At 62.9% G+C, this 114346-nt stretch carries 104 protein-coding genes, 1 other RNA gene and 1 pseudogene (1 of these 106 cut by a window edge); 30 read left to right on the forward strand and 76 right to left on the reverse strand.

Annotated elements, in window-relative coordinates; translation table 11 throughout:
* The coding region (locus tag NKI58_RS18795) for a hypothetical protein (protein ID WP_352853590.1) at positions 1-213 on the forward strand (213 nt) is incomplete at its 5' end.
* A gap of 9 nt (positions 214-222) precedes the next feature.
* Here the strand turns inward: NKI58_RS18795 and NKI58_RS18800 are convergent.
* Positions 223-1431 (reverse strand): MFS transporter, encoded by a 1209-nt coding sequence (locus NKI58_RS18800; RefSeq protein ID WP_352786616.1) that lies wholly within the window; start codon positions 1429-1431, stop codon positions 223-225.
* 183 nt (positions 1432-1614) lie between these two features.
* On the opposite strand from NKI58_RS18800, the gene NKI58_RS18805 reads away from it, so the two are divergent.
* Positions 1615-2190 (forward strand): TMEM175 family protein, encoded by a 576-nt coding sequence (locus NKI58_RS18805; RefSeq protein WP_352786617.1) that lies wholly within the window; start codon positions 1615-1617, stop codon positions 2188-2190.
* A gap of 7 nt (positions 2191-2197) precedes the next feature.
* Here NKI58_RS18805 and NKI58_RS18810 read toward each other — a convergent pair whose 3' ends face one another.
* Positions 2198-2479: a hypothetical protein gene (locus NKI58_RS18810; protein WP_029351415.1), complete on the reverse strand. Its 282-nt coding sequence runs from the start codon at positions 2477-2479 to the stop codon at positions 2198-2200.
* Between the two features lie 129 nt (positions 2480-2608).
* Here NKI58_RS18810 and NKI58_RS18815 point away from each other — a divergent pair, with 129 nt between their 5' ends.
* The gene (locus NKI58_RS18815; protein ID WP_352786618.1) at positions 2609-3481 is read left to right on the forward strand and encodes an SDR family NAD(P)-dependent oxidoreductase; all 873 of its coding nucleotides are present in this window, start codon (positions 2609-2611) and stop codon (positions 3479-3481) included.
* 69 nt (positions 3482-3550) lie between these two features.
* Here NKI58_RS18815 and NKI58_RS18820 read toward each other — a convergent pair whose 3' ends face one another.
* The 3 genes from NKI58_RS18820 to NKI58_RS18830 all read right to left on the reverse strand — a co-directional run bounded on the left by NKI58_RS18820 (position 3551) and on the right by NKI58_RS18830 (position 5378).
* The gene (locus NKI58_RS18820; RefSeq protein WP_031211766.1) at positions 3551-3982 is read right to left on the reverse strand and encodes a low affinity iron permease family protein; all 432 of its coding nucleotides are present in this window, start codon (positions 3980-3982) and stop codon (positions 3551-3553) included.
* A 169-nt stretch (positions 3983-4151) separates the two neighbouring features.
* Positions 4152-4793 carry a DapH/DapD/GlmU-related protein gene (locus NKI58_RS18825; protein ID WP_352589494.1) on the reverse strand — a complete coding sequence of 214 codons (642 nt, stop codon included), beginning with the start codon at positions 4791-4793 and terminating at the stop codon, positions 4152-4154.
* Positions 4794-4889: 96 nt separating this feature from the next.
* Positions 4890-5378, reverse strand: a complete 489-nt coding sequence (locus tag NKI58_RS18830) for a CreA family protein (protein ID WP_352786619.1) — start codon at positions 5376-5378, stop codon at positions 4890-4892.
* Between the two features lie 205 nt (positions 5379-5583).
* Between NKI58_RS18830 and NKI58_RS18835 the strand changes: the two genes are divergently transcribed.
* The gene (locus NKI58_RS18835) at positions 5584-6162 is read left to right on the forward strand and encodes an SCO family protein (RefSeq protein WP_352786620.1); all 579 of its coding nucleotides are present in this window, start codon (positions 5584-5586) and stop codon (positions 6160-6162) included.
* An 11-nt stretch (positions 6163-6173) separates the two neighbouring features.
* Complete coding sequence (locus NKI58_RS18840; RefSeq protein ID WP_352786621.1) at positions 6174-7046, forward strand: 50S ribosomal protein L11 methyltransferase; 873 nt, start codon at positions 6174-6176, stop codon at positions 7044-7046.
* A 39-nt stretch (positions 7047-7085) separates the two neighbouring features.
* Here the strand turns inward: NKI58_RS18840 and NKI58_RS18845 are convergent, their stop codons facing one another.
* Complete coding sequence (locus NKI58_RS18845) at positions 7086-7265, reverse strand: hypothetical protein (RefSeq protein ID WP_031211768.1); 180 nt, start codon at positions 7263-7265, stop codon at positions 7086-7088.
* 201 nt (positions 7266-7466) lie between these two features.
* Here NKI58_RS18845 and NKI58_RS18850 point away from each other — a divergent pair, with 201 nt between their 5' ends.
* Positions 7467-9311: an aminopeptidase P family protein gene (locus NKI58_RS18850; RefSeq protein WP_352824925.1), complete on the forward strand. Its 1845-nt coding sequence runs from the start codon at positions 7467-7469 to the stop codon at positions 9309-9311.
* Here NKI58_RS18850 and NKI58_RS18855 read toward each other — a convergent pair.
* From NKI58_RS18855 to mraZ, 24 genes are all read right to left on the reverse strand, one after another.
* Complete coding sequence (locus NKI58_RS18855; protein ID WP_352786623.1) at positions 9301-10191, reverse strand: LysR family transcriptional regulator; 891 nt, start codon at positions 10189-10191, stop codon at positions 9301-9303. The two genes, NKI58_RS18850 and NKI58_RS18855, sit on opposite strands and share 11 nt — an antisense overlap.
* Before the next feature lie 316 nt (positions 10192-10507).
* Positions 10508-10804 carry an AzlD family protein gene (locus NKI58_RS18860; protein WP_352786624.1) on the reverse strand — a complete coding sequence of 99 codons (297 nt, stop codon included), beginning with the start codon at positions 10802-10804 and terminating at the stop codon, positions 10508-10510.
* The gene (locus tag NKI58_RS18865; protein ID WP_352786625.1) at positions 10801-11529 is read right to left on the reverse strand and encodes an AzlC family ABC transporter permease; all 729 of its coding nucleotides are present in this window, start codon (positions 11527-11529) and stop codon (positions 10801-10803) included. The genes NKI58_RS18860 and NKI58_RS18865 overlap by 4 nt, the downstream gene beginning before the upstream one ends.
* Positions 11530-11651: 122 nt before the next feature.
* On the reverse strand, positions 11652-12344 hold the full coding sequence (locus NKI58_RS18870) for a DUF2461 domain-containing protein (RefSeq protein ID WP_352786626.1): 693 nt from the start codon (positions 12342-12344) through the stop codon (positions 11652-11654).
* Positions 12344-14551: an NAD-dependent DNA ligase LigA gene (gene ligA / locus NKI58_RS18875; protein ID WP_352786627.1), complete on the reverse strand. Its 2208-nt coding sequence runs from the start codon at positions 14549-14551 to the stop codon at positions 12344-12346. The genes NKI58_RS18870 and ligA overlap by 1 nt, the downstream gene beginning before the upstream one ends.
* Before the next feature lie 240 nt (positions 14552-14791).
* A complete protein-coding gene (gene recN / locus NKI58_RS18880; protein WP_352853592.1) occupies positions 14792-16465 on the reverse strand; it encodes a DNA repair protein RecN in 1674 nt (557 codons plus the stop codon).
* A 13-nt stretch (positions 16466-16478) separates the two neighbouring features.
* The gene (locus NKI58_RS18885) at positions 16479-17348 is read right to left on the reverse strand and encodes an outer membrane protein assembly factor BamD (protein WP_023676756.1); all 870 of its coding nucleotides are present in this window, start codon (positions 17346-17348) and stop codon (positions 16479-16481) included.
* A gap of 204 nt (positions 17349-17552) precedes the next feature.
* Positions 17553-18500, reverse strand: coding sequence for a UDP-3-O-acyl-N-acetylglucosamine deacetylase (lpxC, locus tag NKI58_RS18890; protein ID WP_352786629.1), 948 nt, complete (start codon positions 18498-18500; stop codon positions 17553-17555).
* Between the two features lie 279 nt (positions 18501-18779).
* A complete protein-coding gene (gene ftsZ / locus NKI58_RS18895; RefSeq protein WP_352786630.1) occupies positions 18780-20450 on the reverse strand; it encodes a cell division protein FtsZ in 1671 nt (556 codons plus the stop codon).
* Between the two features lie 67 nt (positions 20451-20517).
* A complete protein-coding gene (gene ftsA, locus NKI58_RS18900) occupies positions 20518-21825 on the reverse strand; it encodes a cell division protein FtsA (RefSeq protein WP_352853593.1) in 1308 nt (435 codons plus the stop codon).
* Positions 21822-22763, reverse strand: coding sequence for a cell division protein FtsQ/DivIB (locus NKI58_RS18905; protein WP_352786632.1), 942 nt, complete (start codon positions 22761-22763; stop codon positions 21822-21824). Before NKI58_RS18905 ends, ftsA begins: the two co-directional genes overlap by 4 nt.
* Positions 22751-23677, reverse strand: a complete 927-nt coding sequence (locus NKI58_RS18910) for a D-alanine--D-alanine ligase (RefSeq protein ID WP_352786633.1) — start codon at positions 23675-23677, stop codon at positions 22751-22753. Before NKI58_RS18910 ends, NKI58_RS18905 begins: the two co-directional genes overlap by 13 nt.
* A 314-nt stretch (positions 23678-23991) precedes the next feature.
* A complete protein-coding gene (gene murB, locus NKI58_RS18915; protein WP_352786634.1) occupies positions 23992-24957 on the reverse strand; it encodes a UDP-N-acetylmuramate dehydrogenase in 966 nt (321 codons plus the stop codon).
* A complete protein-coding gene (murC, locus tag NKI58_RS18920) occupies positions 24954-26360 on the reverse strand; it encodes a UDP-N-acetylmuramate--L-alanine ligase (protein ID WP_352786635.1) in 1407 nt (468 codons plus the stop codon). The genes murB and murC overlap by 4 nt, the downstream gene beginning before the upstream one ends.
* A complete protein-coding gene (gene murG / locus NKI58_RS18925) occupies positions 26357-27481 on the reverse strand; it encodes an undecaprenyldiphospho-muramoylpentapeptide beta-N-acetylglucosaminyltransferase (protein WP_352786636.1) in 1125 nt (374 codons plus the stop codon). The genes murC and murG overlap by 4 nt, the downstream gene beginning before the upstream one ends.
* 1 nt (position 27482) lies before the next feature.
* On the reverse strand, positions 27483-28634 hold the full coding sequence (gene ftsW / locus NKI58_RS18930) for a putative lipid II flippase FtsW (RefSeq protein WP_352456168.1): 1152 nt from the start codon (positions 28632-28634) through the stop codon (positions 27483-27485).
* Positions 28634-30034, reverse strand: a complete 1401-nt coding sequence (gene murD / locus NKI58_RS18935; protein ID WP_352570481.1) for a UDP-N-acetylmuramoyl-L-alanine--D-glutamate ligase — start codon at positions 30032-30034, stop codon at positions 28634-28636. The genes ftsW and murD overlap by 1 nt, the downstream gene beginning before the upstream one ends.
* Before the next feature lie 8 nt (positions 30035-30042).
* The gene (gene mraY / locus NKI58_RS18940; protein ID WP_023676767.1) at positions 30043-31125 is read right to left on the reverse strand and encodes a phospho-N-acetylmuramoyl-pentapeptide-transferase; all 1083 of its coding nucleotides are present in this window, start codon (positions 31123-31125) and stop codon (positions 30043-30045) included.
* A gap of 24 nt (positions 31126-31149) precedes the next feature.
* The gene (locus NKI58_RS18945; protein ID WP_352786637.1) at positions 31150-32583 is read right to left on the reverse strand and encodes a UDP-N-acetylmuramoylalanyl-D-glutamyl-2,6-diaminopimelate--D-alanyl-D-alanine ligase; all 1434 of its coding nucleotides are present in this window, start codon (positions 32581-32583) and stop codon (positions 31150-31152) included.
* The gene (locus NKI58_RS18950; RefSeq protein WP_352786638.1) at positions 32580-34034 is read right to left on the reverse strand and encodes a UDP-N-acetylmuramoyl-L-alanyl-D-glutamate--2,6-diaminopimelate ligase; all 1455 of its coding nucleotides are present in this window, start codon (positions 34032-34034) and stop codon (positions 32580-32582) included. Before NKI58_RS18950 ends, NKI58_RS18945 begins: the two co-directional genes overlap by 4 nt.
* Positions 34035-34088: 54 nt before the next feature.
* Positions 34089-35834: a peptidoglycan D,D-transpeptidase FtsI family protein gene (locus NKI58_RS18955; protein WP_352570485.1), complete on the reverse strand. Its 1746-nt coding sequence runs from the start codon at positions 35832-35834 to the stop codon at positions 34089-34091.
* Positions 35831-36208, reverse strand: a complete 378-nt coding sequence (ftsL, locus tag NKI58_RS18960) for a cell division protein FtsL (RefSeq protein ID WP_023676771.1) — start codon at positions 36206-36208, stop codon at positions 35831-35833. Before ftsL ends, NKI58_RS18955 begins: the two co-directional genes overlap by 4 nt.
* Positions 36209-36212: 4 nt before the next feature.
* Positions 36213-37244: a 16S rRNA (cytosine(1402)-N(4))-methyltransferase RsmH gene (gene rsmH, locus NKI58_RS18965; protein WP_352826653.1), complete on the reverse strand. Its 1032-nt coding sequence runs from the start codon at positions 37242-37244 to the stop codon at positions 36213-36215.
* The gene (mraZ, locus tag NKI58_RS18970) at positions 37241-37699 is read right to left on the reverse strand and encodes a division/cell wall cluster transcriptional repressor MraZ (RefSeq protein ID WP_352570487.1); all 459 of its coding nucleotides are present in this window, start codon (positions 37697-37699) and stop codon (positions 37241-37243) included. The genes rsmH and mraZ overlap by 4 nt, the downstream gene beginning before the upstream one ends.
* 399 nt (positions 37700-38098) lie before the next feature.
* On the opposite strand from mraZ, the gene NKI58_RS18975 reads away from it, so the two are divergent.
* Positions 38099-39214: a cystathionine gamma-lyase gene (locus tag NKI58_RS18975; protein ID WP_352786639.1), complete on the forward strand. Its 1116-nt coding sequence runs from the start codon at positions 38099-38101 to the stop codon at positions 39212-39214.
* A 4-nt stretch (positions 39215-39218) separates the two neighbouring features.
* Here NKI58_RS18975 and NKI58_RS18980 read toward each other — a convergent pair.
* From NKI58_RS18980 to NKI58_RS19010, 7 genes and pseudogenes are all read right to left on the reverse strand, one after another.
* Positions 39219-39520 (reverse strand): annotated as a pseudogene (locus tag NKI58_RS18980) (type II toxin-antitoxin system RelE/ParE family toxin).
* Complete coding sequence (locus tag NKI58_RS18985; protein WP_352453147.1) at positions 39517-39792, reverse strand: type II toxin-antitoxin system ParD family antitoxin; 276 nt, start codon at positions 39790-39792, stop codon at positions 39517-39519. Before NKI58_RS18985 ends, NKI58_RS18980 begins: the two are co-directional and overlap by 4 nt.
* Before the next feature lie 151 nt (positions 39793-39943).
* Positions 39944-40342, reverse strand: an RNA gene (gene rnpB / locus NKI58_RS18990) — RNase P RNA component class A.
* 60 nt (positions 40343-40402) lie between these two features.
* A complete protein-coding gene (locus NKI58_RS18995) occupies positions 40403-41146 on the reverse strand; it encodes a lytic transglycosylase domain-containing protein (protein ID WP_352570489.1) in 744 nt (247 codons plus the stop codon).
* Positions 41147-41331: 185 nt separating this feature from the next.
* Entirely contained in the window at positions 41332-42099 is a 768-nt protein-coding gene (locus tag NKI58_RS19000) for an N-acetylmuramoyl-L-alanine amidase (RefSeq protein WP_352570490.1), read from the reverse strand.
* Positions 42096-42815, reverse strand: a complete 720-nt coding sequence (locus NKI58_RS19005; protein WP_352456180.1) for a TerB family tellurite resistance protein — start codon at positions 42813-42815, stop codon at positions 42096-42098. Before NKI58_RS19005 ends, NKI58_RS19000 begins: the two co-directional genes overlap by 4 nt.
* Positions 42816-43012: 197 nt before the next feature.
* Positions 43013-43219, reverse strand: coding sequence for a hypothetical protein (locus NKI58_RS19010; RefSeq protein WP_352853594.1), 207 nt, complete (start codon positions 43217-43219; stop codon positions 43013-43015).
* A 181-nt stretch (positions 43220-43400) separates the two neighbouring features.
* On the opposite strand from NKI58_RS19010, the gene NKI58_RS19015 reads away from it, so the two are divergent.
* The 5 genes from NKI58_RS19015 to NKI58_RS19035 all read left to right on the forward strand — a co-directional run bounded on the left by NKI58_RS19015 (position 43401) and on the right by NKI58_RS19035 (position 50021).
* The gene (locus tag NKI58_RS19015) at positions 43401-47276 is read left to right on the forward strand and encodes a hydantoinase B/oxoprolinase family protein (protein WP_352826654.1); all 3876 of its coding nucleotides are present in this window, start codon (positions 43401-43403) and stop codon (positions 47274-47276) included.
* 82 nt (positions 47277-47358) lie between these two features.
* Positions 47359-48606, forward strand: a complete 1248-nt coding sequence (locus NKI58_RS19020) for a BtaA family protein (RefSeq protein ID WP_352786641.1) — start codon at positions 47359-47361, stop codon at positions 48604-48606.
* Positions 48603-49268 (forward strand): class I SAM-dependent methyltransferase, encoded by a 666-nt coding sequence (locus NKI58_RS19025; protein ID WP_023676783.1) that lies wholly within the window; start codon positions 48603-48605, stop codon positions 49266-49268. Before NKI58_RS19020 ends, NKI58_RS19025 begins: the two co-directional genes overlap by 4 nt.
* A 135-nt stretch (positions 49269-49403) precedes the next feature.
* Complete coding sequence (locus tag NKI58_RS19030) at positions 49404-49700, forward strand: type II toxin-antitoxin system RelE/ParE family toxin (RefSeq protein ID WP_023676784.1); 297 nt, start codon at positions 49404-49406, stop codon at positions 49698-49700.
* A gap of 12 nt (positions 49701-49712) precedes the next feature.
* Positions 49713-50021, forward strand: coding sequence for a HigA family addiction module antitoxin (locus tag NKI58_RS19035; protein ID WP_352570494.1), 309 nt, complete (start codon positions 49713-49715; stop codon positions 50019-50021).
* A 24-nt stretch (positions 50022-50045) separates the two neighbouring features.
* Here NKI58_RS19035 and NKI58_RS19040 read toward each other — a convergent pair whose 3' ends face one another.
* The gene (locus tag NKI58_RS19040; protein WP_352853596.1) at positions 50046-51425 is read right to left on the reverse strand and encodes a serine hydrolase domain-containing protein; all 1380 of its coding nucleotides are present in this window, start codon (positions 51423-51425) and stop codon (positions 50046-50048) included.
* Between the two features lie 406 nt (positions 51426-51831).
* Between NKI58_RS19040 and NKI58_RS19045 the strand changes: the two genes are divergently transcribed.
* Both NKI58_RS19045 and NKI58_RS19050 read left to right on the forward strand, forming a co-directional pair.
* Positions 51832-52629: a glycoside hydrolase family 25 protein gene (locus tag NKI58_RS19045; protein WP_023676787.1), complete on the forward strand. Its 798-nt coding sequence runs from the start codon at positions 51832-51834 to the stop codon at positions 52627-52629.
* A gap of 80 nt (positions 52630-52709) precedes the next feature.
* Positions 52710-53882: a lytic murein transglycosylase gene (locus NKI58_RS19050; protein ID WP_352786642.1), complete on the forward strand. Its 1173-nt coding sequence runs from the start codon at positions 52710-52712 to the stop codon at positions 53880-53882.
* Between the two features lie 115 nt (positions 53883-53997).
* Here the strand turns inward: NKI58_RS19050 and NKI58_RS19055 are convergent, their stop codons facing one another.
* The gene (locus NKI58_RS19055; protein WP_352589424.1) at positions 53998-54891 is read right to left on the reverse strand and encodes a LysR family transcriptional regulator; all 894 of its coding nucleotides are present in this window, start codon (positions 54889-54891) and stop codon (positions 53998-54000) included.
* 123 nt (positions 54892-55014) lie between these two features.
* On the opposite strand from NKI58_RS19055, the gene NKI58_RS19060 reads away from it, so the two are divergent.
* Positions 55015-55746, forward strand: coding sequence for an SDR family oxidoreductase (locus NKI58_RS19060; protein ID WP_352465175.1), 732 nt, complete (start codon positions 55015-55017; stop codon positions 55744-55746).
* A gap of 168 nt (positions 55747-55914) precedes the next feature.
* Here NKI58_RS19060 and NKI58_RS19065 read toward each other — a convergent pair whose 3' ends face one another.
* Positions 55915-57135, reverse strand: a complete 1221-nt coding sequence (locus tag NKI58_RS19065; protein WP_352786644.1) for an alanine racemase — start codon at positions 57133-57135, stop codon at positions 55915-55917.
* Between the two features lie 226 nt (positions 57136-57361).
* On the opposite strand from NKI58_RS19065, the gene NKI58_RS19070 reads away from it, so the two are divergent.
* Complete coding sequence (locus NKI58_RS19070) at positions 57362-58279, forward strand: DMT family transporter (RefSeq protein WP_352786645.1); 918 nt, start codon at positions 57362-57364, stop codon at positions 58277-58279.
* Positions 58280-58390: 111 nt separating this feature from the next.
* Here the strand turns inward: NKI58_RS19070 and NKI58_RS19075 are convergent, their stop codons facing one another.
* The 4 genes from NKI58_RS19075 to NKI58_RS19090 form a co-directional block, all read right to left on the reverse strand.
* The gene (locus NKI58_RS19075; RefSeq protein WP_352786646.1) at positions 58391-59080 is read right to left on the reverse strand and encodes an RES family NAD+ phosphorylase; all 690 of its coding nucleotides are present in this window, start codon (positions 59078-59080) and stop codon (positions 58391-58393) included.
* A complete protein-coding gene (locus tag NKI58_RS19080) occupies positions 59081-59518 on the reverse strand; it encodes an MbcA/ParS/Xre antitoxin family protein (RefSeq protein ID WP_023676794.1) in 438 nt (145 codons plus the stop codon). It lies immediately after the preceding gene.
* A 603-nt stretch (positions 59519-60121) separates the two neighbouring features.
* Positions 60122-61039: a methylenetetrahydrofolate reductase [NAD(P)H] gene (gene metF / locus NKI58_RS19085; protein WP_023676795.1), complete on the reverse strand. Its 918-nt coding sequence runs from the start codon at positions 61037-61039 to the stop codon at positions 60122-60124.
* Positions 61039-62061 (reverse strand): ArsR/SmtB family transcription factor, encoded by a 1023-nt coding sequence (locus NKI58_RS19090; RefSeq protein WP_023676796.1) that lies wholly within the window; start codon positions 62059-62061, stop codon positions 61039-61041. The genes metF and NKI58_RS19090 overlap by 1 nt, the downstream gene beginning before the upstream one ends.
* Positions 62062-62203: 142 nt before the next feature.
* On the opposite strand from NKI58_RS19090, the gene tsaA reads away from it, so the two are divergent.
* Both tsaA and NKI58_RS19100 read left to right on the forward strand, forming a co-directional pair.
* Positions 62204-62746: a tRNA (N6-threonylcarbamoyladenosine(37)-N6)-methyltransferase TrmO gene (tsaA, locus tag NKI58_RS19095; RefSeq protein WP_051406133.1), complete on the forward strand. Its 543-nt coding sequence runs from the start codon at positions 62204-62206 to the stop codon at positions 62744-62746.
* Entirely contained in the window at positions 62743-63054 is a 312-nt protein-coding gene (locus tag NKI58_RS19100) for a DUF2293 domain-containing protein (protein WP_023676798.1), read from the forward strand. The genes tsaA and NKI58_RS19100 overlap by 4 nt, the downstream gene beginning before the upstream one ends.
* Before the next feature lie 499 nt (positions 63055-63553).
* Here the strand turns inward: NKI58_RS19100 and NKI58_RS19105 are convergent, their stop codons facing one another.
* From NKI58_RS19105 to ettA, 5 genes are all read right to left on the reverse strand, one after another.
* The gene (locus NKI58_RS19105; RefSeq protein WP_352786647.1) at positions 63554-64171 is read right to left on the reverse strand and encodes an MOSC domain-containing protein; all 618 of its coding nucleotides are present in this window, start codon (positions 64169-64171) and stop codon (positions 63554-63556) included.
* Between the two features lie 224 nt (positions 64172-64395).
* Positions 64396-65505 (reverse strand): beta-ketoacyl-ACP synthase III, encoded by a 1110-nt coding sequence (locus tag NKI58_RS19110; protein WP_502896947.1) that lies wholly within the window; start codon positions 65503-65505, stop codon positions 64396-64398.
* Between the two features lie 133 nt (positions 65506-65638).
* Positions 65639-65974 (reverse strand): hypothetical protein, encoded by a 336-nt coding sequence (locus NKI58_RS19115; protein ID WP_352786649.1) that lies wholly within the window; start codon positions 65972-65974, stop codon positions 65639-65641.
* A 114-nt stretch (positions 65975-66088) separates the two neighbouring features.
* The gene (tam, locus tag NKI58_RS19120; protein ID WP_352786650.1) at positions 66089-66859 is read right to left on the reverse strand and encodes a trans-aconitate 2-methyltransferase; all 771 of its coding nucleotides are present in this window, start codon (positions 66857-66859) and stop codon (positions 66089-66091) included.
* Between the two features lie 45 nt (positions 66860-66904).
* Positions 66905-68554, reverse strand: coding sequence for an energy-dependent translational throttle protein EttA (ettA, locus tag NKI58_RS19125; protein WP_292659428.1), 1650 nt, complete (start codon positions 68552-68554; stop codon positions 66905-66907).
* Positions 68555-68898: 344 nt separating this feature from the next.
* Here ettA and NKI58_RS19130 point away from each other — a divergent pair, with 344 nt between their 5' ends.
* Positions 68899-70194 (forward strand): GGDEF domain-containing protein, encoded by a 1296-nt coding sequence (locus tag NKI58_RS19130; RefSeq protein WP_352786651.1) that lies wholly within the window; start codon positions 68899-68901, stop codon positions 70192-70194.
* A gap of 27 nt (positions 70195-70221) precedes the next feature.
* On the opposite strand, the gene NKI58_RS19135 is transcribed toward NKI58_RS19130, so the two are convergent.
* The 4 genes from NKI58_RS19135 to NKI58_RS19150 form a co-directional block, all read right to left on the reverse strand.
* Positions 70222-70836 carry a hypothetical protein gene (locus tag NKI58_RS19135; RefSeq protein ID WP_352786652.1) on the reverse strand — a complete coding sequence of 205 codons (615 nt, stop codon included), beginning with the start codon at positions 70834-70836 and terminating at the stop codon, positions 70222-70224.
* 64 nt (positions 70837-70900) lie between these two features.
* A complete protein-coding gene (locus NKI58_RS19140) occupies positions 70901-71914 on the reverse strand; it encodes a ribonuclease T2 family protein (protein ID WP_352786653.1) in 1014 nt (337 codons plus the stop codon).
* A gap of 120 nt (positions 71915-72034) precedes the next feature.
* Complete coding sequence (locus NKI58_RS19145; protein WP_023675882.1) at positions 72035-72484, reverse strand: MarR family winged helix-turn-helix transcriptional regulator; 450 nt, start codon at positions 72482-72484, stop codon at positions 72035-72037.
* A complete protein-coding gene (locus tag NKI58_RS19150; protein ID WP_352786654.1) occupies positions 72481-73266 on the reverse strand; it encodes an alpha/beta fold hydrolase in 786 nt (261 codons plus the stop codon). Before NKI58_RS19150 ends, NKI58_RS19145 begins: the two co-directional genes overlap by 4 nt.
* 266 nt (positions 73267-73532) lie before the next feature.
* Here NKI58_RS19150 and NKI58_RS19155 point away from each other — a divergent pair, with 266 nt between their 5' ends.
* The 3 genes from NKI58_RS19155 to NKI58_RS19165 all read left to right on the forward strand — a co-directional run bounded on the left by NKI58_RS19155 (position 73533) and on the right by NKI58_RS19165 (position 77368).
* Positions 73533-74468 carry an alpha/beta fold hydrolase gene (locus NKI58_RS19155; RefSeq protein ID WP_352456204.1) on the forward strand — a complete coding sequence of 312 codons (936 nt, stop codon included), beginning with the start codon at positions 73533-73535 and terminating at the stop codon, positions 74466-74468.
* 78 nt (positions 74469-74546) lie between these two features.
* Positions 74547-75722: a CaiB/BaiF CoA transferase family protein gene (locus NKI58_RS19160; RefSeq protein WP_352456205.1), complete on the forward strand. Its 1176-nt coding sequence runs from the start codon at positions 74547-74549 to the stop codon at positions 75720-75722.
* The gene (locus NKI58_RS19165) at positions 75719-77368 is read left to right on the forward strand and encodes a thiamine pyrophosphate-binding protein (protein WP_352786655.1); all 1650 of its coding nucleotides are present in this window, start codon (positions 75719-75721) and stop codon (positions 77366-77368) included. Before NKI58_RS19160 ends, NKI58_RS19165 begins: the two co-directional genes overlap by 4 nt.
* Positions 77369-77408: 40 nt before the next feature.
* On the opposite strand, the gene NKI58_RS19170 is transcribed toward NKI58_RS19165, so the two are convergent.
* The 5 genes from NKI58_RS19170 to NKI58_RS19190 all read right to left on the reverse strand — a co-directional run bounded on the left by NKI58_RS19170 (position 77409) and on the right by NKI58_RS19190 (position 82271).
* On the reverse strand, positions 77409-77852 hold the full coding sequence (locus tag NKI58_RS19170) for a CHRD domain-containing protein (RefSeq protein WP_023675877.1): 444 nt from the start codon (positions 77850-77852) through the stop codon (positions 77409-77411).
* Between the two features lie 146 nt (positions 77853-77998).
* Positions 77999-78970: an ABC transporter substrate-binding protein gene (locus tag NKI58_RS19175; protein ID WP_023675876.1), complete on the reverse strand. Its 972-nt coding sequence runs from the start codon at positions 78968-78970 to the stop codon at positions 77999-78001.
* Between the two features lie 40 nt (positions 78971-79010).
* Entirely contained in the window at positions 79011-80147 is a 1137-nt protein-coding gene (locus NKI58_RS19180) for an ABC transporter permease (RefSeq protein WP_352786656.1), read from the reverse strand.
* Positions 80144-81022, reverse strand: a complete 879-nt coding sequence (locus tag NKI58_RS19185; RefSeq protein ID WP_352637261.1) for an ABC transporter permease — start codon at positions 81020-81022, stop codon at positions 80144-80146. The genes NKI58_RS19180 and NKI58_RS19185 overlap by 4 nt, the downstream gene beginning before the upstream one ends.
* A 457-nt stretch (positions 81023-81479) precedes the next feature.
* The gene (locus NKI58_RS19190) at positions 81480-82271 is read right to left on the reverse strand and encodes an ABC transporter ATP-binding protein (RefSeq protein ID WP_352589388.1); all 792 of its coding nucleotides are present in this window, start codon (positions 82269-82271) and stop codon (positions 81480-81482) included.
* Between the two features lie 176 nt (positions 82272-82447).
* Between NKI58_RS19190 and NKI58_RS19195 the strand changes: the two genes are divergently transcribed.
* Complete coding sequence (locus NKI58_RS19195; RefSeq protein WP_023675871.1) at positions 82448-82852, forward strand: cupin domain-containing protein; 405 nt, start codon at positions 82448-82450, stop codon at positions 82850-82852.
* Positions 82853-82887: 35 nt separating this feature from the next.
* On the opposite strand, the gene NKI58_RS19200 is transcribed toward NKI58_RS19195, so the two are convergent.
* From NKI58_RS19200 to aptA, 5 genes are all read right to left on the reverse strand, one after another.
* Positions 82888-83229 (reverse strand): hypothetical protein, encoded by a 342-nt coding sequence (locus NKI58_RS19200; RefSeq protein ID WP_031211553.1) that lies wholly within the window; start codon positions 83227-83229, stop codon positions 82888-82890.
* A 29-nt stretch (positions 83230-83258) separates the two neighbouring features.
* A complete protein-coding gene (gene hydA, locus NKI58_RS19205) occupies positions 83259-84710 on the reverse strand; it encodes a dihydropyrimidinase (RefSeq protein WP_352786657.1) in 1452 nt (483 codons plus the stop codon).
* A 59-nt stretch (positions 84711-84769) separates the two neighbouring features.
* A complete protein-coding gene (locus NKI58_RS19210) occupies positions 84770-86020 on the reverse strand; it encodes a Zn-dependent hydrolase (RefSeq protein WP_352589382.1) in 1251 nt (416 codons plus the stop codon).
* Positions 86021-86023: 3 nt separating this feature from the next.
* The gene (locus NKI58_RS19215) at positions 86024-86470 is read right to left on the reverse strand and encodes an endonuclease domain-containing protein (protein WP_023675867.1); all 447 of its coding nucleotides are present in this window, start codon (positions 86468-86470) and stop codon (positions 86024-86026) included.
* 112 nt (positions 86471-86582) lie between these two features.
* Positions 86583-87911, reverse strand: coding sequence for an omega-aminotransferase AptA (gene aptA / locus NKI58_RS19220; RefSeq protein WP_352786659.1), 1329 nt, complete (start codon positions 87909-87911; stop codon positions 86583-86585).
* Positions 87912-88154: 243 nt separating this feature from the next.
* On the opposite strand from aptA, the gene NKI58_RS19225 reads away from it, so the two are divergent.
* Positions 88155-88796 (forward strand): TetR family transcriptional regulator C-terminal domain-containing protein, encoded by a 642-nt coding sequence (locus NKI58_RS19225; RefSeq protein WP_023675865.1) that lies wholly within the window; start codon positions 88155-88157, stop codon positions 88794-88796.
* Positions 88797-88862: 66 nt separating this feature from the next.
* On the opposite strand, the gene NKI58_RS19230 is transcribed toward NKI58_RS19225, so the two are convergent.
* Positions 88863-89735, reverse strand: a complete 873-nt coding sequence (locus tag NKI58_RS19230; RefSeq protein ID WP_352786660.1) for a helix-turn-helix transcriptional regulator — start codon at positions 89733-89735, stop codon at positions 88863-88865.
* Between the two features lie 105 nt (positions 89736-89840).
* On the opposite strand from NKI58_RS19230, the gene NKI58_RS19235 reads away from it, so the two are divergent.
* Positions 89841-90692, forward strand: coding sequence for an SDR family NAD(P)-dependent oxidoreductase (locus NKI58_RS19235; RefSeq protein WP_352589370.1), 852 nt, complete (start codon positions 89841-89843; stop codon positions 90690-90692).
* Positions 90689-91411, forward strand: coding sequence for an SDR family oxidoreductase (locus NKI58_RS19240; RefSeq protein ID WP_352589366.1), 723 nt, complete (start codon positions 90689-90691; stop codon positions 91409-91411). Before NKI58_RS19235 ends, NKI58_RS19240 begins: the two co-directional genes overlap by 4 nt.
* A gap of 35 nt (positions 91412-91446) precedes the next feature.
* Here NKI58_RS19240 and NKI58_RS19245 read toward each other — a convergent pair whose 3' ends face one another.
* From NKI58_RS19245 to NKI58_RS19265, 5 genes are all read right to left on the reverse strand, one after another.
* Positions 91447-91824 (reverse strand): DoxX family protein, encoded by a 378-nt coding sequence (locus tag NKI58_RS19245; protein WP_023675861.1) that lies wholly within the window; start codon positions 91822-91824, stop codon positions 91447-91449.
* Between the two features lie 54 nt (positions 91825-91878).
* Positions 91879-92337 (reverse strand): carboxymuconolactone decarboxylase family protein, encoded by a 459-nt coding sequence (locus NKI58_RS19250; protein ID WP_023675860.1) that lies wholly within the window; start codon positions 92335-92337, stop codon positions 91879-91881.
* 11 nt (positions 92338-92348) lie between these two features.
* A complete protein-coding gene (locus NKI58_RS19255; protein ID WP_023675859.1) occupies positions 92349-92867 on the reverse strand; it encodes an RrF2 family transcriptional regulator in 519 nt (172 codons plus the stop codon).
* A gap of 100 nt (positions 92868-92967) precedes the next feature.
* Positions 92968-94281, reverse strand: coding sequence for an NAD-dependent dihydropyrimidine dehydrogenase subunit PreA (gene preA / locus NKI58_RS19260; protein WP_352824946.1), 1314 nt, complete (start codon positions 94279-94281; stop codon positions 92968-92970).
* Positions 94282-94283: 2 nt separating this feature from the next.
* Positions 94284-95648, reverse strand: coding sequence for an NAD(P)-dependent oxidoreductase (locus NKI58_RS19265; RefSeq protein WP_352786662.1), 1365 nt, complete (start codon positions 95646-95648; stop codon positions 94284-94286).
* Between the two features lie 221 nt (positions 95649-95869).
* On the opposite strand from NKI58_RS19265, the gene NKI58_RS19270 reads away from it, so the two are divergent.
* The 3 genes from NKI58_RS19270 to NKI58_RS19280 all read left to right on the forward strand — a co-directional run bounded on the left by NKI58_RS19270 (position 95870) and on the right by NKI58_RS19280 (position 97922).
* Positions 95870-96148 carry a hypothetical protein gene (locus NKI58_RS19270; RefSeq protein WP_352786663.1) on the forward strand — a complete coding sequence of 93 codons (279 nt, stop codon included), beginning with the start codon at positions 95870-95872 and terminating at the stop codon, positions 96146-96148.
* A 449-nt stretch (positions 96149-96597) separates the two neighbouring features.
* A complete protein-coding gene (locus tag NKI58_RS19275; RefSeq protein WP_352456224.1) occupies positions 96598-97374 on the forward strand; it encodes a VOC family protein in 777 nt (258 codons plus the stop codon).
* Positions 97375-97529: 155 nt separating this feature from the next.
* Positions 97530-97922, forward strand: coding sequence for a DoxX family protein (locus tag NKI58_RS19280; protein WP_352456225.1), 393 nt, complete (start codon positions 97530-97532; stop codon positions 97920-97922).
* 4 nt (positions 97923-97926) lie between these two features.
* Here the strand turns inward: NKI58_RS19280 and NKI58_RS19285 are convergent, their stop codons facing one another.
* Complete coding sequence (locus tag NKI58_RS19285; protein WP_352786664.1) at positions 97927-100368, reverse strand: GcvT family protein; 2442 nt, start codon at positions 100366-100368, stop codon at positions 97927-97929.
* Between the two features lie 79 nt (positions 100369-100447).
* On the reverse strand, positions 100448-101986 hold the full coding sequence (locus tag NKI58_RS19290) for a trimethylamine methyltransferase family protein (protein ID WP_352786665.1): 1539 nt from the start codon (positions 101984-101986) through the stop codon (positions 100448-100450).
* A 218-nt stretch (positions 101987-102204) separates the two neighbouring features.
* On the opposite strand from NKI58_RS19290, the gene NKI58_RS19295 reads away from it, so the two are divergent.
* Positions 102205-102795, forward strand: a complete 591-nt coding sequence (locus NKI58_RS19295) for a transglycosylase SLT domain-containing protein (RefSeq protein WP_352786666.1) — start codon at positions 102205-102207, stop codon at positions 102793-102795.
* A 14-nt stretch (positions 102796-102809) separates the two neighbouring features.
* Here the strand turns inward: NKI58_RS19295 and NKI58_RS19300 are convergent, their stop codons facing one another.
* The 5 genes from NKI58_RS19300 to NKI58_RS19320 all read right to left on the reverse strand — a co-directional run.
* Positions 102810-105230, reverse strand: a complete 2421-nt coding sequence (locus NKI58_RS19300) for a dipeptide ABC transporter ATP-binding protein (RefSeq protein ID WP_352853598.1) — start codon at positions 105228-105230, stop codon at positions 102810-102812.
* 63 nt (positions 105231-105293) lie between these two features.
* Complete coding sequence (locus NKI58_RS19305) at positions 105294-106451, reverse strand: ABC transporter permease (RefSeq protein ID WP_352456230.1); 1158 nt, start codon at positions 106449-106451, stop codon at positions 105294-105296.
* An 11-nt stretch (positions 106452-106462) separates the two neighbouring features.
* Entirely contained in the window at positions 106463-107497 is a 1035-nt protein-coding gene (locus NKI58_RS19310; RefSeq protein WP_352453204.1) for an ABC transporter permease, read from the reverse strand.
* Positions 107498-107718: 221 nt separating this feature from the next.
* Positions 107719-109371: an ABC transporter substrate-binding protein gene (locus NKI58_RS19315; protein ID WP_352453205.1), complete on the reverse strand. Its 1653-nt coding sequence runs from the start codon at positions 109369-109371 to the stop codon at positions 107719-107721.
* Positions 109372-109632: 261 nt separating this feature from the next.
* Positions 109633-114346, reverse strand: the 3' portion of a protein-coding gene (locus NKI58_RS19320; RefSeq protein ID WP_352826661.1) for a translocation/assembly module TamB domain-containing protein. The gene runs 1337 nt beyond the window's last position; only the last 4714 of its 6051 coding nucleotides appear in the window; the start codon falls outside the window, past its right edge; the stop codon is at positions 109633-109635.

Genomic DNA, 114346 nt, shown 5'->3' on the forward strand with positions numbered 1-114346 from the left:
ATTGGTCATGGCACTTCCCCTTCCACGGGAATCGGTGATCGCAACGTCACCACCGTGCCATGGCCGCTCGCCCCTCAGAGCAAGCGCCGTTCTCTCTCCAAAACTTTTTGCAGAACCTTCAGCACACTATCGGCTGCCGGCGAACCGCCGGATACCGGCCTCGGCGTACCGCGCCAGCGCGCGCATCTTTCGCCCGAGACACCGAACGGCTGAAAGGTCGGCTCAGCGCGCGTATTTCGCGCCAAACCCGAGAGCGACCAGGGAAAAGACGACAATCATGCCGGCAAAGGCCAGGCTTGCCACGGTCGCACCTGCCACCGTCGACAGAACGCCGATGCCGATGACCGGCAGCGCGTTGCCGCAAAAACAGCAGATGAAGAAGGCCGAGACGACTTCGGCGCGCCGGTCCGCCGGCGCGATCTCGTTCACCACTTGCAAGCCGCCGCGATAGCCGAGCGCTGCCGCCACGCCGCACAAGGCGGTCCCGGCAATCATTATGGCCATCGAGGCGAAGACCTGCGCCGCAACAATCAGCGCGACGGTTGGGATCATCAGCGCAAGCGCCGCGAACATCGCAGCTTGGCTCGAAAGACGTGCCGTCACTACAATGGTGGCGGCGGTCACGATTGCCAATTCAAAGAATAGAGCGCCGGCTTCGGCATGGTTGGTTACCTGCAGCTGCTGCGCCAAAATGCTCGGTGCGAGTGCTGCATAAAAGCCGACCAGCGCCATTGCGCCAAAGCCGGTCACCGCCGGCGCAACGAAACTTGCGCGGATGGCATCGGGCACGGAAAGCCGCGGCCGCATCGAAACGTCAGCCAGTTTCCCCGGCCGCGAAACGGTTTCCCGCGTGCGCCAGACCAGCAGGGTTACAGTCGCGAGCATCGCCAGGTAGACGACGAATGTCAGCCTGAGCGGCCAAGGCGCGTATTCGGCGAGCAACCCGGCCCCCAGCGCACCAAGGCCGAGACCGAGAAAATTGGTGCTGGTGGCAATCGTCGCCGCCTGTGACTTGTCGTCGGTCGGGAGCAATTCGGCGAGCCAGGCGGTGCCGGTGCCCGCGCCGACGCCGATTCCCAGTCCGCTCAGAATTCGGGCGATGTCGAGCCATGCGACATTTTCGGCGAACAGGAAAACCACCGCGCTGACCACGGCCACCGCCATCCCGGCCAATGCCATTGGACGGCGCCCGATGACATCGGACACACGCCCCAACATCAGCAGCGCCGCCAGATTGCCGATGACATAGACGGCGTAGACCAGCGTCAAAGTGATCTGCGAGAAGCCGAAGACCTGCTTGTAGATGATGTAAAGCGGCGTCAGCGCCGTGCTGCCGGCGAAAAGAGCCGCGATCATGGCGGCCACGGCGGCCGCTGCAGCACGGCCGCCGAGTCCGTAATCGCGCGTCATGACTTGAGCGTGAGCTGTCATTTTTTCAACCTTTGATAGCGTGATATTCGGGACCTGACACTCTAACGCCGTTTTCGCGTCAGCCGTTCCCCTCCCCCTTCTTGCTCCTGACAACTTGGCTTGCTCCTGACAACTTGGGCAGCTTTTGCCGGTAGCGCCGAGTGATATCCTCTTCTAACGTCAGAGGATTGTCAGGGGAGATTCATGGGCAAGGGACGAGTCGAGGCATTCACCGATGGCGTGGTCGCCATCATCATCACCATCATGGTGCTGGAATTGAAGGTGCCGCATGGCGAGGATTTTTCCGCGCTGGCACCAGTCTGGCCGATATTCCTCAGCTATGTGTTGTCCTTCATCAATGTCGGCATCTACTGGAATAATTTGCACAACATGTTCCATACCGTGCAGCGGGTCGACGGCCGCGTGCTGTGGGCGAACCTCAACCTGCTGTTCTGGCTATCGCTGATGCCGGCGACGACAGCCTTCATGGGTGAGAACCATTTCGCGCCGGTGCCGGTTGCCGTCTATGGCGTCGACCTGGCGCTCTGCGCCATCGGCTTCAACATCCTCACCATGGCCCTGCATCGACTGCACGGCAACGAGACCCTTTTCGCCAGGGCGTTGGGCAATGACCTCAAAGGAAAGATCTCGCTGGTCCTTTATCTTTCCGCCATCGCGCTGACCTTCGTCAATCACTGGATCGGTGTCGCGATCTATGTCCTGGTGGCGATGGTCTGGTTCGTGCCGGACAGGCGCTTCGAGCGGCTGATCGAGAAATAGGCCCCGTCTAGCCTCGCATTGCTTTCAGCTTTTCCGCTACCGAAGCGGCAAGGTCGGCGTAGCGCTCCTCCAGCCGCTCGGCCGCCTTGATCACTGAAAAATCATGGCCGAATTTTTCCAGCGCCATGCGCAGCTTTTCGACGAATTCGGCCTGTTTTTCGAGCGCCGAAAACAGCGTTTTCACTTGCGCTTCGCTGATGTCGGGATTGGCAAGCATTTGCGGCACCTCGCGGCTCATCTGGTCGCCGGTGGCGGTCTGTTCTTTCAGGATCTCGATCCAGTCGGTCAATCGTCAGGTCTCCTTTTCGATATCAGCATGCGCAGCGCCCGCCGATGCGGTCAACCCGAAGATGCCGGCACCGGCTTGCGCGAGCCTCTTTCCGCGCTAAGTTCGCCGCGGCCAGAACAGGAGAAAATCATGACCACCGACGCCGAGATCCAGACTTCCCTGCCCGCACTTGCCTCCGGCAATGTCGCTGTCATCACCGGCGCGGCCAGCGGCATCGGCCTTGCCGCGGCCAAACGGCTGGCGGCGATGGGCATGAAGATCGTGCTGGCCGATATCGGCGGCGCACGCCTCGATGAGGCCCGACGCGCCGTCGCCGCCATCGCCGGCGACAGCGCCGTGATTGCCATTGCCACCGACGTTTCGAAAGCCGCCGAGCTCGACCGCCTCGCCGAAAGGACATCCGGCACTTTCGGCGACGTGTCGCTGCTGATGAACAATGCCGGCGTCGGCAACAACCCCGGCAAGCCCTGGGAGAACCGTGACGCCTGGAAGCGACTGCTGGACATCAATTTCTGGGGCGTCGTCCATGGCGTCGAGGCCTTTGCGCCGCACATGCTGGCGGCGGGAAAGCCCGGCCTGATCGTCAACACCGGCTCCAAGCAAGGCATTACCACGCCGCCCGGCAACCTCGCCTACAACGTTTCCAAGGCGGGCGTGAAGACCTATACCGAAGGCCTGGCGTACGCGCTGCGCAACGAGCCGGGCGCCAGTGTCGCGGCGCATCTGCTTATCCCCGGGTTCACTTTTACCGGCCTGACCGAAGGCGCCGCCGAAAAGCCGGCCGGAGCCTGGACCGGCGAGCAGGTCATCGACTTCATGCTGGCCTCGCTACTGCGCGGCGATTTCTACATCCTGTGTCCCGATAACGAGGCGACCCGGTCCATGGACGAAAAGCGCATGGCCTGGGCGATTGGCGACATCATCGAGAACCGTCCTGCCCTGTCGCGCTGGCATCCGGACTACAAGGATGCTTTCACGGCATTCATGACACGCAGCGCATGATCCCGAACCGAAGATCACCGTAGCAAAGAATCGGATCCGATCTTCGCAGGTATGCGCCAGACCTTTATATCACGCCGCCGCATGCTTCTTCGTGTTCCGCTTCTTCGCCATGGCTTTCTCGGCTGCCAACTCGGCAAGCTTCTGATCATGCCGCTTCGCTGCCTGTTCGCATTTCTTGCGGATCTCTTCGACTTCGGTCTCAGTCAGGTGTTCGATACCGATGAAGGTGTTCTGGGCTGTGCTGACCCGGATCAATTCGTCGAGCTTCGCCTGGATCGCGGCGCCATCGCGGTTCTGGGTGTTCTGGATGAGAAACACCATCAGGAAGGTGACGACCGTCGTGCCGGTGTTGATGACGAGCTGCCAGGTGTCCGAAAAGCCGAACATCGGCCCGCTTGCCGCCCAGACGACGATGATCAGGAAACAGACGGCAAACGTCGGCGGCAGGCCGGCAAAATGGGCGACGTTGTTGGCGATCCTGGTGAAAAGCTTCTCAATCATTCAAACTCCCTCAACAGCCGGGCGACGAACCCGGACGGAAGCCGAGTTCATTGTGTCTGCAGAAACAGTTGGCAGCCGCTCCTGGTTCCCTCGTGGCGGAAGGTCGCGGGTACATTGTTGGAGGAGCAGATCGCGCAGGCCGTCGGACCGCTTGCAGATGCGCCCGAAGTCAGGCGGCGCCGTTTTCCCAGCGGTCGAGGAAAGCCTCGATGGGCAAGGCCTGCATGTCGGGAACTGCCCTGGCCAGTTTCTCGAGCGGCCAGTCCCACCAGGCAAGACGTTCGATCCGGGCCGCAGTTCCCGCGCTGAAGCGCTGCCGCAATGGCCTGGCCGGAACGCCGGCGACGATTGCATAGGCCGGCAGGTCTCGCGTCACCACCGCATTGGCACCGACGATCGCGCCGTTGCCGATCACTATGCCAGGCATGATCACGGCGCCATGGCCGATCCAGACATCATGGCCGATGCTGACGGCTCTCGCCCGCCGCCGGTCGCGGAATGCCTGATCGACACCCAGCCAGCGGAAGTACTCGTTGGGCCGATAGCTGATTTTGTGCTGCGTCAGCCGCTCGACCGGATGCTCCAGCGCATTGATGCGGCTGTTGGCGGCGATCGAGCAGAATTTGCCGATCGTCGTATAGATCGCCTCGGCGTGGCGCTCGAAGTAGGAGAAGTCGCCGACCGTCACCTCGCGCAGGATGACCCGCTCCCCGATCGACGCGTGGCGTCCAAGCTTGCACGCCTTCAGCTCCGCCGTCGGATGGATGCGCGGCTCGGGATCTTTCAGGACAAGGTGTTCGGGACGGTCCATGCGCGCGCTTTACGCCCGCGCGCATAGTCTCGCAAGCCGAGTGCAGCGCCGCGCATCCGTTTGGACGCGCCAAGGACCCCGTAGCACCTTCAGTCTCTATTTCGGCTTGCCGCTGGTCCACACCACGTTCTGGCCGTAGAGCGGCACGGTGGTGACCGACATTTTTGCCGAGCCATCCTGCACCTGGCGTGAATGCGACAGGTAGATCAGGGTCTCGTTGGCCTTGTCGTAGATGCGGTTCACCACCTGCTTCTTCCAGATCAGGCTGATGCCTTGCTTGAACACCTCCTCGCCGGCCTCGCTCATGTCGATGTCGCCAATGGTGATCGGCCCGGTCTGGCGGCAGGAGATCGAGGAATCGGACGGGTCCTCGAACCAGTTGCCTTTCTGCAGGCGGTCGATCACGCCACGGTCGAAATAGGAGACGTGGCAGGTCACGCCCTCGACCTTCGGATCCTTGATCGCCTCGACGATGATGTCGTTGCCGAGCCAATCGACGCCGACCTTGCCGACTTCCTCGGCGGCGGCCGCGCTGGCGCCAATGACAAGGCATGCGGCCAACGCGCCGCCAATCAGTTTTCGCAAAGAGGCCTCCTGCGGTTCGAATTTTGCCGACCTCAGGTGGGACGAACGGCAGCGCTTTGCAAGCAGATCGCCTCCCACAGGATTGCCGGTTGCGGCAACGCGACATCTTTGCGTCGGCGCGACCGAACCGCTAAGAGTGTTCGCCAAGCCAGGGCCTTCACGGCGCCAACCCGGCGCCCGATGGAAATAACGACGGACTTCACTGATGATGCGTTCAATTCTGGTCGGTATTCTCGTCCTGATGGCCGCCGGAATCGGCTGGCTCACCTTCGACTGGTACCGCGGACACTATGGCGGCGAGCCGTTCGGAGCACCTTTCACGCTGGTCGACCAGAAGGGCGCGCCGGTCACCGAAGCCGCCTTTCGCGGCCACCCCAGCGTCGTCTTCTTCGGCTTCACACATTGTCCGGAAGTCTGCCCGACCACGCTTTTCGAGTTGGCCGGCTGGCTGAAGACGATGGGCGACGACGGCAAGAACCTGCGTGCCTATTTCGTTACGGTCGACCCGGAGCGCGATACGCCCGAAATCATGAACACCTATGTCAGCAATTTCTCCGATCGCATCCTCGGCATATCAGGCGATCCCGACAAGGTCCACGCCATGGCCAAGTCCTTCAGCATCTACTGGAAGAAAGTCGACACGAACGACGGCGACTACACGATGGACCACACTGCTTCGGTGCTGCTGCTCAACGCCAAGGGCGATTTCGCCGGCACCATTGCCTATGGCGAAAGCCCGGATGCCGCCATCGCCAAGCTCAAACGGCTGGCGGCGGAAGGTTGACACATCCGGTAATGACGCAGACGCGTTTGTATTTCACCGCGGGCAAGATCGAGGCTGACCGCATCTTCGCGGCGCTCGGTGCGGCATTCGACGATGAGGGCCTGCCGATTGCGGTGCTCGAGGTCGACGAGGACCGCGACATCCACGAAGTATCGCTCTATGCCGACGACGACGTTGATGCGGTCGAGGCGCGGCTTAGGGACATCCTTGCCGGACTGTCGCTGTCGAAACCGATAGCGCGCGAAGCGCTGCCCGACATCGACTGGGTGGCGCGCTCGCTGGAGGGATTGAAGCCGGTGCGGGCCGGGCGCTTCTTCGTCCATGGCGCGCATGACCGCAGGAAGCGCCACAGCGGCGAGCTCGCCATCGAGATCGAGGCCGGCCTTGCTTTCGGCACCGGCCATCACGGCACCACCGCCGGCTGCCTCGAAATGCTGGAGCAGGTCGTACGGCGCGAACATCCGCGCAACGCGCTCGACCTTGGCACCGGCAGCGCGGTGCTCGCGATCGCAGCGGCCAGGCTTGCGCATATCCCGGTGCTGGCGACCGACATCGACCCGGTCGCCGTCAAGGTGGCCGCCGCCAATGCGCGGCTGAACCAGGTCAAGGGGCTCATTGAAACGGTGGCGGCGCCCGGTTTTCATCATCCGATCTTTGCCGCGCGTGCGCCCTTCGACCTGATCGTCGCCAACATATTGGCGCGGCCGCTGATGCGTCTGGCGCCGCAAATGGCCGGACATATCGCGCTCGGTGGCTCGATCGTTTTATCGGGCATCCTCGAGCGCCAGCGCGATGCGGTAATCGCGGCCTATGTCGCCCAGAAATTCCGGCACGTCCGCACCTTGCACCGCGGGGGCTGGGTGACGATTCACCTCAAGCGCTGAGGCGCAGCGCCTTCAACGCAAGCCGGAATCAACTCGGACCTAGCGCGAGTTCGCCGCTTTCTTCAGCTGTTCGCGATCGTAGCCGTGCGCTTTCAGCGTTTCGTCGTCAAAGCCAAGCAGAACGCCGCTCACATACCGGCTCGCTTCGCGCTGGCGAGCTTCGATCAGCGCTTTCACAGCGTTTCTGAAAAATCCGCGTCTAGGTGAAATCGTGGACATGACGGTCTCCTTTGCAGGGCAATAGGACTCTTTCCTCCACGTGAAGAAGGTAAGCCTTGCTGACGCTTTTTGAAATCGACGATTCTGCATGGCGTCCATGCGCAAAGAGACACGCAGCAACCGGGAATGATCGGTCCGAAAATCGATTCCGATTTTCGAAGTCATGCGCTACGGTCGCGCCAGCATTCGAGGAGAGCCGACATGTTCCAGACCTTCGATTCCGCCGGCGATCCGGCCGTTGGCAAGCCGCGCGTGGCAATGCTGCGCCAATGGTTGGCGGCGAACGGGCTGGATGGCTTCATTGTGCCCCGTGCCGACGAGCACCAGGGCGAATATGTCGCCGATCGCTCGGCACGGCTGAAATGGCTGACCGGCTTCAGCGGCTCGGCCGGAGTCGCCATTGTGCTTGGCGAGCGCGCCGTCATGTTTGTCGACGGGCGCTACACGCTGCAGGTGCGCCAGGAGGTCGATCTCGACATCTTTTCGATCGAGAGCCTTGTCGACAACCCGCCGGCCAACTGGATCAAGGACAATCTCGGCAAGGGCGTGCGACTTGGTTTCGATCCGTGGCTCCATACGATCAGTGACGTCAAGGCGCTGAAGGCCTCGGCCGAGAAATCAGGCGCGATACTGGTGCCGCTCGAAGAGAATCCAATCGACGCCATCTGGCAGGACCAGCCCGGGCCGCCACTGGGGCCGGTCGAGATCCACCCGATCGGCTTTGCCGGCGAACTGGCCAAGGACAAGCTGGTGCGGCTGGCGGCGGCCACCGAGAAGGACGGCGCCACCCATGCCGTACTGACCGACCCCTCCTCCATTGCCTGGGCGTTCGACATCCGTGGCGGCGACGTACCGCACACACCGCTGGCGCTCGGCTTTGCCGTGCTCGCCGCCGACGGCTCGCATCTGCTTTTCATGGACCAGCGCAAGTTTTCGCGCACCGTCGCGGCCTACCTGACGCAGCTCGCCGAATTGCACGAACCAGGTGAATTCGAAACGGCAATCGTCACCCGGGCCAAGGGCGGCGCAAAAATCGCGCTGGACCCGGTTCTCGCGGCGGACAAGCTCAGAATGCTGGTCGAGGATAATGGCGGCACCGTCATTGCCACGGCCGATCCGGCCCGCATTCCACGCGCAACAAAGAACAAAGCTGAGATCGCCGGCGCACGCGCCGCACATCGCCGCGACGGCGCCGCGGTCGCCAAGCTGCTGTGCTGGCTCGACCGCCAGAAGCCCGGCACGCTCGACGAAATCGCCGTTGTCACAAAGCTTGAGGAGACGCGCCGTCAGACCGGCGAAGAAACGCAGATGCCACTGCGCGACGTATCGTTCGATACCATCTCCGGCGCTGGTCCTAACGGAGCCATCATGCACTACCGCGTCTCCCGCGCCACCAATCGCAAACTGGAGCATGGGGAGCTGTTCCTGCTCGACTCCGGCGGACAGTACCAGGACGGCACCACCGACATCACCCGCACCGTGCCGATCGGCACGCCAACCGAGGAGATGCGCGAGCGCTTCACGCTGGTGCTGAAAGGCATGATCGGCATCTCCATGCTGCGCTTCCCCCAAGGCACGCGCGGCTCCGAAATCGATGCCGTGGCGCGCCTGGCGCTATGGAACCATGGCTGCGATTTCGCTCATGGCACCGGGCACGGTGTCGGCTCCTATCTCGCCGTGCATGAGGGCCCGCAGCGTATCGCCAAGACCGGTACCGAAAAGCTGCTGGCCGGCATGATCGTCTCCAACGAGCCCGGCTATTACAAGGAAGGTTCCTACGGCATCCGCATCGAGAACTTGATTCTGGTGACACCGGCCGAGGCAATCGAGGACGGCGACATCGCCATGCACGGCTTCGAGACACTGACGCTGGCGCCGATCGACAAGCGGCTGGTTCGATCGGACCTTTTAACCCGCGACGAGTTGCATTGGCTTGACGAATACCATGCGCGCGTACTGGCCGAGATCGGACCGATGCTCGACGGCGAAACGCTGGCCTGGCTGGAAAAGACAACCGCGCCGCTGCCGCACGACTTCAAGCAATAGCCGCGGCGGCAACGCCGGTTGACAGGCTTTGCTCCGCAAGCAGTCCCTGCAAAGCGGTGACGTTGGGAGAACCGGCTCCCTTGCGCCAGAACAACACCGTGACGGCATTGTCTTCGTCAGAGGGCAGTTCGTGCAGCTTTAGCCAGCGGCTTTCCGGGAAACCCGAAAGCACGCTTTTCGGCATCAGCGCTATGCCCATGCCAGCCACCACGCAACCAAGGATGGCATGGTATGAACCAAGCTCGATGGTTTTCTCGGCCATGAACCCTCTGCGCGCATACCATTGTTCCAGCCGCTTGCGGTGCGGACAGCCGTGCTCGAAGGCTATCATGGTTTTGGGCATGTCCAGGTGGTCTTCGACCGAAACGCACGATGCCGCCGAGACAATGACCAGCTGCTCGTGGAATGCCGGCAGCTTTTCGAACGGAACGTCAGCGATCGGCTCGGCGGCGAACGCTGCATCGAGCTCACCGGCAAGCATGGCGGTCGCGAGAACCTGCGGATTGCCGGTGCGCAACTGGATTTCCACTTCGGGATGCCGTGCATGGTATTCGGCGAGCAGACTTGGAAGCCGTGCCGCGGCGGTGCTCTCCATAGCACCTAGGCGAAGAGTGCCGCGCGGGCGTGGATCGAGCATCGCCGTTCGCGCCTCCTCCGCAAGCGCCAGCAGCCGATCCGCATAGCCAACCAGTCTGTGACCGGCCGGCGATACGTGCAGGCGCTTGCCCTCCCGGATAAACAGCTGCACGCCGAGATCCTCCTCGAGCTGCCGGATGCGTGTGGTCACGTTCGACTGCACGCGAAACAGTTTTTCCGCCGCCTTGGTGATTCCGCCCTCGCGCACCACCGTGCGGAAGATGCGCAGATCGGCCAAATCCATACATCTCTCCTGGAGAACATAACGATCTTAATTATTCATTTTAACTGATTATGCCTTTCCCGTAAATCGCCGGTGTAGCTGCCGATCAACACGGCAAACCAGGGGAGATGGAAATGTCGCGTGAGCCCTTCGGCATCCAGCCGATCGATCTAAGCGCATTGACGCCGAAGCAGCGCGAAGCGCTCTATAGCGACGCCGTGCGTGGCGCCCACCAGGAGAGAGCGGAGGCGATCCGGCTGAGCCTGTCGCGGGTCGGCGCGGCAATAGTCGCTGCGGTAAAGCGCATGTGTGCTCTCGCCGCCAAGGCAAAAGTCGATCAGCCGACGAGCTGCCGGGCGAGGATCAGCACGGCAGCACCCGCCAGGAACATCGCCATCAGGCCGCCACGCAGCGAGACCAGGCCGGCGACGATCAAGGCTGCCCATTCCGCCGGCCCGGCACTCACGGCCGCCGGCGCCACCAGCGTGGTCAGCACCGCCGCCGGAACGGCGCTGAGCCCGGCCTCGACGCGCGGATGGATATGGTCGAAGCGGGAGATCACCAGATGACCGCCGATGCGGGTCAGATAGGTCGCGATGGCAGCGGCGACGATGATCCACAAGGTCGTGCTCATCGCCGTGCCTCCACGCCGCTGTGGCGGGGCGGCAGGATGACGGCGAGCAGCACGCCGGCCAGCGCACCGATGGAGACATGCCAAGGCGAGCCGACCGTTTTGTAGGCAATGATGGAGGCGGCAGCGCTGGCGACGACCACCGGCAGCCACAGCGGCCGCTTGCGGAAGCTCATGACCAGGCCGAGAAAATAGATCGGCAGCAGGAAATCGATGCCCAGCGCATGGGTGTCGGGAATAAGCTTGCCGAACATCGCGCCGAGCGCGCTTTCGATGATCCAGAACACATAGACCGGCAGCCCAAGCCCCATATACCAGGTGAACCCGACGGTCTCGCCGGCCTCCGCCTTGCGCTCGGCCACCGCGAACTGCGGATCGGTCAGCACAAAATAGCCTATCGCCTGCTGCACCAGCGGCCAATGCGCAATGCGCCGGCCGATGCCAGCCGAATAGAGGACATGGCGAAAATTCACCGCGAAGATCGACAGCACGATCAGCCACGGAGCGACATGCTGGCCGAACAGCTCGATGCCCACCATCTGGCTGGCGCCGCCGAACACCGTTGCGCTCATCAGGAACGCTTCGAGCACGGAAAACCCGTTGTCGGCGGCGAGCGCCCCGAATAGTAATGCAAACGGCGCCGACGCCACCACGACGGGCATGCTGAGCCGCACGCCGTCCCAGAAATCGCTTTTCGCTCCGTTTTCGGAGATTGCTTCCGCCGACATCGATCGCTCCTTGGGAACGGCCGTATGTAGAGAGAGCGGCCCGGCTTGTCACACCAATTTGCTTGAGGCAAACGATCAGCGGAAATGATGGCTGAAGCGTCGCGGCAAGCTCCCTTCCGAGCCTAGCGCGGCGAAGCCTTGCCTTCGATCGCCCTGCCCCAGTCGAGCAGCGGTTTTGCCCGCATGGCGAAGTCGACAAGCTCGTCGACCAATCCAGCTCCGTAGATATTCGCCGGCTCGATTGCGTGCCGGACGGCAAAATGCCGGTTGCGGATCGCGGCAGCGAGATCGGGCTCGGCGATATGCTCGAAGCCGCGCGGCGTGCGCTTCATGCAGCCGTCCGGGTCGAACTCGAGGCCGTTCTTCTTCAGCGCCGCAACGAGGCTGCGGAATTCAGCGGACCGCTTCGCGATCGCGTTGCGCAGCGCCAGCAATAGCTCCGGTCCGGGCTGCCACCAGGCAACGGCGGCAAAGCAGCGCTCCAGCCCGATATGGACGTAAAACACGCCCTGTTCCATCTTGGTGCCGTCGGGCGAAAGGATCGCCGACAAATGCCGGTTATAAGGCCGTTTGTCCTTGGCGAAACGCACGTCGCGGTTAATCCGGAACAGCGACTTCTTGCGGTCGCCGCGCAGGCCGAGCCCCGCGGCCGTGAAGCGCTCGGAGAGCGTCTCGACCAGATCGCCGAAGGGATCGCGCAGGTCGCGCTCGAAAAGGTCGCGGTTTTCCAAAAACCACTCCCGGCTCTGATGAAAATCCAGCGCCTTGAGGAAGGGAATGGCCTTTTGCCCAAAACCGTTGAACGCAGCCGCCATCACCCGCCCTTGCCAATCCGCTGCAGCCAGGTGTCTTCGTCGATCACCTCGATGCCGAATTTGGTCGCCTCCTTCAGCTTGGAACCGGCGCCTGGCCCTGCCACCAGAAGATCGGTCTTCGCGGAAACCGAGCCGGCGACCTTCGCGCCGAGACGTTCGGCCATCGCCTTGGCCTCCGGGCGCGTCATCTTTTCCAGCGTGCCTGTAAACACGATTGTCTTGCCGGCGACCGCACTATCGGCTGAGACGTTCACAATGTACGGCTTCGGGTGGACCTGTGTGAGCAGCGCTTCAAGCACGGCGTCGTTGCGTTCATTGCCGAAGAAATCGCGAAGGGCGCCTATCACCGTATCGCCGATGCCGTTGATCGAAGGAAAAACGGTGTGTGGATCGGCTGCCGCTGCTGTCTCCTTGCCAATGCGGATCAACTCCTCGATCGTCGAGAACGTTCGGGCCAGCACAGCGGCCGTCGTTTCGCCGATATGGCGGATGCCCAGCGCAAAGATGAAGCGATCGAGTTCGGGTTCGCGGCGGGCGTCGATGGCAGCGAAGAGCTTGTCGAGGCCGTCATAGTTGCGTTCCTCGACGCTGCGTACATTCTTGCGCGTTTTGCCCGATGCGGCCTCGCGCTGCCTGGCCTGCTCCTCCCGTCGCTCCGCCAGCGCCTTGGTGACGGCGGGACGGCGGTCCCGGAGGGTGAAGATATCGGCGGCTGTCTTGACCAACCCGGCATTGAAGAACAGGTCTATGTTTTCAGCGCCCAGGCCTTCGATATCCATGGCGCCGCGCGACACAAAGTGGCGCAATCCTTCGACGGCCTGCGCAGGACAGATCAGTTCGCCGGTGCAACGTCGGCGGGAATCTTCCTTGCCGGTCTTCTCGTTGATCTCGCGCGTTGCCGGCGAGCCGCAGATCGGACATTTGTGCGGGAATTCGTAGGGCACCGCATCTGGCGGACGCTTGTCGGCTACGACGCTGACGATCTGCGGAATGACGTCCCCTGCCCGCTGGATGACCACCGTGTCGCCGATACGCACGTCATAGCCGTCGCGGATCGGCTGGCCGTTGCTGTCCAGACCCTTGATGTAGTCTTCGTTGTGAAGCGTGACATTTTCGACCACGACGCCGCCGACCGTGACGGGCGCAAGCCGGGCAACGGGCGCCAGCGTACCGGTACGGCCGACCTGAATGTCGATCCTGAGCACGGTCGTCATCGCCTGTTCGGCCGGAAATTTGTGAGCGATCGCCCAGCGTGGTTCGCCGGTGACAAAGCCCCATCTGCGCTGCAACTCCAATTGGTCGACCTTGTAGACGACGCCGTCGATGTCGTAGCCGAGCGATGAGCGCTGGGCCTCGATAAGGTGATAATGCGCGACCAGTTCCTCGACCGATTTTGCCCGGACCATCAGCGGACTGACCTTGAACCCCCACTCGGCGAATTTCTGCACGGAATCGTATTGGGTCGGAGCTGGATCCTTTGAAGTATAGCCCCAGGCGTAAGCAAAGAATTTAAGGTTGCGGCTGGCGGTAACTAACGGGTCCTTTTGGCGGAGCGACCCGGCCGCCGTGTTACGCGGATTGACGTAATCCTGGCCGCCTATCGCCGCCGAACGTTGCTTCAGCGCCTCGAATTCCGCGTAGGTCATATAGACCTCACCGCGTATTTCGATGACCTCGGGCCAGTCCGATCCCTTCAAGGTCTTGGGAATATCGGCGATGGTCTTGAGATTGGCGGTGATGTCCTCGCCGACGACGCCGTCGCCGCGCGTTGCTCCCTGCACGAACACACCGCCTTCATACCGCAGGGAAGCCGATAGCCCGTCGATCTTCGGCTCCGCCGTGAAGGCGATGTTCAGATCCTTGTCGCGATCAAAGAATCGCCGGCCCCGTTCGATGAAGTCCGCGACGTCCTGGTCGGTATAGGCCTTGGCGAGGCTGAGCATCGGCACCGCGTGGCGCACCTTGGCAAAACCTTCCGCCGGCGGCGCGCCGACCCTGCGTGAGGGCGAATCCTCGCGCACAAGATGCGGGAACCGCTGCTCGATGGCGAGGTTGCGCCGCGTCAGCGCGTCATATTCCGCATCCGTGATAATCGGCGCGTCCTCGCCATGGTAGCGCCGGTCGTGCTCGGCGATCTCCTGCGCCAACCGCTTCAACTCGCTTGCCGCCTCGCTTTCGCTGAGCGAATCGACTGGTTTTTCGTCCATGCACTGCTCCCTCCACGGTGGCGCGACACAATAGAACAGGATTCTCTCATGAGGGAGAGACCAGACACGGAAAATCATTCCTGAACAGCAGGATGGAGCCATATCCTGACTCAGGTCGCGAGCGCCGGAAACGAACTCGCCTGGAGCAATTCCAGGAAAAGTGTGAAACGGTTTTCCGTCCGGAATTGCGCAAACAAAGAGGTAGAGCGGTTCGGCGTTTCCGTGAAACGATAAACCGCTCTAGGCTGCAGCGGTGTTCTCCCGCAGCAGCCGCTCGGCCGCCGCGCGCGCCTCGTCGGTGATGGTGGCACCGGCGAGCATGCGTGCGATCTCTTCCTGCCGCGCCGCCCGGTCCATCTCGGCGATGCCGGTCGAGACCCGGTCGGCCCCGCCTGATTTGGAGATCAGGAAATGCGTCGCCGCGCGCGCCGCCACTTGTGGTGCATGCGTGACCGAAAGCACCTGCACGCGTTTTGCCAGCCGCGCCAGCCGCTGGCCGATGGCGTCGGCAACCGCACCGCCGACGCCGGTGTCGATTTCGTCGAAGACCAAGGTCGGCGCCGAGCCCCGGTCAGCGAGTGCTACCTTCAACGCCAGCAGGAAGCGCGAAAGCTCACCGCCGGAAGCGACTTTCATCATCGGGCCGGGCCTGGTGCCGGGGTTGGTGCGCACCCAGAACTCGACCTGGTCGATGCCTTCTTCCATGCGGCTCTCGGCATCGCTTGCGATCTCGACGATGAACTCGGCCCGTTCGAGCTTCAGCGCCGGCAGTTCGGCCATCACCGCCTTGGTCAGCCCGACGGCCGCCGCATGGCGACGCGACGATAGCTGGGCCGCCGTAATGTCATAGGCCTGGCGCGCCGCTGCAGCCTGTGTCTCCAGCGCATGCAGGCGCTCTTCGCCGGCGTCGAGATCGGCAAGGTCGGCCGCCATGGTGTCACGCAATTGCGCCAGGTCATCGACGGCGACGCTGTGCTTGCGCGAGGCGGCGCGCAGCGAAAACAGCCGCTCCTCAGCCTTCTCCAGCCGCTGCGGATCATATTCGGTGGCGCGAAGTGCTGCTTCGACGCCCGACTGCGCCGCGTCGAGCGACAGCATCGCCTCGTCGAGCGATTTGACGACATCCTCGAGCAAGCCGGGCGCTTCCGTCACCTTGCGCTGCAGCCGCCTGAGCAGGCTGGCCAGTTGCGGCAAGGGCGAGGACGGGCCCGAGAGCACATCCTGCGCATCGTGGACTTCGGAGGCGATCTTTTCCGCCCGCATCATCGCGGCGCGCAGTTCGGCGAGCTCGGTCTCTTCGCTCGGTTGCGGATCGAGCCTGGTCAATTCGGCGACCGCTGCACGCAGATAATCGGCCTCGCGGGCAGCTGCCTCGACTTTGGCCCGGTGCCGTGAAAATTCCTGCTCGCAGGCGCGCCAGTGCCGCCACGCCTCGCCTGTTGCCCGCGCGGCACCTAGATGACCGCCGAAGCTGTCCAGCAACTCGCGATGGGCGCCGGGATCGACCAAAGCGCGCTCGTCGTGCTGGCCGTGGATCTCGACCAGCGCACGGCCGATGTCGCGCATCAGCGTCACGCTGGACGGCTGGTCGTTGACGAACACGCGCGTGCGGCCGTCAGCCGTCTGGACGCGGCGCAGGATGATGTCGCCGTCGTCCTCGATGGCATTCTCGGCAAGCAGCATGCGAGCCGCGTGGTTGCGCGGCACGTCGAACACGGCGATGATCTGGCCTTGTGCCGCGCCATGCCGCACCAGCGAAGCGTCGCCGCGGGCGCCAAGCGCCAGTGACAAAGCGTCGAGCAGGATGGATTTTCCAGCGCCGGTTTCGCCGGTAAGGACCGAAAGGCCGGACGAGAAGTCCATGTCCAGCTTCTCGATCAGAACGATATCGCGGATCGACAGTCTGGAGAGCATGGGGACGCGCCGCTCAGGCGCCGGTGATCAGCTTCCCGGCCTTGGAGATCCACGATCCGGCATTCTCGCGCGGCTCGAGCCCACCACTCTGCAGGAGCTTGTAGGAGTCCTTGTACCACTGGCTATCGGGATAGTTGGTGCCGAGCACGGCCGCAGCGGTCTGCGCTTCCGACGTCAGCCCCATCGCATAGTAGCTCTCGGTAAGACGCGCCAGCGCTTCCTCGACATGACGTGTGTTGGAATAGTTCTCCACGACGTTACGGAACCGTTTGACCGCCGCGATGTATTCGCGGCGCTCGAGATAATAGCGGCCGATCTGCATCTCTTTGCCGGCGAGCTGATCGTTGGCGAAGCGGATCTTCTCCTTGGCGTCGTCGGCATATTCGGACGTGGGCCAGCGCGTCACGAGGTCCTGCATCGTCTGCACGGTAAGACGCGCTTCCTTCTGGTCCTGGGTGACGTCCTTGATCTGACGGTAGTAGCTCAGCCCGATAATGTACTGGGCATAGGCTGCATCGTCGGTCGACGGATAAAGGGTCAGGTAGCGCTTGGCCGAACCGATCGCCTCGTCGTAATTGCCTTGACGGTAGTCGGCAAAGGCGCCCATCACCATCGATTTGCGGGCGAATTCCGAATACGGATGCTGGCGGTCGACCGCATCGAATTTGCGGCTTGCTTCCTGCAGGCGCCCGGCATTCAGATTGGCGAGACCCTGATTGTAGAGCACGTCGGCCGGCTCGGTCTGATCGACATAGGTCGACAGATCGACGTCCTTCTCGGACGACATGCAGGCCGACAGAAACAGCGATGGAACGACCACCGAAAGCGCCAGGAAAACAGCCCGCCGCAGCGCCTTCGATTGACCAACTCGCTTGAAAAACATGTTTGGATTCCGCCCTTTCGGCGTCATTTCAGTCGACGGCAGCAGCCATAAACCATAATTGCCTTGCCCGGCAACGCTATCCCCGGCCAATCGCACATTTTTGTGGCGGTTTGGCGCCACCTGGAAAGCTGTGTAATTTGGCCGGCCGGTGATGCATCCATGCAACACAGCTGATCGCGATAAGAGCCGCAAAAACGTTAAGAATCAGATCATCCAGGGCGCATAGAGGGGTGCGTTGACGGCGCTCATCTCGGCGGTACGCCCGCGCTCGCGGCGCGTCGTCTCAACGATCTCGAAAGCCGAACGGTCGGACAAGAGACGGCGCAGCGCAGCTGCGTTCAGCCTGTGGCCGCCACGATAGGAGCGGAAGCAGCCGATGAACCGGGTACCGGCGAGCGCCAGGTCGCCCATCGCATCCATCGTCTTGTGGCGCGCGAACTCGTTGGGATAGCGCAGGCCTCCCATGTTGATCACGCGGTTGTCGTCGCCGATCACCAGGGAGTTTTCCAAAGACGAGCCGAGCGCATAGCCGGCCGCCCACAGCCGCTCGACGTCCTTCATGAAACCGAAAGTGCGGGCCCGCGCGACGTCGCGGCGGAAAATGTCGGCGTTCATGTCGGATGCAAAAAGCTGGCGCCCGATCGCCGGGCTTTCGAAATCGATCTCGATCTCGAAGCGCGTGCCGTCATAGGGCCTGAACTCCGCCCAGCAGGCGCCGTTCTCGATGCGAACCGGCTTGACCACCCTGATGTAGCGACGCTTGACCGGCAGCGTTTCGATGCCTGCCTGGTCAATGGCCTCGACGAACATCACTGCGCTGCCGTCGAGGATAGGCACCTCATGGCCGTCGATTTCGATGACGAGATTGTCGATTCCAAGCCCGAAAAGCGTCGCCATCAGATGCTCGACCGTGGCAATGTGCTCGCCTTGCGGATCGCCAAGCATGGTGCAGAGATCGGTGGCGCCGACCTCGGAGACGAGCGCGCGAAATTCGTGGCTTCCGCTTGCATTCGAAAGCTGGAAGACGACACCCGTATCGGCGTCCGCCGGCAGGAAATGGACGGTGACCGGATTGCCACTGTGAACGCCGATGCCGGTCAGCGTCGCACGCGATTTAAGTGTCGTCTGATAGTCGTGCAAAACAATCCCCATAGCCCATGCTGCCTAGGTCCGCTTCATCTGCCCTGAGGGCGCGGCTCTTGATTGATCGGCAGGCAGGGCCACTTCCCCGAGACTCCCAGCAAACCGACTTTGGTCGGTGGCGAAGATAATGGTCCCGCAGGGAGACTCCAAATCACGGTTTCTTACTCGTTGTAACCGCGCTCCAGCGCGGGATTGCCCCATAAGTCCTTGTTTTAAAATTGCTTTTAATATTAACAGGCGAACAGTCTCCTGCTCGCCTGTTAACAACTGTCACGAACCGTTAACAGGTCAATTGGCCTGTCGGCGCAGAAAGGCGGGAATCTCCAACTGATCGTCTTCCTGGACAGCCCGGCTCTGCGGCGTCAGTCGGCCCTGCTCGTCCAGCTGGCCGCGGCGCGGCGCGTAAAGTTGCGGATCCTGGCTGGCTAGGCGGCGCACTTCGGCCGGCGCCTGGCGCAGTTTCGGTTCGCGCGGCTGCGCCGGCTGCAGCCTTGCAGGCTCCTCTTCGCGGCGGGTCAAGCCGTTGGTCAGGCGCTTGAGCAAGCCCATCGGGCCGCTGTTTTCGTGGTCGGCCGGGCGCGCCTTGGCTTCCACTTCGGCCTTCACCTGCGGCGGGAAATCCTCGACCCGCGGCATGCGCTGGGGTGCTGCGGCAACCGGCTGCGGCATTTCACGATGCGGAGCAGGCTGCATCGCTTGCTGAACCACTGGCTGCATCATCGGCTGCGGCTGAGCCGGAGGCGCCTGGAAGATCTTGCTCTGCGGGCGGAAGTCTTCCGCATGGGCGACCGGTGCCGGGCGGGCCTGCGCCATCGCTGCCGCATTCGCCTCGGCGAGCTGAATGGCCTCGGCGACCGGGTCGGCAGCACGTGGTTCATAGATCGGTTGCTGGACAGGCGCCGGGCGCATTTCCGTGACCTGGGCCGCCGGGCGGCTGACCGGCTTCGGCGGAGCCGTGCGGATGGCGATCGGCGCGGCAGCGATTTCGGCCGCCGATTTGTCGATGCCGGTGGCGACCACCGACACGCGGATAACGCCTTCGAGTTCCTCGTCGAAAGTGGCGCCCAGAATGATGTTGGCATCCTGGTCGACCTCTTCGCGAATGCGGGTTGCCGCCTCATCGACTTCGAACAGGGTCAGGTCGCGGCCGCCGGTGATCGAGATCAGCAGGCCCTTGGCGCCCTTCATCGAGGTCTCGTCGAGCAGCGGGTTGGCGATGGCGGCTTCCGCCGCGGCCATTGCACGGCCCTCGCCCGAAGCCTCGCCAGTGCCCATCATCGCCTTGCCCATTTCGCGCATGACCGAGCGGACGTCGGCGAAGTCGAGATTGATCAGGCCTTCCTTGACCATCAGGTCGGTGATGCAGGCAACGCCCGAATAGAGCACCTGGTCGGCCATGGCGAAGGCATCGGCGAAGGTGGTCTTGTCATTGGCCAGCCGGAACAGGTTCTGGTTGGGAATGACGATCAGGGTATCGACGCATTTCTGCAGTTCCTCGATACCCATGTCGGCCGTCTTCATGCGGCGCTGGCCTTCGAAGTGGAACGGCTTGGTGACGACGCCGACGGTGAGGATACCCTTTTCGCGGGCAGCGCGGGCAACGACGGGAGCCGCCCCGGTGCCGGTGCCGCCGCCCATGCCGGCAGTGACGAAGCACATATGCGTGTTGGAGAGATGATCGATGATCTCGTCGATGCATTCCTCCGCCGCCGCGCGCCCGACTTCAGGCTGCGATCCGGCGCCGAGACCCTCGGTGACATGCGCGCCGAGCTGGATCAGCCGCTCGGCCTTCGACATCGTCAGTGCCTGCGCGTCGGTGTTGGCCACCACGAACTCGACGCCGCGCAAGCCGGCGGTGATCATGTTGTTGACGGCATTGCCGCCGCCGCCGCCGACACCGAACACGGTGATGCGCGGCTTGAGCTCGGTGATGTCCGGCTTCTGCAGATTGATGGTCATTGTCTTCGTCCTTTGCCTTTCCCGCCGCTTCGCCGCCGCGGCCGCCTATGGGGCTGTCCCCGTCAAATTAAAAACTGTCTCTCAACCACTGACTCATTCGATGCAGTTTTCCGCCTGTTCCGGTCATCCGAAGACCGGAAATTCCCTTCGCCGGGCGGCTCTCGAAGCTCGCCATCTGCGGGTAGATCAGAAGCCCGACGGGCGTCGAAAAAGCCGGCCCCTTGGCCGCCTCGGGCAGGCCTGCCACGCCAAGCGGGCGGCCAATGCGCACATTGCGGCCGAGAATGCGGCGTGCTGCTTCTGGCAGGCCGGCAAGCTGGCTGGCACCGCCGGTCAGCACCACACGCTTGCCGACGGCGTTGCCGTAGCCGGATTTGTTCAGCCGGTCGCGCAACAATTCCAGCGTCTCGTCGATGCGGGCGCGGATGATGCGCGTCATCACCGAGCGCGGGACCTGCAACGGCACCTCGCCGTCCTCGCCGATCGGATGGATGGAAACCAGGTCGCGGTCGTCGGCACTGCCAGGCAGCGCCGAGCCATGCATCACTTTCAGCCTTTCGGCGGCATCGAGCGAGGTCGACAGGCCCTTGGCCATATCCAGCGTGACGTGGTTGCCGCCGATCGCGATGGCATCGCCATGGACGAACTTGCCTTCCGAAAACACCGAGATCGTCGTCGTGCCGCCGCCCATGTCGATGCAGGCCGCGCCCATTTCGAGCTCGTCGTCGACCAGCGCAGCAAGCCCACTGGCATAGGGCGTCGCCACCATGCGTTCGACTGACAGATGCGAGCGGTTGATGCAGAGCTCCAGATTGCGCAAGGGCGCTGCGTCGCCTGTCAGCACGTGCATGTGGACGCCAAGCTGGTCGCCAACCATGCCGCGCGGATCGCGCACACCGCGCTCGGCATCCAGCGAAAAGGCTACGGGAAGCGAATGGATCACCTCGCGCTCGGCCCGCAACGCCTGCTTGGCGCCGGCGGCAAGCACGCGCTTGATGTCGGCCTCGTCGGCCTCATGGCCGCCGAGATTGATGGTAGCCGAAAAAGCCTCGCTCTTCAGCCGGCCGGCAGTCATGTTGACGATCAGCGAATCGACCGTCAGTCCCGCCATGCGTTCGGCGGCGTCGACGGCAAGACGGATGGCGTGCTCGGCACGGTCGAGATCGATGACGACGCCCGATTTCACGCCTTGCGATTTCTGGTGGCCGATGCCGATCACCTGGACGCGATGCGAGCGTCCGCGCAGCAGCTTGCCATCGTCGCGCGGCTTGAGTTTGGCCACCACGCAGCAGACCTTGCTGGAGCCGACATCCAGCACCGTCAGGATGCCGGACCGGCGCGACGAGGCATCGCTATTGCCGCCAAGCCAGCTCATATCTTCGTCTCCGGCTTGCGCTTCAGCATCTTGGGCTTTTCGTCGAGCGCGGCTTGGCGCTGTGTCGCCGCTTCCGGCGTCAACTGGACGACCAGACGATCGGAAAGGCGCATGTCGACGGCGGCGATGTCGCGCGTCAAAAGCCCGTTCTCGTGATCCATCCTGACCAGGTCGGCAATCGCCTGATCCTCACCGTCTTCGGGAAGCTTGATCGTGATGCCGTTTTCAAGCTTGAGATCCCAGCGCCGTTCGCCGATGCGGATATAGCCCTTGATCCGCGCGGCGAGCTCCGGATAATTCTTGATCTTGGCTAGGAAATCCGGCGCTTTGGCCGGTGCGCCGGTGCCGATGATCAGCGGCAGCAATATCTGCTTGCCGCCGGAGAACGGCGCAATGACGGTGCCGGATTTCTCGATGACCGAAAGCGCGCTGCCTTGCTGCCACAGCGCGAACGGCTCGCGCTCCTCGACGCGCACTTCCAGCGTATGCGGGTAGACCTTGCGCACTGCGGCGGCTTCGACCCAGGGTAGCGTGGTGATGCGTTCGCGCGCAGCTTCGGCATCGAAGCCGATCAGCGAGGTCCAGCCGTCGAGTTCCAGCCTGTCGAGAATATCTATCTCGGACGTTTCGCGGTTGCCGACGACCTTGACCTGGTCGACGGCAAAGCCGGTGCGGGCGGTGACACTCTGGACGATGGCGTCGGAATATCCGCCGAGATAGGCGCCATAGGCACTGCTCGAAACAAGCAGTGCCGCCGACAGCATGGCAGCGCAATAGGGCGGCGCTTCGAAGTCGCCTTCGCCGAGGCGCACCAGCACGCGCACCGGCCGGCGGAGCAGGCGCGGCAGCACGAAATGGTCGAGCGACAACGACATGCCGAACAGCGCCGGCCCGGCCGCGCCCTTCCCCTTGCCCTGTCCCCACTTCAACGCAGACACGAAGCGTCCTCCACCATCCAACTCAACAAATCGCCGAACGAGTGTCCCGCTTGCGCGGCGATTTCCGGCACCAAAGACGTCGGCGTCATGCCCGGCTGGGTGTTGACCTCGAGCCAGACAATTTCGCCGTTTTCGGAGTGACGATCGTCATAACGGAAGTCCGACCGGGAAACGCCCCGACAGCCGATAGCTTGGTGAGCCTTGAGCGTCAGTGTCTGTATTTTTTGGTAAATATTCGGTGAAAGTTTTGCCGGGCATTCGTGTTTTGATCCTCCCGCGACGTATTTTGAATCATAGTCGTAGAAGGAATGGCCGGTCGGGATGATCTCGCAGACACCGAGCGCCACATCGCCCATCACCGCGCAGGTCAATTCCCGCCCGTGCACATAACGCTCGACCATCACCGTATCGCCATATCTCCACTCGGACGAGCCGACGATCTGCGGCGGATGCGACTGGCCTTCATGCACGATGACGACGCCGAAGCTCGATCCTTCGTTGACCGGCTTGACTACATAGGGCGGCTTCATCGGGTGCTTGTTCTGGATGGCGAAGCGATTGGCCACCTTCGATTCCGCCACCGGAACGCCGGCCGCCTTCGCGACCTTCTTGGCCTGTTCCTTGTTCATCGCGAGCGCCGAGGCAAGCACGCCGGAATGGGTGTACGGAATGGCGAGGTACTCGAGGATGCCCTGGATGGTGCCGTCCTCGCCGAAGGGGCCATGCAGCGCATTGAAGACGACGTCAGGCTTGAGCTCGGCGAGCACCGAGCCGATGTCACGCGAGACGTCGACGCGGGTGACCTGGTAGCCCTCTCCCTCGAGCGTATCGGCACAGGCTTTACCCGACGACAGGGACACGGGCCGCTCGGACGAGAATCCTCCCAGAAGGACGGCCACATGCTTGCTTGTCATTCCCCGTCATTTCCTCTCACAGCAGGCCTGCACCATCGTGCATGCCCCGAAAAGCATCGCGCGCACTCAAATGCGCCCGAGCAACTTCGCTCCCGTGTTTCCGCAACATTGAGTCCGAGTCTCCCGGCAGGTTGCCCCCCAGATGGAAACGCGAGTAACGCGTCGAAACGACTCAAATCAGGAAACGCTTCAGGGCAGAGAATCAGAGAGTTGATTCGCTGGCAAGTGCTTACGATTCCGATGGATTCACTTTCCGCAAAAACGGCAGCAAAATGTGAATTCATGAGTCCGAAAGGCAACGGCGGTCAGCTTGCCTAAAGCAACTGCCCGAGAAATTCCTGGACGGCATGGCCCGGCCGAAAATTACCGATGCGCTTGATCTCCCACTGCAGCCGGATGCCTGATCTTTCGAGCACGCGCGCACGCACCGTCTCACCGAGATATTCAAGCTCGTAGCCCGTGGCGGTTCCGGTGTTGATCATGAAGTTGCAATGCATCGGCGACATCTGCGCCCCACCAACCATCAGGCCGCGGCAGCCGGCCTTGTCGATCTCCTTCCAGGCCGAGGTGCCCTCAGGATTCTTGAAGGTAGAGCCACCGGTCTTTTCGCGGATCGGCTGCACGGTCTCGCGATGGTTCTGGACAGCATCCATCGCGGCCTTGATCGCCGCCTTGTCCTCAGAAATGCCTTCGAGCAGCGCCGATGTGAAGATCAGCCCGGACGGCGCCGCTGAATGGCGATAGGCATAGCCCATATCGGCATTGCTCAGCGTATGAACATTGCCCTTGCGGTCGAGTGCCCGCACCTCGACCACGCGCTCGCGCGTCTCGACGCCATTGGCGCCGGCGTTCATCCTCAGCGCTCCGCCAATGGCGCCGGGAATGCCGTGGTAGAAATGAAAGCCACCGATGCCGGCCTCGTAGGCAACGGCCGCAAGGCGCTTGTCGGGTGTCGCGGCGCCCGCCTTGATCGTGGTCGGCGCAATCACTTCGGTCTCGCCAAAGCCTTTGGCCGAAAGCCGGATGACAAAGCCCGCAATGCCGCCGTCACGGACAAGCAGGTTCGAGCCGACGCCGACGATGGTCAGCGGAATTTCCTCCGGCACCGCCTTCAGGAACGTGGCAAGATCGTCCTCGTCGGCCGGCTGGAACAATGCGTCCGCGAGCCCGCCGGCTCGAAACCAGGTGATCTTGTCCATCTCGGCATTGGGCGTGATGCGGCCGCGCAGTCCGGCAAGCCGGTCGCCAAGCTTCTCGATCAACGCCTGGCCGCGCATCATGAGATGGTCCCGCCGAGTTCCTTGGGCAGCGCATAGGCCCATTGGGTGATGTTGCCGGCGCCGAGGAAGACGACGAAATCGCCCGGCTTCGCCACCTCGCGCACGATCGGCGCAATCGCCGCCGGACCTTCGATGTAGCGTGCGTCGCGATGGCCGCCGGAGCGGATGCGCGACACCAGTGCGTCGGACGTGACGCCGTCGATCGGTTCCTCGCCGGCCGCATAGACGGGCGCCACCATTACCGTATCGGCGTCGTTGAAGCAGACGGAAAACTCGTCGAACAGATCGCGCAGCCGGGTGAAGCGATGCGGTTGGGTAACGGCGATGATGCGACCCTTGGTAGCGCTGCGCGCAGCCTTCAGTACCGCCGTGATCTCGACCGGATGATGACCGTAATCGTCGAACACATCGACACCGTTCCACGAACCGGTATGGGTGAAGCGCCGCTTGACGCCCGCGAAAGACGACAGGCCCTTCTTGATTGCCTCAGCCGAAAGGCCGAGCTCATGCGCGACGGCAATCGCCGCCGTCGCATTGGAGACATTGTGGCGCCCGGGCATGGGCAGCCGCAGGCCTGATATCGTTATCTGGCCGTGCGTCTTGCGGTCGCGGATCACCACGTCGAATTCCGAGGTCGGGCCGTCCATGCGGTGATTGGTGAAGCGCACGTCGGCCTGCGCATTTTCGCCATAGGTGATGACGCGCCGGTCCTCGATGCGGCCGACCAGCGCCTGCACCTCGGGATGGTCGGTGCACATCACACCAAAGCCGTAGAACGGCACATTCTCGACGAACTGTCGAAACGCTTCGCGCACTTTGTCGAAGGAGCCGTAATGGTCGAGGTGCTCGGGGTCGATATTGGTGACGACGGCAATCTCGGCCGGCAGCTTGAGGAAGGTGCCGTCGCTCTCGTCGGCCTCGACCACCATCCATTCGCCGTCTCCCATGCGGGCATTGGTGCCATAGGCATTGATGATGCCGCCATTGATTACCGTCGGGTCGAGCCCGCCGGCTTCGAGTAGCGTCGCCACCATCGAAGTCGTCGTCGTCTTGCCATGCGTGCCGCCGATCGCGACCGCCTGCCGGAAGCGCATCAGCTCGGCCAGCATTTCGGCGCGCCGCACGATCGGCAGCAACTTCTCTCTCGCCGCCTTCAGCTCCGGGTTGGATTTCTTGATTGCGGTGGAGACGACGACCACTTCGGCCTCGCCGAGGTTTTCGGCCTGATGGCCGACGAAGCATTCGATGCCCTTGTCGCGCAGCCGCTGCACATTGGCGCTGTCAGCCTGATCGGATCCCTGCACCTTGTAGCCGAGATTGTGCAGCACCTCGGCGATGCCGCTCATGCCGATGCCGCCAATGCCGATGAAATGCACGAGGCCGATCGTCTGTGGCATCTTCATGCGTGCGTCTCCTTCCTGAATTCCGAAACGGATTTCCTGGACGCAATAGCCTCTGTCAGATCGGCGAGCAACCGCGCCGCGTCGGGTCTTCGCACCGAGCGGGCCGCCGAGGCCATGGCGGCGAGCCTGTCGCCGTCGCCCAGCAACTCCACGATCTCGCCTGCGAGCGCCGCCGCGTCGAGGCCGGGCTGGCGCCGCATCACCGCGCCCCCCGCATTGACGAGGATCTGTGCATTGTGGCCTTGATCGTCGTCGAGGGCATGCGGAAGAGGCACGAGGATGGCCGGCCGGCCGATCACCGAAAGCTCGAGCACCGTCGACGCGCCCGAGCGTGAGACGACGAGATGCGCGGCGGCCATGCGCGCCGGCAGATCGGAGAAGAACGACGCGACCTCGGCCTCGATGCCGAGAGCGCGGTAGTGCTCTCTCACCCGCGCCTCGTCCTCGCCGCGTGCCTGCTGCACGATGCTCAGCCGCGAGCGCATTGCGCTGGGCATCGCCGCCACCGCCTCAGGCACAGTGTCGGAAAAATAGCGCGCGCCCTGGCTGCCGCCGAAGACGAGCAGCCGCAGCGGTCCGCCGGGCTCGGGCACGGCATAGGGCCTGCCGGCCACGTCGAGCACCGCCTGCCGGACCGGATTGCCCGTCTCCACGATCTTGGCCGAGAAGGGACCGGAGGCCTTGAGGAAGCCCCCCGCAATCGCCGTCACCCGCGGCGCGAGCGCCTTGTTGGTGCGGCCCATTACCGCGTTCTGCTCATGGATCAGCGTTGGCGCACCGCGTCGCGTCGCCGCGAACAGCGGCGGCAGCGTCGGATAGCCGCCGAAGCCCACCACCGCATTCGGCCTTAGCCGGGCGATCAGGGCGGACGACTGGCGGAATCCACGCCACAGGGTCCAGAAGGTCCGCGCGACAGTCAGCGGATTTCTCGACCCGAAGGTAGCGGAGGCGATAGCGTGGACGCCGTCGCCGGGGAACCTGCCGGCATAGCGCTCGGCGCGGTCGTCGGTGGCCAGATGTACCGCCCAGCCGCGCGTCTTGAGCTCATGTGCCAGCGCCTCGGCCGGGAACAGATGTCCGCCGGTTCCGCCTGCCGCCAGAAGGATGACCCCCTTCGCCATCTCACTCCGCCGGCATCGCACGCGGCGACGGCATGAAGCCCAGCTGCTTGCGCTTTTCCGGGCGCTTGCGCGTCAGCGCCAGCACCATGCCCATCGAGATGGCGATCGCGATCTGCGAAGAGCCGCCGTAGGAGATGAACGGCAGCGTCATTCCCTTGGCCGGCATCAGCTGCAGATTGACGGCCATGTTGATGACCGACTGCAGGCCGAAGACCGTGACCAGGCCGCCAACCGCGTAGCGGGTGAAATCGTCCTGCTCCCTGAGCGCCGTGTTGAGACCGCGCAGCACGATGAAGCCGAAGATGGACATGATGAAGAAACACATGATCAGCCCGAATTCCTCGCCGGCGACAGAGAAGACGAAGTCGGCGTGGCTGTCGGGGATGACCCGCTTGACGGTACCCTCGCCCGGCCCGACGCCGAACCAGCCGCCATTGATCAGCGCCTCGCGGCCCATGTCGACCTGGAACGTGTCGCCCTCGCCGGTCATGAAGCGGTCGATACGGCCGGCAACGTGCGGGAACACTGCATAGGCGGCGAACACGCCGCCGACGCCTGCAGCACCCAGCGCGACGATCCACAGCCACGGCAATCCGGCCATGAAGAACATCACCCCCCAGGTGCCGAGCACCAGCATGGTCTGCCCGAGGTCAGGCTGCGCCACCAGCAGCGAGATGACCAGTGCAAGCAGCAACATGGCGAACAAATTGCCCGGAATGTCGGGCTGGCGCTTGTGCTCGGCGAACAACCAGGCGCAGATGATGACGAAGGCCGGTTTCAGGAACTCGGACGGCTGGATCGACAGGCCGGCTAGCGACACCCAGCGCCGCGCGCCCTTCACCTCGACGCCGATATAGAGCACCGCCACCATCAGAAACAGCATGATGCACAACATGACCAGCGCCATGCGCCGGATCTGCCTGGATTCAAGGAACGAGACGGCCAGCATTACCCCAAGCGCCGGAATGGTGAAGATAATCTGGCGTGTCGCGAAGTGGAAACTGTCTAGCCCGATGCGCTCGGCCACCGCCGGGCTTGCGGCGAAGGACAAAACGATGCCGAGCCCCATCAGCGACAGGAACGCCGCCAGGAACCAACGATCGATCGTCCACCACCAGGTCGCCACAGGGCTTTTGTCGAGACGGCTTTGCATTATCGTGTCCCTCCGATGGGCTTCACGCCATCAATGGCGGTTGCGGCTTGCCTGAACGCCTCGCCGCGGACTTCGAAATTCTTGAACTGGTCGAAACTGGCGCAGGCCGGCGACAGCAGCACCACTGCCTCGCCGCTACTATCCCTGGCCGCATCGCGGGCGGCGTGTTCGACTGCCGCCGCCAACGTGCCTGATATCTCGTAGGGCACCGCTTCGCCCAGCGTCGCCGAAAAGGCCGGTGCGGCTTCGCCGATCAGATAGGCCTTGGCGATGCGCGGGAAGAAGCCGCGTAACGGCTCGATGCCGCCCTCTTTCGGCAGGCCGCCGGCAATCCAGTAGATACGCGCAAAGCTCGACAGCGCCGGTGCAGCGGCATCGGCATTGGTCGCCTTGGAATCGTTGACGAACAGCACATGCCCTTTGCGGCCGACCTGCTCCATGCGGTGCGCCAGCCCAGGGAAACTCTCCAGTCCGGATTGGATCTCGCCGAGCTCGAGCCCGACCTTGAGGCAGGCGGCGGCGGCGGCCAGCGCGTTCTGCGCATTGTGCTGGCCGCGCAACGAGCCGATGCCTTCGAGGAAGGCGACACGGCTGTAGCGGCCGTGCACGGCTTCCATTAAGTTGGTGCCGTCAGCGAAATAACCGTCGGTCAGCGGCAGGCGCTTGGAGATGCGGATGACCTGCCGGCCGGCCCGCTCCAGCCGATCGGCGATCTGGGCGCACCAGGAATCGTCGACACCGATGATAGCCGTCTCGCTGCCGGCCACCAGCCGCTCCTTGATCGAGGCGTAGTGTTGCATCGTGCCATGGCGGTCGAGATGGTCCGGCGTCAGGTTGAGCAGCACACCGGCCGTCGGATTGATCGAAGGGGCAAGATCGATCTGGTAGGAAGAGCACTCAACCACATAGTGCCGTTCAGGCTGCGGCGGATCGAGCGTCATCACCGCGCGGCCGATATTGCCGCCCATCTGCGTGTCGCGCCCAGCCGATTTTAGGATGTGCGCCGTCAGTGCCGTGGTCGTCGACTTGCCGTTGGTGCCGGTAATGGCAATGAAAGGTGCTGCCGGTGCCAGCAGCATCCGCTCGCGGCAGAAAAGCTCGATGTCGCCGATGATCTCCACGCCTGAGCCCCGCGCCAGCTCGACGGTCCAGTGCGGCTTGGGATGCGTCAGCGGCACGCCGGGCGACAGCACGAAGGCGGAAAACCTCGCCCAGTCCGCACCGCGCAGGTCCGCTGTCGTGATGCCGACCGCGCCGGCCTTGGCGACGCTGTCGGGATTGTCGTCCCAGGCCAGCACATCCGCGCCGCCCTCGATCAGCGCGCGCGCCGTGGCAATCCCCGAGCCACCGAGCCCAAAGAGCGAAACGCGCTTGCCTGAAAAGGATGCGGCGGGGATCAAGCGGCCTCCTATCTGAGCTTCAGGGTCGACAGGCCGACCAGCGCCAGGATGACGGCGATGATCCAGAAGCGGATCACCACCTGGCTTTCGGTCCAGCCGAGCTTTTCGAAATGATGGTGGATCGGCGCCATCAGGAAGACGCGCTTGCCGGTCATCTTGAAGTAGCCGACCTGGATGATGACCGAGAATATCTCGACGACGAACAGGCCGCCGACGATGACCAGCACGATCTCGTGCTTGGTCGCCACCGCGACCGTGCCGATCAGCCCACCCAGCGCCAGCGAGCCGGTGTCGCCCATGAAGATCGCCGCCGGCGGCGCATTGAACCAGAGGAAACCGAGACCGGCGCCGATCACCGCTCCAAGGACCACCGCAAGTTCACCGGTGCCGGGCACGAAATGGATCTGCAGATATTCGGCGAACACCGCGTTGCCGGAGAGATAGGCGATGACGCCGAAGGATGCGGCGGCGATCATGATCGGCACGATCGCCAGCCCGTCGAGACCGTCGGTCAGGTTCACCGCATTGCCGGCGCCGACGATGACGAAGCACGAGAACGGGATGAAGAACCAGCCGAGATTGACGAGAAACTCCTTGGCGAAAGGGAATGTCAACGATGACGAGAACGGCGCCTGGCCGTTATGCATGATCACCCAGGCGGCGATGCCGGCGATGACGAATTCGAGCCCCAGCCGCGCCTTGCCGGAAAAGCCGAGATGCGATTGCTTGGTTACTTTGAGATAATCGTCGTAAAAGCCGATCGAGCCGAATCCCAGCGTCACCAGCAGAACCACCCAGACGTAGATGCTCGACAGGTTCGCCCACAGCAGCGACGAACCGACGATGCCGGACAGGATCATCAGTCCGCCCATTGTCGGCGTTCCCGCCTTCTTGAAATGCGTCTGCGGCCCGTCGGCACGGATCGGCTGGCCCTTGCCTTGCCGCAGCCGCAGCGAATTGATGATGGTCGGTCCGAAAATGAACACGATCAGTGCCGCTGTGATCAGCGCTCCGCCGGTGCGGAAGGTTATGTAGCGGAAGACGTTGAAGACCGAGATCTTGTCCGCAAATTCGACGAGCAGTGTTAGCATGCGCTTGCGTCCCCCGGACCGATCCTAGGTCTGTCTGCTGGTTGTGGCTTCCGCCGGAAACTTGCCGAGCAACGCCTCGACCAGCTTTGAAAAGCCTATGCCCTTCGACGATTTGATCATGACCACGTCGCCGGGCTTCAATTCCGATAGAAGAACCGGTTTCAGATCTTCCGCACCGGCGCGGTACTCCGTCCTGATCTCGCCGGGCAAAACGTCGGCCAGCGCCCGCATCTCCGGGCCGCCGAGAAAGACCGTGCGCGTGTCGGTGCCGACGATCAGACCGGCAAGCGCGGCATGCAATTTCGCCGAATGGCTGCCGAGCTCGAGCATATCGCCGAGCACGGCAATGCGCCTGCCCTCGCCCGACACCGGCGTCGTGTTGAGCAGTGCCATTGCAGCGCTCATCGACGCCGGATTGGCGTTATAGCTCTCGTCGATCAGCGTGATCGGCCCGTTGGGGTGACGCAACACATAGCGCTTGCCGCGTCCGCGTTCGGGCGAAAGATCGGCCAGCGCCTGCGCAACTCTGGTGACGTCGGCGCCGACCAGATGCGCGGCACCAAGCACCGCGAGCACGTTCTGCACCATATGGCGGCCCGGCGCGCCGATCCTGGCGACAATCTCGTGCCCGCCAATCTTGGCGGTGATGACCGAGTGATCGGCATTGAGCTCGCATTTGATCAGTTTGAAGGTCGCCCGGGCATTCTCGCCGAACCCGTAGACATGCTCGACGCCGGCCTCTTTGGCCATCTTCTCCAGCAGCTTCCAGCGCGCATCGTCGCGGTTGAGAAGGGCGGCGCCACCGGGCTCCAGTCCCTCGAAAACCTCTGCCTTGGCCTTGGCGATCTCGTCCAGGTTGCGGAAGAAGCCGAGGTGAGCCGCCGCGATCAACGTGACGATGGCGACATGCGGCCGGACCATCTTGACCAGAGGCCGGATCTCGTCGGGATGGTTCATGCCGATCTCGAAGACAGCATAGTCGCAATCCTGCGGCATGCGCGCCAGCGTCAGCGGCACGCCCCAGTGATTGTTGAACGACTGGGCCGATGCATGCACCGTACCGACCGCGGAGAGAGCGTGGCGTAGCGCTTCCTTGGTGGTGGTCTTGCCCGCCGACCCGGTCACGGCAATCACCCTGGCCTTTGAGCGTGCGCGCGCGGCAACGCCGAGCTTTTCCAGAGCGACAAGCACGTCCTCCACGACGATCATCGGTGCCGTCAGCCGCCCCAGCGACGGCAGCTTGCCCTCGGCGACGACCAGCACGCCGGCGCCCGCCTTGATGGCGGCGGTGACGAAATCATGGCCGTCCATGGCCTCGCCCTTGATGGCGAAGAAAGCGTCTCCCGGCTGCAGGCTGCGGCTGTCGATGGAAATGCCGGCGATGCCTTCAGGCATCGGACCGAGCGGCCGGCCATCCATGGCGGCAACCAGCGCCTCGGAGGTCCACAGATAGCTCACGCTGCTTGCTCCCGCAGCGCCGAGCGAACTTCTTCATGATCGGAAAAATGCAGCGTCTCGGTGCCGATGGTCTGGCCTTCCTCATGGCCCTTGCCGGCCACGATCAGCGTGTCGCCAGCGTGAAGCATCCCGACCGCCTCGTGGATGGCCTTGCGCCGATCGCCGATCTCGATGGCGCCAGGTGCGGCCTCCAGGATCGCGGCGCGGATCGTCTCGGGTACTTCCGAGCGGGGATTGTCGTCGGTGACGATGATGACGTCGGCCAGCCTTGTGGCGATCTCGCCCATGATCGGCCGCTTGCCCCGGTCGCGGTCGCCGCCGCAACCGAATACGACGATGACGCGGCCGGTGGTAAAGGGGCGCACCGAAGCCAGCACGTTTTCCAGCGCATCCGGCTTATGAGCGTAGTCGACATAGACGGGCGCGCCGTTGGCGGCCGTCCCGACAAGGTCGAGCCGTCCCGGCGCGCCCTTCAATTTCTTCAGCGCCATCAACGCCTTGGCAACAGATGTTCCAGTCGAAATGGCGAGGCCGGCCGACACCAGCGCATTTGCAATCTGGAAGTCGCCGGCCAGCGGCAAGTCGACTTCATGGAGAACGCCGTCCGCTTCGACCTCGGCGCGCTGGCGGTGGCGCTCGTGCTCGACCCGCTTCAGCCGCAGGAAATCGCCGTGGCGGCCGACCGTCAGCACATTCAGTCCCCCTGCCCGCGCCGCCTTGATCGTCGGCTCCGACCACGGGTCGTCGGCAAAGATGACCGCCGGCGCGCCCTTCGGCAGCAGCGCGTCGAACAGACGCAATTTGGCGCGATGGTAGTCCTCGACCGTCGGATGATAGTCCATATGGTCGCGGCCGAGATTGGTGAAGCCGCCGGCCGCAAGCTTGACGCCGTCGAGCCGGCGCTGGTCGAGGCCATGGCTGGACGCTTCCATCGAGGCGTGGGTGACGCCGGCCTCCGCCAGCTCCTTGAGCAGCCTGTGCAGTGCCACCGGATCCGGCGTGGTCAGCGAGCCATATTCGTTGCGGCCCGGCGCCACCACGCCGGTCGTGCCGATCGAGGCGGCGGCAAAACCCGCCTGCTCCCATATCTGCCGGGTGAATGCGGCGACCGAGGTCTTGCCGCTGGTTCCGGTCACCGCGACCATGGTTTGCGGTTGCATGCCGAAAAAACGTGCAGCACTCAGCGCCAGTGCAAGGCGCGGATCGTCTACGACAAGAACCGGGACTGGCAGCCCGGCGACGGCACTGCCCTTGCCGACCACGATCGCTGCAGCGCCTCGGCTCGCGGCATCGGCTGCGTAGGCTGCGCCATCCGCCTTGGAGCCGGTGAGCGCGAAAAAGACGACGCCCCGTGTTACCTGGCGGGAATCCGACGAAATCCCTGTAACCTCCATGTCGAAGGAAGCTGTCCCCTCGACAGGCAGGATACCGGCTAGATTTTTCAGCTTCATCGAACCCCGTTCATCGCAACAAAATAGCGCGCAGTTGCCGGCGCGCCCCAAGAATCACTGATAGGAAACCAGCGTTGCACCATTTTCATGGCTGAAATCTGGCTTCACGCCAAGCATGGAAGCCGCACGTCGGATGATGTTTGCAGCCATGATGCCCGCGTTCGAGGCGGCCGTAGCACCCATGCCGGGCTTTTCCGGCTTCGGTTCGTCGGCGATCGTAAGCACTATGTATTGCGGATCGTCCATCGGGAAAGCCGCAACGAAGGCGTTGAAATTCTTTTCCTTCGAGTAACGGCCGTTGACGACCTTCTCCGCCGTTCCCGTCTTGCCGCCCACCCGGTATCCTGGCACCCGTGCATTGCGGCCGGATCCCTTTTCGGCATTGAGTGCATAGAGATAGCGCATGCCCTCGACCGTCTTGTCGCTGACCACTTTCTTGGCCACCGCCATCGCCTGCTCCTGCGTGCGCGGCAGGAAGGTCGGGTCCATCAGATAGCCGCCATTCATCAGCGCGGCGCAGCCGACCGCTGTCTGCAGCGGCGTCGTCGACACACCGTGGCCGAAGGCGATGGTGATCGAATTGACCTGCTTCCAGACCTTGGGCTCGGTCGGCCGAGCGACTTCCGGCAGTTCGGTCTGCATCTTCTCGAGGATTCCCAGGCGATGCAGGAATTCGCGGTGTCCGTCGATGCCAACCGCTTCGGCTTCCTTGGCAGAGCCGATATTGGAGGAGTAGATGAACACTTCCGGCACCGACAGTACCCGGCCCTTGCCATGGAAATCATGGATGGTTTGATGGCCGATCCTGATCGGGCGCGACGCGTCGAAACGGCTTTGCAGCGTTATCTTGCCGGAATCGAGCGCCATAGCGGTGGTGAAGCTCTTGAAGGTCGACCCCATTTCATAGAGGCCGGCCGACATACGGTTGAGCCTGTCCTTGTCCTGCGCGTTATAGGGGTTGTTCGGATCGAAATCCGGAACCGACGCCATCGCCAGCACCTCGCCGGTCTTGACGTTGAGCACAACGGCGCCCGCCGCGATCGCGTGGTACTTTTCCATGCCGGTGGCGACCTCGTCGCGCACGATATGCTGGACGCGCAGGTCGATCGAGAGCTGCACCGGCTTCAAATCCTTGGCCACCGCCAGACCCGACGCCTGAAGGTCGCTCAAGCCCTGTTCGTCGATGTATTTCTCCATGCCGGAGATGCCCTGATTGTCGATGTTGGTGAGGCCGACAATGTAGGACGAGGTTTCGCCGGCCGGATAGAACCGGCGCTTTTCGGTGCGAAAGCCGAATCCGGGGATGCCGAGTTGCATGATGTCGGCCTGCTGCTTCGGCGTCAGTTGCCGCTGCAGCCAGACGAACCCGGCGCCGCTCTTCAGCTTGTTATATGTCTGCTCGTAGTCGATCTCGGGAAGCACCGTCGACAGCTTTTCGATCGCCTCGTCTGCATCGACGATGCGGCGCGGTTCGGCAAACAGCGACGCGGTCTTGATGTCGGTCGCCAGCACTTCGCCGTTACGGTCGACGATGTCGGGTCGCGATGCCGTCACCCGGCTCTGCGGCCCGCCCGACAGGTCGGGATTCTGGAAACCCAGATAGACCAGCCGCCCGGCAATGGTCGAATAGATGCCGAAGAACACCGCCATCGTCATGATGATGCGGGTCCTGCCCTTGCCACCGGTCGCCTTACGGGCACCTTCGACCACGATCGATCCGCCCGCGCTGGGCTTCGAACCGCGCTTCAGCAGCCTGCCAACCTTTGGAAATCTGGCGGCGATTGGAAATCCGGTGATCATTGGACGATGCCTCCGGTCACCACGGGATCCTTGCCGCCGATATCGGCCATGCCGCCCAGCCGCTGCGATGAAAGGTCCTCGATATTGACGGGTTTCGCCGGCAGATCGTCCAGCCCGACGATCTGCCGCGCATTGACCGGCTCGAGTCCGAGTTGCGATTTGTAGATTTCGGTGAGCTTCTGCAGGCGCGACGGCTGGGTAAGCAGGCTCCAGTCCGCCTTGAGCAGGTCGATCGTGTCCTCCTCATAACGGATCTGCGCCTGGATCTTGTGCACTGCCGCCAGTTGCTCCTCGGCCTCGCGCTTGGTCTTGTAGGTCAGGGCAGCCGCAGAAACCATGACGGCGATCAGGACTATGTCGCTGGTACGAAACACGTGCTCACCTCTCTCCCGGTCGATCGGCGCCGGGAAGCTTTGGGCCAGGCAGTTTTGGCAGGCCGAAAATCGAAAAATCGCCGGCGCGCGCCGGCGCCTCTGTACGGATCGCAGCGCGCAGCCTTGCCGAGCGCGCCCGCGGATTTGCCGTTATCTCGGCATCGCCAGGTGTCACGCCGCCGCCCTTCTTGGTGAAGGTGGCGGTGCGCGCCCGCGCCTCGGGCAGGTGCCGCGATCCGGTCGCTGAATCGGCTCTGTCGGCGATGAAGCGCTTGACGATGCGGTCCTCGAGGGAATGGAAGGTCAGCACGGCAAGCCGCCCGCCCGGTTTCAGCACGCGCTCGGCGGCAAACAGTGCCTTGGCCAGTTCGCCGAGTTCGTCATTGACGAAGATGCGCAGCGCCTGGAAAACGCGGGTGGCCGGATGGATCTTATCTTTCGGCGCGCGACCGATATGCGTCTCGATGGCATCGGCAAGGTCGAGCGTGCGCTCGAAGGGGCGTTTTTCGCGACGGCTCTCGATCATGCGGGCGATGCGCCCGGCATGGCGTTCCTCGCCGAGAAAACCGAAGATGCGGGCAAGATCGCCCACCTTGAAGGTGTTGACGACGGCGGCGGCGCTCAGGCCCGCCTGCGCCATGCGCATGTCGAGCGGTCCATCGGCCCGGAACGAAAAGCCGCGCTCCGGCTGGTCGATCTGCATGGAGGAGATGCCGATGTCGAGCACGACGCCATCGGCACTTTCAACCTGCTCGTCGAGCGTCGAGAACGGTGCCTGGACAAGCCTGAGCTTGCCGCCGGACTGCTGTTCAAGGGCCCGCCCCGCCGCGATCGCATCCGGATCGCGGTCGATGGCGACGACCGAGGCTCCGCTTGCCAGAATGGCCTTGGTGTAGCCGCCGGCACCGAACGTGCCGTCGACGATCACCTCGCCTTTTGTCGGCGCCAGCGCCTCCAGAACTTCGGCAAGGAGGACCGGAATGTGACGGGCTGGTCCGCCAGCGGCATGAACTTCATCGCCGTCGCCCGCCATCATTCCAGCCGCTCCCCGGGCTTCGTCCCCTGCCGAAGCTGCAAAAGCCGGGCACGTGCTTCCGTCCCATAGGCGCTGAGCCGTCCCGGCTCCCAGATCTGAAAGAAATTGCCGCGGCCAACGAAGGCCACTTCCGCTGAAATGCCGGTATGCTCGCGAATGAAATCGCTCATCGTGATACGGCCGTCCTGGTCGAGCTTCAGAAACGTTCCATCGCCATGGCAGAAGAACGACATGTCGTCCGCCGTCTGCAGGAACGGGTCTTCCTGGGCGATACGCTGCTCGTAGCGATCGAGCAGGTCGAGCCCACCGACATCCATCGCCGGGCGATCCAGGCAGCGTAGCGCATAAAGTTCCGAATAGCCGCGTTTCTGCACAACGGCACGGAAATGCGCAGGCACGGACACCCGTCCCTTCGCATCGATCCTGTTCACCGCGTTCGACAGAAACCGGTCCATTACGCGTTACGGCCGCTTGCGCCGCCGCACCCCTCTGCATCTTCCTGTCCGCGCCGCCCCAGCCCGGTCGGCGTCCAAAACCCACTTCGTTTCGGGCGAACGCAGGCAAACGCGCAGCCGCCGCGGCTGCCCGGTTGGCGTACGCTTCACCCTGACACGGAACGAAGGCTTGAGTATCGGAATGGGATATCATGGGGTGTTATGGGCGTCAACGGGAACAGTCTTCAAAACGCGCCTGCCACGACTGGGGAGAGCAGCTTTGACGGCACTCCCGTCTTTATCGTCTATTAAGCCTAACGAAGCGTTTAGAGCCGTGTGGCCCAACCGGAGCCGACTTGCTGCGGATCGCTGCCGCGCATAGCCTCGGCATCTCCTTTTCCGGTCACGAGGTTTGAAATCATGTTCGAAACAGCCAAGTCACGCGCCGCGGCACTTCCCCATCTGCGCCGCGGCGGGCTGGCCAAGGGCGACCCGATCCCCTTGCCCCTGACCATGGCCGCCATCTTTCATGCGCCCGGCGACGCCACCGGCTTCGATCAATATGGCCGCTTCAGCAATCCGACCTGGGATGCGGTCGAGCACATGCTGGCGCATTTGGAAGACGCCCCATGCGTCGCCTTTCCCTCGGGGATGGCTGCCATCTCGGCGGTATTTTTCGGCCTGCTCAAAGCCGGCGACCGTATCCTGCTGCCGTCCGACGGCTATCACACGACGAGAGCGCTGGCAGAGCGCTTCCTGAAGTCCTTCGGCGTCGCCTATGATGTCCGGCCAACATCGAGCTTCCTCGACGGCGGCTTCGATGGGTATCGGCTTGCCTTCGTCGAAACGCCCGCCAACCCAGGACTGGACATATGCGACATCGCAGCCGTCGCCGAGGCCGTGCATAGAGCGGGTGCGGTGCTTGTGGTCGACAACACGACGATGACGCCTTTCGGCCAGCGCCCGCTCGATCTCGGCGCAGATATCGTCATTGCTGCCGATGCCAAGGCACCAAACGGCCATTCCGATGCGCTGTTCGGCCATGTCGCCAGCCGCGACGCGGACATTATCTCGAGGGTGACCGACTGGCGCGAGACGTCGGGCGCTATCCCCGGGCCGTTCGAGGCATGGCTGGTGCATCGCGGCCTCGAAACGCTGGACGTGCGCTTCGACCGCATGTGCGCTTCCGCCGAAATGATAGCGCGACGGCTGAAAAACCATCGCGCGATCAGCGGCTTGCGCTTTCCGGGACTGGAGAGTGACCCATCGCACAATCTTGCCCGCGCCCAGATGGAGCGCTTTGGCTTTCTCATCTCCTTCGTGCTCGCCTCGGAGGACAAGGCCGAGGATTTCATCAACAACTGCGCCTTGATGCAGGCAGCGACGTCGTTCGGCGGCGTACACACCTCGGCCGAACGGCGATCAAAAAGGGGAGACGCCGTTCCGCCCGGCTTCGTTCGCCTGTCGGTCGGCTGCGAACCGGTGGAAGAACTTTGGCAGGCGATCGAGGCATCGCTAGACGCTATCGGTGGCTGAACAATCACGAACTCAGATCGTCGGCCGCGATCTTGCGCCGGCCGTGCAGCACGCGAACGATTTCGATCGCCTCTTCACTGACGCGGTACAGGGTGAGGTATTCGCCGACGATCAGGTGACGGATGCCGGGCGCGATGTCTTCGCGCGGGGCACCTGAGAAGGATAAGTGGCCACTTGTTGCCAGCGGGCTTCGATCCGATCGAGCAATCGATCGGCTGCAGCCTCGTTGTCTTGCGCAACATGAATCCAGATCGCGATCAAATCCTCTTCCGCATTTGCGGTTCGGATGATGGGCAGCAAATTCATGCCGCGCTGTCGGGTTTCAATCGTCTCCGCGCTTCGGCCTTTATTTCGTCGATCGACGCAAACCGTCCCGGTCCGCTGTCGATCCCCTCCTGCACCAGCTTGCGCAATTCCTCGACCGTGTAGCCGAGCAGGTCGCGCCGGTCCTTCCATTGCCGCAGCGCGTCGCGGATCACCTCGCTCGCCGAGGCATATTCGCCGGCGGCGACCACGTCGTCGACTGCCGCGGCCAGTTCCGGCGACAGCGTGATGCTGCGTTTATCGACCTGTCCCATGACGCGCTCCTGAATACCGTCATCCAAATGGTACGATTTAATCGCACCATTTTCAAGGAATGTCGCGCTCGATTGCGGGTCGAAAACTGAATCAACTGCTGCGCCCGAAGACGCAACCTGCTGATATCAGGAGATTTCCTTTATAGGGAAAACTGCCAGCTGGCCTGTAAGCCGGGTTCTGTATGGCCCTCGCCCCTTACGGGGCGAGAACGTGGCGGCCATTCATCTTGGGCGCATGTTGCCATACGCCTCACGCAACCTACCCGGACGGTGAGCCGGAAACAGCCCTCGAGGGTTTCCCCTCGCACCGCCCCTATTCGGTCTTGCTCCCGGTGGGGTTTACCGTGCCGCTCCTGTCGCCAGTCGCGCGGTGGGCTCTTACCCCACCCTTTCACCCTTGCCACGATTAGATCGTGGCGGTTTGCTTTCTGTGGCACTTTCCCTGGGGTCGCCCCCGCCGGCCATTAACCGGCACCGTGTCTCCATGGAGCCCGGACTTTCCTCACCCGCAGCCTTTCGGCTTCGCCGGTGCGGCCGCCCGGCCAGCTGGCAAGGCGTATAAAGGGGTTCAGGCCCGAAAACGCAAACGAAAAAGGCAAGTTGTCGCTTGTCAGGCGGGCGCTCCAAGTGCTGCCAGCTGCACCTTGACCTTGCCGCAATAGGCTGCGGACACCGGGTTCATCCGTGTGGCGGCGTGGCCGGCATTGTATTTCAGGATCGTGCCGCAGGTCGTGCCGCCGCCGAGATCCCGCGCCATGGCAAGGTACTTCATGCCGTATTTGATGTTGGTATCGGGATCGTAGAGACCCTGAACCGAACCGCTATAGCCCATCATCCTTGCCGTCGCCGGCTTGATCTGCATCAGGCCGATCTCGCCGGCGCTGCCGACCTGGTTCGGTTGGTAGTTGCTTTCGATCTTGATGACGGCGTTGGCGAGCGACACCGGGACGCCATAGCTGGCGGCATAACGCGCAATGATCGCCGAATACTGTCCGCTGCCGCCGACAACCACCGCCTGAGGCGCTGGCCTGCTCTTCGGAGCGACTGACGCCGTTGCCATGCGGTCGATGCGTTTGCGGTTACGCTTCACATGCTGTTTGGCGATTGTCTTTCTCGCAGCGGTTGGCCTTTTCGCGGAGACTGGCTTTTTCGTCCTTACCGCGGCCGCTTTTTCCACTTTTGCGGTGGCGGTCTTCTCTACTTTTGCACCACCCTTCGGCATGGCGGTTTTGCCGGCTGCGGCACTGAAGCCCTGATCGGCCCGCTGGCTCAGCGGTGCGCTGTTCGCCGCACTGAAGGCAAAAGTCATTACGCCGGCAGCAATGGCTGCCGTTAAAACGGTCAATTTCTGCATGTGATCCTGTTCTGTTTGATCTGCACAAAGAACTTCGCGCAGATACCCTCAATCAACATCGGAACATCTTGGGGGATAGACGTCCGACAATCTGTACGGATCGCCTTTGACGACGGAATTGGCGCCAAAGAAGGCGACGCAAGTCACTTTGAGTAACAGATTGTAACTTTTAAGCTGGCAAAAGATTATTTGAGAGAGGCTATCCTTACGGAAGCGAGCAGCCTTTCCAGCGTGCGGATCGTCGATCCGTCAGCCATGCCATCGACCAGGCGCAGCCGGAAATGCCGCTGAAATGCCTCGACCACGATTTCGGTCTGCCGGTCGAAAGTGCCGGTGATCTCGACGCCATAACCATAGAGCGCCAGCATCGACTGCAGCGCCTCTACCTCGGCGCCGGTATCGCCTGGCTTCAGCACGGCGCCGCGCCGGATCGGTGCTGCCGGCACAACATGGCCGATACCGGCAGCAAACAAGGCCTTCCATGGAAATTTCTCGCCTGGATCGACCTTTCGCCCCGGTGCCACGTCGGAATGGGCAAGCACCCGCTGCGCCGGAATGGAATGGCGCTCGATGATCCCAGCGCACAGGCCGATCACCGCGTCGATCTGCGGTTTTGGAAAGTTGCGATAGCCGAGCGTATGCCCCGGATTGACGATCTCGATGCCGATCGAACAGGAGTTGATGTCGCTCTGTCCGAACCACGAGCTCTTGCCGGCATGCCAGGCGCGGTCGCTTTCCCTTACCATCTGAACAATTCGGCCGTCCTCATGGACCAGGTAGTGCGACGAGACCTCGCTTGCCGGATCGCACAACCATGCCTCGGCACCGGCGCCGGTAGCCATGCCGGTGTAGTGCAGCACGATCATATCGGGTCCGAGCGTCCCGCGCCGTGGTCCGAAATTCGGCGATACCCTGACCTCGGCGCTCGGCTCATCGGGCGGAAAGCCGCTCATGCGTGCCGCAGGCCTCGCTCGATCATTTCATAGGCCGCGTTGATCGCCGCCAGCCTGGTCGTCGCGATCTTGATGAATTCCTGCGGCAGGCCGCGTGCGATCAGCCGGTCCGGATGATTGTCGGAGACCAGCTTGCGGTAACGCCTGCGGACCTCCTCGAACGGCTTCCCACGCTCGATGCCGAGCACAACATAGGGATCGGCGGCACCCAGATCGACATGCCGGGCCAGGATGCTCTGGTAATGCGCCTCATTGATGCGGAATATCTCGGCGATGCGATGCAGGAATTGGCCCTCGCGCTCATGCACCAGCCCGTCGGCCTTGGCGATGTGGAACAGCCCGTCGAGTATGTCCTCGAGCATCAGGCAGTTCGAATGGCCCGAACCGCAAAGCTGCGCCATCCGCTCGGCATAGGTCTCGAAACCGGCAATGTCGCGTTTGGCCAAATCGTAGAGCCGCGCCACATTGCGCCTCTGTTCCTTCGGCACCTCGAATATTTCCTGGAAGGCGCGCACCTCGTCTTGCGTGACGATGCCGTCTGCCTTGGCCATCTTGGCCGACAGGGCGATCATCGCCACCGAGAAGGCGACGCGCCGGCGCAGATCGGCATCGCCGGAGAAAACCGTGCGCACGGCCTCGACCACTTCGGCGACGCCTGACGACGCTGAAGATGAAACGCGTGTGACGAAGTCACCAAGGCGGTCCCAAATCGACATGGGGGCTTCATAGGGCTAACCACCCATCGCTATCAAGCCAAGACAGTGACGCAGGGGCTGGCCCAATCGATTTGGCGCAATGCCTGAGGCGGCTGGCGCCAGCGCTCACGTCGTCGCACTCGGCCGCCAGGCGCTGGCATCGTAAGCAGCAGAAAGGCCGGCCTATGAGGCCAGCCTTTCCTTGGTTGTCACATTGACTACTGAGCCGGAGCAGCCGGCGCAGGCGCCGGAGCCGGAGCCGGCTCGGCAGGCTTGCTGGCGTCAGGAGCAGCCGGCTTCATCGTCTGGTCGGATGCCGGCGGGTTGGTGCTCTGCGTCGTGGTGTTGTCGGTGCCGCTGTTGCTGCAGGCGGCAAGGCCAAGCAACGCAAGCGCCGACACCGACGCAAGAATGAGTTTCTTCATGATATCTCTCCTCTAATCACGCCTCCGTTACCGGCGGCGGTCGAGGACACAATGCGTAAGCTGCGCATGAGTTTCGTAACGTTGCATTTCTGCCTGTAACATATTCCAATCACTTGACGATTGCCGGTCAGGGCCTCGCGAGCTAACAGATCGAACAGGGAAAATCCCGGGAGCCACTGCCATGACCGCAAAATGGGATTTCTGGATCGACCGTGGCGGCACCTTCACCGACGTCATCGGTCGGGACCCGGAAGGCGCGCTCAACCCGCGCAAGCTGCTGTCCGAGAATCCCGAAGCCTATGCCGACGCTGCCATCCAGGGCATTCGCGAGCTGCTCGGCGTCCAACCCGGCGCTCCAATCCCCTCCGCTCTGATCGGCGATGTCAAGATGGGCACCACGGTTGCCACCAATGCCCTTCTCGAGCGCAAGGGCGACAGTGTGCTGCTGCTCATCACCAAAGGCTTCCGCGATGCGCTGAGGATTGCCTATCAGGCCAGGCCCGATATCTTTGCCAAGCAGATCATCCTTCCCGAACAGCTCTATGAGCGTGTCGTCGAGATCGACGAAAGGGTTCGCGCCGACGGCAGTGTCGAGCGCCTGCTCGACATTGCTTCGGTACGCCCGGCTATTGAGCAAGCCAAGGCGGATGGCATCGATGCGGTCGCGATCGTCTTCATGCATGCCTGGAAACATCCCGAGCACGAAAAGGCGGTCGCCAAAGTCTGTCGAAAGCTCGGATTCTCGCAGGTCTCGGTCAGTCACGAGGTCTCGCCGCTGATCAAGCTGGTCGGCCGTGGCGACACCACGGTGGTCGACGCCTATCTGTCGCCGATCCTGGCAAGGTATGTGCAAAGGGTTGCGGCGGAACTGGGTGCCGCGCCAATCTCCCCCCTTGTGGGGGAGATGGCTGCGCAGCAGCCAGAGGGGGTCATCTCAGAAGGCACCGCCAGAGTGTCGAACCCAGTCGAGCCGACCCCACCCGGCGGCTTCGCCGCCACCCTCCCCTCAAGTGGGAGGGAAAGCCCTCGCCTCATGTTCATGATGTCGTCGGGCGGCCTCACCGCCGCCGACATGTTCCAGGGCAAGGATGCGCTGTTGTCCGGCCCGGCCGGCGGTGTCGTCGGCATGGTCGAGACGGCAAAACTCGCCGGTTTCGGCAAAGTCATAGGCTTCGACATGGGCGGCACCTCCACCGATGTCGCCCATTACGATGGTGACTACGAGCGCGCCTTCGACACCGAGGTCGCCGGCGTGCGCATCCGCGCGCCGATGATGCGCATCCACACCGTTGCTGCAGGCGGCGGCTCGATCCTCCATTACGAGGCCGGCCGCTTTCGCGCCGGGCCGGATTCGGCCGGCGCCAATCCCGGCCCGGCCGCCTATAGGCGCGGCGGCCCGTTGGCCGTCACTGACGCCAATGTCATGCTGGGCAAGCTGCAGCCCGAGTTCTTCCCGGCTATTTTTGGACCGGGCCAGGACGAACCGCTCGACGTCCAGACGGTTCGCGAAAAATTCACCGCACTTGCCGCCGAGATCGGCGACGGCCGCTCGCCGGAAACCGTCGCCGAAGGGTTCATCACCATCGCCGTCGAAAACATGGCCAACGCCATCAAGAAGATTTCGGTGCAGCGCGGCTACGATGTCACCGAATACCTCCTGAACTGCTTCGGCGGCGCCGGCGGCCAGCACGCTTGCCTGGTCGCCGATGCGCTCGGCATGGAGGCGGTGCTGATCCATCCCTTCTCAGGCCTGCTCTCGGCATACGGCATCGGCCTATCCTCTGTATTTGCGTCACGCCAGCAGGCGCTGCTGAAGCCGCTGGCGGACAATTCCGGGCCAGCGATCGATGAACTCATCGCAACGCTGCGCAAAGCCGTCATCGACGAACTCGCCGCGCAAGGCATCAGCGAAGACGCGGTCGCCTCGAGACCGGTGCTGCAGATCCGCTACGACGGCACCGATACCGCGCTGCCTGTGAACTTCGGGCACGGCTCGATTGCGCAGGCCAAGGCGGACTTCGAACTGGCGCACAAGGCGCAGTTCGGTTTCGTCTACGACGACAAGCCGATGATCGTCGAATCGGTCGGCGTCGAGGGTACCGATACCGGCGGCACCGGCCGCGACGAAAGCAATTCAGTTGTTGAAGACATGGCCGCAAGTCCTTCCGGGAACCGGAAAATCTTTGTCGACGGCGTCTGGCGCGACGCCGGCATCTTCCCTCGCGAAACGCTGAAGCCTGGTAACAAGATCGCCGGCCCTGCTTTGATCATCGAGCCGAACCAGACCATTGTCGTCGAGCCGGGCTGGCAGGCCGAGATCACCGCCAAGGACCACGTATTGATGCGGCGCGTCGAGAAGAAGCGCCGACAGGCCGCACTCGGCACCGAAGCCGATCCGGTGATGCTGGAGGTCTTCAACAACCTGTTCATGTCGATCGCCGAACAGATGGGCGTAACGCTGCAAAACACTGCCTATTCCGTCAACATCAAGGAGCGGCTCGATTTCTCCTGCGCCGTCTTCGACCGGAATGGCGCGCTGGTCGCCAACGCACCGCATATGCCGGTGCATCTCGGCTCGATGGACCGCTCGGTGGAGACCATCATCCGGCTCAATTCCGGCGACATTCACCCCGGCGACGTCTTTGCGCTGAACGCACCTTACAATGGCGGCACCCATCTGCCTGATATCACAGTGGTGACGCCGGTGTTTTCCCTCCCCCTTGAGGGGAGGGTGGCCGCGAAGCGGCCGGGTGGGGTCCTCGCAGAAGGCACCACAAATGCGTCGAGCACTGCCGCAACGACCCCCTCCGGCGGCTTCGCCGCCACCTCCCCCTCGAGGGGGGAGGAGATCCTCTTCTACGTCGCCTCGCGTGGCCATCATGCCGACATCGGCGGCACCGCGCCCGGCTCGATGACGCCGCTTGCCACAACCGTCGACGAGGAAGGCGTGCTGTTCGATAATTTCCGCATCGTCGATCGCGGCCGGTTCCGCGAGAAGGACCTGGAGACGCTACTCACCAACCACCCCTACCCGGCGCGCAATCCGCACCAGAACATCTCCGACCTCAAGGCGCAGATCGCCGCGAACGAAAAGGGCGTCGCCGAGCTGCGCAAGATGGTCGCGCATTTCGGCCTCGATGTCGTCGAAGCCTATATGGGCCATGTCCAGGACAATGCCGCCGAAAGCGTGCGCCGCGTTCTGGAGCGGCTGCCCGACAGTTCCGAATACGAATATCCGACCGACACCGGCCAAATGATCAAGGTGAAGATATCGGTCGACCGGCGGAAGCGCGAAGCGACCGTCGACTTCACCGGAACGTCGCCGGTGATGAAGAACAATTTCAATGCGCCAGAGCCAGTCGCCCGAGCCGCTGTGCTTTATGCCTTCCGCGTCATGGTCGAAGACAACATCCCGATGAATGCCGGATGTCTGCGGCCGATCAACATCGTCATTCCCGACGGCTCGATGCTGAAGCCCGCCTATCCCGCGGCAGTCGTCGCCGGTAACGTCGAGACCTCGCAGCATGTCACCAACGCGCTGTTCGGCGCCATGGGCGCGATGGCCAATGCGCAAGGCACGATGAACAATCTCACCTTCGGCAACAAGCAGTACCAGTATTACGAGACGATCTGCTCGGGCTCGCCGGCTGGCCGGATGAACGACGGCCGCGGTTTTGCCGGCACCTCCGGCGTCCACACCCATATGACCAATTCGCGCCTGACCGATCCGGAAGTGCTGGAACTGCGTTTCCCGGTATTGCTCGAGGATTTTCATATCCGCGAAGGCTCCGGCGGCGAAGGCAAATGGAATGCCGGCGACGGCACCGGGCGCACCATCCGCTTCCTCGAAAAAATGGAATGCGCGATCCTGTCCTCGCATCGCAACCGCCCGCCGCGGGGACTGGACGGAGGCGGCGATGGCGAGGCCGGTTCGACCAAGGTCCGCCGCAAGACCGGCGCGATCGAGACGCTGAAAGCCTGCGATCAGACCATCCTCGACGCTGGCGAGGCGGTCATCGTGACGACGCCGACCCCAGGTGGATTTGGCAAGGCCTGAACTCGCGTCAACAGGCTGTCACTGGCCTGTCATCACCCTGCGCTACCCGCTTGCGGCAAAGCAAACGGGGAATCGCCTTGCCATGACGGACATTTCTGGGGACCTGGTTTTTCGCCGCGGCAAGGAAGTCGGCAAGGCCGTCTACCAGAACCGCCCGCTGTCGAAAGCCGGCATCTCCGAGCGCCTGTTCGCCTTCCTGTTCTCCGGCCTCGTCTATCCGCAGATCTGGGAAGACCCCGAAATCGACATGGACGCGATGCAGCTCGGGACGGGCCACCGCATCGTCACCATTGCCTCCGGCGGCTGTAACATCCTTGCCTATCTCACCCGCTCGCCGGAAAGGATCGATGCCGTCGACCTCAACGCTGCCCATATCGCGCTGAACCGCATGAAGCTCGAAGCCGTCCGTCACCTGCCGTCGCAGGGCGACCTGTTCCGTTTCTTCGGCGCGGCTGAGACCGGGCACAATTCACAGGCCTACGATCGCTTCATCGCACCGCATCTCGACCCGGTCAGCCGCCATTATTGGGAGCGCCGCAACTGGCGCGGCCGTCGCCGCATCGCCGTCTTCGACCGCAATTTCTACCAGACCGGCCTGCTTGGCCTGTTCATTGCGATCGGCCATCGCACCGCAAAATTCTTCGGCGTCGACCCGGCCGGAATCATGGACGCCAAGACCATCGCCGATCAGCGCCGCTTCTTCGACGAAGAGCTGGCGCCGGTCTTCGAAAAACCGCTGCTGAAATGGGCGACCTCGCGAAAGGCTTCGCTGTTCGGCCTCGGCATTCCGCCGGCCCAGTACGATTCGCTGATCACCTCGGGTGACGGCACCATGGCCAGCGTGCTGAAGGCACGACTGGAAAAGCTCGCCTGCGATTTTCCGCTGAAGACCAATTATTTCGCCTGGCAGGCTTTCGCCCGCCGCTACCCTAATCCGGGCGAGGCCGCCCTGCCCGCCTATCTCGAAAAGCGCAACTACAAGACGATCCGCAACAATGTCGATCGCGTTGCCATCCACCACGCCAATCTGATCGAGTTCCTTGCCCGCAAGGATGCCGGCTCGGTGGATCGCTTCGTGCTGCTCGATGCACAGGACTGGATGACCGACGACCAGCTCAACGAGTTGTGGGCCGAGATCACCCGAACCGCCTCCACCGGCGCCCGCGTCATCTTCCGCACCGCAGCGGAACCCAGCCTGCTGCCCGGCCGCGTCTCGAATTCGCTGCTCGATCAGTGGCGCTACGAGAACGACGCCTCGCGCGAGTTTTCGGCGCGCGACCGCTCGGCCATCTATGGCGGCTTCCATCTCTATGTGAAGCGGTCCGCATGAGCACGACCGACTTGCCGGCCAGCCATGCCGAACTGATGGACGGCGTCTACCGCTGGCAGCGTCATATCTACGACCTGACCCGCAAATATTATTTGCTGGGCCGCGACCGGCTTATCGCCGGACTGGATGTGCCGGCCGGCGGCACCGTGCTCGAGCTCGGCTGCGGCACCGGCCGCAACATCATCCTCGCCGCCCGCCGCTATCCCGGCGCGCGCTTCTTCGGCCTCGATATTTCGGCCGAGATGCTGGAGACGGCCACTGCCGCCCTCGCGCGCGAAGGCCTCTCCGGCCGCGTCACGCTGGCGCGCGGCGATGCCACGAATTTCGACGCGAAAGCGCTGTTCGGCGTCGAAAGTTTCGACCGCGTCTTTGTCTCATATTCGCTGTCGATGATCCCCGGCTGGGAAAAGACGGTATCCGCGGCTCTTGCTGCTCTGTCACCGGGTGGCTCGCTGCATGTCGTCGATTTTGGCCAGCAGGAAGCCTTGCCCAGCTGGTTCCGCAAGCTGTTGCGCGGCTGGCTGAAAAAATTCCACGTCGAGCCGCGTCAATCGTTGCGCGCGATTCTGGATTCGGAATCTGCAAGAGTTGGCGCAAGCGTTCGATTCAAAACACTTTATCGCGGCTACAGCTGGCTCGCCGTGAGCAAGATCGCCATCTAATATCAATTTTGCCGTGGAAGGTTTTGGGGCCCCAATCCTAAATGAGGGCCGTGGCTGAAATCAGTTAATTGGCTAAATCACACATTGCCATATGACCCAAGGAGTGGTACATTATCTCCTCGCCGGAAGCATGGGATGATCATCGGCTTTAGAGATGGATGGCTGCGGGCTTTCTTCGTGGACGACACCCACTCCCGCAATATTCCGTCCGATCTCGAAAGCCGCTTGTTCCGCAAGCTCCAGATGATTGACGACGCGGCGATCGATCAGGATTTGCGTGTGCCGCCCAGCAACCATTTCGAGAAGTTGCGCGGCAATCTCGAAGGCTTCCATTCGATCCGTGTCAACAAACAATGGCGGCTGGTCTTCCGCTGGGACTGGGGCCGGGGCGAGGCGTCGGACATCTATCTCGACGACCACAGTTATATATAAGTGAGGTGAGACATGTTGATGACCGCACGCAAGCCAGCAACGGTTGGCGAAATTCTTACGGAAGAATTCATGCAACCGCTCGGCCTGACACAGGCGGCTTTGGCCGAAGCTATGAGCGTCCAGCGCAAGCATGTGAACGAATTGTGCAACGGCCGCCGCAACGTGACGGCGGCTACCGCGCTCATTCTGGCGCGGGTGTTTGGCAACAGCCCGGATTTCTGGTTGAACGTCCAGCGCCGTAATGATCTTTGGACGGTTATGAACTCACCCGACGAGCGGGCGCGTGTTGATCGCGCCAAACCTTTGGCGACAGCCACATAGACAAGACTGCGACCGCCGCATTCCTCAGTGCAGCGCCTTGATCAGCGCCGCCACCATCGCCTGCGGCCGATAGCCGAGCCTGGCCGGCGTCAGCCCGAGCCGCACCACAACCAGCTGCTCCGAGGGGATGATGGCAACCGTTTGCCCATCATGCCCCTCCATCCAATAGGTGTCCTTGGGCAGGCCGGCGGCAGTGCCGGCGCCGGGGTTTTCTTCGTCGCCCGGTCCTTCTATCCATAATTGCCCCTTGCCGTAGACTTTCGAGGCAGTTGCCGGTTCCCGCATCCAGTCGACGAAGCCGGCGGGCAGGATCTCCTGGCCGTTCCAGACGCCGCCCTGCAGCAGGAACTGGCCGAAGCGCGCCCAGTCGCATGCCGTGGCATAGAGATAGGACGAGCCGACGAAGGTGCCGTGCTCGTCGGCCTCAAGCACAGCGCTCTGCATGCCGAGCGGATCGAACAGCGCGGTCCTCGGCCACGCCAGTGCCTTGTCCTTGTCGCCGATTGCGTCCTGCCACAGCCTGGACAGCATCACCGCCGTGCCGCTCGAATAGGAAAACACCTTGCCGATCTCGCCGGTCAGCGGCTTGGATCCGGCAAAGCCCGCCATGTCCGGTTCGAGATAGAGCATGCGCGTTACGTCGGCGACGTCGCCATAATCCTCGTTGAATTCCAGCCCGCTCGACATCGCCATCATGTCGGCGAGGCTGATCACGGCGCGACCATCTCCCTTCCAGGGACCGAACAGACCCTGGTTGGTCATCGCCAGCTTGCCCTCCTTCACCAGCGTGCCGACGATCGCCGCATTTACGGTCTTGGTCATTGACCAGCCCAATAGCGGCGTCTTTTCGGAAAAGCCGTCGCCATAACGCTCAGCGACGATGCGGCCGTTCTTGACCACCACGACGGCCCGCATGCCGGCGCCGGTCATTGCTGGATCGTCGAGGACTTTCGCGACCTCGGGATCCTGCGAGGCATCGGCCTTGTCGCCCTCCGGCCAGATCAGATCGGGCAGCGGCGCCGGCGTCGGTGCAGCTCCGGCGACAGCCTTGGCGGCGCCAATATCGCCGTCGGGAACCGAGGCGCAGCCGAGCCCGTCGCGCGCAACCGCGACACTTTTGCCGAGCACACCGAACAGGCCGGCCGAAACCGTTCCCTTCTCCTTGTCGACCGACACTCTCATCAGCTTCAGCAGCGGATGACCCGGCGCCTGCACATCGACGGCAAGCACATCGTCGGCGTCTCGCCCGGCGATGAAGACGTTCGAACAGACGATCTTGGCGGCATAGCCGGAACCGACGCGGATCAGTTCCGGCGGCGCGAAATACAGCCAGCCGGCGAGTACCGCGGCGGCCAGCACAGCCAAGCCGAGCAGCCATTTGACGAACTTCAAAAGGATCTGCATTTTGAGTTCCCCCGGGCGCGCTCGATCTATGTCATCGATTTGCCGCCATTGTTTCGGCAAAATCGCGGCTCTTGTCGAGCGCCGTCAACCGAATATCAACCATGATCGGCGATCACAGGTGCATGTCGCCCAGAAGTGCGCAGCGGTTTTGGGACAACGACATGCATAGACAAAAGAGCTAAGCGCGTCGAAGCGACGCGCTTAGGACAGACCGGGCGATCCTGTGGGGTGACCGTCCGGCGGGGCTTGAATGCGTGCGTCCCAAACTGCGTAACGGTTTGGGAATGCATGAAACGAAGATCCAGGCGCGTCGCGTAAGTCGGTTTCAAACGCGCCGCGCCCGGTCGAGGGGCCACCCGCGGAAAGACCCATCAGCGGCCGGCTGAAACCGGCTCGGGAAGTAGCGATGCGCCGTTTCGCGGTCCTCATCACGCTGATGCTGCTTGGCGCCTGCTCGACGGTCGAGGATCTGACGCCATCGCTGTCGTCGTCCAGCGCCTCGATGGTTGCGGTACGCGCGCCGCGTTTTGCCGATTCCGACCCGCATGAATGGGACAGCGGCGCACCGTGGAGCTACGCCGTCCACGGCACCGACGTCTCCAAATACCAGACATCGATCAACTGGCCGGCGGCCAGGGCCAGCGGCATCTCCTTCGCCTTTATCAAGGCAACCGAAGGCGGAGACCGTTTCGATGAAGCTTTCAACGAGCATTGGAGCCGCACCAGGGCCTCGGGCATCCCCCGTGCCGCCTATCATTTTTTCTACTTTTGCACGCCGGCCGCTACCCAGGCGCGCTGGTTCATCCAGAACGTGCCCAAAGACGGTTCGGCGATGCCGCCGGTTCTCGACATGGAATGGAACCCGAAATCGCCGACCTGCAAGCTGCGGCCCGATCCCGCCACGGTACGCAGCGAGATGAGCACGTTCCTCGAAATCGTCGAAAAATACTACGGCAAGAAGCCAATCATCTACACGTCTGTCGATTTCTTCGAAGATAACGGTTTATCGGGCTTCCGCAATTACCCCTACTGGCTGCGCTCCGTCGCCGGCCACCCGCGCCAGAAATACGGCAGCCATCCCTTCACCTTCTGGCAGTATACCGGAACGGGCGTCGTGCCGGGCATGACCGGAAACGCCGACATCAGCGTCTTCAACGGCTCCGAAGCCGCGTGGAAGAAGTGGTTGCGGCAGAACACCCGTTGACACCAGGCCTGCCGCCTGCTTTTCGACACAGCCAATGACGGATGCCCGCAACCGCTGGTAATCTTCTCGGAAGGATGGCGATGCGATCGCGCTTTGGATTTCTCGCGGCGCTGCTCCTGAGCGCCGTGCCGGCCGCGGCACAGCAATGCGGCGGCGATTTCGAGGCATGGAAGCAGGGCGTGGCGGCGGAAGCCAGGGCGGCCGGCGTCGGCGCTGCCGGCCTTTCTGCGCTGGAAAACGCCACCCTCGATGAAAAGGCGCTGGCACGCGACCGTGCCCAGGGCGTCTTCACCCAGACCTTCATCGAATTCTCGAACCGTATGATCTCGTCCCATCGGCTGAAGCAAGGTGCGGCCAATCTGCAAAAATATGCCGAGGTCTTTGTCCGCGCCGATCGCGAATACGGCGTGCAGGCGCCGGTCATCGCCGCTTTCTGGGCCCTGGAGACCGATTTTGGCGCCGTGCAGGGCGATTTTCATACGCTGAACGCGCTGGTGAGCCTCTCGCATGACTGCCGCCGTCCGCAGTTGTTCCGGCCGCAGATCGTGCCGCTGCTGATGTTGATCGATCGCGGCGTGGTGCCGGCCGACGTGACCGGTGCCTGGGCCGGCGAGATCGGCCAGACGCAGATGTTGCCTTCCGACTATCTCGGCCACGGCGTCGACGGCGACGGCGATGGCTTGGTCGACCTGCGCGGCAGCGCGCCGGACGTGATCATGAGCACGGCCAGCAAGATCCAGTCGCGCGGCTGGAAGCGCGACCAGCCCTGGATCGAGGAAGTCCGTGTGCCCGACGATTTGCCGTGGGAGCAGACGGGACGCACCAACAAGCTGCCGTTGACGCAATGGAGCCAGTGGGGCGGTACCAGGCCCGACGGTACGCCGCTTCTCGACAACGGCCTGAAGGCCGGCCTGGCGCTGCCCATGGGTCGCAAGGGGCCAGCCTTCCTGACCTACGACAATTTCGACGTCTATCTCGAGTGGAACCAGTCCTTCACCTATGCCCTGACCGCGGCAAATCTTGCCGCCCGGCTGGGGGGTGCGCCGCGATTCGATCCGCGCAACCCCGAACCCGGCCTCAACGGCGACCAGATGAAGGCGCTGCAGACCAAGCTCGAGGCGAAAGGCTATGACGTCGGCACCGTCGACGGCATACTGGGCACCAACACCCGCGAAGCGATCCGCAAGGAGCAGAAGCGGCTGGGCCTGCCGGTCGACGGCTGGCCGACGCCGGAGCTGCTGGCCAGGCTGTGAAGGTGGTGAATGGTGAAAAGAATGGCACCGGAGCCGCATTGAGCACCAGAGCTACCACTATTCACTATTCACTATTCACTATTCACTATTCACTATTCACTATTCACTATTCACATCACCGCCTGGCAAGCAGGAAATCGATGAACGCTCGCAACGGCGCCGGAACCTGGCGGGAACTCGCGTGATATAGATAAAAACCCGGAAATCTCGGCGACCAGGCGTCGAGAAAGCGGATGAGCTTTCCCGCTTCGATCCATGGCCGGACCTGATATTCCAGCATGTACGCCACGCCGACCCCATCCAGAACCGCCCCGATCATCAGTTCCGTATCGTTGATCGTCAGGCCGCCGCTGACGGCCACTTCCAAAGCACGTTGGCCTCGGGCGAACTCCCACCGGTAGATGTTGCCGCCGCTGGGCCACTGGAAATTGATGCACTGGTGGTGATGCAGGTCCGCGGGGTGACGCGGTATCGGGTGATGCTCCAGATAGCTCGGCGCCGCCACTGCGGCCATCTCGAGTTCCTCGCTGAGTTTCACCGCCACCATGTCCTTGTGCAGCCGCTCACCCAATCTGATTCCGGCATCGAAGCGGCCCTCGACGATGTCGGTGAGCATGTCGTCGACAATGATTGTGAGGGCGATATCGGGATAGGCGCGGCGGAAATCGCCGAGGATCGGCGCGATGAAACGCGTGGCGGCAATGCGCGGAACATTGATGCGCAGCGAGCCTGCCGGCCGGCCGCGTGATGCATGCGCGTCGGCGACGGCCCCTTCCAGTTCGCTGAACGCCGGTGCGATGCGGGCAAACAGCTTCTCGCCCTCAGCCGTCGGCGACATGCTGCGCGTGGTGCGGTTGAGCAGGCGGACACCGAGACGCTCTTCCAGCCCGCGTATCGTCTGGCTGAGTGCTGGAGGCGAAATCCTGAGCTTGGCCGCGGCGCGGACGAAGCTGCCCTCTTCGATGATTGCTGCAAATGCCGTGAGTTCGGAAAACTCGGTTCCGCGCATTATGTACCCCAGGCTTAACAAGTCAGTAAGATAATAGGCTATTCTCTGAGCAATACCATGCCCATAGCTTTCCCTGGAACGCCGCTCGATCGAGGCGGCCGTAATCAGACGGAAGGAACAGCCATGCATCGTCCACTCGAAGGCAAAACCGCACTTGTGACCGGCAGCTCGCGCGGCATCGGGCGCGCCATCGCCGAGGGGCTCGCGGCCAAGGGTGCTGCCGTGGTCGTCAACTATGTCGGCAACGAGAAGGCCGCCAGGGAAGTGGTTGCCTCTATTGAAGGGAATGGCGGAAAAGCCGTTGCCATCCAGGCGGATGTCTCCAGCATTCCCGACATTCGCAAGTTGTTCGACGAAACCGAAAGGCAGATGGGGCCGATTGACATCGTCGTCGCCAATGTCGGCGTCGCCGTCATAAAGCCGCTCGTCGAGGCCACCGAAGCGGATTTCGATCATGTCTTCGGCGCCAATGCCAAGGGCACCTTCTTCACGCTTCAGGAAGCGGCGCGCCGCGTTCGCGACGGTGGTCGCATCGTTGCCGTTTCCACCGGTGGAACCAGGATGTTCTTCACGCAGACGGCGCTTTATCTCGGCAGCAAGGGAGCCGTCGAGCAGTTCGTTCGCGTCCTCTCGCGCGAACTCGGCCCGCGCGCCGTTACCGTGAATGCGCTTTCACCAGGCTTCACCGACACCGACCTGCTTCCCGAACGGGACCGGGCCGTGGCCGCCGGCATGTCGCCCTTCGACCGGATCGGAGCGCCGCGCGACGTCGCCGATGTCGCGGTTTTCCTGGCTTCGGACGAAGCTCGCTGGCTGACCGGCGAGAACATCCAGGCTGGCGGTGGCGTGGCCTGACTGAATGGTGAATGGTGAATGGTGAATGGTGAATGGTGAATGGTGAATGGTGAATGGTGAATGGTGAATGGTGAATGGTGAATGGTGAAGATTCACGGGAGCGGGACGGAACGCAAGAACTACTTCTATTCACTATTCACTATTCACTATTCACTATCCAACCATTAACTAATCCGCCATCGTCTCCAGGCTGGCGAACCCCTGCGGCGCATCGCCTTCGTCGAACGGCGTCGCCACCTCGACGAAGGTGTCGGGATAGAAGCCGTTGAACCGTGTTCTGAGCGACAGCGAATAGGCGCCGATATGGCCGATCTCGATCCAATCGCCGGTATCGACGGTTTCGGGCAGCCAGAACGGCCGCGACAATATATCGACGGAATCGCAGGTCGCGCCGCAGACCTTGAACGGCACGATGGTCTTGTCCTCGCCATTGCGCGAGCGGATCGCCGGATCGGGGATGAAGCGCGCCGGCAGCGTGATCTTGCCGGTCCATGAATCCGACAGCGACGCCCAGATGCCGTCATTGATGTAGAGCCTTTTGCCCTTGCGCAGCAGCACGCGCACGATCAGCGACAGGCAGCGAGCCACGATCACCCGGCCCGGCTCGGCCACCAGCGGCATCTGGTCGAACTGGTACTCCTGGAGGTCGCCCGACAGCCGCGACATGATCTGGCCGAGCGACGGCATTTCCGGCTTGCGGCTGTTCGGATCATGACCGTATTCGGCCGGAAAGCCGCCGCCGACATCGAGCCCGGCAATGTCGAAACCGACGCGGTTGCGCACCCAGTCGGCGGAGGCCAGCGCCCGCTCATAGGTGTCGGGATCCTCTATCTGGCTGCCGACGTGAAAGCACAGCCCGACCTTGTAGCCCGTCCGGTTCAGCCGTTCGGCCAGTTCGACCGCATTGGCCGGTCCGGCGCCGAACTTCTTCGACAGTTCGTAGGCCGCCGAGCCTTTCGTCTGGATGCGCACGAACACGGTGATGGCGCCCGGATCGATGTCGAGCGCCCGCACCACCCTGGTCAGCTTGGTGATCTCGTCCTCATGGTCGAGCGAAATGACGCGGATGGCGTATTTTTCCAGCGCCAGCCTGATGTCCGACTGCGCCTTGACCGGGTGCATGTAGAGCATCTCGGCGTCCGGCGAGACGGCGCGCACGGCAGCGAATTCGCCGGGCGAGGCCACGTCGAAGGCACTGACGCCGGCCTCGACCAGGGCGTTGAGCACGATCCGCTCGCCATTGGTCTTGACCGCATAGGCGGTCTTGCCGGGAAACATGCCCATGAACTGTTTGGCGTCCGCCTTCAGCACCTGCGGGCGGAAGCAATAGATCGGATCGTCCGGGCGAAGCGCCAGCGCTGCCTCGCGGGCATTTTCGAATCGCTGCATGGACGAATCCCTTGACTGAGGCTGCGCACAATTAATCCAAGCTAGCGGCTAATGAAAACAATTCTATGTCTCGCCGCCCTGGCTTCGCGGCGCTACGCCGGTGCTGCACGCCGAGTTATGAGCGAGCTAGGCCATCGCTCAGGTTTCGGGTGGCCCTTGCGGCCGGATCGGGTATGGCGTGAACAGACGCCTGAAGAGCAAGGCATCTCGTCTGGGAGGACGACCAATGGCGATAGCTGCCACCACCACGATGCGCGGTCCGATGGTGCTCAAGGACTGGGCGCAGCTTCTGCTGCTCGGCGCCATCTGGGGCGGCTCGTTCTTCTTTGCCCGTATTGCGGTAGCGGAACTTCCGCCGCTGGTGCTGGTGCTGTTCCGCGTCACCATAGCGGCGATCGCGTTGCAGCTCTATCTTGCGGTCCGCGGCCCGTCGTTTCGCCTCGCCTTGCCGCATGCCGGCCTGTTCTTCCTGCTGGCGCTCGCCAACAATGTCATTCCTTTCTCGCTGATCTTTGCCGGCCAGACCGAGCTTGGCGCCGGTGTCGCCTCGGTGCTCAATTCGACGACGCCGTTCTGGACGCTGATCCTCGCCAACGCCCTGACCAGCGACGAAAAGCTGTCGTGGAACAAGCTTGCCGGCATCGCCCTTGGTATCGCGGGAACGGCGGTGATGATCGGCCCCGGCCTCGTCGCCGGGCTCGGCGGTCCGGTCTGGGCGAAATTCGCGCTCATCGGAGCGTCGCTATCCTATGCGGCTGCACTGATGATTGCCCGCCGCCTCAAGGGCGTGCCGTCACCGGTCATTGCCGCCGGACAATTGACCTGCTCGACCATCATCATGATCCCGGTCGTTCTGTTCACCTATGATGCCGCCAATCTGTTTTCGGCCTCGCCGCCGGTCTGGGCGGCGGTGCTGGCACTGGCGCTGCTGTCGACGGCCTTCGCCTACATCCTCTATTTCAATCTCGTCGCCTCGACCGGCGCCACCAACGCCTCGCTGGTCACGCTCATCGTGCCGGCCAGTGCCATCCTGCTCGGCTTCCTGTTCCTGGGCGAGCGGCTCGAACTGTTCGAACTCGGCGGCATGGCGCTGATCGCCCTCGGCCTCGTCACCATCGATGGTCGCCTGTTCGGGCGGCGCTAATGCATGTCGCGCAAAGGTGTGCAGCGGTTTTGCGATAACGACATGCATAGAACAAGAACCTAAAGCGCGTCGCACGAGGCCGGTCGAACGCGACGCGCTTTAGAGATGGCGCTATATGGGCGTGATCGCGGGAACAGATGAACCCTGCCATTCCAGACGCCAGATACCGCCTTGCCGGAGATTCTGAACGAGATCGGGAAGGAAGGCGGCAAGGCAGGTCCCGCCGACATGTCTCACGGAAGGATACACAAGACCGGTCGCGGCGTCTTGCTTGCGGAGTTGCTTCGCCAGCGCCTGACCGGCAGGATAGGCTAAGACAGTATCCGGATCGAGCACCGGGTCCTTGCTGAACTCAGCACCGCGCAGATCGTGAAACGAGCCTATGAAGTCGGCAACGAGCTCCGCGTAGTCGGTGACGTTTTCAAACCGTTCGATCGCGGCAAGCTCGCGCGTCAGATGAAACGAGACCTCGCCGAGCGCGGTTTCCGCATCGAACCCACAGTACCAGACGCCCCTGGCATCATCGTTGAAACGATTGCCGCCCGGACGGGTGTAAGCGAACGCCGCATTGATGAAGGTGTAGCCCGGCCTCCCGAAAACCAGTTCGCGCGGATCGAGGTCGGGCAATCCCCCTTGCTGCGCCTGAAGGCGGCCGCTGGTGGCTCCTTCGAGCTCCGCAAGGTCCTCCAAATCTCCATGATCCCTGGCCAATGGCATCAGGACCGGTTCCTTGAGCCTGCCTGTCGAAATCAGCCGGATCGTGTCGCGCTGGGAAATGTCAGCGCGCGGCGGGATCTGCATTCAAAGTCCACCGCGCAAAGCGTCGATATGTTGGCGAACCTGCAGCAGCTTCGGAATGCCGCCCTCGATCATAACGTCCAGGGGGCGCCGGCCACCATAAAGAGGCCCTTTGTTCGGCAACCGCACCCATTCATCGGCAAGCGCTTCGGAGAACAGAAGCCGCAGTCCCTTGAAGATGCCGATCAGGGCGCTGATGCGTGTCAGCGAATCCTGGGAGAGAACGCCCTCCCACTCGCCTTTCTTCATGCGGAACCAGGTTCTCTCCGACACGTCGCCGATCAAGGTACAGATCTCGGTGCTGGTCAGATGCCAGATGTCTGCGAGCCTGACGATGCCGGCAACAGCCGCTGGCGTGAGCCGCGCCCGTGCCGAGGCATCCGCCAGATTTGCCGGCAAAGCCTGATTTGCAGGATCGCGAACCGCATAAGCGACACTCATTCCGACCTCCATCACTTGGCAGTCAATATACTGCCAATTGGCAGAAAATTCAAGTCCTGGCTATCTCACAACGCTGCCGATTGCCCACCGCATTCGTATAGAGTGCGTATAGCGTGCAGCATCCGGTTGGATGCGCAAAGGACGCGTCGAATCTTCAGTCGTTCCGAAAATCGATTCCGATTTCTGCCGCGGTAGCGCTGCCATTCTCGTGCTGCCACGGCTTTGCCACAAATTATTCACAGGTCCCGAGCCGGCTTTTGACAAAGAGTTTCAATGCCTAACGGCAAACGGCAGGTCGCAAATTCCACAATCTCGTCGCATTGCAGCAAAGTTTCTGCTTGCCTGTGGCACAAATGACCCTAGACTCTCGCCATAGCTCTTTAAGAGGAGGCTATGACATGGGACTGACGAGGCCGATCAACGCATTGATGATTTGTGCTGCGTTTGCATTCATCGGCGCCCTCATTATGGGCGTCCTTCCATAAAGCCGCTGAGCGGGGGAAGACCAGCACCGAATAGTCCAAACCATTTGAAAGGCCGGGCGTTTTGCCCGGCCTTTTGCATTCCCCCGATCTTTGACATTTCAAAAAGGAGCTTGCCGCCTTACGCCGCGGCGGATCCCGCCGCCTCGACTTCGTGCGACCTGATGCCGATCATGTGGCAGATGGCGAAGACCAGATCGGCCCGGTTCATCGTGTAGAAGTGGAAATCGCCGACGCCGCGCTCGACAAGGTCCAGCACCTGCTCGGCGGCCACGGCAGATGCCACCAGCGCATGCGTTTGCGGATCGTTCTGCAGCCCATCGAAGCGCTCGGCCAGCCATGCCGGCACCAATGCGCCGCACCGCGCCGAGAAGTTGGCGACCTGGGTGAAATTGTGCACCGGCAATATGCCCGGCACGATCGGTATGTAGATGCCGGCCCGCCGTGCCCGCTCGACATAGCGCTCATAGAGATCGTTGTCGAAGAAGAACTGGGTGATCGCCCGCGTCGCGCCGTTGTCGGCCTTGCGCTTCAGCATGTCGAAGTCGGTGGCGAAATCCGGACTCTCCGGATGCTTTTCCGGATAGGCCGAGACCGATATGTCGAAATCGCCGGCGCCCTTCAGCGCATCAACCAGTTCGGCGCCATTGGCATAGCCTTCCGGATGCGGCCGGTAGGCCGCGCCGACGCCCTCGGCCGGATCGCCGCGCAGGGCGACGAAACGCTTGACGCCCATATCGGCGAACTCCCGGATCACCGCATCGACCTCGTGACGCGCAGCATCGACGCAAGTCATGTGCGCCGCCGGCGTCAGCGTCGTTTCATTGAGGATGCGCTTGACGGTGCGGGCCGTCCGCTCGCGGGTCGAACCACCGGCGCCATAGGTGACCGAGACGAATTTCGGCTTGAGCGGCTCAAGCCGGGTGACCGTGTCCCACAGCCTTGCTTCCATCTCATCGTTTTTCGGCGGAAAGAACTCGAACGAAACCCTGACCTTGTCGCCGATGTCGGGGCGGCGGGAGAAGCGGAACTGGTTCATCAGGCGGTTTCCCCTATCGGATACGCATTGGCCGGTTGTCTGTCGTTGGAAGGCTCGGCAATCAGCATGCGCCGATCGCGGCCGAGCCAGAGTTTGACGGTGAGCTTGGCCTCGTTGCCGCCGCGCGGCTCGAATTCCTGGCTGTCCTCAAGGTCGAGGCCGGCCTCGGAAAACCAGTCGCCAATTTGCCGGTCGGAAAAGCCGAGACGCATATGCGCGTGCTCCTCGCGCAAGAACTCCAGCGCGTGCGGCGCGAAATCGACGATCACCAGCCGGCCGGCCGGGCGCAACAGACGCGCCGCCTCGCGGATGGCGCGGGCGGGATCGTCGAGATAATGCAGCACCTGATGGATGGTAACGAGATCAAAGGCGTCGCGTTCGACCGGTGGCGCAAAAATGTCGCCCTGGCGCACTTGCGCATTCGAAACGCCGGCCTTGTCGAGATTGGCGCGCGCCACCGTCAGCATCTCGCGCGACATGTCGATGCCGACACCGCGCCGATAGAGCGGCGAAAAGATCTCGAGCAGCCGTCCGGTGCCGGTGCCGAGATCGAGCATCGACTGGAACGGCCGCTTGCCGACGAGCTTGATGAGAGCTGCTTCGACGGCGCGATCCGGCACATGCAGCGAGCGGATATGGTCCCAGCTTGCGGCGTTTACCGAGAAATATTCGGCAGCCCGGTCCTGCCGCTTGCGCTTGACTGCGGCCAGCCGTTCGAGATCACGCTCGACCTGCGGATCGGCGCCGCGGATGCCGGAGACCAGCCTGAGCACGAAATCGCGCGACGCGTCGGAATCCGATAACCGGAAGAACGCCCACGAGCCCTCCTGGTAGCGGCCGATCAGCCCTGCCTCCAGCAGCAATTTCAAATGGCGCGAGACGCGCGGCTGCGACTGGCCGAGGATTTCGGTGAGATCTGAAACGGTCAGATCGCCGCGCGACAGCAGCGCCAATATGCGCAGCCGGCTGGATTCCGCCGCCGCCTTCAATGTATCTACCATCGTGTCGAGAGCGACATGCATGCGAGCATTCTCTTTGAAAAGATATAAACATATGTTTATGTCGGTTTGGATAGGCTTGCAAGCGCTATGTCGCTTCCGGACAAGAAAATGACGCATGCGTGGCGGATCGCGCAAAAACGGACGCATGATCGAGGCGAGAACCATGTTCGAGACGCGCAGCGGCGAAAAGCTCCTGGAAACCGACCCGGCAACGATGCCGCCGGATGGCCATGTCGTCTTCATCGGCCGCATCGCCTCGCCGTGGACGACACGGGAAACTTGCCCCAAGAACATGAAGGCCGCGCGGGAGACGGGACAGCCGGCGCACTTGGTCATCAACCCGCCTTATCGTGATGGCTTGCTTGGGCTGGAACGCGCCAGCCACGTGATCGTCCTGTCCTGGCTGCACCATGCACCGCGGCAACTGATTGTCCAGAAACCCCGCCATGCCACGGAGCCGAAAGGCGTCTTTTCGCTGCGCTCCCCTGCCCGGCCGAACCCAATTGGGCTGCATGTCGCCAGGCTGGTTGGCGTCGACATCGACACCGGCCGCGTCGATCTCGATGCCATCGACGTGCTCGACGGCACGCCGGTCATCGACATCAAGCCTTATTTCGCCTCGACCGATGCCTTCGCCGAGGCGACCATGTCCGGGCGGGACGAGTCGTCCAGATCGGGCGAGCCCCCCAGATGGGATGAGCAGTGAGCGCGCCGACCGGCCGCCGCCGCGCTATCGCCAAGGCGCTGACAGCGCTCCTGCCGCTGGCGCCCTATGCCGACATGGAAAATATCCGTGCCGATGCCGGCGCCGTGCACATGAAGAGCTTGCCGCCGAGCATTGCCGTATGGCTGGCGACGATTGCGCATATTCGCCACGCCCACACCGACTACGAAAAGCTGCTGGCCGAAGGCTATGACCGCGATTCCGCGCGCTTCTTCGTCATCGAACAGACCAACATCGTGCTCACCCGCTGGCGCGCCACCCGGCTGCTCGACGATGAGGATGAGGCGTAGAGAATGGCAGGCACACGCGTCGAGTTCTGCGGCGCTTCACCGTTGTGATTGGCGAAATCGAGAGGTGACGGCCAATCTCCCCCCAAGTGGGGGAGATGTCCGGCAGGACAGAGAGGGGCGCTGTCCCGCCGACCTCAGGTCGGCAACATCGGAACTTTCAAAGCCTGAAATAAAAAACCCGCCTCGGTGGGCGGGTCGTCGGTGCGAATCAGCACCATATCCAAATTAGTAGCATAGCTGCCGGCACAAAGCAAGAACAAAATACGCCGTGACTAGAGGTCGCGTTCCTTCGCGCCCCCCTCTGTCCTGCCGGACACATCTCCCCCCACGAGGGGGAGATTGGCAGCTTCGGCGCCTCGCTCGGTCAGCAACGTTGGAGATTGGCGAAAGCCGAGATGACGGCCAATCTCCCCCCTCGTGGGGGAGATGTCCGGCAGGACAGAGGGGGGCACGAAGGAACGCGGCTTTGACTGGCAATGCCGCCTTGCCTGGAAAACAACTAGGCCCGGTAAATCCACTGCTCCGGCACGCGTACCGAAATCTCCTCGCCGGCCGTGATCGTGCCGGGCTTCTCGACCCAGGCGACGAGCCCACGCAAGCGCTTCGCCGCCTTCGGGAACAGCAGCGCTCCGGCCTCATGGTCGGGCATCCCGGCATTTTCGGCGACCGACCGGCCGGCGATCCGGCAAGGCCCGTTCTGCGCGTCGATCTTGACGGTCGCGCCGCCTTTGAAGAACAGCTGCGTGCCGGTCGGCAGCATCGAGAGGTGCGGCAGGCCTTCGATCAGGAGATTGGCGCCGATCCATTCCGGCTTGATCTCGGCGATGCCCATCCGTTCGGCGACGATTGCCAGTTCGTCCGCTGCCACGATCGACAATTGCCGCTCGTTGCGCATCTCGGTGCCGCGCGGATACCAGGGTTCCCGCCCGCCGGAGCGCCGCGTCGTGCCGGCATGGAAATCGCCTTCAATGCCGTCGAAACCGAGTTGCAGCGTATCCACCGCTCGTGTCTCAAAACGATCGAACGGTGCGAGGTAAAGCGCTGCCACCCTGGCGGCGAGTTTTCGCGACGGGACGATCTCGACCGGAGTTTCGGCTTCGGGAAAAAGATCCAGCATGGGTTCGTGCCTCGCGTGATACGCGCAATTAGCCGCGGTCAGCTCATCAGGTCCAGTCGAAAGCGCTGATGCTCCGATCAAGACGGCTGATGCGACTATGCCAGGCGCGTTCCGATGCTGGTGCCGTTCGCGCCGAGCTAATGCATGTCGCCCAAAAGCATGCCCTCGGGCTTGAACCGAGGGTGTGCAGCGGTTTTGGGACAACGACATGCGTAAAACAAAATCTAAAGCATGCGCAATAGCGCGCCGCCGATCGAGTAGCCGGCGCCGAAGGCGCAGAGCAGGCCGTAGTCGCCGGCCTTCATGTCGGCATGGTTCTCCGACAGGGCGATGATGGCACCGGCGGCGGCGGTGTTGCCGAGGCGCTCCAGCACCATCGGCGCGCGGTCGTGGTCGACGTCATGGCCGAACGACAGTTTCAGGATCATGGCGTTCATCCGCGCATTGGCCTGATGCAGCCAGAAGCGCCGGATCGCTTGCGGCGTCAGCCCGTGCTCGGCCAGGAATTCGACGATGAATTTGTGGCCGGCAACGGTGACTTCCTTGAACACCTTGTTGCCGATCTGCTTGATCAGATTGCCTTCCAGATCGATCATATACGGATCGTCCTGGGTGGCGCGGGTATAGTAACCGAGATTGGTGCGGATGCTGTTCGACATCTGCGTCCAGGCGCGCGTGTCGAGCACCTCGAAGCGCCCCGGCCGCTTCTCGCCCTGGGCAAGCCCTTCGACGATCATCGACACGGAAGCGTCGCCGAAGATGAAATGCGTCTGCCGGTCGCGAAAATTAAGATGCCCGGTGATGATCTCCGGCGTCGTCACCAGCACGCGTTTATGCGCCCCCGCCCGCACCAGATTGACCGCGATGTGCAACGCCGCTGCTGCCGAAGAGCAGCCAAGCCCCATATCGAAGCCGGCGCCTTTCGTACCCAGCGCCTGCTGCATTTCGATGGCGATCGCCGGATAGGGCCGCTGATGGTGTGAGGCCGAGCAGATCACCAGGTCGATATCGCCAGGCTTCAGCCCGGCGTGATCGAGCGCCTTGCCGGCCGAGGCGATGCCGAACTCGGCCTCCAGCGACAGCGCATCGTCGGGCCGCGCCGGGAAGCGCGGCGCCATGCGGGTCGGGTCGAGGATGCCTTCCCGTTCGATGACGTGGCGGGTCTGGACGCCCGAGGCATGGACGATGAAGGCACTGTCCGATTTCTGTAGCAGCGGCTCGCCCGACACCTCACGCCGGATGTTCTCCATGTCCACCCAGGCGTTGAAGGTGGCGACGAGTTCCTCATTGGTGATCGAAGCTTCGGGGATTTCAACGCCGATGCCGCTGATGATGACGCGATGCATTTCCAGTTCGTCCCATGCGCAGGCGTTGCGGCTTCATGTCGACGCCGCAAAAAGCTCGGCGCAACCTCTTTTGCACCTAGCCAGTTTATGCCGGCTTAAATCAAGTCCCTGGGACGGGTCTTTACCAGGCGCAGAGCTTGGTATTGGTCTGCGGGTTGTTCCAGCAGGCACCGTCATCGCGGCTGCGCACGAATTGCCCGGGCAGCGGCACGTTGCGGCGGCCGAGATTGACATAGCCATAGGCAAAACCCGGTCCGTCGATTTCCAGGACGTAGGTCGGATAACCCGGCGCCGAGATGCGAAAGCTGCCGGCATCGTCCAGCGCCCGATAGTTGCACGAGAAATAGCCGTCGTCGCTGGCGAAGCAGCGCGCTCGCTTGGCCTCCGCCGATATAGACAAGGCAAGCACAGCGGCCGCACAAACACTGCCGCCGAAACCCATCTTTTTCAGTGTCATCATCCACCCCCATGGCCCATGAAGGGCCTTATCCCTGCCCCAGCGAGATGCGCATGACGGCGAAAGCCGGTCAAGCATCCGCTGCTGGCTGTTTTTGGGTGTAGCTAAGAGTTTCTAAGCAGAACGCCGCGCCACGATGAAGAGACGGGGAAAGCGCAGCAACACCTTGCCGCTTGCCGTTTTCGGATAGGCTTCGCTGATCCTGGCCGTGTAGCGCTTCAGGAAAAGCTGCCGCTCGTTCTCGTCGAGCGGATCGAGGAACGGCTTCAGCCCCGTCGACTTCACCCATTCGACGATCGCCTCGGCATCGGCCAGCGGATGGTTGTAGATCGTGTGCCAGATATCGAGCCGATCCGAGAATGGCGACAAAAGGTCGTAGTAGAACGCGACCGGCGGCAGCGGCGCGCGGGCCGCGCGCTCGAGCTTTTCGGCAAACGGCATCTCGGCCGCGGTCTCCCGCATCAGCCGGTGCGAAGGCTCGCCCATATTGTCCGGCATCTGCACGGCAAGCGCGCCGCCGGGCGCCAAAAATCCCATCAGCCGCTGGAAGACTGCCGGGTGCTCCGGCAGCCACTGAAACACCGCATTGGCAAAGATCACGTCGACCGGTTCGTTCGGCTGCCACGCCGCCGCATCCGCCAGCGCAAGGGTGACGCCGGGCAGGCGCGCCTTCGCCTTCTCGATCATGTCGAGGGAGGTATCGAAGCCGCTGATCTGCGCCTGCGGCCAGCGCTCGACCAGCAATTCGGTCGAATTGCCCGGCCCGCAGCCAATGTCGACCACCCGCCGCGGTTCCGGCACCGGCACCTGCGCAACGAGATCGCGCGCGGGGCGGGTGCGCTCGTCCTCGAACTTCAGGTAGAGGGCGGCGGACCAGTCGGCCATCTTGGTTCCTCAGATCATTTGAGAATTCGCCGCCCTGTAAATGTCCTACCGCGTCAGCCGCTTATACGTCATCCTGTGCGGGTTGACCGCGTCCGGGCCGAGGCGGCGGATCTTGTCCTGCTCGTAATCCTCGAAATTGCCTTCGAACCATTCGACGTGGCTGTCGCCCTCGAAGGCGAGGATGTGCGTCGCCAGGCGATCGAGAAACATGCGATCGTGCGAGATGATGACGGCGCAGCCGGCGAAGCTCTCGAGCGCGTCTTCAAGTGCAGCCAGCGTTTCGGTATCGAGATCGTTGGTCGGTTCGTCGAGCAGCAGCACATTGCCGCCGGTCTTCAGCATCTTGGCCAGATGCACGCGGTTGCGCTGGCCGCCGGACAGGTTGCCGACCTTCTGCTGCTGGTCGCCGCCGCGGAAATTGAACGACGCGCAATAGGCGCGGGTGTTGGCTTCGAATTTGCCGAGCTTGACCACTTCGGCGCCGCCCGAGATCTCTTCCCAGACCGTCTTGGTCGGGTCGAGCGCGTCGCGGCTCTGGTCGACATAACCGAGCTTGACCGTCTCGCCGACGCGGATGGTGCCGGCATCGGGCTTTTCCTGGCCGGTGATCATGCGGAACAGCGTCGTCTTGCCGGCGCCGTTCGGGCCGATGACGCCGACGATGCCGCCGGGCGGCAGCTTGAATTCGAGATCGTCGATCAAAAGCGTGTCGCCAAAGCCCTTCGAGAGGCCCTCGACCTCGATCACCACATTGCCGAGCCGCTCGCCATGCGGAATGACGATCTGGGTGTCGCTCGGACGCCGCTTGTCGGCTGCATCCAGCAGATCCTGGAACGCCTGGATACGGGCTTTCGACTTGGTCTGCCGGGCTTTCGGGCTGGACTGGATCCACTCGCGCTCGCGGCCGATCGCCCGCTGGCGCGCATCGTCCTCGCGGCCTTCCTGCTTGAGCCGCTTGGCCTTGGCTTCGAGATATTTGGTGTAGTTGCCTTCGTACGGGATACCGCGGCCGCGATCGAGCTCGAGGATCCAGCCGGTGACATTGTCGAGGAAGTAGCGATCGTGGGTGATGATCATCACCGCGCCCGGATAGGCGCGCAGATGCTTTTCCAGCCACGCCGTCGTCTCGGCGTCGAGATGGTTGGTCGGCTCGTCGAGCAGCAGAAGGTCGGGCTGGCGCAGCAAGAGCTGGCAAAGCGCGACGCGACGGCGTTCGCCGCCCGACAGCTTGGTGACATCGGCCTCCTTGGGCGGGCAGCCGAGTGCCTCCATCGCCATCTCGACCTGCTGTTCGAGATCCCAGAGGTTGAGCCGGTCCATCTCGTCCTGCAGCTTGGCCGACTCGTCCGCCGTCTCGTCGGAATAGTTCATCATCAATTCGTTGTAGCGCTCGATGATGGCGGTCTTGGCGGCGACGCCTTCCATGACGTTTTCGAACACGTTCTTGTTCGGATCGAGCGCCGGCTCCTGCGCCAGGTAACCGACGGTAGCACCCTCGGCCAGCCAGGCCTCGCCGCTCCACTCCTTGTCGATGCCGGCCATGATCTTGAGGATCGTCGACTTGCCGGCGCCGTTGGGGCCGAGGATGCCGATCTTGGCGTCCGGGTAGAAGGACAGATGGATGTTCTCGAGCACCTTCTTGGTGCCGTAGGCCTTGTTGAGGCCGGCCATGTGATAGATGAACTGGCGTGCCACGCGCGCTTTCCCTGAAAAGTCGACTGATGTCGGATTGGATGGAAGTTGGGGGCTATGTAAGCGATGCGGCCGCGAACGGCAAACAGTTTTGGCCCTAAAGCAATTCCAGGAAAAGCGTGAAACGGTTTTCCGTCCGGAATTGCGTCAAAACAAAAAAGATGGAGCGGTTCAGCGGTTCCGTGAAACGATGACCCGCTCCAGGCGGATTTGGTCGCACCCACAAACGCTTAGCCGCTTCATTTGGTGCGGACGCCCGGGCGAAAGCTCCGGTTAACCATTCCGCGTCAAACAATGTTGGATGGGAAATCGCTGGCAGCCGCGATTTCGGGGAGAGAGATCGGGCCGTGTTGAACAGTTTCCTGCTTTTTGCCGAAGCGGTTCTCTATTTCGGCATCATGGTCACGCTTTTCCGGTTCAGGGGCCGCATCGGCCTCGGCGTCTTTGTTTGCGCCCTTGGCGTCATGCATTTCCTGGAAACCTATCTCGCCAGCGTCTTCTACGTCGCGCTGCCGTTCGGCATGGTATCGCCGGGTTCGGCCGTGCTGTTTTCCGGCAAGCTGGTGATGCTTCTCCTGCTCTACATCAAGGAGGACGCGGCAACTGTCCGGCAGCCGATTTACGGCCTGCTGCTCGGCAATGCCCTGATGATCGGGCTCGTGCTGATCCTGCGCCTGCACGACATCGCACCGCTGCCCGACGGCAAGCTTCCCGACATCGGCTTCATCGACGAGATGGGCTGGCTGATGGTGTGGGGCACGACGCTGCTGTTCGTCGACGCCATCCTGATCATTCTGCTCTATGAAAAGCTCGGCAAATATCTGCGCAAGGCGCTTTTCACCCGCATCCTGGTCTCCGTCGCCTGCGTGCTCACCTTCGACCAGGCAGGCTTTTTCACGGCGCTGCATTTTGTCACCGGTGCGCCGGTCGCGGTGTTCTTCGGCGGCTGGTTCGCCAAGATGGCAGCGGCCCTGGTCTACAGCACCATGCTGGTCGCCTATATCAGGTGGTTCGAGGCGCGGCAGGTGCCGGCGCCGCGCGGGCTTTCCGACATTTTCGACACGCTGACCTATCGCGAGCGCTATGAGGCGCTGGTCGAGCATGTCGGTCGCGACGGCCTCACCGGCCTCCTGCACAGGGGGCGCTTCGACGGCGATGGCGAGGCCGCCGTCGCCGCCAGCCTGCGGACCGCCAGGCCGCTCAGCCTGCTGATCATCGATGTCGACCACTTCAAATCGATCAACGACCGCTTCGGCCACGCCGAGGGAGACAAGGTGCTGAAAGCCCTGGCGATTTTGCTTGGCGAACTTGTCGGGACCGAAGATCAATTGTTCAGGATCGGCGGTGAGGAATTCGCCATCCTCGGTTGGCGTCCGCAGCCGCTCGCCAGGCTGCTGGGCGAAACCGTCAGGCAAGCGGTCAAGACGTCCGCGAGCACCAGCCGGTTCGACATTACCGTCAGCGCCGGCATCTCGACGGTCAGCGAGACGACCCGTTGCCTTGCCGATCTCTTTGCGCTGGCCGACCAGCGTCTCTACAAGGCCAAATCCACGGGACGCGATCGCGTTGTCGGCGAACCGGGCGGCAACGAAGCAGACGCCCGCAACACATGGACCAGGCCGGAGCGCAGCGCCGGCGCGTAACGCTGCCCAGGCCTGCGATTGGCTCAATCAGGATTGTTTGCGCCGCTGCCATCCGCCGATCGCAACCGAAACCGCCATCAGCGCGATCGCCAGCCATTTCAACGCGGTAATAATCGGGCCGGCTTCGATGTCGTAGGCAATGAACAGAAGAATGCCCGGTACCAGCAGGCCGCAGAGCACGAGCGTGATCCGGTTGATCTGCCATGACACTTTTGCCGCAAGCGCCTGGTCGCCGGGCACGGCGACAAGCGCGGCCCGCATTGCCTTCGGCGCCACCAGCGTGGTCGAAAGACGCAGCGAAATCGGCAGGCCGATGCCGATGATCAGGAAGGCGCATGCCGCCAGGAGCAGCGAAAACTTGATCGCACTGGTTTCGGCCGGTACCGGGAACAGCAGCGCCGCCAGCGGCAGGAAGACACAGAAGATCCCGAGCGCGGCGATGGCGATGAAGATCGCCGCGTTGACCAGTGTGAACAATTGGTAGGTGCTGCCGCCGATGGGTTTGGCGAGCGTGGTCATGCGCACCCACTCCACTTCGGTGTAGGAAAAGCCCGGCCACTCCATATGGCCGTCGCGGATCGCCGTCATGCCCTTGGCCCAGAACGCCAGCCGCGCCAGCGCGCCGCCCGTCATGCCACTCATCGCCACCCCCTATGAATGATGCCCCCGGGATCATACCATCCCCGGTGCATCGCGTACGGCCTGTTTACTGGAACCCGACGGCATCGACCGCGCCCTTCGGGCAGCCAGCCTTGGCTGTCGGCGCCGAGGCAAGCAGCAGGGCACCGAGCGAAGCGTTCGAAGCGATCGGGCCGGTCAGGCCGAGCGTCAGTTCGCCGATCAGCCGCCTGCCGTTCGAAGGATCGACCACGCAGGACACGCGGACCCGGTCGCCCGCGCCTTTGCCGAAGGCACTGTCGAAGGTGCTGCGGATCTGATCGGACGTGAGCTGCTTGCCGACGCTCTTGGTGAAGAGATCGCGCACCGGCGAAGCGTTCACCGCGTGCATCAGGTTCAACGCGTCGGCGAAATACTCCTGCTGGCTCTTGCCGTAGCAGGTGCCGTGCTTGATCCATTCATGCCTTTCGAGGGCGGATGCGGTGCCCGGCATCACCTGGTCGAGTTCCGCTCGCGTTTTCGGGTCAAGGGTGACCGGCGGCAAGTCTCGCCAGTGCGCCGGATCGTCGTTCGCCTTGTCGCTTGCGGCGACCTGGCAATACAAATTTCCGTTCGGCTGCGGCCACAACCCATGCAAGGTGAAGTGGGTCGCATCGAAACCGGCGGCGGTCTGCGCACGGCATTCGGCCTTGCTGGATTTGGTCTCGCTGAAAGCCGGCTGCCAGCTCAGCGCGAAGACATATTCCGGCTTTCCGGACGCCGATGGCTTGTTCGGCTCGGCAGGCGCCGGTGCAGCCGGCATCGTCGACGCGCTGCCGCCCGAAACACGACCGCAGCTGATCTTGACCCAGCGGCGCTCCGGATCGGCGCCCGGCACGCGAATGAGATAGTGCGTGGGCGCGTCCTTGTTGCCGGCCAGCAGATCATAACTCTGACCAGCTGCGGTCGAGACATTGCCGGGATTCTTGCCGCTTTTGATCGTCTGCGTTGCCGGACAGGCGGCATCGGCGACGAAAGAGCCGGTCATCTTCACATCGGCCCGCGCCGCGCTTGCGCCAGCAAACGCAAGAAACACCGCCCCCCATATCGCCCAAATCCGCATTCCGGCACTCCTCGTGATTCACGCCGCAAGCTAGAAACTTGCGACATGTCAGAATTACGATTTCTTTCGCCGGCCGTAAAAACAATCGCCAGCGCATTGAGACGGCTCCCGCGTGGTCGATCAGGATCCGCCCGCCTCCACCCGTTCCGTCAGGGTGCGCAGCAGATCAAGCGAGGCTTTCAGCGCGTCGGCGTCCATACCCTCCGAAACGCGGTTCGCCCAAACATGCTGGCGTGTGCCGATATTCTTGACCGCTGCCCGGCCGGCATCGGTTATCGACAACAGCTTGGCGCGGCGATGCGCCGGATTGTCGGCGTAGGCGGCAAGCCCCTCCGCAGCCAGTATGTCGGCCAGCCGCTGTACACTCTGACGGGCGAGACCCATGTCGCGGGCGATGTCGGCCACAGATTTCGGCTCCTTCAAAACTGCACCCAAAACCTGCCAGCGCGCTGCCGTCAGCCCGGTTGGAGCGGCCAGCCGGTCGGCCGCATCCAGAAAACTGCCGTTCATCCTGAACACGGCAAGCACCAGTTCGGTGAGCACATTTGCCGCTTCGGTCCTGGTCGTCATTTCTGGCCGGCCTCGATGGTCGCGACGAAATTATTAACGGCTTCGGCTACGACCACGGGCTTGTCAAGCATCACCCAATGGCCGCCGCCCGCCACGATCTGGCGCGGAATGTCCGTGCGCAGCCGGTAGAGCGCGGCTGGAGTGTCACTGGCCTCGGTAGCCAATACGAACATAGGCCCGCGATACGCATCGAGTGCCGGCTCCGGGTTCCATTCGGCCAGTGCCTTGCCGACACCTGCCCTCGCCGCCGGATCGACCACTGCCGCATCGGCCAGAACACGCTGGCAAACAGCCGCGTTAGGACCGGCAATCGACGTGTAATAGGCGTTCAGGACATCACGGCCTTGCGGACCGGCCAGATCGCGGACAAAGCCGTCACGAATCGCCTGCGGCAGCGCACGAGGATCGGTCGCCGGGTCGACGAGCAAGACACCGGCGACCCGGTCGGCATGGCTGGCGGCATAAGCGAGCGCCACGCCACCGCCGCCGCTGTGCGCGACAATGAGAAACCGCTTCAGGCCAAACGCGTCGGCCACGGCACCGACATCCATTGCACGACCGTCATAACCATAGTCACCGTCCTGCGCCGGCGCGGAGGCGCCATGACCGCGAAAATCGAAGGCTACCGCCTCGCGGCCTTCGACGGAGAGCTGCATCACCCGGTCCCAGTGGGAAGCGCGGCTGCAATCTCCATGCAGGAACATGATCGGCAGGCCATTGCCGGCGTTGATCCTATAAGTGGCAAGCTGGCCTTGCGGGCCTGGAACAGTGGACGTCATCATGGTCATCTCCCTGGTTTCCTGACTGAACGCAGCAATCCCTGACAACAGGGTGGCCGTCGTGAAGGCGAAGCCCGCCAGCAGATTGCACGCCGCGAAATGGCCCCGGTGGTTTTCATAGTCATACCCCCAATCTGCCGCTGACCATTTGACAGTATGCTGTCATGTAGTCATATTGACAGCATGCTGTCAACTACCGTCGAATGGGTACCCTACGCCCCTTGACGTCGATCGCTGCGTCGCCCAACAGTCGCCGACGGGAGCGAGACATGCCATTTGACAAGCAGAGGATGCTGGCATCGCCGACCGGCGCCGAGCTCAACCTTTATGTGAAACACGCAAGCGGCCAACCGCGCGCCATTGTCCAGGTCAATCACGGGTTGGCCGAGCACGCGGCGCGCTATGCCCGTTTCGCCGATTTCCTTGGCGAGCGCGGCTACCAGGTCTACGCGCACGACCACCGTGGCCACGGCGCCACCAAGGCGCCCGACGCGCCACCTGGCAGGTTCGCCGATGCGGATGGCGGTGCCAAGGTCATCGCCGATGTCGCCGCCGTCCATGATCTCATCGCCAGGGAACAGCCGGGCCTGCCGGTCATCGTCTTCGGTCACTCCTTGGGCGCGTCGGTCTCGCTGAACTTTGTCCTCCGCCACTCGGCGCGCATCCATGCCGCCGCGATCTGGAACGGCAATTTCTCGGCCGGACTGCTCGGCCAAATCGCGCTGGCCATGCTTGGTTGGGAAAAGTTCCGGCTTGGCTCGGACGTGCCGTCGCGCATGCTGCCCCGCCTGACGTTCCGGGCCTGGGGCAAGGCGGTGCCCAATCACCGGACGCCGTTCGACTGGCTGTCGCGCGATGCCGTTGAAGTCGAGAAATACATCGCCGACCCGCTTTGCGGCTGGGACGCATCGGTGTCGATGTGGCAGGACATCGTCATGATGACGCTGCATTGCGGCAGCGACCGCAATTTTTCCGGCGTGCGGCGCGACCTGTTCGTCAATCTGGTCGGAGGCGAGCAAGATCCGGCCTCGGACGGCGGCAAGGCGGTCAGCCATCTTGCCGGCCGGATGCACATGATGGGTTTTTCGAATCTCGTTTCAAAGGTTTACGCCAAAACCCGCCACGAAAGCCTGAACGAGATCAACCGAGACATCATCATGGAGGATTTTGCCGCCTGGGCCGACCGTGTGCTGAGGGCACAGTGATACTGGCCCATTGCAAGGGCCGTGACAGCGGCGCGCGGGATTGATAGAGGCTGCGCTTTCGATCAACCACGGTGATCCATGACTGAGCCTCCGCTCAAAGGCATCCGCGTCATCGAACTCGCACGCATCCTCGCCGGGCCATGGGCCGGACAGCTGCTTGCCGACCTCGGCGCCGACGTGATCAAGGTCGAGAGCCCGGACGGCGGCGACGACACCCGCAAATGGGGACCGCCCTTCGTCATCGGCCATGACGGCGAGAACCTTTCGGCCGCTTATTACCATTCCTGCAACCGCGGCAAGCGCTCCATCGCCATCGACTTCTCGACGCCCGAGGGTGCCGAGACGGTGCGCCGGCTGGTCGCGACATCGGACGTGCTGATCGAAAACTTCAAAGTCGGCGGACTGAAGAAATACGGCCTCGACTATGACAGCCTGAGGAAAATCAACTCGCGGCTGATCTATTGCTCGATCACCGGTTTTGGCCAGTCGGGACCGTATGCGCCGCGTGCCGGCTATGATTTCATCATCCAGGGCATGGCCGGCATGATGTCGATCACCGGCGAAGCCGGCCGCGAACCGCAAAAGGCGGGCGTCGCTATATCGGATGTTTTCACCGGGCTTTATTCGGTCATCGCCATCCAGGCGGCGCTTCGCCATGCCGAGAAGACCGGCGAAGGCCAGCATATCGACATGGCGCTCTACGACACCCAGATCTCGACGCTCGGCAACCAGAACCTCAACTATCTCGTCTCCGGACAGTCGCCGGTGCAGATGGGCAATGCGCATATGAACATCGCGCCCTACGAAGTGGTGCCGGTGAAAAATGGCCACATCATCCTGGCGGTCGGCAATGACGGCCAGTTCGCAAAGTTCTGCGCTGCCGTCGGCCTCGACGAGCTGGCGTCGAACCCTGACTTCGCCACCAATCCCGCCCGCGTCGCCAACCGGGCAAAGCTGCGCGAGCATATGATCGAGGCGCTGAAAGCCTTCGATCGCGACCCGTTGCTGGCCAGACTTGAGACTGCCGGAGTGCCGGCCAGCCCGATCAACGACATCGGCCAGATGTTTGCCGACCCGCAGACCATAGCGCGCGGCATGCGGCTCGACCTCGATGACGGCCATGGCAATCTCTTGCCCTCGGTGCGGGCGCCGATGGTCATGTCCGGCACGCCGCTGGTCTATGAGCGCCCGTCGCCGCGTCTCGGCGAACACACCCAAGAAATCCTTGCCGAACTGGAGAGGTCAGGAAAATGAAGACCGGCGGACAACTCATCGTCGATGCGCTCGAAGCCAACGGAACGGACCGTATCTATTGCGTACCCGGCGAATCCTATCTGGCGGTGCTCGATGCGCTGCATGATTCGCCGATCCGCACCACCGTCTGCCGCCAGGAGGGCGGTGCCGCAATGATGGCCGACTGCCATGGCCGCCTGACCGGCAGGCCCGGCATCTGCTTCGTCACCCGCGGCCCAGGCGCCACCAATGCCTCGGCCGGCATCCACATCGCGATGCAGGATTCAGTCCCCCTCATCCTGTTCATCGGCCAGGTCGCCAGCCACGCCAAGGGGCGCGAGGCCTTCCAGGAGGTCGACTACGTCAGGTTCTTCGGCGATATCGCCAAATGGGTGGTCGAGATCGACGACGCCGCACGCATACCCGAATTCGTCACACGCGCCTTTGCGGTGGCGACGTCCGGTCGCCCGGGCCCGGTCGTCATCTCGCTGCCCGAGGACATGCTGACCAGCCTCGCCGAGGCACCGGACGCCCGGCATTATACCCCTGTCGAGACGCGGCCTGGCGAAGTCGAGCTCGACGCACTGGAAGTGTTGCTCAACAAGGCAAAGCGGCCCTTCGTCATCCTCGGCGGTACGCGCTGGGACGCGGAGGCCGTTGCACGGATGCGGACGATAGCCGAAGCCTGGTCGCTGCCGGTCGGCTGCTCCTTCCGCCGCCAGATGCTGTTCGACCATCTCCACCCGAACTATGCCGGCGATGTCGGCATCGGCATCAATCCCAAGGTAGCAACCGCCATCAAGCAGGCCGACCTTGTGCTGCTGATCGGCGGCCGCATGGGCGAGATGCCGTCATCCGACTACACGCTGCTGAAGAGTCCCTACCCCGACCAGACGCTGGTCCATATCCATGCCGACGCCGGCGAACTCGGCCGCGTCTACCGGCCGGCGCTGGCGATCAATGCCTCGCCTGCCGCTTTCGTCGAAGCCTTTGCCAGACGCAAGCCGGCCGCAACGCCGGTGTGGGCGGCTGAGGCAGCGAAGCTGCACGCCGCCTATCTCGACTGGTCGACGCCTCCGGAGAGCGGCCCCGGCGCCGTCCAGATGGGGCCGATCATGAATTATCTCGAAACGATGCTGCCGGACGACGCCATCCTCACCAACGGCGCCGGCAACTACGCCACCTGGGTGCATCGCTACCATCGCTTCCGGCGTTTCGGCACGCAGGCAGCACCCACATCCGGCTCGATGGGCTACGGCACGCCGGCGGCGGTCGCCGCCAAGCAGCTTTTCCCCGACCGCGACGTGATCGCCTTCGCCGGCGACGGCTGTTTCCTGATGAACGGCCAGGAATTCGCCACCGCCGTGCAATACGGGCTGCCGATCATCGTCATCGTCGTCAACAATGGCATCTACGGCACCATCCGCATGCATCAGGAGCGCGAATATCCCGGCCGTGTCGTCGCCACGGACTTGAAGAATCCCGACTTTGCTGCTTTGGCCCGTGCCTATGGCGGCCATGGCGAGACGGTGGAAAAGACCGCCGACTTCGCCGCGGCCTTCGAGCGAGCGCGGGCCAGCGGCAAGCCGTCGATCGTAGAGATCAGGCTCGACCCTGAAGCCATCACGCCGACCCGCACGATGACCCAGATTCGCGACAAGGCCTGACAAAACAGGATGATTGCCCTGTTTTGTCGTCGTGATCTGCCTATTTGGCCTTCTCGATCTGGCCGCGGATCTCGCCGTCCGCGTGGGCCGCGGTGTGGATGTTGACGTAATATTTGCCAGCCTCAAGATCGGTGGCCTGGGCATCAGTCAATGTCGCCGAACCCTTGATCGGGCTCTTCAGCTTGCCTTCGAACGGCACCACTGGATCGGCGTTTTGACCCTTTTCCGCTGGGCCGTGAATGTGTGCGGCCTTCGCCGGCCCGCTGAGGCCGGAATATCTCACGGTCCAGCTGAGTTTCTTGGTGGCGGTGTTGAACCTGAGCGTGGCGGTGCCCTTGCCCTTCGCGGTGACGGGCGGGTTCTGCTGAGCACCATCGAGCGTCGCCGTCATCTTTATGGTTTCGGCCAAGGCCGGTGAAGCAGAGAAGATGGCTGCAGAAATGGCCAGCGCCGAAAGCATCGGCGTGAAGGACTGGATGCGCATGGAAACCTCCGTTGTGACACCCTTGGGCGGGTGCACCGGCACAACGATTTTGCGAGCGGATGTTTCCGCCGGTAACGTTCATTTTACCTCCCACTAAAAAGGGGCGGTCGCCCGCCCCTTTTCCGCTACAAGCCAGTTTGACAGCCCTATTTGATGGCCTTGTCGGTGATCGCCGTCGTGTAGGCGCCGGTAGGCTCCTTGCTGATGATCTTCTGGTCGAGCAGCGCCTTGGCGGTGCGCTCGTAGGTCGCCGGATCGAGCTTGCCATCGGCATTGTCGATCAGCTTGGCGACTTCGCCCATCATGCGCTTCTGGTGATTCTCGTCCTGGCCGCCATTGTCCATGACGATGCCGGCCGCTTCGTCGGAATTGTCGACGGCGTATTTCCAACCCTTCATCGAAGCGCGCACGAAACGCACCATCTTATCCTCGAAGGCCGGATCCTTGAGCTTGTCCTCCAGGGCATAGAGCCCGTCTTCGAGCAGATCATTGCCCATGGCGGAATAGTTGAAGACGGTCAGCTCTTCCGGCTTGTAGCCGGCGTCGATGAGCTGCCAGTACTCGTTATAGGTCATGACCGAAATGCAATCCGCCTGCTTCTGGATCAGCGGCTGCACGTCAAAGCTCTGCTTGAGCACGGTGACGCCGTCCGGCCCGCCATCGGTCTTGAGGCCAAGCTTGTTCATCCAGGCATAGAACGGATACTCGTTGCCGAAGAACCAGACGCCGAGCGTGTGGCCCTTGAAGTCGGCTTCCGTCTTGATCGGACCGTCCTTCGGGCAGACCAGCTCCATGCCGGCCTTCTTGAACGGCTGGGCGATGTTGACCAGCGGCACGCCCTTCTCGCGCGCAGCCAGCGCACCGCCCATCCAGTCGACGATGACGTCGGCGCCGCCGCCGGCAATAACCTGCTCCGGTGCAATGTCCGGTCCGCCGGGCTTGATATCGACGTCGAGGCCCTCGGCGTCATAGAAGCCCTTGGCCTTGGCGACATAATAGCCGGCGAACTGTGCCTGGGTGACCCATTTCAGCTGCAGCGTCACCTTGTCCGCGGCCATCGCCTGGAACGCGGCAAGCGACATCGCGCCGGCCAGCATCGAAACAACAAGTCTTTTCATGTTTTTACCCTCTGAAGTTAGCGCCCTAAACCCACCGCCCCTATCCACCACGGACAGAGGGATGCCAAAACGTGACTGCTCTCTCGAAAAGAGCGACCACGCCATAAAAGACCGAACCCGCAAGTGCTGCAACTGCGATTTCCGCCCACACCATGTCGATGTTCATCCGCCCGACTTCCGTCGAAATGCGGAATCCCATGCCGACCACCGGCGTGCCGAAGAACTCGGCGACGATGGCGCCGATCAGCGCCAGCGTCGAATTGATCTTCAACGCATTGAAGATGAAGGGTGCCGCCGCCGGCAGCCGCAGCTTGAACAGCGTCTGCCAGTAGCTCGAGGCATAGGTGCGCATCAGGTCGCGCTCCATATGGCCGGAGGCGGCAAGCCCGGCAACGGTGTTCACCAGCATCGGGAAGAAGGTCATGATGATGACCACCGCTGCCTTCGACTGCCAGTCGAAGCCGAACCACATGACCATGATCGGCGCGACGCCGATGATCGGCAGCGCCGACACCATATTGCCGATCGGCAAAAGCCCGCGCCGCAGGAACGGCACGCGGTCGGCGGCGATGGCAACGAGGAAGCCGGCGCTGCTCCCCACCACATAGCCGAAGATAACCGCCTTGAAGATGGTCTGCCTGACATCGGCCCCCAGCACCGGCAGCGACCCGACGATGCGTGCACCGACGGCGCTTGGCGGCGGCAACAGGATGAAGGGAATGCCGGCACCACGCGTCACCGCCTCCCAGATGATCAGGATCCAGGCGCCGAAGATGGCCGGAATGATCAGGCGCAGGGCGGTTGACGCCCAGCGCGATGTCGGGCGAAACGACGACAGGACCGTTACGCAGCGCCAGGCCAGAAACCACGCCGCGACGAGCAGCAGATAGAAGGATGCGCGAGCGCTGCCCTCATTGTCGGTTATGCCGGCGAGCAGCATCCACGCTGCGCCATGCGCGCCAAGGAACAGCAACACCACCCCGATCATCGGTGGAAAGTTGTCGGCCTCGATTGCCACGAGCAGCAAAATGAAAATCAAAACCGTAGTCGCCATGCCGTAACCGGGCGTAGCACTGACGAGCGGCCAAAGAAGCAGCGCGCCGACAAGCAGGACAAGCGCGGCATACCCCTGCCAGGATCGAGGCGTGATTGAGGAAAGGCTCAGGATGGAGCTCATGCCGGCCTCCCGCCCATGGCGCGGTCGACGAGGCGCCCGGCGATGCCGACGACCATCACCAGCAGCGCCGCGACCACCGACCCGGCAACCAGAGCCGACCAGATGTCGATGGTCTGGCTGTAGTAGGCGCCGGCGAGCAATTTGGCGCCGATGCCGGCGACGGCGCCGGTCGGCAACTCGCCGACGATCGCGCCGACCAGGCTGGCGGCCACCGCCACCTTCATCGAGGTGAACAGGAACGGCACCGAAGCCGGCACACGCAATTTCCAGAAGGCCTGCGAGGCACTGGCATTATAGGTGTGCATCAGGTCGAGATGGGTGAGCTCGGGCGAGCGCAGTCCCTTCACCATGCCGACCGCCACCGGGAAGAACGACAGATAGGTCGAGATCAGCGCCTTCGGGATAAGCCCGGTGATGCCGACCGCCGCCAGCACGACGATGATCATCGGCGCCACCGCCAGGATCGGAATGGTCTGCGAGGCGATGATCCACGGCATCAGGCTGCGGTCGAGCGTCGCCACATGCACGATGCCGACGGCGATGACGATGCCGAGCGCCGTGCCGAAAGCAAAGCCGAGCAGCGTCGACGACAGCGTCACCCAGGCATTGTAGACAAGGCTGCGGTTCGAGGTGATGCTGCGCAGAAAGGTGTTTTCGAAAAAATTCACCGCCACCTGATGCGGCGCCGGCAGCGTCGGCTTCGGCTGTACCAGCGTCTTGCCGATGAATTCCACAATACCCGGCGTCTGATTGGCGCGGCGGTCGAGATCGCGCTGGAACGGCGCGTTGAGGATGACAGCCATGACGTACCAGACGACGACGACGCCCAGGAGGATCGAGGTCACCGGAACGATCTTGTCGCGAAACGAGTCCATCTAGCAGGCCTCGCCGGGTAAGCGCCCTCCTCTCCCCAACGGGGAGAGGGTGGCTGGAGCGAAGCGGAGGCCAGGTACTTTTGCTACGGCAATCGTTTCTTTCGTCATCCTAGGGCGGAGCAGCCGCGAAGCGGCGTGAGTAAAGGGAGCGCCCAACCACGCTTTCGTCATCCTAGGGCGAAGCAAGGAGCGAAGCGACGCGGCGCAGACCCTAGGATCCATGCCATTATCTCCCCGCTCCGCAACGGTGCTGAAAATGGCTCCCTCCGCACCGCTCTGCGTAACGCTTATTCTCGACCGCTTGCGCGTTTCGCCCGACATCACGGCATGGATCCTAGGGTCTGCGCACGCCGCTTCGCGGCGGCTCCGCCCTAGGATGACGAAAGCACGGTTAGCGCGTCCCTCGCGAGGGCGATGCACCTCCTGCGTCGAACGCGCAAGCCCGTCGCGCGCGCCCTCAATCATCATAGCTGTGCCCTGCCCTCAGCCCGTCCCGCACGCGTGCCGCGATGGCCAGGAACTCCGGCGTCTCGCGGATATCGAGCGGCCGCTTTTTCGGCAGCGTCGATTCTATGACGTCGCTGACACGCCCCGGGCGCGGCGACATGACGACGATGCGCGTCGACAGATAGACCGCCTCAGGGATCGAATGGGTGACGAAGCAGATAGTCTTGTTGGTCCGCTCCCAAAGCTCCAGCAACTGTTCGTTGAGGTGATCGCGCACGATCTCGTCCAGCGCGCCGAACGGCTCGTCCATCAACAAAAGGTCGGCATCGAAGGCGAGCGCCCGCGCGATCGAGGCGCGCTGCTGCATGCCGCCCGAAAGCTGCCAGGGGTATTTCTTCTCGAAGCCGCTGAGGTTGACAAGGTCGAGAGTGCGCTTGATGCGCGCCGCCTGCTCCGCCCTGGACAGGCCCATGATCTCCAGCGGCAGTGCCACATTGCGCTTGATCGTGCGCCACGGATAAAGTGCGGCCGCCTGGAAGACATAGCCATAGGCGCGGCTCTGGCGCGCCTGCTCGGGCGTCATGCCGTTGACGGAGATGGCTCCCGATGTCGGCTTCTCCAGATCGGCGATGACGCGCAGCAAGGTCGTCTTGCCGCAGCCGGAGGGCCCGATGAAGGACACGAATTCCCCCTTGCCGATGGTCAGGTCGACATTCGACAGCGCCTGCACCGGACCATCATTGGTCTGGAAGGTCAGGCCAAGCTTGCTTGCCGAAACAACGGCTGGCGATACTCCCGTCATCGGCCGTAGCCTGTCGCTTCCGGCCACTGCGGCGCCGGCCGGAATCCCATTGATTTTACCCTGATGTTGCTTTCCACTCGCCCAGTCCTACTCGCCCCAGTTCTACTCGCCCCAGTTTTACTCGCCCCAGTTCTACGCGCCCTTGTCCCATCAGATAGACGCCCGGAGTTGCCCCGATGTCGCCCAAACCGACTTGCCATCTTATCCGCCCTGAAAGCTCTTATGAAGGCAAGCAGGGCCTGAGTTATTTCGCCGGTATCGCCGCCGAAACAGTCGGCTCGTCCGGCATCTGCATGCATCTGCTGACCATGCCGCCGGGTGCCCGCGCCAAGGCGCATATGCACGAAAACCATGAAACCGCGATCTATGTGCTCTCCGGCGAAGTCCATACCTGGTATGGCGACCGGCTCGAACAGCATATCGTGGTCAAGGCCGGCGATCTTTTCTATATTCCCCCCGGCGTGCCGCATCTGCCGGCCAATCTGAGCGACGGCCCCGCCTCGGCGGTCATTGCCCGAACCGATCCCAACGAACAGGAAAGCGTCGTCCTGCTGCCGGAACTGGACGGGTTGGTCGCCTGACGCCGGCATCGAGGCAGCGGTCGTCATCGGCACCGTCACGAACATGATTTCAGCGGCCCTATCTCCTCAAGGCCGGGAATGGTCACGAAGAAACCGTCCCCTCCTCTGTTGATGACCTTGACGACATCCGTGGTCGTGCCCTCCTCGCCCTCGGCGAAACAGGTGGAGCTCAACAACAAGGTGCCAGGCGCTGTCGTCAGTCGCTGTGCGAACTGGCAGCCGCTGCCATAGGTTTCGACGCCGTCGGCGGTCAGCACGACATAATCGTCGCTGTCCTGATAACCGAGCCGTACACCAGCGCAACCGACCTCATTGCCAAAGGAGCCGGCAAGGACGTCAGCCGCCGCCGGCCCGGCGGCAAGGATCACCGCGGCCATTGAGATAATCGCTCCGTGGCTCGCCAAGCTCAAACGCCCGTCGCCGGGATGCCCGTCCGTTCCACCTTGCGCGGCGCGGAAATTTCCTTCCACGTCGACAGCGCCCGGTTGACCGCCGCGTTCGGCTCGCGAGCGACGAACTCGCCATGGCCGGGCTTCGCCTTGACCTCGTTTCCCTCGATCGACAGTTCGCCGCGCGAGAAGACGAAGCGCGGCAGGCCGGTTACCTCAAAACCTTCGAAGACATTGTAGTCGATCACCGACTGCTGCTTCTTGGCCGTGATCTTCTTCTTGCGCTTCGGGTCCCAGACGATGATGTCGGCGTCCGCGCCTTCGACGATGGCGCCCTTCTTCGGGTACATGTTAAGGATCTTGGCGATGTTGGTCGAGGTCACCGCGACGAACTCGTTCATCGTCAGCCGGCCGGTCTTAACGCCGGTCGTCCACAGCACCGGCAAACGATCCTCGAGCCCGCCCGTGCCGTTCGGGATCTTGGTGAAGTCGCCGACGCCGTTGCGCTTTTGTTTGGTGGTGAAGGCACAATGGTCGGTCGCCACCACTTGCAGCGACCCGGCCTGCAGGCCGGCCCACAGCGAATCCTGGTGCAGTTTGTTGCGGAAGGGCGGGCTCATCACCCGGCGCGCCGCGTGGTCCCAGTCCTTGTTGAAATATTCGCTCTCGTCCAGCGTCAGGTGCTGGATCAGCGGCTCGCCGAATACCCGCATGCCTTTCTGGCGCGCCCGGCGGATGGCTTCGTGCGCCTGCTCGCAGGAGACATGCACGACATAGAGCGGCACGCCGGCCATGTCGGCGATCATGATGGCGCGGTTGGTCGCCTCGCCTTCCACTTCCGGCGGGCGCGAATAGGCGTGTCCCTCCGGACCACTATTTCCCGCCGCAAGCAGCTTCTGCGACAGCGCCGCCACCACGTCGCCATTCTCGGCATGGACCAGCGGCAGCGCGCCAAGATCGGCACAGCGCTGGAACGACGAATAGAGCTCGTCGTCATCGACCATCAGCGCGCCCTTGTAGGCCATGAAATGCTTGAACGAGGTAATGCCCCTGTCGACGACGGTGGCCATCTCGTCGAACACCTGCTTGCCCCACCAGGTGATCGCCATGTGGAAGGAATAGTCGCAGGACGCTTTCGAGGTCTTGTTGTCCCACATCTGCAGGGCCTCGAGCAGCGACTGCTGCGGCGCCGGCAGACAGAAATCGACGACCATCGTCGTGCCGCCGGCAAGGGCCGCGCGGGTACCGGATTCAAAGTCGTCGGCCGAATAGGTGCCCATGAACGGCATTTCGAGATGGGTATGCGGGTCGATGCCGCCCGGCATCACATAGCAGCCGCTGGCGTCGAACTCATGGTCGCCATGCAAATCCGAGCCGATGCCGATGATCTTGCCGTGCTTGAACAGCACGTCGGCCTTCCACGTGCGGTCGGCGGTGACGATGGTGCCATTCTTGATGACTTTGGACATTTTCATGTTCCCTTTGTTCTCTTCGCGCTTCTTGTGAGCGGCGTTGCGAGGCTATCCCATCATTCGACAATCACCGCCGTGTCGACGACCGCATGGAACAGCACGTCGGCGCCGGCCGCTGCCCATTCCTTGGTGATTTCCTCGGCCTCGTTGTGGCTGAGACCGTCGACGCAGGGGCACATCACCATTGCGGTGGGTGCGACGCGGTTGATCCAGCAGGCGTCATGGCCGGCGCCGGAGACGATGTTGCGATGCGTATATCCCAGGCGCTCCGCCGCATCCCGCACAGCCTTGACGCAGCCCGCGTCGAAAGTGACCGGGTCGAAATGGCCGACCTGCTCGATTTGATATTTGATGTCGAGCGCGTCGCAGATCGTGTCGATGCCTTCGCGGATGCGCCCGTCCATGGCGTCCAGCACCTCCTTTTCCGGCGAGCGGATGTCGATGGTGAAGACGGTGCGCCCGGCGATGATGTTGCGCGAGTTCGGATAGACCTCCATATGGCCGACCGCGCCGACGGCGTCGGGCTGATAGTCCATGGCGATCTCGTGCACCAGTTCGATCACCCGCGCCATGCCGAGCCCGGCATTGCGCCGCTTCGGCATCGGCGTCGAGCCGGTGTGCGCCTCCTTGCCGGTCAGCGTCACCTGCAGCCATTTCAACCCTTGCCCGTGGGTGACGACACCGATATCGATGCCCTCGTCCTCAAGGATCGGGCCCTGCTCGATGTGCAATTCGAAGAAAGCGTGGATCTTGCGCTCGCCGACTTTCTCGGTGCCCTTCCAGCCGATCCGTTCGAGCTCCTCGCCGAATTTCTTGCCGTCCTTGTCGACATGCGAATAAACGTCGGCCTGGTCGAGCACGCCGGCGAATACCCCGGACGCCATCATCGCCGGCGCAAAGCGGGCGCCTTCCTCGTTGGTCCAGTTGGTGACGACGATCGGGTGCTTGGTCTTGATGCCGAGATCGTTGAGCGAGCGCACGACCTCCAGGCCGCCGAGCACGCCGAGCACGCCGTCATACTTGCCGCCGGTCGGCTGGGTGTCGAGATGGCTGCCGACATAGACCGGCGGCAGGCTGGGGTCGGTGCCTTCGCGACGGGCAAACATCGTACCCATCTCGTCGACGCCCATTTCGAGCCCCGCCTCATCGCACCAGCGCTTGAACAGATGCCGCCCTTCGCCGTCCTCGTCGGTAACGGTCTGGCGATTGTTGCCGCCGGCAATGCCGGGGCCGATCTTCGCCATCTCCATTATCGAATCCCACAAACGGTCTGAATTGATTCGCAAATTCTCGCCGGGGGCGGCCATATTCTAAAACCTCATTGGTTGTGGCACGCCAGCGTCCCCCTCCCCCTCGAGGGGAGGGTGGCCGCGAAGCGGTCGGGTGGGGTCGGCTGACATGCGCGCGACCTTCTCCTTGACCACCTGTGCGACATGCCAGGCGCTGTTTATGACATCGGGCTCATCGACGCGAAAGATATCGAACCCGAGCGATCGCAGATAGGCATCACGGACGGCGTCGTGCCGTTTGCCCTTCTCCTGTTCGTGCAGATCACCGTCGACTTCAACGACCAGCTTTACCGCAAGGCAAGCAAAGTCGACGATATAAGGCCCGATCGGACACTGGCGGCGGAACTTGATGCCGGCCGATTTCAATTCGCGCAGTTCATACCACAGCAGGGATTCGCCTTTGGTCGCATGAACTCGAAGCGCGCGCGCCTTTTGGCGCATTTCGAAGCTCACGCGGGTCCGGGGCATCATAGGCACCTATGCGGCCGAAGGTCAGGCTGGCGCACTGCCGCACCGACCCCACCCGGCCGCTTCGCGGCCACCCTCCCCTCGAGGGGGAGGGAAAGCTGCGGCAAATTCGTCAATCCACGGCCCTCAGCACTTCGCGCACATGGTCGATCAATTCGTTGATCTGACCTTTGGTGATGATCAGCGGCGGCGATAGCGCGATGATGTCGCCGGTGGTGCGGATCAATGCACCACGCTCGAACGCCTTGACGAAAGCCGAGAAGGCCCGCTTCGTCGGCTGGCCGGTGATCGGCGCCAGCTCGATCGCGCCGATCAGGCCGATGTTTCTGATATCGATGACGTTCGGCTCGCCCTTCAGCGAGTGCAGCGCGTCCTCCCAGTACGGCGCCAGTTCCTCGCCGCGCGTCAGCAGCCCCTCTTCCTTGTAGGTGTCGAGCGTGCCCAACGCCGCCGCGCAGGCGATCGGATTGCCCGAATAGGTGTAGCCGTGGAAGAACTCGATCATGTGCTCGGGCCCAGCCATGAACGCGTCGTGGATTTCCTTCTTTACGAACACCGCGCCCATCGGGATGACGCCGTTGGAGACGCCTTTGGCGGTGGTCATGATATCCGGCGTGACACCGAAATAGTCGGCGGCGAACGGCGTGCCGAGACGGCCGAAACCGGTGATGACTTCGTCGAAGATCAGCAAGATGCCGTGCTTGGTGCAGATCTCGCGCAGCCTCTCGAGATAGCCCTTCGGCGGCAGGATGACGCCGGTGGAACCGGCCACCGGCTCGACGATGACGGCGGCAATGGTCGAGGCGTCGTGCAGTGCGACGATGCGCTCCAGCTCGTTCGCCAGTTCCGCGCCATGCTCCGGCACGCCCTTGGTGAAAGAGTTCTTTTCCGGCAGATGCGTGTGTGGCAGGTGATCGACGCCGCCGAGCAGCGTGCCGAACATCTTGCGGTTGGTGACAATGCCGCCGACGGAGATGCCGCCGAAATTGACGCCGTGATAGCCGCGCTCGCGGCCGATCAGACGGGTGCGCGAGCCCTCGCCTTTTACGCGGTGATAAGCGATTGCCATCTTCAGCGCCGTCTCGACCGATTCCGAGCCGGAATTGGTGAAGAACACATGGTCCATGCCCTTCGGCGCGATGTCGACCAGCCGGTTCGCCAGCTCGAACACGATCGGATGGCCCATCTGGAACGCGGGTGCGTAGTCGAGCTCTGCCGCCTGGCTCTGGATCGCCTCGGTGATCTTCGGGCGGCAGTGGCCGGCATTGACGCACCACAGGCCGGCGGTGCCGTCGAGCACCTTGCGCCCGTCGCTGGTCGTGTAGTGCATGTCCTTGGCCGACACCATCATGCGCGGCGCCTGCTTGAACTGCCGGTTTGCCGTGAACGGCATCCAGAATGCGCTGAGATCGTTCGGCGTGACTTTCAGCCGGTTGGACATGACCAAGACTTCCCCTTGTAACCTGTTTCGGTGCGGCTAACGCTTGGTCTTTCCAACGCTTGGTCTTCGCGACGTTTTCGTGCTACGCAAATTTTTGACCGGTTGGACAAACGTTAGCACCGCCTTATCAGCGGTCAAGGGATTACTAGCGGAAATGCGGCTTTCGAAGTGCGCTCCACAGGGCGAGGAAAAACTGGTCCAGAGAATTGGTCCAGACACTCCTCACGGCGAAGGTTTTGCGGGGTGACGGGGGCGGTCGAAAGCTCCCCTCCTCGCCGCACCCGCATTCAGCTGGAAAAGCGCGAGCTCATCCTGGAGGCGGCGCTAGAAGTCTTCTCCACCAACGGTTTTCGCGGCTCGACCATCGACCAGATCGCCGAAGCCGCCGGCATGTCGAAGCCGAACCTGCTCTATTATTTCCGCCGTAAGGAGGACATCCACGAGACGCTGATGCAGCGGCTTCTCGACACCTGGCTGGCGCCGCTGCGCGAACTCGACGACATCGGCGATCCGCTAACCGAACTGCGCAGCTACATCAGGCGCAAGCTGGAAATGGCGCGCGATTTCCCGCGCGAGAGCCGGCTGTTCGCCAATGAGATCCTGCAGGGCGCGCCGCGCATCATGCCGATGCTGGAAGGGGAGTTGAAGACGCTGGTCGACGAGAAAGCCAACGTCATCAAGGGCTGGATGCGCGCCGGCAAGATTGCCCGCACCGACCCCTGGCACCTGATCTTTTCGATCTGGGCGACAACGCAGCATTACGCCGATTTCGACGTCCAGGTCCGCGCCGTGCTCGGCCCCGACCGCGGCGGCGACGGCCGCTTCGAGGACGCCGCAAGGTTTCTCGAGCAACTGTTCATCGACGGGCTGAAGCCGAAGGGCTGACGACCATGATCCCGAAAAGTGGAAGCCGGTTTTCGGACAAGATCATGGTCAAAACAAAGATAGGGTTCAGGCGCTGCGCCGCTCGGCCGGAAGCGTCTCCAGCAGTTGTTCGAGCTTGGCGATCGAGTTCTGCTCGGCGAGCGGCGTGTAGACGATCAGCTTCATGTCCGAGCCGTCGTCGATCGACAGGCTCATATGCTCGAACGCCATGGCGCCTGCCGTCGGATGCCTGACATGCTTCACACCCGACAGGTTGCGGGCCACATCGCGCAGCGGCCACCATGCCCGAAACTCCGGGCTCGAGCGTGTCATCAGCGCGATCAGCCGCTCGAAATCCGGGTCGCCGACATATCTGGCGCTTTCCGCCCGGAATGACGCCAGCACGGCACGCGCCAGTTCCTCCCAGTCGACGAGCAGGCGCCGATGCTGCGGGCTGGTGAAAACCATATGGACGATGTTGCGGGCATCGCCCTCCAGCAGGCCATAGTCGCCGAACACGGCTGCCGCGGCAGAATTCCAGGCCAGCACGTCCCAGCGCCGCCCAAGGACATAGGCCGGCTGCAGGACCAGGCTCTGCAGCATGTGCAGCAACGGGCCATCGACCTTTTCCGGCGCATCGAGACGACGCTCCGGCTGCGGCCGGCCGGCAAGGATGAACAGATGCCGTTGCTCGGCCGCGTCCAGGCGCAACGCCTGACTGAGCGCCGTCAGCACCTCCACCGATGGCCTGACGTCGCGGCCCTGCTCCAGCCAGGTGTACCAGGTCGTGCCAACGCCGGCGATCATCGCCACCTCCTCGCGGCGCAGCCCGGGTGTGCGCCGGCGCAGGCCGGTCGAGATGCCCGTGGCCGATGGCGTCAGCCTTTCGCGCCGCGAACGCAGAAAGGCGCCAAGCTCGCGGCGACGGCTGCCTTCGGCAGAATGCGTGGTGGAATCCATCGGCGCTATTATAGCAGTACCGATACCAGGATAAAGTTTGAACTGTTTGGCATGCGTCTGGTGCCCCATCTTTCTGCTCAGAGCGATGACATGGAGGCTCTGAACATGGAACTGAAAGACAAGACGATCCTGATTACCGGCTCGACCGACGGCGTCGGCAGAGTCGTGGCGCAAAGGCTCGGCGCCGGCGGCGCCCGCATCCTGGTGCATGGCCGCGACGCGACAAGGGGCAAGGCGACCGTGGCCGAGATCGAAGCCGCCGGCGGCAAGGCCGAGCTGCTTGTCGCCGACCTCTCCTCCCTGGCCGAAGTCCGCCGCCTCGCCGAAGCCGTCCGCGCCAGGACTGACCGGCTCGATATCCTCATCAACAATGCCGGCGTCGGCACCGCCGGCCCCAACGCGAAACGGCAGGTCAGCGCCGACGGCTACGAGCTGCGCTTTGCCGTCAATTATCTCGCCGGCTTCCTGCTCACTACGGAGCTGCTGCCGCTGCTCAAGGCCAGTGCGCCGGCGCGCATCATCAATGTCGCCTCGGCCGGGCAACGGGCGATCGACTTCAGGGATGTCATGCTGACCCGCTCCTACGACGGCGTTCGTGCCTACTGCCAGAGCAAGCTGGCGCAGATCATGTTCACCATCGATCTGGCGGAGCAGCTGAACGGCACCGGCGTCACGGTCAACAGCCTGCATCCGGCAAGCTACATGAACACCACGATGGTGCGGCAGGCGGGCGTCACACCCTGGAGTTCGGTCGAAACCGGCGCCGAAGCCATCATCAATCTCGCCACATCGCCCGCGCTGGAAGGGCGAAGCGGCCTCTATTTCGACGGCCAAAGGGAATCCCGCGCCGATGCGCAAGCCTATGACGCGAAGGCGAGGCAGCAGTTGCGTGAATTGAGCCTCGGTCTTGTCGGGCTCGCACCCGCTTCCGCCACATCGAAGAAAGAAAATTCATGATCGAGAAAACGCAGCACGCCGTGATCATCGGCGGCTCCTCCGGCATTGGCCTCGCCACCGCGAAAAAGCTGCTTGGCCCGGGGATGAAGGTGACGATCACCGGGCGCAGCAGGGAAAGGCTCGACAATGCATGGCAAAGCCTTGGCGGCGCCGTCGAAAAAGCTGCCTTCGATGCCGCGAAGCCGGACGAGGTTCGCCGGTTCTTCAACGAACTCGGCCCTTTCGATCACCTGGTGCTGGCCGCCAGCGGCGGCAAGGGCCTCGGCCCGTTCGAAACGCTTGACCTGACCGACATCGGCGGCGGCGTCGACGAGAAGGTCCGGCCACAGCTCTCCTGCCTGCAGGCCGCCTTGCCGACGCTGAACAAGAGCGGCTCGGTGACTTTCATCTCGGCGGTGTCGGCGCAATTGTCGGCGCCGGGTGTCGCCGGCATCGCCGCCGTCAACGGCATGCTGCTGACCGTGGTGCCGATCCTCGCGATGGAGCTGAAGCCGTTACGCGTCAATGTCGTGGCGCCGGGCGTCATCGACACGCCGTGGTGGGATTTCCTGCCCGATGAACAGCGCCATGCGGTGTTTGCCGAGTATGCCGGCAAGACGCCGGTCGGCCGTATCGGCCGCGCCGAGGACGTCGCCAGCGCGATCGCATTCCTCGTCTCCAACGGGTTCATGACCGGCCAGGTGCTGACCTGCGACGGCGGCCTGCGCTTTGCGGCGTAAGCGGTGATGCGTCCACCGTTTCGGGACGGTCGCTGCTATGCCGCCTGCCCCATCAGCGAGAGAAACCCGCCGGTCAGCGCGACATTGGCGACAAACCCATTGATTCGGGCTGCGCGTTCCGGCCCCTGATGGTCCCAGAAATTGTGGAACATCGGCGTCGCGGCAATGAGGAACAGGATTAGCGCCGCCGCCGCGACAGCAGTCCACAAACCCGTCAACACCAACGCGCCGGCGCCGATCTGCAGGACGATGCCGGCCCACAGCGCCAGCCGCGCCTGCGGCACGCCGCGCGTCGCCATCAATTGGGTCACGAAAGCCCGGTTCTGGATGTTGCGCAGGCCGGCAAAGACGAAGGCGCCACCAAGCAGCAGACGGGCGGCAAATAGAATCTCGTTCTCAAAGTTTGCAAACATGTTCTTGATCTCCAACTGAAAACGGGCGCGCAGCTCGCGTGCCCGTTTCGTCGATCAGGCGGCCTTGGCTGCCGGCATCGGATGAAGGGCGTGGAACGGGATGCAAAGCCGGTTCCAGGTGTTGATCATGCCGAGCGCGACCGACAGCTTGACCAGTTCCTCTTCCGAGAAATGCTCGAGCGTCTGCACATAGAGTTCGTCCGAAACACCGCTTTCGGCGATCTTCGTCACCGCATCCGTCCAGGCAAAGGCGGCGCGTTCGCGTGCCGAAAATAGCGGCGATTCCTTCCAGGCCGAGACGAGATAAAGCCTCTGCTCAGTCTCGCCATCGCGCCTAGCCTCACGGCTGTGCATCTCGACGCAATAGGAGCAACCATTGATCTGCGATGCCCTGAGCTTGATCAGATGCAGCAGGCTCGCCTCGAGCCCGCATTCGTCGACCGCCTTGTTGAGTGCCGACACCGCCTTCATGATCTCCGGCGCCTTGGCGAAAAATTGCATCCGCTGTTTCATCGTCTTTCCTTTCATGCTTGCTTGGTTGAACTGGATTTCTGCGGCCGCTGATGGCGCGCCACAAAGGCGCAACTGGCAGCAATCGATCTCGGATCGCCTTCTGCCGCGTAAGTGGCCACGATGTCGGACAGCTTGGTTTCGGCAAGTGCGGCACGATAGGCGCGCTCGGCCTTCAGCATCGCGGCATTGATGCCGCATAGTTTGACGTAGGCCGATGCATCGAGCTTGACGGGACCGTTGCGGCGGATCTCGCCGCAGCGAAAGGCAGGTTCGCGCCCTTCGACAGCGAGCACGATATCGAGCAGCGTAATGCGCTCGGCCGGCCGTGCTAGCCGATAGCCGCCGGACGGCCCCGGCACTGATTCCAGAATGCCGGACGCAGTCAGCGCGTTGAGATGCTTAAGCAGATAGCTCGGCGACAGCCCGAACGCCTCGGCCATGGCAGCACCTGGCAAGGTCGCGGCGCCATCAACGCCGGCGAGCATCGCGGCGCAGTGGATGGCCGCTTCGACGCCTTCGCCCAGCTTCATTTCGCTCTCCTGTTCATGGATATAGATTATCGTGGATAACTTTTATCCGCAATAGGAAAGTCAAAAAGCGGCGCCATGAACGCCGCTTTTTTTCGCAATGCTATTCCGCCGCCACCTTGGCCATCGGATTGTTCGGATGCGTCGTCCAGTTGGCATAGATCGGCGACACCGGCCTGCCGGTGCGCTGGTCCATCACGCCGACCGCCAGCGCCTCCATGGTGATGCAGTTCTCGACCGGACAGACATTGACGCAGAGATTGCAGCCGACGCATTCGGCCTCGATCACCTCGAAATGCCTGACGCCATCGACGATTGCGGTGATCGCCTGGTGCGAGGTGTCCTCGCAGGCGATGTGGCAGCGGCCGCATTTGATGCAGGCATCCTGGTCGATATGCGCCTTGGCGACGTAGTTGAGGTTGAGATACTGCCAGTCGGTGACGTTGGGCGTGGCACGGCCGACGATGTCGTCGAGCGTGGCATGGCCCTTCTCGTCCAACCAGTTTTCCAGGCCGGCGATCATCTCCTGCACGATCTTGAAGCCGTAGGTCATCGCCGCCGTGCACACCTGCACATTGCCGGCGCCGAGCGCCATGAATTCGGCGGCGTCGCGCCAGGTGGTAATGCCGCCGATACCGGAGATCGGCAGGCCATGCGTTTCCGGATCGCGCGCGATCTCGGCCACCATGTTCATGGCGATCGGCTTCACCGCCGGACCGCAATAGCCGCCATGCGAACCCTTGCCGTCGATCGTCGGCTCCGGTGCGAAATTGTCGAGGTTGACGCCGGTGATCGAATTGATGGTGTTGATCAGCGACACCGCGTCGGTGCCGCCGGCAAGGGCAGCGCGTGCCGGCTTGCGTATGTCGGTAATGTTGGGCGTCAGCTTGGTGATGACCGGCATGCGGGTATTGGCCTTGCACCAACGCACCACCATTTCGATGTATTCCGGCACCTGGCCGACCGCCGCACCCATGCCGCGTTCCGACATGCCGTGCGGGCAGCCGAAATTGAGCTCGATGCCGTCAGCGCCGGTCTCCTCGACCACCGGCAGGATCGCCTTCCAGGCATGCTCCTCGCACGGCACCATCAGCGAGACGACGATCGCCCGGTCGGGCCAGTCCATCTTGACCTGCTTGATCTCGCGCAGATTGACCTGCAGGTCACGGTCGGTGATCAGCTCGATATTGTTCAGACCAAGCAGGCGACGATCGGCGCCCCAGATGGCGCCGTAGCGCGGCCCGTTGACGTTGACCACCGGCGGCCCTTCTTCGCCGAGCGTCTTCCAGACAACGCCGCCCCAGCCAGCCTTGAAGGCGCGGATGACGTTATAGGCCTTGTCGGTCGGCGGCGCCGAGGCCAGCCAGAACGGGTTCGGCGATTTGATGCCGACGAAATTGTTGCGGATGTCTGCCATGCTCATGCCCTCCCGTTCGAGGTCAGTGCCCGATGAATGCTTTCCGCCGCGTCGCGGCCTTGTGCGACGGCCGAGACTGTCAGGTCGTCGCCGCCAAAGATGCAGTCGCCGCCGGCCCAGACGTTTGGCAGCGAGGTGCGGCCTTCGGCGTCGACCTTGATGCGGCCGGCTTCCAGGTCAAGCAAAGCCCCGCTGCCGTTGAGCGCAGCCGGGACAAAACTCTGGCCGATCGCCTTGAACACCTGGTCGGCGGTCAACGTCAGCCGCTCGCCGGTGCCGACGAGCCGGTCGCCGTCCATCGCGGTGTATTCGAGCTCGATCGCCGACACCTTGCCGGCGTCGGCAATGACCCGCTTCGGCTGCAACCAGTGCCGGATGATGACGCCGTTGGCGGCAGCCAGATCCTGCTCGAATTCGGAGGCGTTCATGTGCTCCGGGCCGCGCCGATAGCAGATCGTTACCTCTTCGGCTCCGAGCAGCTTCGATTGCACCGCCGCGTCGATCGCCGTCATGCCGCCGCCGATGACGACAACACGCCGGCCGACCGGCAGGCTGGCCAGATCACTGGCCTGACGAAGCTCGGCAATGAACTCGACGGCATTGCTGACGCCTTGCGCCTCCTCGCCATCCGCTCGCAAGGCATTGACGCCGGCAAGCCCCATGCCGAGGAACACCGCATCGTAATTCCTGGTCAGGTCCGACAGCTGGTAATCACGGCCGAGCGCCTTGCCGTTCTGGATGTCGATGCCGCCGATCGACGTGACATAGTCGACTTCAGCCTGGGCGAAATTGTCGACGCTTTTATAGGCGGCGATACCGTATTCATTGAGGCCGCCGGGCTTTGGGCGGGCTTCCAGGATGGTCACGTCGTGGCCGTAGCGGGAGATCCGATGCGCGGCGGCAAGCCCCGCCGGTCCGGCGCCGACCACGGCGACCGTCTTGCCGGTCGGTTCGGGGCGCTCGTAGAACTGCTTGTTTTCGGCCATGGCGACATCGGTGGCGTAGCGCTGAAGGCGACCGATCTGCACCGGCTTGCCTTCGGCCACCTCGCGCACGCAGACTTCTTCGCACAGCGTCTCGGTCGGGCAGACGCGGGCGCACATGCCGCCCAAAATGTTCTGATCAAAAATAGTCTTGGCTGAGCCGATCGGATTGCCCGTCGAAATCTGGCGAATGAACAGCGGGATGTCGATCGAGGTCGGGCATGCATTCATGCACGGCGCATCATAGCAGAAATAGCAGCGGTCGGACTCGACCAGCGCCTCGTGATGATCGAGCGGCGGGTGCAGGTCGGCGAAATTGTCGGCATATTGGTCCGGCGAGAGCCGCCCGCCGGCAATGCCTTGCTTGAACTGGCCTTCTGGCATCGTCAGTTCCCCATGTTCTTGTTTTGGGGGAAGGCTAGCACGTTTTATTTTTTTATCAATTGGTCAATTTTCGGCGCAAACCGCTGAAACCCCTCGATAAAAATATGATAAATGCACTCATGTTTTTGAGCACCGTCCGTTGCGCCTCAATGGATGCGGCGCCCAGAATTGGCTACCAGTGGCGACAAGCTGTTCGAAAGCGCTTACGGGGCGGTAGGCGCTTGAGCATCGTGCGCGATTTTCAGACATTGGAGAAGGTGATGGACATTGTTCAGGAGGCGGTTCAGCGGTGGGAGCCTGTGGAAGATTTACCGCTGGCTGCCTGTCAGGTGTGGCGTCTGAAATCCGACAACTACTTTGAATTGGCCGTCGAAGGCGACTTCTTCGTCGGGGCATCCGAACGAACCCTCAAGATCAACTTCCACGGAGTGCTAGCACTTTCGGCTCATGACGACATGTTGGGAGTGACCATGTCAGCGTTAGCAGCTCAATCCCATTGATTGGCTCTGGCGGGCAAGCCTCCTATAGATGGCCCCTCCTTCCGAGTCGAGAACTCGCACTGGTTGCGATCAATACCCGGGCCGACAGACGACTGTTCGCATTTCCTATTGCTCAGTCTCGAATGCACGGTAGAGGTGATTGCTCGTGAAGCCATAGCTGCTTGGATCTGACCCCTCGCTTCGCACCACGCCTTCCACAACCATTCCGGGCAGCGGGATAGGCCTTAGACTGGTGATGGTCCGCTCTGGTCAGGGAAGTGAGCGACATCCGGCGCATGGATCAACAACCCCTCGTTGACTGAGAGCAAAGTCGAAAACCGCAGGGCGCGCAACCCGGTAACATTTCCAATTTGCCGTCATCTTTTTTGGCCGCTGTCGGATTTTCGTCGTGAAGATCGTCCTAGAATGGATCGCGCATGATCGATGTACAAACCGCAAGGAGCACGACAATGCCACAGTCCCCCATGCCCTTCTTCTGGTACGAGCTGATGACCACCGATCTCGACGCCGCCGAGGCGTTTTACACCTCCGTGGTGGGCTGGAGGGGGCAGCCTTTCGAAGGGGCCCAGGGCATGCCGCGCTATATCGTCATGAATGTCGGCGAGCGCGGCGTCGGCGGGTTGATGACGCTGCCCGATGACGCGCGCAAGATGGGCATGCCGCCGGCCTGGGTCGGTTATATCCTCACCAGGGACGTCGATGCCGCAACGGCCTCCCTCAAGAAGGCTGGTGGCGCGGTTCACCGCGAGCCCGACGACATTCCTGGCGTCGGCCGCTTCGCCGTCGTTGCAGACCCGCAAGGCGCGATGTTCAACTTCCTGCAGCCCAGCGGCCCCGACCAGCCGCCGCTACCGTTGGCGACCCCCGGCAACATCGGCTGGCATGAGCTCTACACGTCAGACTGGAAGGCGGCGTTCGATTTCTATTCCAGCCAGTTCGGCTGGGAGAAGGGCGACGCCATGGATATGGGTCCGATGGGCGTCTACCAGCTTTTCGCCTTCGGCGGCGAGCCCGTTGGCGGCATGATGAACAAGCCCGAGCAGATCCCGGCGCCGGTCTGGCAGTTCTATTTCAACGTGCCCGGCATCGACGCGGCAGCCAAGCGCGTCACCGACAATGGCGGCAAGATCCTGATGGGTCCGATGGAGGTCCCCGGCGGCAGCTGGATCGTACAGTGCACAGACCCGCAAGGCGCGCATTTTGCTCTGACAGCGCCCGGGCATTAACGGCCGCGCTGATCGCGGGGCCGCCATCATGCGGCCCCAAGGCTGCAGCACGCCTCACGACTCACTCACCGACAGTTGAATGCAGGCCGGACTATGTGAATGGTCCGGCCTTTGGCGATGACCTATGGCCGGGCTAGGTGAAAATGGAGTCGTAGATGAAGCTTTTCGAAGGCCTCGCCGGATATCAACCGTTCGCCCTTGCCGCCTTGCGCATCATGACGGCGCTGCAGTTCATTGAGCACGGCACCCAGAAACTGTTCAATTTCCCCGTCGGCGACCATGCCGGCACCATGAGCGGGCTATCGCTGACCGCGGCCATCCTGGAATTCGGAGGCGGCATCCTGCTGGTATTGGGGCTTTTCACCAGACCGGTGGCATTCCTTCTCAGCGGCGAGATGGCGATCGCCTATTTCATGGCGCACATGCCGCGCGACTTTTTCCCGGTCAACAATGGCGGCGATGCGGCAATATCGTTCTGTTTCATCTTCCTGTATCTGGCGTTCGCCGGCGCCGGCGCCCTGGCGCTGGACAACCGCCGCGGTGCCTGAAACGTCACCCACGCATCCGCTCGAAATTCGCGTCGAACAGCGGGATCGGCTGCATGCGCGCAGCGTGGCGTTTGCCCAGAAGCTCAATCTCGAAGCCGTCGGCTTCGTCGGCAATCTCTTTCGGCACATAGCCGATGGCGACGGACTTTTTCGAATGATGCGCGTAGCCGCCCGACGTGACCCAACCGCGCACGGCACCGCCGTACCAGATTGGCTCGTCGCCGATGACGTCGGCATCGGCAGCATCGACGACAAAGGCCCGCAGCCGCAGTCTGCCGCCTTGCTTGCGCTCGGCCAGCGCCATCTGCTTGCCGATGAAATCGGCCTCTTTGCCGTAGGCGACGAAGCGGTCGAGGCCGGCCTCCAGCGGCCCATAGATCGGCCGGTATTCGCGCGCCCATGAGCCGTAATTCTTCTCGAGCCGCAGCGCATTGAGCGCGCGCGAGCCGAACAGGCCGATGCCGAATTCCTCGCCCGCCGCCATCAGCGCCGGATAGGCGGCACGCTGATATTCCGGCGCCACCCAGATCTCGTAGCCGAGGTCGCCGGTGTAGCTGACGCGCCCGACCAGGCACGGCGCCATGCCGATATCCATCCTGCTGATGGCCATGAACGGAAAGGCCGTATTCGATACGTCCGCCCGCGTAACTTTTGCCAACACGTCGCGCGCCTTGGGGCCAGCGATCGACAGGCCGGTGAGTTTTGCTCCCGACGCTTCGATACTGACCGAGCCGTCCTGCGGCAGATGCGCCTCGAACCAGCGCATATGGTACTGCTCGGCGACGCCGGAGCCGGCCAGGAACCAATCGTCACTTTCCGAATTTGGACTGCCGAGATTGGCCAGCGTGAAATCGCCAATCAGCCTTCCGTCTTCCTTCAGCATCGGCGCCAGCGTCATGCGGCCGGGCCTTGGCAACTTGCAGGCAAGCAGGCGGTCGAGCCAGGCTGCAGCGCCCTCGCCGGTTACCCTGTATTTGGCGAATGACGAGATTTCCGACAGGCCAACGCCTTCACGAACGGTCTTGACCTCATTCGCGACATGCTCGAAGTCGCTCGAGCGGCGCCAGGAGAATTCGTCCTTGACCCCTTCGGGCGCATACCACAGCGGCACTTCCAGCCCATAGGCGACGCCCCATTGCGCGCCCTCGGCCGACAACAGATCATAGACCGGCGTGGTCTTGAGCGGTCGCCCAGCCGGCAGTTCCTCGTTCGGGAAGCGGATCGAAAACCGCCGCGAATAGTTTTCGCGCACCTTGGCATTGGTGTAGGCCATCGTCGCCCAGTCACCGTAGCGCGACACATCCATCGCCCAGATATCGGCGCCGGGATCGCCTTCGATCATCCAGTTCGACAGCGCCAGCCCGACGCCGCCGCCCTGCGAGAACCCCGCCATGACACCACAGGCCACCCAGAACCCCGGCAGGCCGCGCACCGGCCCGACCAGCGGATTGCCGTCCGGTGCGAAGGTGAAGGGTCCGTTGATGATCTGCTTGATGCCGGTGTTCTGGAACGCCGGGAAATGCCGGAAGCCAACCTCCAGCGACGGTGCGATGCGGTCGATGTCGGGTTCGAGCAGCTCGTGGCCGAAATTCCATGGCGTCTGGAACTCGGACCATGGCTTGTTGGCCTTTTCGTAAGTGCCCATGAGCATGCCGCCGCGTTCCTGGCGCAGATAGAGCTCGCCGTCGAAGTCGACCGCATGGATGATCTCCGTGCCGGTCTTCAGGTTCCAGGCGGCGACCTCCGGCATGTCCTCGGTGATCAGGTACATGTGCTCCATCGCCAGCACCGGCAGCTCCAGCCCGACCATGCGGCCGACCTCGCGCGCCCACAGGCCGCCGGCATTGACGACATGTTCGGCCACAACCTCGCCCTTGTTGGTGATGACGCGCCACAGCCCGTCGGCGCGCCGCACAATGTCCTCGACCTTGGTGAAACGCTCGACCTCGGCACCAAGCTTCCTCGCCGCCTTGGCGTAGGCGTGGGTAACGCCGGACGGGTCGAGATGACCGTCCTCCTTGTTGCGGACGGCACCGACGAACTGCTTGGGATCGAGCAACGGCATCAGCTCGGCCGCCTCGTCAGGCGATATCTCCTCGAGCTCGATGCCGAGATAGCGGCCCTTGGCGACGACGCCGCGCAGCCAGTCGAGCCGCGCCTCCGTCGCTGCCAGCAAGACGCCGCCAGTCAAATGCACGCCGGTCGCCTGGCCGGACAGTTCCTCGATCTCCTTGTAGAGCGAGATTGTGTATTTCTGCAGCTTGGCGACATTGGGATCGCCATTGATGGTGTGCATGCCGCCGGCGGCGTGCCAGGTCGAGCCGGAGGTCAATTCATTGCGCTCCAGGAGCACGATGTCGGTCCAGCCGTGACGGGCCAGATGGAACAGCACGGAGCACCCGACAACGCCACCGCCGATAACCACGACCTTTGCATGCGATTTCATGGGATTCTCTCTGACGTCAACGAGTTGGATGGGAACGATGAATTCGGGGAGGAGCCCCACGAGCGCAAGCCTTCGATCATCACGGCTCGCTTTGCCCGATCGCTTCCTTGCGCTTGGCCACGTACGTCTCAAGCGCCTTGCGCCTGGAGACTTCCATCACCGGCTCGACATAGTCCTCCAGCGCCTTCTTCCAAAGCCTCGTCGCCCGCGCCGTGGCATCGAGCCCGCCAGCCTCCTGCCAGGCCTCGAAATTTTGCCAGTTGGACAGCATCGGCTGGTAGAAGGCTGTGGCGTAGCGCTCCAGAGTGTGCGGCTCGCCGAAGAAATGGCCGCCGGTCGGAACCGCACCCAGAGCCTCGACAGCAAGCTCGGCCTCGTTGACCTCGATCGGGCGCAAAAACTCCATCATGTGCTGGATCATCTCGACGTCGATGATGAACTTTTCGAACGACGCTGTCAGTCCGCCCTCTTGCCAGCCGGCGGCATGGTAGACGAGGTTGCCATGGCCGAGCACCGCGCCCCACAGCGCCATCAGCGTCTCATAGGCGCCTTGCGCGTCGGCGGCATTGGAAGCCGAGCCCGGCGTTGTGCGATAAGGCAGGTTGTAACGCCGCGCCAACTGTCCGGACGCGATATTCGCCTTGGTGTTTTCAGGCGTGCCGAACGCCGGCGCTCCCGATTTCATATCGACATTGGAGGTGAAGGCGCCATACATCACCGGCGCGCCGGGGCGGACGAGCTGCGTCAGCACCACGCCGAACAGCGCCTCGGCATTCTGCTGGGCGAGCGCGCCGGCAAGCGTCACCGGGCTCATCGCCCCCATCAGCGTGAATGGCGTTACCGCCACCGACTGGCCGAACTCGGCCATCGTCATCAGCCCCTCGGCCATCATCTCGTCGAAGCGGCGCGGCGAATTGACCGAAATGATCGTGGTGACGCCGGGATCGTCGCGCATCTCGTCAAGCGTCAGTCCGCGCGCGATTGCCATCATTTCGATGCCGTCGAGCGCCCTGCCGCGGCCGATGGCCGAGACGTGAAAGCTTTTGTCGGTCAGTGTCAGATTGGCGAAATAGGTGTCGAGATGACGGGAATTCGCCGGCAATTCTACCGGCGCGCAGACCTGGTTGCCTAGCATGTGGATGCAGTTGAAATGCTGCGCCAGCCGGACGAGATCGGAATAATCGCGCAAATTGCCGGCACGGCGGCCGCGCTCCATGTCGTGCACATTCGGCGGCCCGGCGACGAGCGTGAAGTTGATGGTATTGCCGCCGAGGTGGACGGCATGGGCGGGATTGCGCGGCGTCAGCGTATAGCTGGACTGCGTCGTCTTCAGCGCTTCCTCGATCATGCCGCGATCGATGCGGACGTTCATCGTTGCATGATCGACCTTGGCCCCGGCCTTCTCGAACAGCGACAGCGCCCGCGGGCTCATCACCTCGATGCCGAAATTCTCCAAGATATGCATCGACGCCTGGTGGATCGCCTCGATCTGGTCGGCCGAGAGCATCGCCATCGGCGGATAAGGGTTTGTCACCCGCCTGAGCGGCAGTTGCGGGATGGCGGTCGGTCCCCTGTTGCTGGTTCGCTCGGCGCCGCGCTTGCGTCTTGGTTCGCTCATGCCGCGCATCAAAGCGCCGGCACGAGGATCGAGCTGTCAAGAATCCGCCACCTGCGGGCGTGATTTTAGCCAAGGCGGCATTCCGGGAATTTCACATCGGTAAAAGCGACAACAAACGTCGGAATGGTTATACTTGGTCCGCGTCAGGCAAAGCGGCCGATGAGCCGTTAAGGAACGCAGCAAGATTCCTTTTATGTTTTCGGCCTAATGCTCTCCCAATGCGTAGGTCGAGTTTTAGTAAAATTATAGCGATTGCCGCGCCGCTGGCGCTCTCGGCCTGCGCGACGCCACCGAACCATATCAACGATGTCTGCGCCGTTTTCGACCAGAATGACGGCTGGTTCGACAATTGGCAGGCGGCGGCACAACGCACCGAGCAGAAATACGGTGTGCCGGTCCCAGTACTGATGGCGACGGTGCGCAAGGAATCCGGCTTCAAGAGCAACGCCAGGCCGCCGCGCACCAAGCTGCTGGGCTTCATTCCCTGGAAACATATCTCCAGCGCCACCGGCTTCTCGCAGGCGCTCGACGGCACCTGGGCGCAATACCAGAACGAGACCGGCAGCTGGGCGGCGCGCCGCACCAGGTTTGCCGATGCCGTCGATTTCGTCGGCTGGTATCATTCCAAGACCGCCGAGAACCTCGGCGTCGCCCGCAACGACACCTACAATCTGTACCTCGCCTACTATCTCGGCTGGAATGCCTATAAGCGCGGCAATCGCGGCGACGCCGACGTGCAGCGCTATGCGCATGCCACCGAACAGATGGCGCAGGACTACGCCGCGCAGCTACGGCAATGCGCGCCCTAGCCTATTAACGGCTCTCAGCCGCCCTTGGGTTTGCGCGGCTTGCGCGTGGCGTCCTCGGCCTGTCGGCCGTCGCCGACAGTCGGCGGCATGATTGGTGCCACCTGGCTGTCGGCAGAGCTTGAGGTGCCGGTCTCTGAAACCTCGTCGCGAACCTCGTGACGGCGGGCTTTGGCGACCGCTTCGGCATTCTCCACTGCCTGACCCTCGGCATCGGCTTCAACGCTGCCAGTCTTTCCATGCGGGCGCTTGGGCGGATCTCCGGCAAAGCCTGGGCCAACACCGTGGTTTGCATCATCCGGCACGCCCTCATTTGCGGCGTGCTCCTTGTCGAATTTGATCACCGGCTCCATTTTCGCCAGCACGTCGTCGGACAGCCAGCACAAGCTCATATGGCCGTCGCCGAGATTTTTGACTGGCGGCACCGTGGTTTCGCAAAGGTTGTCCGGCACCAGTTTCTTGTAGCCGCAGCGCGTCTGGAACGGACAGCCGGACGGCGGGTTCATCGCCGAAGGGATGTCGCCCTCCAGCACGATGTGCTTCTTGACCACGCTTGTGTCGGCGATCGGGATCGCCGACAGCAATGCCTCGGTATAGGGGTGATAGGGCGGCGCGAATATCTGGTCGGTCGTGCCTTGCTCAACGATATAGCCGAGATACATGACGACGACGCGGTCGGCGATGTAGCGCACCACCGACAGATCGTGGCTGATGAACAGCATCGTCGTCTTGTTCTTGCGCTGGATGTCCATCAAGAGCTCGGTCACCGCGGCCTGGACCGACACATCCAGTGCCGAGACCGGCTCGTCGGCCACCACCACCTTGGCGTCGCCGGCAAAGGCACGCGCAACGCCGATGCGCTGTTTCTGGCCGCCTGAAAGCTGGCGCGGCTTGCGCGACTCGAACGCCCTCGGCAGCTTCACCAGGTCGAGCAATTCCAGCATCCGCTTGCGTCGGTCGGCCACCGTGTCGCCGACATTGAACTTTTCCAGCGTACGGATGATCTGCGAACCGACCGAATGGCTGGGATTGAGCGTGTCGAACGGATTTTGGAACACCATCTGGATCGACGACACCGTGTCGACGCTGCGCTTCTCGATCCCGGTCGACTGGATCTCCTTATTGCCGAGCTTGACGCGGCCGGAGCTTGCCGTTTCGAGGCCGAGCAGCACCTTGGCCAGGGTCGATTTTCCGCAGCCGGATTCGCCGACGATAGCGACGGTCTCGGATTCGCGCGCCATGAACGAGATCGTCTCATTGGCCTTGACGACACGGCCCTCGCTCGAGCCGAACACTTCGCTGCCGCCGACCTTGTAGTACTTCCGGAGGTCTTCGATCTGGAGCACCGGCGCACCGGGAACCACCCGCTCGTTGACCTTCTTGGCGCCGGGCGGCAGCGCCTCCCAGTCGATTTCGTTGAAGCGCACGCAGCGCGAGAAATGCCCGTCATGGCCTTCGACCGCGATCATCGGAATTTCGGCGGCGTTGCAGACGCCCTCGACGAAATGGTGGCAGCGCGGCCCGAAATTGCAGCCTTTCGGCCGCTCGTGCGGCAGCGGCAACTGCCCCGGGATGGAGATCAGCGGCCGCGAGTTCTTGTCGGCGCCCGGCAGCGGGATCGAGCGGAACAGGCCTTGCGTGTAGGGATGGCGCATCCGGTCGAAGACGTCCTTGATCTTGCCGGTCTCCACCGCTTCGCCCGAATACATCACCGTGATGCGGTCGCAGGTCTCCAGGATCAGGCCGAGATTGTGCGACACGAAGATCATCGAGGTGCCGAACTTCTCGCCCAGCCCCTTGACCAGGTCGACGATGCCGGCCTCCACCGTCACGTCGAGCGCTGTCGTCGGCTCGTCGAGCAGAAGCAGCGCCGGCTTCGACAGCAGCGCCATGGCAATGACGATGCGCTGCTGCTGACCGCCGGAAAGCTGGTGCGGGTAGGAACGCATCATGCGCTCGGGATCCGGCAGCTTCACCGCGCGCACCATTTCCAAGGCGCGTTTGTAAGCTTCGTCCTTCGACACCTTGTCGTGGATCAGTGGCACTTCCATCAGCTGCTGGCCGACCCTCATCGCCGGGTTAAGACTGGCCATCGGCTCCTGGTAGATCATCGCGATCTTGTTGCCGCGGATAGCTCGCAGTTCCTCGTCGGACAGTTCTCCCATGTCCTTGCCCTGGAATTTGATCTTTCCGCCGACGATCTTTCCGATGTTGGAGAGATCGCGCATGATGCCGAGCGACACGGTCGACTTGCCGCAGCCGGATTCGCCGACAATACCCATCGCCTCGCCGGGCATGACCGTGCAGGAAAAATCCATGACGGCCGGGATCTCGCCCTTGCGGGTGAAGAAGGAGATCGACAGGTTCTCGATCTCGATGATCGGCCCATTGGTCGGCCCATTGGTCGGCTTGGCGGGATTTCGAACTGCCTCATTCATGGGTCGCTCCAATCCTTGTTCTTCAGGCATGTCGGGCCGAACCCGGCATCGATCTTCCCGGCATCAATCTTTCATAGACTGTTCGCGCAACGAATCCGCCAGGAGGTTGAGGCCGAGCACGAACGACATCAATGCGATCGTCGGCGGCAGCGCCGGGTGGATGAAGGAGCGCAGCAGCCGGCTGGCATCCTTGATCGCCGTGCCCCAGTCCGGGCTTTCCGGCGCCAGTCCCAGCCCGAAATAGCCGAGCGTGCCGAGCAGGATCGTGGTGTAGCCGATGCGCAGGCAGGCGTCGACGATCAGCGGCCCGCGCGCATTGGGCAATATCTCCCACAGCATGATGTACCAGGGCGATTCACCGCGCGTTTGTGCCGCCGCAACATAGTCGCGCGTTTTGATATCCATGACCAGGCCGCGCACGATGCGGAACACGCCGGGGCTGGAGGCGAACACCACCGCCACGAAGATGTTGAGCTGGTTGGGATCGATGTGGATGATCTTGAACGGATCGGCATCGAAGACAAGGCCTGCATAGATCCAGCCGCCAAGTACCAACGTCAGGCCAAGCAGGATATAGAGGCGGTCGGGGCGGTTCTTGTAGCGCGTCCAGAACAGCACACTGAAGAAGATGATCGGAAACAGGAAGAACAGCCCTGCCATCGCGTAGGGGATCGGCGTGTCCATGATGCCCGGCGTCACCAGCAGGTAGAACAGGAGGATCACCGGGAAGGCCAGCACAAGGTTGGCGAGGAAGGACAGCACCGTATCGATCTTGCCGCCATAATAGCCGGCCGGCAGGCCGAGCGTAATGCCGACCATCAGAGCAAAACCGGTCGCCGCCGGCGCGATGATCAGCACGATCTGGCTGCCATAGACCATGCGGGAGAACACGTCGCGGGCGAGCTTGTCGCCGCCGAAATAGTATACAAGTTTCGACCCCGGCTCGATTGCGCCCGGCAGCGCGTCCTTCATGATCGGCACTTGGGCGAGCGGATCGAAGGGCGAGATGGTCGACGCGAAGATCGCCGTAAACAGCCAGAACAGGCAGATGCCGACGCCGACGATGCCGACGCCGCTGTCGAAAAGCTGGCCGTAAAGGCCTAGCTTCTTCTTGTAGCCGAAGCTCGCCCCCATCACCAGGGCGAGAGCGATCCAGACCGGCCAGAAGCGGGTAAGCACGCCGAGTACGACGTTGAAGGCGCTGAGATATTCGACCTGCATCCGCCGGTCTCCTATTGAACTCTGATGCGCGGATTGAGGAACGCGTAGCCGACATCGGAGATGAGCTGTGTGATCAGGACGATAAACACCGAGACCAGCGAGCAGCCGAGCAGAAGATCGATGTCGTTGTTGCCGGCGGCCTCGACCAGCGTGTAGCCGAACCCCTGGTAGCGGAACATCACCTCGACGATGACGACGCCGGTGAGCAGCCAGGGGAACTGCAGCATGATGACCGTGAATGGCGCGATCAGCGCGTTGCGCAGAGCGTGCTTTATCACCACGCTGCCGAAGGAGAGGCCCTTCAGCCGGGCGGTTCGGATATATTGCTGTGTCATCACCTCCACCATCGAGGCGCGGGTCATGCGAGCGATGTAGCCGATGCCGTATATCGCCAGCGTCATCACCGGTAAGGTGAAATTATAGAAGGTGATGCCCTGGCTGGCCGAGGCCGCCGAACCGTTCAGCACGCCGAGCCAGGAGGCAAAGATCACGGTGAAGATGACGCCCGAAACATATTCGGGCGTCGCCGTCGAGGCGATCGAAGCCACCGACAATGTGCGGTCGGTGCGTGAACCCTCGCGCATGCCGGCGAGAATACCGATCAAAAGCGAGATCGGCACCATTACGGCCAGCACGCAGAGCATCAGGATGCCGGTGGCGCTGAGCGCCGGAAAGAGTTTCGAAGCGACCGTCGTCTTGAACTTGGTCGAGCAACCGAAATCGCCTTGCAGGATGCCGGAGAATGTCGGCACGACCGGATCGTTGCAGAAGGAGAAACGCTGTGCGGGCTTGCCGGTCGCCGGGTCGGTCACCGGCTGCTTGGGCATGATGCCCAGCCATTGGCCGTAGCGGATAAAGAAATTCTGCCGATAGCCATGGTTGACCAGCCAAGCCTCAAGCTGCTCGGCGGATGTGTGCATTTCGGTCTGGCTGATCGCGAGCTTCTTCAGATTAGGCCCGAGATTGACCAGGAAGAAGACGATCATCGTCAGGCACAGCATCGTCACTGCCATGGTGCCGAGACGCCTGATAACGAAAGAAAGCATGGCGGTCCCCTGCCGGTCGGGTTGGGGGGTGGAACCGGTTTGCAAGCCGTGCGCTGCCGCCAGCGGCAGAACAAGCCTTCAGACCAGTCCCAGATGCAATACCCTTTTTATTGCAGACCCAGGCCGAAGAGTCCGCAACTTTTTGCTGCGCCGACTTCCGGTCCAAGGACCATGCAAAGAGCGAGGGAAAGGGGCGAGACGCCCCTTTCCGGATCGTCCGGTCAGGCCTGGTCGAGCCAGACCTTGCCGTAGTCGCGCTCGAAGGTCGGGTGCATCTTGTAGTTCTGCACCGCCTTGACCGAATGGCTGTAGAGCTTGCGCCAATAAGGCTGGATGATAATGCCGGAATCCTGCAGGATCTGCTCGATATCCTTCATCATTTCCTTGCGCTTGGCGGCGTCGGCAACTGCCAGCGCAGCGTTGAGCTTGGCATCCCACTCCGGATTCGACCAGGCCGTCTCGTTCCAGGCCTCACCTGTGCGATAGCCGATCGCCAGAACCTGGACGCCGAGCGGCCGCATGTTCCAGTTGGTCATCGACAGCGGATACTTCGTCCAGTCGTTCCAGAAGGTCGAACCCGGCAGCACCGTACGCTTGACCTTGATGCCGGCGTCGCGCATCTGCGCGGCGATCGCATCGCCTGTGTTCTTGTGCCAGTCTTCGTCGACCGTGATCAGTTCGTGCTCGAAATCGGCCTGGCCGGCTTCGGCCATCAGCGCCTTTGCCTTGGCCGGGTCGCGAGCAATCTTCGGCAATTCATAGTATTCCGGATGGATCGGGGCGACATGGTGGTTTTCGGCAACCGTGCCGGCATTGCCGTAGCCGAGCTGGAGGACGACATTGTTGTCGACCGCGAGCTGCAGGGCGTTGCGAACCTTCTGGTCGCCGTAAGGCTTGTTGGTGACGTTGGTGCGGCAGACGATCGTCGACGCGGTGACGACCTCCGACTTCGCCAAGTCCATGCCGTCGAGAATGGACACATAGTCGGCCGAGGTTTCGAAGTTGGTGTGCACTTCGCCTGCCTCGAAGGCGCTGACCATGGCCGCCGGATCGGTGCCGTAGTCGATGAACTCGATGCCGTCGAGGAAGACCTCGCCGTCCCACCACTTGTTATCTTCGCGGCGCTTGTAGACCACTTTCTGGCCGACATCGTAGGAGACCAGCTCGAACGGCCCAGTGCCGATCGGGCAGGACTTGAAGTCGCCGCCTTTTTCGTCGAACGTCTTGTGGACGATGAGGCCGGGATAGTCGCACACGTTGGGAATGAGGGCGATATCCGGCTTGCTGAGCGTCAGCTTGATCGTGTGGTCATCGACCTTGGTCACCGCGCTCTCATCCAGCTTGTCGTCCTTGACCAGCGAACCGAGGCGACCCGGCATGGAATTGCCTTCGGCCTTCTTGTCGGCCCAACGCTTGAGGTTGAAGATGACGTCGTCTGCGGTGAACGGATCGCCGTTGTTCCAGGTGACGCCTTTGCGCACATGCAGCGTGTATTCGGTAGCGTCGTCATTCACGTCCCAGCTCTCCAGCAGATAGGGGCGGAACGTGTATTCGGTGGTGTATTTGACCAGCGGCTCGAGCGCCTGGCGCTCGGCATTGGCGATTTCCGACCAGTCGGACTTGCGCGGATCCTTCGGATCCTTGATCCATTGCGCGACCTTCAGTATGCCGCCTTTCTTGCCCTTCACCTCTTCCGCCTTGGCCGGCGTCGGGTCTGCGAGGCCAAGCATGCCATAAGCCATCGCCGTCGACGCGCCGAAAACGCTGGCGAGAGCCAGAAATTCGCGACGATCCATCTTGCCTGCCTTGGCATCTTCGGCCATGGCCAGGATGTGATCGGGAACGCGGTCGCCGTTACTCTTGTAGATCGTCATGACTAACTCCCATTGTTGGCTTTCTGCCTTTTAACATTCCGCATCCGCGCCATGATGTCAAAGACGGCACGGATTGGGAACATGCCAAGGAATGTGCAACTTTGAAAGCAGGGCGGTTCGCGCGATAACGACAGTCTTGGCGCAAATTTGCTACTGCGCCAGGGATTTCGTCTGAAATCTCAACGGGCAATTAAACTGGGACATTCGCCGCTGCGCCGCTCGTTCTTCAGGCAACCACCTGTTCTGCGCGAACCGCCGGTTTCAATATTCCCGTTCGTAGAAAACACCGCCTTTGGCTTCGCCGGCGTCGGTTGCCTCGCCACGCAGCTTGACGCCGCGTCCAACGTCGAGATCGACGGTTGCCTTGCCCGAGCCCGGCCTGTCGCCCTTCTGGATCGTCACATAGGTACGGTCGTTGAGATACTTGCCCGCCGAGACGGCGGTGCCGCCCTCTTCGTCGGTGATCACGTCGAGATCGTCGACGCCGATCGCACTGCGCAGGTTCTGCAGCAGGGAGGTCGAGCCGCCGACGCCGGCTAGTTGTCCGGCAGCCTCGGCAAGCTGCGCGATCTGCAGCGGCGACAGGTTCGACATCGAACGGCCGAAGATCAGCTGCGCCAGCACCTCGTCCTCCGGCAGCACCGGTACCGAGGAGAAGGTGAATTTCGGGTTGTTCGCCTCGCCCGACACCACGATGGTCACGGTGGCGCTAGTCGTCTTCGATTGCGCCGTGAGATTGAGGTAGGGCACCAGAGAGCCGGAAAAGCCGACGGTGCCTTCGGTGAAGGTCAGCCGCTTTGCAAGGATCGTCAGCCGCCCGCGCCGCAAGGTGAAGGTGCCGACCGCCTGGGGTGACGATGCCGGACCGGTCAGCCGCAGCGAACCGCCGAGCTCGGCGTCGACGCCCCTGCCCTGGATGAAGATCTGGCTCGGCGCATTGACCGTGACGTCGAGGTTGAGGCCGCTGCCTCCACCGCCGCTGCTTGCTGCGGCCGGGCGCAACGCCTTGTCCTGTGCACGCACGGCTGCCGGCGCATTCTTGTGCTTGACGTTGAGCTCGGCCAGCGAGCCGGGCAGCCTTTCGGGTACGGTGATGACGGTCTTGGCCAGGTTGACGGTACCGGAAATCACCGGCGCGGAGGTGAGCGGTCCCTTGACGGTCAGGTCGCCGCCGAGATTGGCGGTGACCACCTTGCCGTCGGTATAGCGGCCGTCGACGAGCTTGATCGACAGATCGGCCGGAAAACCTTTTGCCGGATCGATGCCGACGGTGCCGCTGGCCGAAAGGCTGCCGCGTGTCGACAGCGTGCCGGTCAGGCGGTTGATCCTGGCCACGCCATTGCCGATAGCGACATCGGCAGTGATGTCGTTGATCGCAAGCCCCGATCGCGCATCGACCAGACGGGCGCCCGACGTGCGGACCGTGCCTGAGATCACCGGCGACGTCGCCGGGCCGCGCACCTGCACATCGACGTCGGCCGTGCCGCTCAGGGACAGGCCTTGCGCGGCGAGTGTCCTGGTGAGGAAGGCGAACGGCACCTTGCCGGAAAAGTTGAGATCAAGGGTGGGCGCGCCTGATGTCGTCATCGTGCCGCCGCCCTTGAGGCCGAGGCCGGCGGCATCGCTCATGTTGGCGTCGAACGTCAGTCTGTTGCCCGAATACGTACCTGAGGATGAAACGCCCATGCCGCCGAAACCTGCACCACGGGTCTGCGACGTCTGAACGCCTGCGGCGTCGATCTTGAAGGCAACGGCCGGATTGGCCGGCGCGCCCGTCACCTTCACAGTGCCTGAGATGGAACCGGCGGCATCGAGGCCCGGCGAAAAACTGTTGGCTATCGAGATCGGGACGCGGGCCAGCGTCGCGTTGAGGTCGAACGCCTGCCCAGCCTTGCCCGTGACCGTCGCCGTGCCGCCGCCGAGGTTGAGCACCAGCCTGTCGAGGCTGGTCACTCCATTGGCGATGTTGATGGTCGAGGCCTGGGCGATGGCCGCCTTGATGCCGCGGATGGTCGCCTCGCCGGAGGCAAGTTCGACCGTCGTCGTGCCCTTGACCGCCTTGACCCGGCCGGCCGCCCTCAGCGGAATATCCTTGACGGTGGCGCCACCGGAAAAGCCGGTCCATTCGCCGTCGCGCTTGAGATCGACGTTGACGCCCCGAATAGCCGTGCCGCCGGAAGTTACGCTGTCGGCACGGATTTTGCCCGAGATCACCGGTGCCGCCAGATAGTTGGCGATCAGCGCATCGATGCTCACGGCCTTGGCCGAGACATCGCCGCGCGAGATCGAGGCCGTCGTCGCCTTGACGGCGACTTGCGGCACGGTGCCCGCCTTCGAGAAGGCGATCGTGCCGCGCACATCGCCATCGGCCTTTTCCAGTGCCAGGGCCGCAAGCGGACCGATATCGGGCAGGTCGAGCGCCACGGTGCCGGCCGGCAGGAAGGCATCGTCGAGCGCCAGGTCGCCGGAGATACGGTTCTTGCCGAGCGACAGCAAAAGTCCATTGATGGCGCGTTTGCCGTCCGATGTCGCCAGCACGGCGCTGCCCTGCAGCGGTTGGCCGCCGACATTTCCGGTGAGTTGCACATTCGCAGCCGGGTTGGCGGCATCAGCCTTGCCGGTGGCAGTGAGCTTCAGACCGGTGATCTCGCGCGCTGCGACCGAAAGCCTGTCGCTGTTGACACTCAGCGACAGATCCGGCGCGGTGCTGGCGCCTTGCGCATTCAGCGCGAAAGAGATGGCGCCTTTGGCGTCCTTGGATAGCAGCGAGACGTCGCCTAGCGCGCCTTTGACGTCGGCGCTGAGCTTGTTGTCGGCAAGGCTCGCCTGGCCGTCTGCCGTCAGCGAACCGGACGACAGCCTGACGGTATTGGCGGTGACATTGCCATTGGCGTCCCGCTTCAGCGCGGCACTGAATTGCGTTCGCTCGGCCAGCACGCCACGTACCGCCGCCGGCAGTGCCGCCGAGGCGGCGTCCGCCTTGACATTGAGGTCGATGGCGCCGTCGGCCAGCGAGACCCGCCCGTTGAAGCCGCTGTTCAACGCGTCGCTGGTCACCGTGCCGCTATCGATGACGATGGCATCGGCGGCAAGGCTGCCGGCGAGTTTGGCGGTGACCTTGCCGGCGATCAGCGGCGCGACGGTCGGATTGTCGATGCCGAGTTTTTCGGCGGTCACCGAGCCAGAGATCGGCCCGGTCCGGGCTTTCACGTCGAAGCGATCGGAGTGCAGCACAGCCGTGATGCCCTCGATCTTAGCTAGATTGGTGGCGGCCGATGGCAGCGTCGCGGAAATGTCGAGCTTCGGCTGGGCGCCCTGCCCGGCCGCCCTTAGCGATATCGCCTGTAGCTCGAGCGTGATCGGGCTCTCCTTGCTGCCAAGCGACAACGGCAGGCTCGGACCGGTAGAGGCCAGGTCGAGCGAAAAATCGCTGGCACCGTTCGGATTGATGGTGCCGGCTGCCTTGCCGGAGATTTTCTCGCCGGCAAGCGTCGCCTGCTCGATGGCCAGGCCGCTGGCCGACGAGAAACGGCCTGCCGCGTCGAGATCCAGCGGCCCGAGCCCAGCCTGCCGGGTCTGGCTGGTTTCGGCGCCGCTGAGCCGGGCGGTGAAGCGAATATCTGGGGCAGCCGACGATCCGGTGACCTGCGCGGTGCCGCTGAGCGCGCCGACGGCATCGAGACCCGGTGAAAAATCATTGGCAAGCGCTGCCGGCACCGCCGACAAGGTGGCAGCGAGATCAAGCGTCTGGCCGGCCGTACCCGACACGGCAACCGAACCACCGCCGACACCGAGCGCCAATTTCTCTATGCTCACCCTGCCATTGGCGATTGTCAGCGCTGATGGCTGCGCGACAGCTGCCTTGATGCCGCGGATGGTCGCCTCGCCCGAGGCAAGCTCGATGCTGGTGGTGCCGTTCGCAACCCTGACCCGCCCGGACGCGCTGGCCGGAATGCCGGCGACCGTGGCGCCGCCGCTAAAGCCGGTCCAGTCGCCATCGCGCTTCAGGTCGACATCGATGCCGCTGATCACCGTGGTTCCGGAGGTGATCGTGTCGGCCTTGATCTTGCCGGCGATTGCCGGTGCTTTGAGATAATTGGCGACCAGCGCGTTGACGGCGATTGTCTTCGCCGCCAGTTCGCCGCGCGAAATCACGGCGCTCGTCGCATCGATCGCGACCGTCGGCGCTCCGTTGTCGTTCGCAAAGCGGATAGTGCCGCGCACGTCGCCGGCTACCGACTGGCCTGCGAGTGCGGCCAGCGGAGCAATATCGGCGGCATCGAGGGTCAATGTGCCGAGCGGCAGCAGGTTGTCGTCGAGCCCGAGGTCGCCGGAGACCTTGTTGTCGGCTAACGAGACGGCAAGTCCATTGATGGAGCGCTTGCCGTCGGTTGTGACCAGCGATGCCTTGAGGTCGAGCGGCTGGTCGTCGACCGAGCCGGTCAGCGAGACATCGGCGGCGGGACTGGCGATATCGGCCTTGCCGCTCGCGCTCAGCTTGATCTGCTTCACCGCATGGCCGGACGCCGTCAGGCTGTCGCTGTTGGCCGAAACCGAGAAATCCGGTGCGCTGCGCGCGCCGCTTGCGGTAAGCCCGAAACCGACGGCGCCGCCGACCTTGGCGCCGACCAGCGGCGACAGCACCGACACGTCGCCCAGCGTACCCTTGATATCGGCCCGGATATCGGTGCCTTGCGCACTGGCGGTACCGCTGGCGCTAAGCGTGCCGGAGGTGAGTTGCAATGCGTTGGCGGCGAACGCACCGTCTGGGTCGCGTGTCGCGGTCGCGGAAAACTGCACGCGCTCGCCGAGAACCGAGCTGATTTGCGGCGGCAGCGCCGTCGAAGCCGCGTCGGCATTCATCTTGAGCGTCATCGACAGATCGGCAAGCGCCACTGTGGCTGTTACGGACGCATTGAGCGCGTCGCTGCGTAGCGTGCCTTCGTCGACGACAATCTGTTCCTTGCTGACGGAG

The organism is Mesorhizobium sp. M0522 (genome assembly GCF_040321085.1).
Classification (GTDB): domain Bacteria; phylum Pseudomonadota; class Alphaproteobacteria; order Rhizobiales; family Rhizobiaceae; genus Mesorhizobium.

Bases quoted from the DNA above. Each gene is read 5' to 3' on its own strand.
- NKI58_RS19265 (WP_352786662.1), bottom strand. From the start codon at position 95,648: ATGCCAGAAGGCCAGTTCAAGCAAGGCATTGCCGGCGGGCGGCTCTCG.
- NKI58_RS19275 (WP_352456224.1), top strand. From the start codon at position 96,598: ATGCCACAGTCCCCCATGCCCTTCTTCTGGTACGAGCTGATGACCACC.
- NKI58_RS18815 (WP_352786618.1), top strand. From the start codon at position 2,609: ATGACCACCGACGCCGAGATCCAGACTTCCCTGCCCGCACTTGCCTCC.
- NKI58_RS19005 (WP_352456180.1), bottom strand. From the start codon at position 42,815: ATGTCGATTTGGGACCGCCTTGGTGACTTCGTCACACGCGTTTCATCT.
- NKI58_RS18870 (WP_352786626.1), bottom strand. From the start codon at position 12,344: ATGGCGGCTGCGTTCAACGGTTTTGGGCAAAAGGCCATTCCCTTCCTC.
- NKI58_RS19235 (WP_352589370.1), top strand. From the start codon at position 89,841: ATGGAACTGAAAGACAAGACGATCCTGATTACCGGCTCGACCGACGGC.
- NKI58_RS19170 (WP_023675877.1), bottom strand. From the start codon at position 77,852: ATGCGCATCCAGTCCTTCACGCCGATGCTTTCGGCGCTGGCCATTTCT.
- NKI58_RS19280 (WP_352456225.1), top strand. From the start codon at position 97,530: ATGAAGCTTTTCGAAGGCCTCGCCGGATATCAACCGTTCGCCCTTGCC.
- NKI58_RS19150 (WP_352786654.1), bottom strand. From the start codon at position 73,266: ATGATGACGTCCACTGTTCCAGGCCCGCAAGGCCAGCTTGCCACTTAT.
- NKI58_RS19180 (WP_352786656.1), bottom strand. From the start codon at position 80,147: ATGAGCTCCATCCTGAGCCTTTCCTCAATCACGCCTCGATCCTGGCAG.
- NKI58_RS19305 (WP_352456230.1), bottom strand. From the start codon at position 106,451: ATGCAGGTCGAATATCTCAGCGCCTTCAACGTCGTACTCGGCGTGCTT.
- NKI58_RS19140 (WP_352786653.1), bottom strand. From the start codon at position 71,914: ATGCGGATTTGGGCGATATGGGGGGCGGTGTTTCTTGCGTTTGCTGGC.
- NKI58_RS19160 (WP_352456205.1), top strand. From the start codon at position 74,547: ATGACTGAGCCTCCGCTCAAAGGCATCCGCGTCATCGAACTCGCACGC.
- NKI58_RS19230 (WP_352786660.1), bottom strand. From the start codon at position 89,735: ATGGATTCCACCACGCATTCTGCCGAAGGCAGCCGTCGCCGCGAGCTT.
- NKI58_RS18820 (WP_031211766.1), bottom strand. From the start codon at position 3,982: ATGATTGAGAAGCTTTTCACCAGGATCGCCAACAACGTCGCCCATTTT.
- tsaA (WP_051406133.1), top strand. From the start codon at position 62,204: ATGTTCGAGACGCGCAGCGGCGAAAAGCTCCTGGAAACCGACCCGGCA.
- NKI58_RS19300 (WP_352853598.1), bottom strand. From the start codon at position 105,230: ATGAATGAGGCAGTTCGAAATCCCGCCAAGCCGACCAATGGGCCGACC.
- NKI58_RS18800 (WP_352786616.1), bottom strand. From the start codon at position 1,431: ATGACAGCTCACGCTCAAGTCATGACGCGCGATTACGGACTCGGCGGC.
- NKI58_RS18860 (WP_352786624.1), bottom strand. From the start codon at position 10,804: ATGAGCACGACCTTGTGGATCATCGTCGCCGCTGCCATCGCGACCTAT.
- NKI58_RS18825 (WP_352589494.1), bottom strand. From the start codon at position 4,793: ATGGACCGTCCCGAACACCTTGTCCTGAAAGATCCCGAGCCGCGCATC.
- NKI58_RS19195 (WP_023675871.1), top strand. From the start codon at position 82,448: ATGTCGCCCAAACCGACTTGCCATCTTATCCGCCCTGAAAGCTCTTAT.
- tam (WP_352786650.1), bottom strand. From the start codon at position 66,859: ATGGCCGACTGGTCCGCCGCCCTCTACCTGAAGTTCGAGGACGAGCGC.
- NKI58_RS19200 (WP_031211553.1), bottom strand. From the start codon at position 83,229: ATGGCCGCGGTGATCCTTGCCGCCGGGCCGGCGGCGGCTGACGTCCTT.
- NKI58_RS19185 (WP_352637261.1), bottom strand. From the start codon at position 81,022: ATGGACTCGTTTCGCGACAAGATCGTTCCGGTGACCTCGATCCTCCTG.
- NKI58_RS18995 (WP_352570489.1), bottom strand. From the start codon at position 41,146: ATGCAGAAATTGACCGTTTTAACGGCAGCCATTGCTGCCGGCGTAATG.
- NKI58_RS18840 (WP_352786621.1), top strand. From the start codon at position 6,174: ATGACGCAGACGCGTTTGTATTTCACCGCGGGCAAGATCGAGGCTGAC.
- NKI58_RS18805 (WP_352786617.1), top strand. From the start codon at position 1,615: ATGGGCAAGGGACGAGTCGAGGCATTCACCGATGGCGTGGTCGCCATC.
- ftsW (WP_352456168.1), bottom strand. From the start codon at position 28,634: ATGCAAAGCCGTCTCGACAAAAGCCCTGTGGCGACCTGGTGGTGGACG.
- NKI58_RS18885 (WP_023676756.1), bottom strand. From the start codon at position 17,348: ATGTTTTTCAAGCGAGTTGGTCAATCGAAGGCGCTGCGGCGGGCTGTT.
- NKI58_RS19255 (WP_023675859.1), bottom strand. From the start codon at position 92,867: ATGAAGCTGGGCGAAGGCGTCGAAGCGGCCATCCACTGCGCCGCGATG.
- ftsA (WP_352853593.1), bottom strand. From the start codon at position 21,825: ATGAGCTGGCTTGGCGGCAATAGCGATGCCTCGTCGCGCCGGTCCGGC.
- NKI58_RS18865 (WP_352786625.1), bottom strand. From the start codon at position 11,529: ATGTCGGCGGAAGCAATCTCCGAAAACGGAGCGAAAAGCGATTTCTGG.
- NKI58_RS19035 (WP_352570494.1), top strand. From the start codon at position 49,713: ATGTTGATGACCGCACGCAAGCCAGCAACGGTTGGCGAAATTCTTACG.
- NKI58_RS19285 (WP_352786664.1), bottom strand. From the start codon at position 100,368: ATGAAATCGCATGCAAAGGTCGTGGTTATCGGCGGTGGCGTTGTCGGG.
- NKI58_RS19045 (WP_023676787.1), top strand. From the start codon at position 51,832: ATGCGCCGTTTCGCGGTCCTCATCACGCTGATGCTGCTTGGCGCCTGC.
- NKI58_RS18950 (WP_352786638.1), bottom strand. From the start codon at position 34,034: ATGAAGCTGAAAAATCTAGCCGGTATCCTGCCTGTCGAGGGGACAGCT.
- NKI58_RS19050 (WP_352786642.1), top strand. From the start codon at position 52,710: ATGCGATCGCGCTTTGGATTTCTCGCGGCGCTGCTCCTGAGCGCCGTG.
- recN (WP_352853592.1), bottom strand. From the start codon at position 16,465: ATGCTCTCCAGACTGTCGATCCGCGATATCGTTCTGATCGAGAAGCTG.
- NKI58_RS19065 (WP_352786644.1), bottom strand. From the start codon at position 57,135: ATGCAGCGATTCGAAAATGCCCGCGAGGCAGCGCTGGCGCTTCGCCCG.
- NKI58_RS19000 (WP_352570490.1), bottom strand. From the start codon at position 42,099: ATGAGCGGCTTTCCGCCCGATGAGCCGAGCGCCGAGGTCAGGGTATCG.
- NKI58_RS18985 (WP_352453147.1), bottom strand. From the start codon at position 39,792: ATGGGACAGGTCGATAAACGCAGCATCACGCTGTCGCCGGAACTGGCC.
- NKI58_RS19175 (WP_023675876.1), bottom strand. From the start codon at position 78,970: ATGAAAAGACTTGTTGTTTCGATGCTGGCCGGCGCGATGTCGCTTGCC.
- NKI58_RS19080 (WP_023676794.1), bottom strand. From the start codon at position 59,518: ATGAGTGTCGCTTATGCGGTTCGCGATCCTGCAAATCAGGCTTTGCCG.
- murB (WP_352786634.1), bottom strand. From the start codon at position 24,957: ATGATGCGCGGCCAGGCGTTGATCGAGAAGCTTGGCGACCGGCTTGCC.
- NKI58_RS19145 (WP_023675882.1), bottom strand. From the start codon at position 72,484: ATGACGACCAGGACCGAAGCGGCAAATGTGCTCACCGAACTGGTGCTT.
- NKI58_RS19070 (WP_352786645.1), top strand. From the start codon at position 57,362: ATGGCGATAGCTGCCACCACCACGATGCGCGGTCCGATGGTGCTCAAG.
- ligA (WP_352786627.1), bottom strand. From the start codon at position 14,551: ATGGACGAAAAACCAGTCGATTCGCTCAGCGAAAGCGAGGCGGCAAGC.
- NKI58_RS19060 (WP_352465175.1), top strand. From the start codon at position 55,015: ATGCATCGTCCACTCGAAGGCAAAACCGCACTTGTGACCGGCAGCTCG.
- NKI58_RS19250 (WP_023675860.1), bottom strand. From the start codon at position 92,337: ATGAAACAGCGGATGCAATTTTTCGCCAAGGCGCCGGAGATCATGAAG.
- NKI58_RS19115 (WP_352786649.1), bottom strand. From the start codon at position 65,974: ATGACACTGAAAAAGATGGGTTTCGGCGGCAGTGTTTGTGCGGCCGCT.
- NKI58_RS19090 (WP_023676796.1), bottom strand. From the start codon at position 62,061: ATGCATGTCGCTCTCGACACGATGGTAGATACATTGAAGGCGGCGGCG.
- NKI58_RS18855 (WP_352786623.1), bottom strand. From the start codon at position 10,191: ATGGATTTGGCCGATCTGCGCATCTTCCGCACGGTGGTGCGCGAGGGC.
- hydA (WP_352786657.1), bottom strand. From the start codon at position 84,710: ATGTCCAAAGTCATCAAGAATGGCACCATCGTCACCGCCGACCGCACG.
- mraZ (WP_352570487.1), bottom strand. From the start codon at position 37,699: ATGGACCGGTTTCTGTCGAACGCGGTGAACAGGATCGATGCGAAGGGA.
- murG (WP_352786636.1), bottom strand. From the start codon at position 27,481: ATGGCGAAGGGGGTCATCCTTCTGGCGGCAGGCGGAACCGGCGGACAT.
- aptA (WP_352786659.1), bottom strand. From the start codon at position 87,911: ATGTCCAACCGGCTGAAAGTCACGCCGAACGATCTCAGCGCATTCTGG.
- NKI58_RS19010 (WP_352853594.1), bottom strand. From the start codon at position 43,219: ATGAAGAAACTCATTCTTGCGTCGGTGTCGGCGCTTGCGTTGCTTGGC.
- NKI58_RS19055 (WP_352589424.1), bottom strand. From the start codon at position 54,891: ATGCGCGGAACCGAGTTTTCCGAACTCACGGCATTTGCAGCAATCATC.
- NKI58_RS18975 (WP_352786639.1), top strand. From the start codon at position 38,099: ATGTTCGAAACAGCCAAGTCACGCGCCGCGGCACTTCCCCATCTGCGC.
- NKI58_RS18835 (WP_352786620.1), top strand. From the start codon at position 5,584: ATGATGCGTTCAATTCTGGTCGGTATTCTCGTCCTGATGGCCGCCGGA.
- NKI58_RS19190 (WP_352589388.1), bottom strand. From the start codon at position 82,271: ATGACGGGAGTATCGCCAGCCGTTGTTTCGGCAAGCAAGCTTGGCCTG.
- NKI58_RS19015 (WP_352826654.1), top strand. From the start codon at position 43,401: ATGACCGCAAAATGGGATTTCTGGATCGACCGTGGCGGCACCTTCACC.
- NKI58_RS19310 (WP_352453204.1), bottom strand. From the start codon at position 107,497: ATGCTTTCTTTCGTTATCAGGCGTCTCGGCACCATGGCAGTGACGATG.
- NKI58_RS19020 (WP_352786641.1), top strand. From the start codon at position 47,359: ATGACGGACATTTCTGGGGACCTGGTTTTTCGCCGCGGCAAGGAAGTC.
- NKI58_RS18845 (WP_031211768.1), bottom strand. From the start codon at position 7,265: ATGTCCACGATTTCACCTAGACGCGGATTTTTCAGAAACGCTGTGAAA.
- NKI58_RS19135 (WP_352786652.1), bottom strand. From the start codon at position 70,836: ATGAGTGGCATGACGGGCGGCGCGCTGGCGCGGCTGGCGTTCTGGGCC.
- NKI58_RS19075 (WP_352786646.1), bottom strand. From the start codon at position 59,080: ATGCAGATCCCGCCGCGCGCTGACATTTCCCAGCGCGACACGATCCGG.
- rsmH (WP_352826653.1), bottom strand. From the start codon at position 37,244: ATGATGGCGGGCGACGGCGATGAAGTTCATGCCGCTGGCGGACCAGCC.
- NKI58_RS19155 (WP_352456204.1), top strand. From the start codon at position 73,533: ATGCCATTTGACAAGCAGAGGATGCTGGCATCGCCGACCGGCGCCGAG.
- NKI58_RS19315 (WP_352453205.1), bottom strand. From the start codon at position 109,371: ATGACGATCTACAAGAGTAACGGCGACCGCGTTCCCGATCACATCCTG.
- NKI58_RS19295 (WP_352786666.1), top strand. From the start codon at position 102,205: ATGCGTAGGTCGAGTTTTAGTAAAATTATAGCGATTGCCGCGCCGCTG.
- lpxC (WP_352786629.1), bottom strand. From the start codon at position 18,500: ATGGGGATTGTTTTGCACGACTATCAGACGACACTTAAATCGCGTGCG.
- NKI58_RS19240 (WP_352589366.1), top strand. From the start codon at position 90,689: ATGATCGAGAAAACGCAGCACGCCGTGATCATCGGCGGCTCCTCCGGC.
- NKI58_RS18850 (WP_352824925.1), top strand. From the start codon at position 7,467: ATGTTCCAGACCTTCGATTCCGCCGGCGATCCGGCCGTTGGCAAGCCG.
- murC (WP_352786635.1), bottom strand. From the start codon at position 26,360: ATGAAGATGCCACAGACGATCGGCCTCGTGCATTTCATCGGCATTGGC.
- NKI58_RS19025 (WP_023676783.1), top strand. From the start codon at position 48,603: ATGAGCACGACCGACTTGCCGGCCAGCCATGCCGAACTGATGGACGGC.
- NKI58_RS19105 (WP_352786647.1), bottom strand. From the start codon at position 64,171: ATGCTGGATCTTTTTCCCGAAGCCGAAACTCCGGTCGAGATCGTCCCG.
- mraY (WP_023676767.1), bottom strand. From the start codon at position 31,125: ATGCTAACACTGCTCGTCGAATTTGCGGACAAGATCTCGGTCTTCAAC.
- NKI58_RS19030 (WP_023676784.1), top strand. From the start codon at position 49,404: ATGATCATCGGCTTTAGAGATGGATGGCTGCGGGCTTTCTTCGTGGAC.
- NKI58_RS18955 (WP_352570485.1), bottom strand. From the start codon at position 35,834: ATGATCACCGGATTTCCAATCGCCGCCAGATTTCCAAAGGTTGGCAGG.
- NKI58_RS19215 (WP_023675867.1), bottom strand. From the start codon at position 86,470: ATGCCCCGGACCCGCGTGAGCTTCGAAATGCGCCAAAAGGCGCGCGCG.
- NKI58_RS19245 (WP_023675861.1), bottom strand. From the start codon at position 91,824: ATGTTTGCAAACTTTGAGAACGAGATTCTATTTGCCGCCCGTCTGCTG.
- NKI58_RS19290 (WP_352786665.1), bottom strand. From the start codon at position 101,986: ATGAGCGAACCAAGACGCAAGCGCGGCGCCGAGCGAACCAGCAACAGG.
- NKI58_RS18910 (WP_352786633.1), bottom strand. From the start codon at position 23,677: ATGACAAGCAAGCATGTGGCCGTCCTTCTGGGAGGATTCTCGTCCGAG.
- NKI58_RS19040 (WP_352853596.1), bottom strand. From the start codon at position 51,425: ATGCAGATCCTTTTGAAGTTCGTCAAATGGCTGCTCGGCTTGGCTGTG.
- metF (WP_023676795.1), bottom strand. From the start codon at position 61,039: ATGAACCAGTTCCGCTTCTCCCGCCGCCCCGACATCGGCGACAAGGTC.
- NKI58_RS19210 (WP_352589382.1), bottom strand. From the start codon at position 86,020: ATGGCCGCCCCCGGCGAGAATTTGCGAATCAATTCAGACCGTTTGTGG.
- preA (WP_352824946.1), bottom strand. From the start codon at position 94,281: ATGGCAGACATCCGCAACAATTTCGTCGGCATCAAATCGCCGAACCCG.
- NKI58_RS19165 (WP_352786655.1), top strand. From the start codon at position 75,719: ATGAAGACCGGCGGACAACTCATCGTCGATGCGCTCGAAGCCAACGGA.
- ftsZ (WP_352786630.1), bottom strand. From the start codon at position 20,450: ATGACCATCAATCTGCAGAAGCCGGACATCACCGAGCTCAAGCCGCGC.